This window comes from Myroides odoratimimus (assembly GCF_004337635.1).
Taxonomy (GTDB): Bacteria; Bacteroidota; Bacteroidia; order Flavobacteriales; family Flavobacteriaceae; genus Flavobacterium; species Flavobacterium odoratimimum.
Map to the genome: position 1 here is coordinate 933,871 of NZ_CP037427.1, position 115,343 is coordinate 1,049,213.

A 115,343-nucleotide genomic window follows, 5' to 3' on the forward strand; every position below is an offset into this window, starting at 1 on the left:
GAAACAACTACACCTGTTAAGTCTATTAATAAAGATCTAATCACCATCTTTAATAAAGATTCTGTAGCAGTCCCTTTTACTATAGATAACAAAGCAAGGGAACAAAAGTTCTATCTAAAGTTTAAGAAAGAAGAACTAGATAATTACAAGGTAACATTATGGCCTGGTGCTATTACAGACTTCTTTGGTAAGTCAAATGATACAATCGTGCTGAACAATAAAACGACAGCTTATACAGATTATGGAAACTTGACCATTACACTAAATGGATTAAAGCGTTATCCTGTTATCGTTGAATTACTAGATGACAAAGAAAAAGTAATCGTTAGTCAATATAGTGAAAGCTCTAATACATTCGAGTTCTTAGCATTACCCCCTAGAATGTACTACATAAGAGTTATCTATGATGACAATAAAAATGGCGTATGGGATAAAGGATACTATTGGGATAGAAGACAGCCTGAAGAATCTGTCTACTTCCCTGAACAGATAGATGTCCGTGCCAACTGGGATATTAAAGAACAAATCAATTTATAAAACAAATAAGGCTCTTAGCATAAAAACTAAGAGCCTTTTTTGTTTATAGGATAGTAAATGAATCAGCATCTCTAAGTACACCGAAACTCTTTCTTATTTTATCTTGTTTTGCTTTATCTAAGGTTACATACGCTACTTGTTCTCCCTTCAATGGTTCTACTAAATAGCCTCCTAGCATATCTAAGGCTTGTGAATGGCCTGAATAGATATTGTCATTCTCATCGCTTCCACATCTATTTACAGCTACCACATAACTCATATTCTCGATAGCACGTGCTTTTAGCAAAGAGTCCCATGCGTAAATACGCTGATCTGGCCAACTAGCCACATAGATTAATAAGTCATATACTCCGTCATTATTTCTACTAAAAACAGGGAATCTTAGGTCATAACAAACTAAAGGACATATATTCCACCCCCTATAGTTAACTACTAATCTATCTATCCCTGCTTTATATACCTTCTCTTCTCCTGCTAATGAGAATAAGTGTCGTTTATCATAAGTACTAATCTCACCTTCATCAGAGATAAAGAACATTCTGTTATAGTAGTCTTCTCCTTCTTTAATAACAAGACTTCCTGTAAGCGCATATAGATGCTTTTTACACAACGATTGTAACTTGGTGATATATTCGTCTTCCATAGTCAAAAAAACGCGCTCAGGCTTCATTGTAAAGCCTGACACAAACATCTCAGGCAAAACTACCAAATCTGTATCTTGTTCTATAGAATCTAGCTTTTCTAAAAAATGTTCTTTATTCGCTTCTATATCTTCCCATACCAATGGAGATTGTAACATGGTAACTTTCATTACACTACGATATTTAGATTATAGTCCAAAAATAAGCATTAATTCTCACTTCTCTTCTTGAGGTCTACCACAACAAGGACAATTACAACTAGAAACATTCGTTTTTTGTAACGCTAATAACTTCTTCTCCTTTCTTTCAGCCAAGATCTCTGAGAAACCAGATGAGATAATACCTGTAGGTAAAGCAAAAAAGCCTATCCCAATAACCGCAAGTACTCCTCCTATTAGCTTACCGATCACAGTTATAGGATAGATATCTCCATAACCTACAGTACAAATCGTAATAACAGACCACCACATAGAATCAGGAATACTAGAAAATGCCTCAGGCTGAGAAGGGTTCTCTGCATAATAAATAGCTGTAGAAGCTATTAACAATAAAAAGATCAACATAAATGCGGCAATTGCTAACTCACTCGCTTTTCTTTTAAACACATTAACTACAAGAGCCAATGCTGATACATAACGAGTAATCTTGAATACACGTAATAATCTAAACACACGCATTAATCTTATGATACGGAGATCCACATGTACAAAAGCTAGATAAAATGGTAACACAGCGCATAAATCTATTAACTGCATAGAAGTAAAAGCATATTTTAATCTTCCCAAAAAAGGTTGATTAAATCGCTCATCACAGGTAATAGACCACATTCTCAACACATACTCTACTGAAAAGAAGACTACAGAGAATAAGTTAAATAAGGAAAAAAAAGAACTGTACTCTGCACTAACTTCAGGAATTGATTCAAAGATCAGTGAGATAGCATTCAGTAATATCAAGATAATGATTCCTCCTTGTATTATTTTGCTTTCTAAAGCATTAGAATCATTATTTAATAAATTAAAGACACAGTGCTTTATTGACTTTTTACTCCTCATAACTCGAATTCTCTTTCCAATAAATTAGAGTACAAAAATAAAAAAAGCAGATATATCTCTATATCTGCTTTTTCATTTATTTCAAGAAAAACTATTATTTCAAGCTTGCTTTTAAGTATTCTCTGTTCATACGAGCGATGTTCTCTAAAGAAATTCCTTTAGGACATTCTACCTCACATGCTCCTGTATTAGTACAGTTACCGAATCCTAAAGCATCCATCTCAGCTACCATATTAAGTACACGATCAGCTGCCTCTACTTTACCTTGTGGTAACAAAGCAAATTGAGAAACTTTTGCAGATACGAATAACATAGCAGAAGAGTTTTTACATGTAGCCACACAAGCACCACATCCAATACAAGTAGCTGCGTCAAATGCACGGTCAGCATCATGTTTAGGAATTGGAATAGCGTTAGCATCTTGTGTATTACCTGAAGTATTTACAGATACGAAACCACCTGCATGTTGAATTTTATCAAAAGCAGTACGGTCAACTACTAAGTCTTTAATTACTGGGAAAGCTTTAGCTCTAAATGGCTCGATATAGATAGTATCACCATCTTTGAACTTTCTCATGTGTAACTGACATGTAGTAATACCTCTGTCTGGTCCGTGTGCTTCACCATTGATAAATAAAGAACACATACCACAGATACCCTCACGACAGTCATGGTCGAAAGCTACTGGATCATCACCTTTCTCGATTAACTCGTTGTTTAATACATCAAGCATTTCTAAGAAAGACATATCAGGAGAAACATTGTTGATTTTATAATCAACCATTTTTCCTTGTACTTTAGCGTTTGATTGACGCCATATTTTAAGTGTAAGATTCATTTGTGTCGAATTTTTACAAAAAGACTAGGTCCGAAGACCTAAGTCTCAATATTATTTATAACTACGAGTTACCAATTTAATGTTTTCATAAACTAAGTCTTCTTTGTGAAGCACTGCATCACTTGGGTTTCCTTTGTATTCCCAAGCAGCAACGTATGCGAAGTTCTCATCATCACGTTTTGCTTCTCCATCCTCAGTTTGGTGCTCTTCACGGAAGTGACCTCCACAAGATTCTTCACGGTGTAAAGCATCTTTCGCGAATAATTCACCTAATTCTAAGAAGTCAGCTACTCTTAAAGCTTTCTCTAACTCTTGGTTAAAGCTCTCTGCAGTACCTGATACTTTCACATCTTTATAGAACTCTGCTCTTAACTCAGCAATCTCAGCCATAGCTTCAGTTAAACCTTTTGCGTTACGAGCCATTCCTACTTTATCCCACATAATTTTTCCAAGCTTCTTGTGGAAGTGGTCAACAGAATGTGTTCCTTTATTGTTCATTAAATGGTCAATGATATCACGAACATTTTTCTCAGCAGCTTCGAACTCTGGCAAATCTGTTGGGATAGTTCCAGTACGAATGTCATTAGCTAAATAATCTCCGATAGTGTATGGTAGTACGAAGTATCCATCAGCTAAACCTTGCATTAATGCAGAGGCTCCAAGACGGTTAGCACCGTGATCAGAGAAGTTAGCTTCACCTAGGATATAACATCCTTCGATAGTTGACATTAAATTATAATCTACCCATAATCCACCCATTGTATAGTGAACTGCAGGGTAAATCATCATCGGAGTTGTATATGGATCCTCATCTACGATTTTCTCGTACATTTGGAATAAGTTACCATATTTATTTTCAACTACTTCTTTACCTAATTTGTAAACTAGCTTAGCGTCGTTTTCATCTAAGTGTTGAATACGAGCTTGCTCTTTACCATAACGGTCAATAGCAGAAGCGAAGTCTAAGTATACAGCTTCACCTGTAGCATTAACTCCATATCCAGCATCACATCTTTCTTTAGCAGCACGAGACGCAACGTCACGAGGTACTAAGTTACCGAATGATGGGTATCTTCTCTCTAAGTAGTAATCTCTATCTTCTTCAGCGATTTGAGTTGGTTTTAATCTACCTTCTCTAATTGCTATAGCATCTTCCATTTTTGCAGGAACCCAAATACGTCCATCATTACGTAATGACTCAGACATCAAAGTAAGCTTCGACTGGTGGTCACCAGTTACAGGAATACAAGTTGGGTGAATTTGCGTATAACAAGGGTTAGCAAAGAATGCTCCACGTTTGTGTGCTTTCCAAGCAGCAGTAACGTTAGAACCCATTGCATTTGTAGATAAGAAGAATACGTTACCATATCCACCTGTACAGATAACTACAGCGTGAGCAGAGTGACGTTCTATCTCTCCATTGATTAAGTTACGAGCGATAATACCTCTTGCTTTACCATCAACTTTAACGATATCTAACATCTCATGACGGTTATACATTTGGATTTTACCACGACCGATTTGACGGTTCATAGCAGAATATGCTCCTAACAATAACTGTTGTCCAGTTTGTCCTTTAGCGTAGAAAGTACGAGATACTTGTACCCCACCAAAAGAACGGTTATCTAATAAACCTCCGTACTCACGTGCAAAAGGTACACCTTGAGCTACACATTGGTCAATAATATTTTCAGAAACTTCAGCTAAACGATAAACGTTTGCTTCACGTGCACGGTAGTCTCCTCCTTTTACAGTATCATAGAATAATCTGTAAACTGAGTCACCATCACCTTGGTAGTTCTTAGAAGCGTTAATCCCCCCTTGAGCAGCAATAGAGTGCGCACGACGAGGTGAATCCTGATAACAAAAAGCTTTTACGTTATATCCTAATTCAGCTAATGTAGCAGCAGCAGAACCACCTGCTAATCCAGTTCCTACAACGATAACATCAATATTACGTTTATTCGCTGGGTTAACTAATTTAATATGATTTTTATAGTCAGACCATTTTTTATCAAGTGGTCCATTAGGTATTTTAGAATCTAATTTCATGATCAATTTCTTTAGGACTATTTAATAAAATGAATATATAATGGGATGATAGCAAATAGCGCAGGTACAACATACGCAATTAAGAAACTAAGCCCTTTAAGTACTCCCTTATATTTAGGATTATTAGCTCCTAAAGATTGGAATGCACTACCAAATCCATGAGATAAGTGGAATCCTAAAACCACCATAGCAAGTACATAAGCAATTGTAGCGATTAATCCAGTACTTTCGTTTTGGAAGAACTCAATTGTAATTTTATGTAAATCTTTATATCCATCAGCAATCTTTAAGTCTGTACCTGCTTGATAAAACTTAGTACCTTTTACTTCTATCTGTCCCATTTCAACAGCGTTTACTGGGATAGCTTGCTCTTGTACTGTTTTATATACTACTACAGGATCTTGACCCTCTACTTTTACTTCTACAGTTTGTAAAGGCATTTCACTAAAGTGCATTTTAGCCCAGAAGTTGGCCATGTGAGTCACGATGAATACTAAAAGTAAAGTTCCTAATACCGCCATGTTTCTTGAAGAAAATGAGCTATTAGAAGCAGCATTGTTTTTTGCATATCCGATTGGACGTGCTTTTTTGTTTTGAATCGTTAAAACGATACCATCAATCGCGTGAAAAAGGATTGAAATATACGTAACATAAGATAATACTTTTACTGCTGGATTAGTAGTCATAAATAACGCATACTCGTTAAATGCAGAAGCGTCACCAAATATCAATTGAAGGTTTCCCGCCAAGTGACCTACTAAAAACAAGCATAAAAATAACCCTGTAAGAGCCATCCAATATTTCTTAGCTAAGGATGACTTTAAAAGTGCAGATTTTGCCATAATGTAATTTTAATTGTTTTTCTTGAAAAAATCTCTCAAAAATACACCTTCTTAACGTTATCAACAAAGTCTACCCTTCTATTTATACTCGATATAAACAAAGAATAAAACAATGCTAATTCACTAAAATAGACCAATTGAGACTTTTTTTAAGAAAAAAAAAAGTTTTTTATAGTAAAGCGTTAAAATGACTTTAAAATATTCGCATCTATAACAATAATAAAGTTAGCCAAGTCTAAATTATCATATTCGAAATGACCAACATTATCACTCTCTACCATCGTAATAGTAGCTATTTTTAGCGAAGGCCTATATTGGTTAAGATACCAAACTATACCTTCATAATTATTACTGTGATAAGAACCATTATAGTGCAAGAATAAATGGTTTGGTTTTAAATTTTGAACAATAAAGTGCCCCATAGTAGCATCTTTAATTGCTTGCGCCTTCGGCAAATTCTCATCTTTATGATCCTCAAACATTGCCATCATATTCTTATATCCTGGCAAATTAGCATCATAAGGAAATGGCAATGGTGCAATCCAACTCTTCTCTTGTACACTTAAAGTATCTAATGCAGCAGTACCTTTTTTAAACAATAGACTTGCATATCGTCTAGGTACATTAGTCGCAATAAATTCTAATTTATTCTCCTTTGCATATTCTACTAATGGTCTATAATCAGTTTTATAATTATTCCACAGCCTCACTTCTTCTTGAAATTGCTCTTCTGTACTATTTCCTTTTATATATTTAGTCAACCCTTCTTGGTTATCTGCTTCAAACATCTCTGCTCCTAGAGTCAATTCTCTTTTATCTCCTAAAGATTCTGTTACTTGTAATTGCAACCAATGGCCTAATGAATTATTGTGAAACTCTCCAAATAAAACAACCTCGCTTTTACTAAGCGATTTTATCATCTTTTCATAAGAAACTTTCTTTCCTTTATTTGTATAAATCTGATAAGGTAATCCTAATTGCCCATAAGTTATTCCACATAACAACAAAAACGCACCAACTATTTTTTTCATTTTACTAAATATTTTGAAATTAGAACTGCAAAGATAATCTTTTCTATTATTTAGACTGGTTTAATATAACTGTAATACCTGGAGTTCTGTTGAATGTTAAAAGATTTGACAAAGTCATAGTATATCATACATTTGCAACAAAATTAAAGAATGGCTACTACAAAAATTCTATATAAAAACACCAATTTATCATATACTGACAAAGGAAAAGGAAGCACCTTAATCTTTCTACACGGATTTCTAGAAGATAGTAAAATGTGGAATTACTACCTTGACTATTTTTCAAAGAAATATAGAGTGATTGCTATTGATCTTTTAGGACATGGTGAATCAGGTTGCATTGGTTACATACACAGTATGGAAGATATGGCTGACGCAGTTTTTACAATTACAAATTCTTTAAATCTAAAAAAGGTAACACTAATAGGTCATTCTATGGGAGGTTATGTATCACTAGCCTTCGGAGAATTATATCCAGATAATGTAAAGAAAATAATATTAGTTTCATCTACTACCAGAGCTGACAGCCCAGAAAGACAAGTTAACAGAGACAGAGCAACTGAAGTAATCAAAAAGAATAGCGACCTCTTTGTTACTATGGCAATTAACAACACCTTTTTAGAAGACACTAAAATCACTCACGCTAAAGAAGTACAAGAACACTTAGATACTGCTCTTAAAATACCTAAACAAGGCATACTAGCAGCTGTAGAGGGAATGAAATCAAGAAATGACAGAGAAGTTCTACTCCATTTTGCTCCATACCCTATAAGTATGATTGTAGGTAATGCAGATCCTGTTCTTTCTATTGACGACATCACTAAAGAAGTTGAAAATACAGACTCTGATTTAACTATTATCCCTGGAGGTCACCTACTTCAGATTGAAGCAAAAGAAGAGCTACTAGAAGCACTAAAAAATACGATAAAATAAAAATAGGGAAGCTTTTGCTTCCCTATTTTCTATAATTCTTTTTCTATAAAATCCTCATCTGGATTTAGTATTTCTAACAACAAGGCAACTAATTCATCCTTGAATAAGGTTAATGTATCATTTGTAATAGCATGATCAACCTCTCTTCCTTCTTTTACTCCAAAAAATAAGAAGCCACCTTTTCTATTCTTGAATGAATAAATACCGGCTTCCACAGATTGATTTGTATTGTGTTTCGTATACATTAAAGCATAACACAATAACTGAATAATCTTATCATTTTTCAGATCAAGTGTAAGTCCTTCCCATGTACTTAACTTAACATCATTTGCTTCTACTTTACCACTTTTATAATCGATAACTCGGATTACACCATTTCGTTCCTCTATTCTATCTACAAATCCAAATAGATTAATAGGATAAGGTAATCTAGGATCTTCAAGTGTAAAAGTAAGTTCTGTCTCTAACTCCAATAATAAAATATCATCCCCTCCGTTTATCTTTTCTATCTCTCCTTCTAGAAAATGATACACATTTCGTTTAGCTACTTCAAAAGCGAGCAGATTCTTTCCTATCTTCTCCTTATCACTGTTGTACACCTCTTCAAACTGTAACTGTACTTCTGCATCAGCTTTTGTTTTTATTGTGTTAATAATCTCCACTGTAAGCCTAGCTCCTTTAAAGGGTTTATACAAATTCTCTAAAGAGTTGTGTATAATAGTACCCAAAGTATTTAAAGCCACACTCTCCTCTACCTCTTCCACTTCTCTAATCCTTAAGACACGTTGCAAGTAAAACTGTATAGGATTACGAAGATAATTAGATAAAGCTGATGGTGAGAAACCTTTAGTTGTAGCAATATTCTTTAGCTCTTCTTTTAAGAGGTCTGACTTCGGAATCTGAATCAACTCATTTGCTTTTTCAGGTAAATCCGCAGAATAGGTAACATATTTTACATCATGTGCTTCTAACTGTTCTACTTCTAACTGCGTTAAGAATCTACTCTTTTCTCCAGCATCCATTCCCTCTGATTGAGAGTTATACAAAAGGTAAATATTCTTTGCCCTTAACAACAAGTGATAAAAGTGAAAACTATAAATAGCATCCTTTTCCTTATAAGTTGGCAAGCCTATTTCTCTCTTTACATCATAAGGAATAAAAGAATTAACTGACTTACCTGCAGGGAACTTCCCTTCATTAACAGAAGTCACAATAACAGTGTCAAAATCCAAAACACGACTCTCTAACACCCCCATTATCTGTAGTCCTTCTAAAGGTTCACCCTCAAAAGATACTTCAGACATATCCATCACTTGTTTATACAACGAATACAAAGTATCGTAACTTTGTATAAAATCATATTTCTGACAATAAGAAACTAACCTATTCAACATCTGATAGGAAGAATACAAGAATGTTTTACTAATTCGGTCACTGTGTACCTCATCATTTAAACTATACTTAATAGCTAATACAATCTCAATAAGGTTTTGTAAAACCTCAACAGATGACCTTTCATTCCATCTACCGAAAACAAGCTTACGAACAGGAAAATCAGGATCCTCTATCCACTCTGCAAAACGATTCATGCTAAAGAAGCTAAGATTTCGATCATTAATTTCTTTAATAACCTTTTCAGGAACAATAATTTGCGTTAATACAGGATTAGTCAATACATCTAAAATTTCCTTGTAGTAAACAACATATTGTTTATTTGAGCGTCGTATAGCGGCCAAATGCATCTTAAAAATCTTGTTCAATAAGATCTGAATAGGATTACTCTTACCACTATACCCCATTGTGATATTCAAACTTGATACTGAAGAAGGCAAACTATGCAATACTGGTAATAGCAAATTCTCCTCCCCTAAAACAATGGCAACCTTCTCTAATCTCGAAGCTTCCTCTCCAAGTCCTTCTACTATTTGCCCTGCGATCTTTGCTTGCCCTACACTCTTAGGAGTTTGTATCACTTGTATATTCTTTTCTTTGCCAAACTCATCTACTATCCATTCAAAAGGGTTGTATTGATAATGTATCCAGTTGCGTTTTATACGTCTCAAAAAGAGCGCTGCATCGTGATAAGGATCCTCCATAAAATGCTTATCAATATCCCAAAACACCTTAGCTCTTTTCTCCAACAAGAAATGTTGAATAATTTTCTCCTCTGCTGCATTTAATGCATTAAACCCAGCAAAATAAAACACCTTATTATTACTGTTCAAATACTCTTTATGCGACTTAACAGCTTCACGATATATCAACCCTTGATAACCGATACACTCCTCTAGTAAAACCTCATAGAACTTTTTATAGTAAACTGGTATCTGTTCCCAAAAGGCTAAATAATTTACAATTAAGTCTGTCTTTTGTTCAGGATCTAAAGACCAGTGTTTAATGTCTTCAATATTCTTTAAATATGAAAACACATAATCAGGATTCAACAAGTAACGATCTACTTCATTAAAATCACTTAACAACATATTAGCCCAACTAGAGAAGCGATCAAAATCCTGTGCATTACCTCCCTCTATTTCTTGATAAACTACATAAAACTTAAAAAGTAATTCTATCGAATCGATCCCTCTAATCTTAGACACTTGTTGAATGAAATCCTCAATATTAATAATCTCTGGAGCGAAGACACTATTTCTGTAATACTTCTTTAAATTTTCTAATAAAAAGACCTTAGCTCTTTTATTAGGAAGAACGATCACCAAATTGTCCATGGAATTAGGAAAATCGGCATAAATCTGCGCACTCAGCTTATCTAAAAAAGTATTTGATTTCATAAAATAAAGGTACAAAAAAAACGCTCCGATTACTCGAAGCGTTTTCTATAGATTATGTGTTTTAAATCAATTATTTAGCTAATTGGATTTCAACACGTCTGTTTAACTCACGTCCTTTAACTGTTTTGTTAGAAGCGATTGGATCTTTAGATCCGTATCCTTTAGAAGTTAATCTAGCAGAATCGATTCCTTTTTCAATTAAATAAACTTTTACAGCGTTAGCTCTGTTATCAGATAATGGTAAGTTAATTCTGTCAGATCCTGTACTGTCAGTATATCCAGCGATGTGGAAATTAGCAGTTGGGTATTCTTTCATGATTTTAACCATATTATCTAACACTGCGTAAGAACCATCTTGGAAAGTATATTTTCCAGTGTGGAATAATAATGTTTTTCCGTAGTCGTTAAGCTGTTTTACTTTCTCAGGCTCGATTTCTTTAACTTCAGGACATCCGTTGTTAGAAGCTGGACCAGGTACATCTGGACATTTATCTAAATGATCAGGTACTCCGTCTCCGTCTCTATCTGGCCAAGGACAACCATTGTTTTCTTTTGGACCAGGTACTTCTGGACACTCATCTTTATTATCTGGCACTCCGTCTCCGTCTGTATCAGGACATCCGTTGAACTCAGCTAAACCTGGGATCTCTGGACATTCGTCTTTATTATCTGGAATACCATCTCCGTCTGTATCAGGACATCCGTTGAATTCTGGTAAACCTGGTAAGTCTGGACACTCATCTAAATGATCTGGAATTCCATCTCCATCTGTATCAGGACATCCGTTGAACTCAGCTAAACCTGGGATCTCTGGACATTCGTCATATTTGTCTAAAACTCCATCTCCGTCAGTATCTTTTCCTCCAAATTGGAAACGAATACCTGCAAAGTGTTGCATGTGTGAAGCAACTCCTACGTCTGGTGTTCTAGAATCAGAGAATGAATGCTTATAAGTAGATTGCACAGTTAAAGCAACGTTTTTAGTAAACCAGAAGTTTAATCCAGCTCCTCCATTAACAGTTCCTTGACTTGCATCTCCCATAAAAGTATAACCTCCACCTACTAAGATGAATGGATCAACTACTTTCGATTTCAAAATCTCTTTGAAGCTATATTTAACTTCTGCGTCAATTCCGTAGTAAGTTAAATCTCCAGGATTGTACTTTTCATATCCTTCTGCTTCTGATTTGATGAATTTGTCAATTTTATTAACAGACCCAACTAAACCTAAAGAGAATCCATCACCTAAGTATCTAGCTACATTTAAGTAAGATACTGATGGTAAGATATTCCAGTTATCCGTTTTAAAATATCCTCCTGTTCTGTGTGCAAAACCTTTAGCTGAACTTACTTTTGTGTCAACTGCGTTTGCTCCAACAGTTACAGCCCACGGATGGTCAGCGTCTTGCGCGTGAGCTGAAAGCCCTGCACAAAGAATTGCTGCTGCAAATAATTTGTTGAAATGTTTCATAACTTTTATTTTTTACTTTACCGTAATAATCTAGCAAAAGTACAATTATCAATCAATATTTACAAAAAATTTCGTTAAGAATAGTACTTTTTATTGTATTAACCTTTTTTATTGAATAACTTTTAGCTCTTTACCTACTTCTGTAAATGCAGCGATAGCTTTATCTAAATGCTCTTGAGTATGCGCAGCTGATAATTGTACACGGATTCTCGCCTTATCTTTTGGTACCACAGGGAAGAAGAATCCAGTTACATAAACTCCTTTTTCTAGTAGTCTATCTGCCATTACTTGTGATAATTTAGCATCGTATAACATTACTGGTACAATAGCAGAATCTCCATCAATAATATCAAAACCTGCCTTTTTCATTCCGTCTTTGAAGTAGTTTGTATTCCACTCTAGCTTATCGCGTAATGAAGTATCGTGTTTTAAAATTTCAAATACTTTAATAGAAGCTCCAACAATCATTGGTGCTAATGAGTTAGAGAATAAATAGGGTCTAGAACGTTGTCTTAATAATTCAATAATTTCTTTTTTACCTGTAGTATATCCTCCCATTGCACCACCTAGAGCTTTACCTAAAGTTCCTGTGATGATATCCACACGTCCCATTACGTTCTTAGCTTCTAATGTTCCTTTACCTGTGGCTCCGATAAATCCAGCAGCATGGCATTCGTCTACCATTACTAAAGCATCATACTTATCAGCTAAATCGCATATTTTATCTAATGGTGCTACTAGACCATCCATTGAGAATACACCATCCGTTACGATAATTTTAAAACGGTGACCAGCCTCATTCGCTTTAATTAATTGCTCTTCTAACTCAGCCATATTGTTATTTTCATAACGATAACGAGCTGCTTTACATAAACGCACTCCGTCAATAATTGAAGCGTGGTTTAAACTATCAGAGATAATTGCATCTTCTGCACCTAATAATGGTTCGAATACTCCTCCATTAGCATCAAAAGCTGCTGCATAAAGAATAGTATCTTCTGTTCCATAGAAATCAGCAATAGTTGCTTCTAAATTCTTGTGTATATCTTGTGTTCCACAAATAAAACGCACTGAAGACATTCCGAATCCATGGGTATCTAATGTATCTTTTGCTGCTTGAATTACTTCTGGATGTGATGACAATCCTAAATAATTGTTTGCACAAAAGTTTAAAACTTTATCCCCTGTAGAAACAGTAATCTCTGCACCTTGTGGCGAAGTAATAATTCTCTCCTTTTTAAATAATCCGTTATCCTCTATTGACTTTAATTCACTCTGAAGATGATCTTTAATCTTTCCGTACATAATATTTTAAGTTTTAAACAATTTATACTCTTTTACAAATGTATTATATTTAAGTTCTCCCCTGTATATAGCAACACCATTTTAACGACTTCATAACCCATTTCTACTAAAGACTGGCCATAAGCCTTCACCTGGTCTTTATATTTCTCTTCTTCTTTACCTGTTTTATAATCTAATATATAAGCCTGTCTTCCTCTTATCACTACTCTATCTGGTATAGTATTGCGCTGATAAGGCCCTATGATTACTCGCTCGTTAAATACAATATTATCTTCTCTAAAGAAAATCTCTAAATCGGGGTTACTCACGATACGTTGAATAATCTCCTTAAAACGCTCCTTTGCATCCTCTTGTATCAATCCCTTTTCTAGCCCTTCTCTTACCACAGCATCTACATCGCGATAATCTGTTATAAACGACATCAGTTTATGGACTAAGTTACCATACTCTATCGCTTTTTGGTTATGAGAATCCCACATCAAAGCTTCCCTCTGTGCAATTTTGATTGCTTCAAAATCCAATACACTCTTTACAGGAAGAATCATTTTATTCACTTCATCCGTAATGACCTCTTTACTTTTAGAAACCTTTACCTTCTCTCCAAATCCATAGACTAAATCTACGTCATTATAAACACCTTCTGTCACTAAAAAATCTAAGAATAGTTTAGATAAATTATTTCTAAACTCTCCTTTACTTGTTACGTTTTTATAACTAATAATATATAACTGTTCTTCAGCTCTAGTCAATGCTACATAAAGAACATTTACATTATCCAGCAACATCTCTTGTTCTTTTTTCTCATACAGAAGTTGAGCATACTCACCATATTCCACCACTTCCTTCTTAGAGTCAACCAAAGCTTTGGGGAACATTATCTGATCTTTATCCGTCTCTATATTCACCCATAGTTTATCACGACTAGGGCGTGTGAAATCCTCTTCTGCAAAAGGAAATATAACAATTGGAAATTCTAACCCCTTAGATTTGTGTATCGTCATAATCTGCACAGCATTTCTACCTTCAGGTGTCGGTATGCTAAACTTGTGATAGTTTGTATTCCAATATTCTAAGAAGTCACTAATCCCAAATTGATTCTTTAAAGACTTTTCTAATACCAAGTCTAAGAAATACAAAACATAAGAACTAGCACTCTTATCTGGTAAAAAAGCTAAAACAATAGCCTCAACAGCATCGTACAATGACTTCGAACGACAAGCCTCAAATGAGATAGGCACATTGTGGTCTACTAACCAAGCTTCTAATTCTAACTCAGTCTCAAAAGAAAGTCCCGCTTTTATAAAGTCATGTTTCTTTGTCAAATCACTTTGCTTACCACTTACATAGTACAGCATCATCATTTTTGCTTCTAGATCGCGCTCTGTCTTTAAGAACTTCAGTACATTAATGATTAACCTCACTTCACTAGCATTGTTAATCAATAACGAATCAGAAGAAAGTATCTCTAGACCATTCTCTGTTAAGTAATTTGCTAATAGCACACCATGGTCTCTCTTACGTGTTAGAATAACAATATCTTTCAGATCAAACCCCTGCTCTAAAACGCCTTGTATAGTATTCAGCGTAGCTTGCGCATATTGCATATTCTTCTCTTCTGCCTCTTCTCCTTCATCCTTTTGTAAGAATTCAATATTTACATACCCACCAGCTTTACTATTAACCTCTTGATAACTATTATTCTCATATAGATCTTTATAATCCTCGTTAATAAAGTTGCGAGAGACATCCTTAAAAAATCTATTATTAAATTGAATGACCTCAGCATAACTTCGATAATTACGACCAAGGTTCACCGTCTGTTTATCAGGATTAGCAAAGGGATTCTCATCCTTGCTCAAAGCAATAAATTGTTCTGCCTTTCCTCCGCGCCATCTATAGATAGACTGTTTAGGGTCACCTACTATCATCAGGCTTCCCTTAGTTCCTGTATGATCTTCTCCTGCTAATGCATTATCAATCAGTGGCACCAAGTTCTGCCATTGCATTTCTGATGTATCCTGAAATTCGTCTATAAAAAAGTGATGATATCGCTCTCCTAAACGCTCATAGATAAATGGTGCTGGTTGATTCTGTATTTCATTGTGAATAATCGCATTAAACTGAGTGATCGACAATATATTTTGCTCCTCTTGAATCTTATCCATCTCCTGCCCTATAGTACTTAACAGCGATAAAGGGGTAAGGTTTTTCAAGAAAGCAGTATAAAAAGCTCTACGAGAATACAAATCATATACCTGCGCTAACACCTTTAGAAAATCTGGTATAAAAGCTTCGATTAACTCCACATCTTTAGCAGTCTTCTTTATTTTAATATCATCAAATTCGTGATAACGCTTGGTTGTACCTACAGTATCTTGAATCACATTCTCTATATGCTTGACGAAATACTGTCCTGAGAACGAAGTTTTATCCATTCCTTTAGACTCTATTAAGTCCATTATACTCTGCCCCAGAACAATGCTTTCTGCTGTAATTTTTTTAATCTCTTCGCGAAGAAAATCTCTCACTTTTACAAAGTCTTGTAAAGTATGCTCAGAGAACAAAGCTATTTCTTCTCTATTATTTTCATTTAATAGTAAAGCTCCCACTTCTTTCAGCTCTCTCGTGATATCCCAGCTCTTATCATTATCTGCTTTATCAATAGAAAAGTCAATCAACAAATCTGTCAATTCACTATCCACACCAGCTTTTGCGATTACTGCGTCCACTGCCTCTTGTAGTAATTCATCTGAATCCAACGAAACCTCAAAAGTCATCGGCAATTCTAAATCAAAAGCAAAAGAGCGAATAACCTTATGGGTAAACTTGTCTATCGTAGAGATATCAAAAGAAGCATAGTTGTGAATAATACTTCTGATAATACGTCCTGACTTCGCTCTTATAAATCCTTCCTCTAATTCTGTTTCTTCTTGTACTTGATTAAAGATACTTCCATATTTAGGATCTAGCTCTTCTTTAGAAAAAGCATTTAGACAAGATACAACACGAGTCTTCATTTCTGCTACGGCTTTATTCGTAAAAGTAATAGCAAGTATCTTTTTATAGGCGTCATCTTGCTTATCAAGGAGTAAAATCTTAAGATATTCCTTAACTAAAGTATGGGTTTTTCCAGACCCAGCAGACGCGTTATATATTGAGAATGAAGGCTTATCAAGCATGAAGTAGGTTCTATTTATTAACTTATATTAAACATTACAAACCTTCCATATTAGGCTTTATTTGTTTAAATTTGAAATAAAATTAATATTAATCTTTAAATAATACGAATTATGGCTTTCGAATTACCAAAATTACCATATGCATACGATGCATTGGAACCACATATTGATGCACGTACGATGGAAATCCACCATACAAAACATCATAATGCTTATACTACTAACTTAAACGCAGCTATCGCTGGAACAGCTTTAGAAGGAAAAACTATCGAAGATATCCTTGCTAACTTAGACATGTCTAATGGAGCTATTCGTAACAACGGTGGTGGTTTCTATAACCACAACTTATTCTGGACAGTAATGACTCCTAATGGAGGTGGTCAGCCAACAGGTGAGTTAGCTGATGCAATCAATACTGCTTTCGGATCTTTCGAAAACTTTAAAGATGCTTTCGCTAAAGCTGGTGCTACACAATTCGGGTCTGGATGGGCTTGGTTATGTGTTAAAGATGGTAAATTAGAAGTATGTGGTACTCCTAACCAAGACAACCCATTAATGCCTGGTGTTGCTTGTGGAGGAACTCCAATCTTAGGAATGGATGTTTGGGAACACGCTTATTACTTAAACTACCAAAACCGTCGTCCTGACTACATTAATGCTTTCTTTAATGTTATCAACTGGGCGGAAGTTGCAAGAAGATACGCAGAGGCAAAATAATTAATTTTTGCACCTCATTACAAACTATTAAAAGCTCCAGCAATGGAGCTTTTTTTATACCCTTACCTCAGATTTATCATTAATTATATACTATGCCGTACTGGATTAAACAAAAAAAGCTCAGAACCATGTCCTGAGCTTTCTATATTGTAGAGGCACAATAATTATTGCACCTCTGATATTCTTAGTGTATTCACCATACCTTTTTCGATAATTGGCATTGCTGCTAAGTTGATAACCATATCCCCTGTCTCAGCTAATCCTTTCTCTTTTACCATCGCATTGATATCCTCAATAGTCTCATCAGTACTCACATATTTATCGTAATAGAAAGCCTGAACTCCCCATAATAAGTTTAATTGAGTAATAATACGACGATTAGAAGAGAATACTAATATATTACTATTTGGTCTCCAAGCCGAAATTTGGAACGCTGTATAGCCACTATTTGTCAATGTACAGATAGCCTTAGCTTCGATATCATTCGCCATTAAAGCAGCGTGGTAACAAATATTTTTAGTGATATAACGGTTTGTCTTGATTGTAGGTGGACTTTGTGGTACTTTAATTAATGGAGAAGTCTCAACACTTTGAATAATCTGTGTCATCTTCTCGATTACTTGTACTGGGTATGCTCCTACAGAAGTTTCTCCTGATAACATTACAGCATCAGCACCGTCCATTACAGAGTTTGCAACGTCATTTACCTCAGCTCTAGTAGGAGTAAGGCTAGAGATCATCGTCTCCATCATCTGTGTAGCGATGATTACAGGGATTCTAGCATTCTTAGCTACGTGAACTAATTCTTTTTGAATCAATGGTACCTCTTGAGCAGGAATCTCAACACCTAGATCTCCACGAGCTACCATAAGACCATCACAGTAAGCCACTAACTTCTTAATATTCTTTACTGCCTCTGGTTTTTCGATTTTAGCAATGATTGGAATCTTATGATCAGAATGTTCTTTAATCAAGTTCTGTAAGTCCATTAAATCTTCAGGTGTACGAACGAAAGATAATGCCATCCAGTCTACTTGTAACTCACAAGCAAAAATAGCATCTCTAATATCTTTTTCCGTTAACGCTGGTAATGATACTTTCGTCATTGGTAAGTTAACCCCTTTTTTAGATTTAAGTGGTCCACCTTGTACAACTACAGTTTTTACCTCATCTTCTCCATTAGTTTCTAATACATCAAAGATAAGTTTACCATCGTCTAATAAAATTCTCTCTCCTGCGTTAACGTCAGTTGGGAATTTTTTATAATTCATGTATACGCGTTCTGCGTCACCTTTAAACTCTTCTTTCGTAGAGAATGTAATCACATCACCAGGATTTACGATAACGTCTTCAGACATCACACCTACTCTTAATTTAGGCCCTTGTAAGTCTCCTAAAATAGAGGTAGTATATCCAAATTCTTTATTTAGATCACGGATTATATTTACTTTCTCTTGAACATCTTTATAATCAGCATGTGAAAAGTTGATTCTAAAAACATTTACACCAGCTTTAATCATATCATGTAATACCTCTCTCGTACTAGATGCTGGTCCTAACGTTGCTACGATTTTCGTCTTTTTTTGTGCTAACATATTTTTAAAAAATTAAGTTCGTTTTATTTTTTAATATCTCTTGCTTTATCTCATAAGCTGCAGATATAATTTTTACTGAATTCAACCGATCAATGATTGTACCAATTTCGAACTGACTATCAGTTTCTTCTATCTTAATCAAATAATCGACTGACTTTAATTCGGGCAATAAATACCCTTGCTTAGTTACTGGATGATTGGCTGAGACAAATAAGGGAGAGTCTAACCCTGACTCAGGTATTAGAAAAGCTTTATTCGCTACCACCTTCCAATACACATGATGATCAAAGTCATCATACTCATAGAATGAAAAAAAAGCGTGTCCCACATCTGTAAAGATGTCTACATCCCTCTTACTTCGTTCTAGATTAATTTCAAGTATTGAATTAATAAAATACACTACTTTATAATCTTCTTTTCTGGAAGTATGTATAGCGATCAAGCGATAATCCTCACTATCAAAGTCTTCAAGCTTATATTTTATTATACCCATATAAGAAATTAGTTACACAAATATACAACTTTTATCGAGCTATATTTGTATAACCTCACCATATTAGATTATATAAACGTTAAGGAATTAACAAAAATTATTGCTTTATCTGTTCTTGAAATGCGAAGTAAGCACGTTGTGATGCCTTTTCTTCTGCTTTCTTTTTAGATGTAGCTCTCGCTTTAGCGACTAGTTTATCGTCTATAAACAGACGTACACCGAAGTACTTTAATTCTTCTGCCGTGTCTTCTTCAAAAGTATCGTATTTAAACGTATGCTTTCTCTTCTGACACCATTCGATTAGCAAGCTTTTATAACTAGTTATCTTCGTTTCTAACTCTTGGATATCTGACACCTTGCTCAACAGTTGTTCGTGGATAAACTTCTCACACGCAGGGTAACCTCTATCAAGATAAATAGCACCTATAATAGCCTCTAATAAATTACCATGTATATTCTCTCCGAACTGTTGATTACCCATCTTGCTTTCTACATGCGAGACTAGTTTCAAATCTTTACCTAATTGGTTCAGATTTTCTCGACTAACAATTTTAGAACGCATCTTCGTCAAATAGCCCTCATCTCCACTCGGAACTTCTATAAATAAATAAGAAGCAATAACAGATCCTAACATTGCATCGCCTAAGAACTCTAAGCGCTCATAGTTAATGGGATGACCTTCTTCATCACATCTATTCATCGATCGATGCGTGAATGCAATTTTATAATAAGATAGTTCTACTGGTTTTACACCGACTATCTCAGTCACCTTTCGACAAAAATTCCCGTCTTCATTATTGAAGGAACGGGAATTATTGAATATTCTATTTAGTAACTTTTTCATCTTTATAGGATGATTTTACTTCTCTAATTTCTTAACCAACACACAAGCATTGTGTCCTCCAAAGCCGAATGTATTACTCATTCCAACTTTAACATCTCTCTTCTGTGCTTTATTAAACGTGAAGTTTAGCTTAGAATCTATCGCTTCATCATCTGTAAAATGGTTGATTGTTGGTGGAACAATACCGTGCTCTAATGATAAAATCACAGAGATAGCCTCGATAACACCAGCAGCTCCTAATAAGTGACCTGTCATCGACTTAGTCGAGTTCAAGTTCATCTCATAAGCATGCTCTCCGAATACATTAAGAATAGCCTTAGATTCTGCGATATCTCCTAGTGGTGTAGAAGTACCGTGCATATTTAACACATCTACATCTTTAGCCTCTAATCCAGCATCTTTAAGACAGTTGATCATCACATTAGTAGCTCCTAATCCTTCTGGATGTGGCGCTGTTAAGTGGTGAGCATCAGCTGACATACCTCCTCCACCGATCTCACAGTAGATTCTAGCACCACGTGCTACAGCATGTTCATATTCTTCTAAGATAATAGCTCCAGCTCCTTCTCCTAATACGAATCCTTCTCTGTCTTTGTCCATTGGTCTAGACGCAGTCTTAGGATCATCATTTCTAGTAGATAGTGCATGCATTGCATTAAATCCACCGATACCTGCTATCGTTACAGCAGCCTCAGAACCTCCAGTTACGAAGATATCAGCCATACCTAAACGAATATAGTTAAATGCATCGATAATAGCATTAGTAGATGATGCACATGCAGATACTGTAGTGAAGTTAGGCCCTCTCAGACCGTATTTCATAGAAATATGTCCACCGGCAAGATCCGCTATCATTTTAGGGATAAAGAAAGGATTGAACTTTGGTATTCCATTTCCTTCTACGAAGTTTGTCACCTCGTTTTGGAATGTTTCTAATCCTCCAATACCTGAACCCCAAATAACTCCTGCTCTATCTAAATCAATAGTCTCTAAATTTAATCCTGAATCTTTGATCGCTTCGTCTGCACTAACCATAGCATACTGTGCATAACGGTCCATCTTACGTGCTTCTTTTCTCTCGATAAAATCCTCTACGTTAAAATTCTTTACTTCGCACGCAAACTGAGTTTTGAAATTGGTAGCGTCAAAATATGTAATGGGTGCAGCTCCGCTTACTCCATTAATTAGGTTGTTCCAATACTCTTGAATATTATTTCCAATTGGCGTAAGGGCACCTAAACCGGTTACAACAACTCGCTTTAATTTCATAAAATAACTTATATGGTTTGTACTATAAAAAAAAATCCCAATCTTCACTTTTGTAAAAAAAGGAAACATTGGGGTGTTTGTTTGATTGTATATGTTAGATTGTTGCCAATCTGTCCTTTTTTGTTTCTTCTAAAAATCAGTCATTTTCAAAAAAATAATAACACCCGCATGTTTGTGGAATAAACACGCGGGATATAGTTATTACTTTTTAGCTTCTTCTATGTAAGAGATAGCTTGTCCAACTGTAGCAATGTTTTCAGCTTGGTCATCTGGAATTTGAATATCGAATTCTTTTTCGAACTCCATGATAAGCTCAACAGTGTCTAGTGAATCAGCTCCTAAATCATTAGTGAAGCTTGCTTCTGCTACAACTTCGTTCTCGTCAACACCTAATTTGTCAACGATAATCGCTTTTACTCTTGATGCAATGTCTGACATAATCTTTAATTTTAAATTTAATTTCGTAGGCAAAAATAAAAAACTTTATTTTAAATCCTGATTTTCCATGTTAATTGTCGGTGCGAAATTATAAAAATTATTAATACTTATCGCTATTTTTCTATTTATTGTCAGTTATTATTCTTTTTTTTGTACTTATTTATTGTACTTTCAACTTCATAACACAACTAACTACATGAAAAACATAGCTCTATTCGCCTCTGGTTCAGGGACTAATGTAGAAAACATCATCAACTACTTTGAAAGCAAGTCTATTTCTAATCAATACCTTATATTGGTTAACAACCAAAATGCTAAGGTAATAGAAAAAGCTGAAAAAAGAAATCTTCCAGTTCTGATTTTTGACAGAAATATGCTAAATGATGGCGCTGTATCTCAAAAATTAGAACAATTTCAACCTGATTTAATTGTATTAGCAGGTTTCTTATGGAAATTTCCCGATGACCTTGTTAAAAAATATCCGAATAAAGTAATTAATATACATCCAGCATTATTGCCTAAATATGGCGGTAAAGGAATGTATGGTCATCACGTACACACTGCAGTCGTAGAAAATAAAGAAAAAGAGTCTGGAATCACTATTCACTATGTAAACGAAAACTACGATGAAGGAGCTGTTATATTCCAAGCTTCTACTCCGATAGAGCCTTCCTATACGCCAGAAGAAGTAGGAGCAGCTGTACTTAAACTAGAACACCTACACTTCCCACAAGTAATCGAGAAACTACTATTTTAATATTATAAATGAATTTGCCACAAGTAATACTATATACCGATGGCTCCTCTAGAGGTAACCCTGGTCCTGGTGGATACGGACTGATACTAGAGTGGGCAGGTCATAATGTCTATAAAGAAGCATCCCAAGGATATCGCAAAACTACCAATAACCGCATGGAACTACTAGCGGTGATCGTAGGCTTAGAAATGCTAAAGAACGAAGGTACTAATGTCCTAGTCGTATCGGACTCTAAGTATGTGGTAGACGCTGTAGAAAAGAGATGGGTATTCGGATGGGAGAAAAAAGCCTTTAAAGACAAAAAGAATCCTGACTTATGGCAACGCTTCTTAAAAGTATACCGCAAACACAACGTCCAGTTTAAATGGGTAAAAGGACATAACAACCATCCTATGAACGAACGATGTGACGTCCTTGCAGTAAAAGCAGCAACAGGAACTAAATTATTAATAGACGAATATTACGAGTCTGAAGAAAATTAATAAAACGACAAAGAGCATCTTTTTAAGGGATGCTCTTTGTCGTTATACTACATAAGAGAAGGTCTCTCTATATCCGAAAAATCTAAGTCACTACTAAATAACCTATCGCATAACTCACTAGCTCCATATTCTGTGAAGTATGCTAATTCATTATCTGATATTGGCATTGTTTAATGTCATTCACCTCATTTTCTTCTTACCTCATATTATAATCACTGATTACACTTTTATTATGACACCATCTCTCTACTATAGCGCATACACTGTACTTACAGCCTCTCTCTGCGAATCTCTGTTACTACTAGAGTCTCTGCTAGATTATCGTGTAAAGTCTGCTTCTGATCTGACCAGAAAAACATAAAATAACCAATACATAACATAAATCCAGATAATAATCTAGCAAAAAATCGCCCTGTAGCTTGACCAAAAGTTACTCGCTGCCCCTTACAGTCAAGTAACATGATCTTCATCGTTTTTTGCCCTATAGTCGCTTGTCCATCATTACTCTGCATTAATGAATAATAGAGCCACCCAGCTATAAATGGAAAAAAGAGGCTCGGTATTAAAAGAATCAAACCATCTAATAACCCTGCCACAAAACGCTCTCCAAAGTCAGCGTATCGATAGTGAATTCGTTCAGTAGGTGTAGTTACAATCACATATCGATTATCCCTAGTATAAGACAAACTAACATTTTGATTATACCCATAATTTGGCGTACTATACATCGGTCTCTGAAGATACACTTCAAACTCTCGTAGAAATCTTGCCTCTGTCCAATCATGCAATTCACTATGCCAGATTAGCGTAGTCGGAGAAATTATAAACTGTCCTAACTCAGAGAACTGATATGGCCCCTGACTTTCGCCATTAATAGAGATAAAGTATTCTTTTTTCATTAATTGTATTTTTTTAACAAAAATAAACATATTAATGATTACAAAATAAACTACATACTCTTTTTATTCTTCATCATATACTCATAAAGAGTTACAGGCGTACACAGTTCCTTATTAAGATCAGGCTTATACTGCTCTGGAACATTAAATACCCATCTTAAAATAGCGATTACAATATTAAAAGGTAACAAAACCCCATTAACCATCATCATCACACACCCCTTTAAACTATATTCAAAACCTTCGGGATAAAAATAACGGTCAAATTCAAAATATTCAAAACTCACCTCAAACTCATCTTCTAGCGAAATAAGTAAATCATCTATATCAAGACCGTATCCAAAATTATAAGCAATATCACTGTTCTCAGTAATCACCTTTTCTTGTCGACTCGTATCAGTATTCAAAAAAGATATCACATTCTCTAAAGTCAATTCCCTCATAGTATTTATCTCTCTTCTCAATCATTTTATTAAACCTCTCTATAACAGAGCATTCCACTTCTGTTTTTATTCTCAGTTGTATAATAAACTGATGTACCATCTTCTTTAGTTTCTTTAAGAATTATACTTTCAAATATCAAATCAGATGCCAAAGAGAAATAAGGTCTACCTACTTTTTTATTAGCTTTATTATATTGAGTAGCTTTTAACTCAGCGTATTTAAAAAACTCACTAATCGACATCTCCTGCCCCATTGACTTTGTATCTAATACTACACCCGACTCTACAACAGAGAAATCAAACACATAGTATACACCACTATTTTCATATACTTTCACTTGAAATTCCTTAAGCAGACCATCCACTTGTATCGGATTACCAATAAATCTAAGCTGTTTAGCGTCTCTTACTTCTTTCTCTCCTGCAGCAGCATTCATTAATAATACGATAGGCTCTTTTATAATATGTGATCCCTGTGCTGACATTAAAGAAGACACAAGAAAACAAAATATGAACCACACTATACTTATCCCTCTCATAACTCTTCTATAGTTTTATAAATTCATCCTTATAATGCTTACTCGGTTTTATCCAAGCCCTAGTTCTATCTGCATTAATAATCCAATTAAAACGTTTCATCATATCTGCTCCAAATAGACTAAAAGATTGATTCTTTAATTCTCCTGAGAAGTACGCCACTCTCACCTGCTGTAGTTCAGCACTACCTAAACTCACCTTAGTCACCTCAGCAGTATTCGTGATCACACTTTTTCCTGCTGAGTTCTTTAATTCTTTATGATCTATAGTAACCAGTTTATCTTTTAACCTATTCTCCTCTGCAAAATTATCATCATATAATATCCCTCCCGAATAACCAGACTGAAGATAAAAAGGATGCACATACTCCTGCCCAGCTATCTCACTCAGCATATCGATAAACATCGCACCATTTCGATAATGAACAGGAACCGACTGATATCCTTCTACACTAGGCATACTCGTATAAGAGACTAACTCTTCCTTATCATAATTTATCTCTAATACACTATCTTTAAACAACGCCATACCGATCTTACCATCTGACTCTAATCCGCTATACTGATTATCTACAAAAGAAATACCATCCCACACATGCCCACTAATCTCTACTGTATTAGAAGCACTATAATCTTCTTTATCGAATAGGATATGCTCTACCTTATTCATACGCACAGGCGAGATAGCGCCATCATCCATCGCTACCTGAAACATCAGATCTAGGCTATCCTTCTGATTCACGACTGTCTTTAGTATTAGATTATTGTACTTAGTCAGTCTAAAAGGAATACGCACCTGAGCACTAGCGAGAGTTCCCATAGCACACATTATTAAAAGCACTAAGCTCTTTTTCATAATTAATAAGGTTATTAGTTAGTTCGTTATCGTAAATCTAAAAAACATTTCTCTTTTTTCTATTCTATCCCCTTAAAAAACACTTTTTAGACCTATAAAAGGCTAACTACAACTCCTTATTTCTGTTTTTTGACGAGATTAGGGGGTATTTACTCTCTTTTAGCAGAAAAACCAGCACTCTTTTTTACACCTAATTTATTGAGAAAATAAACATAAAAAACTAATTACCAATATATTAACATAAAAAAAGGCAAATCATACAATAAACCTTAACCCCCTCTAACCTTAGTATTTATAAGCAGTAGAAGCATTTCCTTCAACACTTCTTCAACATTTCTCCAATATTGCTCTAGCTGACAAGGCTTTTGTTGAAGGAATCTTGAAGAGGTGTTGTGGCACTCTTGAAGAAGGCGCTTTTTAGAAGCCTCTGCCTAGCTATCATTATGATTATTTCACTATCTTTAAGCTAGTGTATAGACTCCTGTGTATGCTGTATTATGCATCGGGTAGTTTCTAAAAAAGAAGCCAGATAAGCTTCAGAGAAAAGACTTTATAATTATTTAATTCTGTGTTAAATAACAGCATGTGATAAAGATGACGACATCATCTTTTTATAGAATAATACTGACTAAGTACTAGATAATTGCATTAAAAACAACAATCTATACTAAAACACTCAGTGTTAGCAAAATAGTTAATTATAGCTTTTAAATTTGGTAGTAAAAAGAGTATTGCCATATATTTGTAGCTTATTTCTTTGCAAAAAATATGAATAAATTACTGATAGTGGGGACGGTGGCCTTTGATGAAATAGAAACTCCATTCGGAAAAACAGACAAGATATTAGGTGGTGCAGCGACATACATCGGATTGTCTGCCTCACACTTTAATATTAAATCTGCTATAGTGTCTGTGGTTGGAAATGATTTCCCACAAGAACACTTGGATCTTTTAAATAGTAGAAACATCGATACTACTGGAATAGAAGTAGTAAAAGAAGGAAAAACCTTCTTCTGGAGTGGTAGATACCATAATGATCTAAACTCTAGAGATACTTTAGATACACAACTTAATGTATTGGCTGATTTTAATCCTATCGTACCAGAAGATTTTAAAGAATCTGATGTAGTAATGCTAGGTAACCTACACCCAAACATTCAGATCAAAGTATTAGATCAATTAACTGCTAAGCCTAAACTTGTCGTTCTAGACACCATGAATTTTTGGATGAATTGTGCGCTAGATGAATTAAAGGAAGTGCTAAAAAGAATCGATGTTATCACTATCAATGATGAAGAAGCACGTCAGCTATCTGGAGAGTATTCTCTAGTGAAGGCTGCTGAAGTTATTCATACCATGGGACCAAAATACGTTGTTATTAAAAAAGGTGAGCATGGTGCTTTATTATTTGCAGATAAAGACGTATTTTTCGCACCTGCATTACCGTTAAAAGAAGTGTTCGATCCGACAGGAGCTGGAGATACTTTTGCAGGTGGTTTTACAGGTTATTTGACACAGAGCAGCAATGTTTCGTTCAGAAATATGAAGAACGCTATTATATATGGCTCTAATCTTGCGTCATTCTGTGTAGAAGAATTTGGAACATCAAGGATGGAAAAATTAAACGACAAAGAAGTGGTAGAAAGACTACAACAATTTAAAATGTTAACTCAATTCGATATCGAATTAAAACAATAATGTAAAATTATAAGCCTCGTTATGGGGCTTTTTTTATTCAACAACAACACACAACTAACATGAGCGACGCTTTAAAACACGAATGCGGTATAGCGGTTCTAAGACTAAAAAAACCGTTATCCTACTACAAAGAGAAGTATGGAAGTGCTTTCTATCCGATACAAAAGATGTATCTATTACTAGAAAAACAGCACAACCGAGGACAAGATGGAGCTGGACTAGCAAGTATTAAACTTGATATGGAACCTGGGGAGCGATACATTAGTCGTGTTCGTTCAAACAAAGCACAACCTATTCAGGATATCTTCATGCAGATCAATGAGCGTATCAATGAAGAGATGGAAGCACACCCTGAATACCAAAACAACGTAGACCTTCAGAAAAAAAACATTCCTTATCTAGGAGAGGTTTTCTTAGGTCACGTAAGATATGGAACATTCGGAAAGAACAATATCGAGAGTGTTCACCCATTCTTGCGCCAGAATAACTGGATGCACAGAAACCTAATCGTAGCGGGTAACTTCAACCTGACTAACGTACGTGATTTATTCCAAGACTTAGTAGAACTAGGTCAGCATCCTAAAGAAATGTCTGATACCATTACAGTAATGGAGAAGATAGGACACTTCTTAGATGATGAAGTAAATGACTTATACTATAAAATAAAACAAGAAGGATATACTAAAAAGAAAGCGTCTCCACTAATCGGAGAACGTCTAGATGTAGCGCGTATCTTACGCCGTGCTTCTAAGAACTGGGATGGAGGTTTTGCGATGGCTGGTATGATCGGACATGGTGATACATTCGTATTACGTGACCCTGCTGGTATACGCCCTGCATTCTACTTCGAGAATGATGAGATCGTGGTAGTAGCTAGTGAAAGACCTGTGATACAGACTGCATTCAATGTTCCTTTTGAAGAAATTAAAGAATTAGATCCTGGTAAAGCTATCATTATTCGCAAAGATGCTTCAGTAAAATTTGAACAAATCTTAGAGCCACTTCCTCTTAAAGCGTGTTCTTTTGAAAGAGTATATTTCTCTAGAGGAAATGATGCAGATATATACCAAGAGAGAAAAGACTTAGGTAAGCTAATCTTCCCTGAGGTATTAAAAGCGATCGGAGATGATACGGATAACTCTGTGTTCTCTTATATCCCGAATACTTCTGAGACGTCATTCTTCGGAATGGTAGAAGGAGCACAAGACTTCCTTAATCAACGTAAAATAAGTGATATTCTAAAGAATAAAAAAAACTTATCTGAAGCGAAGTTACAAGAGATCTTATCTGTAAAACTAAGAACAGAGAAGATCGCGGTAAAAGATGCTAAACTGAGAACATTCATCACAGATGACAGTAGTCGTGACGACTTAGTAGCTCACGTATACGATGTGACTTATGGTGTGATCAAACCTACTGATAACTTAGTGATCATCGATGATAGTATCGTACGTGGTACTACACTTAAGAAGAGTATTATCCGTATGCTGGATAGACTTAATCCTAAGCGTATCGTGGTGGTATCTGCTGCTCCACAGGTGAGATACCCTGACTGCTATGGTATCGATATGGCTAAGTTAGAGGGATTAATCGCTTTCCAAGCGGCTATAGAGTTACTAAAAGACCGCAACTTATATCATATCGTGGATGAAGTATATAAAAAGTCTAAAGCACAAGAGCACTTACAAGACAATGAAGTCATTAACTATGTAAAAGATATCTATGCGCCATTTACAGATGAAGAGATTTCTAATAAGATCGCTGTAATGGTAAAAGATGTGAATATAAAGTCTGAGGTTAAGATTGTATTCCAGTCTGTAGAGAACTTACATATCGCTTGCCCTAAGAATTTAGGAGACTGGTACTTCACTGGTGATTATCCTACTAAAGGAGGTAATAGAGTGGTAAATAGAGCCTTTATCAACTTCTACGAAGGAAGAGACGAAAAACCATACTAAAATATAAAATAAAGCACATCTCATCACGAGAGACTAAATAATAAATGGGCTGTTATCAAAAGATAACAGCCCATTTACTTTATAAAGTATAACTTGTATTTAGTTATTGTAACCAAAAGAAATACGCGATAATAGCAATTAATACCGCACAGATAATATTCAATACAAAACCTGCTTTCATCATATCCTTCTGACGAATATCACCTGTACCAAATACAATGGCATTAGGTGGAGTAGCAACAGGCAACATAAAGGCACACGAAGCTCCTAGACCTATAATCATAGACAATCCTAATGGCGGTAAGCCTAACTGGTCTGATATCGTTATAAACAAAGGAACTAACAAAGCGGCACTAGCTGTATTAGAAGTAAACTCTGTCAAGAATACAATAAAGAACGATACTACTAGCCCAATAGTGAAATAACTACTATCCTTAATCACTGATACTAATAAGTCTGCTAAAACTTCACTTGCGCCAGAATCTCTAAGTACCATACTCAAAGTCAAACCTCCTCCAAATAAAAGAAGAACTCCCCAATCCACATTGTGCTGTAACTCTTTCCATCTAGAGACCTGACTCACACAGATCAACATAAAAGCTCCTAAGGCAATAAAGGTATCAAAATTACTAAACTTACTTTCAAAGCCTACTAGGGAAGCTACTAGTGGATTTAACTGGTCACTAAAGATCCAGCATAGCGCTGTAGTAATAAATATAGCTAATGTCAACCATCTATCAGAAGTCATTGGGATTTTCTTTGTATTAGCTTTAAACTCAAAGTCTAGCTTAGGCTTGAACACAAAGTAAATCACCCCTATCATCAATGGTAATAATATCAAGACCATAGGAATCCCCATCTTCATCCACTCTGCAAAAGAAACATTTAACTGAGAAGCAACGATGGCATTAGGTGGACTACCTACTACTGTTCCCATCCCTCCGATACTAGCACTATATGCAATACCTAAGAGTACAAACACATAGGTACTTCTATACTTCTCTTTATCTAACTGACCTAATACTCCTATCACTAAAGGTAACATCATCGCTACTGTAGCAGTATTACTAATCCACATTGATAATACAGCTGTAGCTAAAAAGAGATAAAATACAGCATAAGACAACCTTCCTTTAGCGAGGTACATAATCTTATTGGCTATGATCATATCTAGTTTCTGTACATGCAGCGCTCCTGCTAATACAAAACCTCCTAAAAATAGAAATATAGTAGGGTCTGCAAAAGAGGCTAAAGCGGGCTTAGTATCCGTCAATCCAAGTCCTATGGCAAGCACAGGTACAAATACGGCTGTGGTGGTCACATGTATTGCTTCTGTCAACCATAACACAGCTACAAAGACTAAAAGAGCTAGTCCTTTATTCACTTGTGGTTCATAAGGTAAATAGTTGATAAGAAGTAATAAGGTAATAATATTAAAAAGAATAATAAGGTAATTTCTCTTTGATTTTAGTGGTCGATTTTCATGCTCATAGTCTAAACGCATATACAGTCGTGTTTAATAATTTTAACTAAAGTTAACAAAAAAATAAATTTACAATACCTATTGTTTCGAAAAATGCTTTATTATTTGATTTCTATCAGAAATAACCGCTTTAGAGGGCATAAAAAAAGCCATTCATACGAATGGCTTCTTCTTATTTTTATAAAACGTATTAAGCATTACCTTCCCACTCATCGTAGAACTGGCTAAGAAAAGACTCCATAAAGCGATGTCTTCCTTCTGCTAATTGTTTTCCTGTTTCGGTATTCATTAAATCCTTTAAACGAAGTAGTTTCTCATAGAAGTGATTAATCGTAGTTCCTACGTTCTTCTTATACTCTTCTTTAGACATTCCAATCTTAGGATCAATACTCGGGTCGTGAATCAAATTATTCTTATACCCTCCGTAATTAAATGTTCTAGCGATACCAATAGCACCGATAGCATCTAATCGATCTGCATCTTGTACAATGTCTAATTCTTTAGAACGAAAAGCTTGATTAAAGTTACCTCCTTTAAAAGATATATTTTCAATTCCTTTTACAACATGGTCAATAGTATCCTCATCATACCCTAAGTTTTCTAGTAATACTCTGGCTTTAGTTGGACCTACTGTTTCATCTCCATTGTGAAATTTACTATCTGCTATATCGTGTAGTAAGGCTATTAGTTTCACTATGTCTAGATTCACTTCTCCCTCTCCTTGTACGATGTTTAAAGCATTCTTATAAACTCGTTCAATGTGGAACCAGTCGTGACCGCTCTCAGCTTGCTGTAACTCTTTCTTTACATAAAGGATGACTTGATCTATACGCTTGTCCATATTTATTGTGTTGTGTATTTATTATTTAATAAGGGCTGGTTTAACCCATTTAAATATGTGTTCTTCTTTACCGATAGTCATACGGTCAGCTACTCTAGCCATACGCGCTGGCAACTTCATTAGATAATCTCTTGCTTTCTCTGCATCATCTGTAAGATTATTCAACTCTGCTACTTGCCAACGATCTATAAGCTTCTGCATAATATCGATATAATCATGCGCTGTATAGACACCTATTCGCTGTGCAGAATCAGAGAACAGCTCAAAAGCATCCCCCATCTTACCTCCTGATTCACGAATTAAGTTAGCTGGCATCGTAATCTTTCTCTTCATCATATCCACAAATGCTAATAACATTTCGCTAGGATCTACTTTAAAGATACGGTCAACAAACTCACTATATGCATGGTGATGTCTCATCTCATCTCCTGCAATCAATCTACAGATCTTAGACAACTTATGGTCTCCATACTGCTTCGCTAATTTAGCTACACGATTATGAGAAATATAAGTCGCTAACTCTTGGAAACTCGTAAATACAAAGTTCTTATAAGGGTCTCTATCAGTACCTGGATCAAAACCATCATTAATCAAGTGATGAGTAGTAATCTCTATCTCTTTCATATCTACTCTACCAGATAAATATAGATACTTATTAAGAAGATCTCCGTGACGGTTCTCTTCACCAGTCCAGTGACGTAACCATTTAGCCCATCCATTACCACCTTCACCATCTTTTTGGTTCACTCCTTCTACATCCATCAACCAAGATTCATACGTTGGCAATGCCTCTTCAGTGATTGTATCACCTACTAAAACAACCCAAAAATCATAAGGTAATTCTTTAGCGTATTCTCTTAATTCTTTTACCTCTTCCAAAAAGTTTTCACCTTCTGAGTCTGGTAATAAGTCTGATGGTTGCCATATTTTCTCTACGGGGATCAGATAACTTTCTACGAAGCTATCAATATTCTTTTCTAAGAATTGCATTACTTCTAGGCGAACATTCTTTATAGACATATTATTATGTTTATGTCTTTATACTACTCCTTGGTTTAGTTTGCTTGATAGTAGTAAAAGACTAGTTTATATTTAGAAACTTATTCTAGTTTTGATTTGATTTGTTCTTCACATCTCTTCATAATTTCCTCGAAAGAATACTCTTTCACAGCAAAAGGTTGATGAGCATATAAGCTTATTTTCGCTCCTAACCCATAAGGGAAGTTTCCGAAACGGAATATCTTCCAAGAATTATTAATGGTCAAAGGCACAACTAATGCATCAGGAGCAAACTTACAAAGCATTTTAACTCCATTCTCAGAAAACCTCTTCAACTTACCGTCTCTACTACGTGTCCCTTCTGGGAAGATTACTGCAGATCGGTTATACTTAGTAATATACTGTCCTAATCCTTTAATAGCACTTAGCGCCTGCTTAGCATCCTTACGATCTATTAATACAGAACCCCCATGGTTAAGATTATAGGACACACTAGGGAACCCTTTTCCTAGTTCTTTTTTGCTGACAAACTTTGGGTGATTCTTTCTAAAAAACCAAATAATCATCGGAATATCAAACATACTCTGGTGATTAGATACAAATATGATCGGACGATCTGTAGGAAGCTCCTCTTCTTGACGGAACTTATAACTCGTACCAAGTATTCCTGTACAGGCCATTAGCCACCATACAAGTCCATTAACAGTAATGTTATGAGCTTTATATCCAAACAGGTTAAATGCAATCCACTGTAAGGCGTGAAATACACATAATACTATTAGCATAATAATCACAAATAGTATGGATATAGGGTAGGATATTATTTTTTGCATTAATCGATTAGTTTATCGCAAATATACACTTAAACATATATACAACAATAAACATACTTCGCAAATTAACGCTTATCTAAGTCACTATGTTTGTGAAATTACATAAAAAGTATCTGCTTAAAAAATATTTATAAACAAATTAACTAGAATCGGTTAACATACTAATAGCGAAGATAGAATAAAAAAAGACCACTATTCAGTGGTCTTCTTTCTTAACAAAATTCTTTATAAGCATCCATTAAGTTCTCTGCTATAGCATCAGCAGTATTTCCTTCAATGTGATGTCTTTCTAACATGTGAACTAATTCACCATTTTTAAACAAAGCCATAGAAGGTGATGATGGAGGGAATGGGAACATGTGCTGACGAGCAACATCTACTGCCTCTTTATCTACTCCTGCGAATACAGTAATCACATTAGTAGGTTTTTTCTCTCCTCCTAAACTCATTACTGCTGCTGGACGAGCATTACGTGCAGCACATCCACACACTGAGTTTACAACTACTAGTGTAGTTCCTTCTTTTTGTAAAGCTGCTTCTACATCAGCTCCTGTATGTAATGATTCAAATCCTGCATCAACTAATTCTTGACGCATCGGTTTTACTATTTCTTCTGGATACATAATATAAATCTAAAATTAGGTTATTAAGCAAAGTTACATTTTTTATTAAACATAAAAACATCTGAATTATAAAGAAATGTTATACTTTATTAGAAGTCCCCTTCTTCATCTTATTTATCCAGATAAAAATACCTGTTATAGGTAAACTTGTAGCTATCAAACAGACAATGAAGTAAATAACCTTAGAAAACATTCCATAGATATCTCCAAAGTGTAAAGCGCGAATAGAACTAGCTATCTTCTCTCCTACGCTCTTATCACTGAACATATCTTGTCTAATAATATCACCCGAATACTGATCTATAAACACTCTGTCAGTCACAGTTTCGTTAAAACGTGCTGCTTCATTTTTACTGACTTCAAAAGATCCTTTATCTCCTTTTGGAAAGGATACAGTCATCGTTCTATATTCGTATGAGATAGTTTGATTAGCTCGTTGTATAACGTCTGACAAATCTAAGGTCTTAGCTCCTTCTGTCAAAGTAGATTCTGGTTTGACCTCATTGCGCCCACCGAATACCTTAGCACCTAAGACAGAACTTAAACCATCCTTATACCATTCAAAAGACCAACACAATCCTGTCAAAGACATAATCAAAACAATAATAAGAGTATAAAAACCTAATGTATTGTGTAAGTCGTGATTAATACGTTTCCAATTTGCATTAAACTTAATCTTGAAACCTGGTTTTATACTCTTCCAACCTTTTATCTTTTTAGGAAACCATAGTATGAGACCTGATATAGAAAGAAAAACAAAAATAATAGTCGCTATCCCTACAATAGGTCTTCCTATTTTCATATCTAATAATAACCATCTATGTAACTTAAATACAGTCATAAAAAACTCATCTGCTGGACCTCTACCTGCTCCCACTACTTCATTAGTATAAGGGTTGAGATAAACGGTTTCGTTCTTCTTATCCTTGTCTTCAAACCCTACAGAAAAAACATAAGGAGCGTTCTTCTTATGTTTTATACTTACACGTTGTACTTTTCCTTGGTAAGTAGATTCAACAAAAGCCTTCATGGTATCAATAGGTAAAACCTCATCCTTAACAACTGTCAGCTTATACATATCTGGTGCTAGCATTTGCTGAATCTCACTTTTAAAAGTATAGATTGTTCCTGTTAGACACACAACAAATAATATTAATGAACTGGCTATACCTAACCATAAATGTAAATCGTTCATTAATTTTCGAAAGGCATTCTTCTTTTTTGTCTTCATAAAAAGGTCTATAATCACAAAACACGACTCTACTCTGCGAGTAAAGTCGTGTTTTTATTTACTAATTCAATTGTTTTAATTAGAATCTATAAGTTAACTGAGCTGCAAAATTTCTAGGTGCAATCTCATTGATGTATCCTCCTCTATAATATGAAGTGTACCCTCTATTATCAAAAATATTATTTGCGAATACTCTTAAAGTAGCATTTTTAAATGAGTAAGAAACTTGTGCATTGATTGTAGTATAATCAGGCATATCAAACGGTTCTACTCCTGCCATCGTTCCATGAGCCGCGTTAGGTGTTAAACTGTACTCATTAACAGGTCTCTTCCCTACAAAATAAGCTCCTGCTCCAACTGTTAACCCTTTCCACGATCCATCAAATTGGTAATTCACCCATCCATTAGCTGTATGTTTTGGTGCGTTCATCGGTGCAGAACCCTCATAATAAACAGGGCTATCTTTATACTGTGCATCTAGATAAGCATACCCCATCATTACTTGTAAGTTATTTGTAATCTTACCTGTCAAATCAATTTCAACTCCTTGACGATTTAAATTACCTGCTTTTTCGTAAATACCAGTAACAGCATTACCACTAGCATCATAAACTTGAGCTAATAAATTGCTGTTTTTAGCATTAAAGTATGTTACATTGAACAATAATTGTTCATTAAACCAACTTGTTTTAACTCCTGTTTCAAACTGTTTAGTATCTTGTGGACCACCAACACCACCACTAGCTAATTGATTGTTAGATTGTCTTAAACTTGTAGTCGTTGTATAAGATCCAAATACATTAATATTTTTAGTTGGCGAAACAATCAATCCAAAGATTGGATTCCATCTATCAACAGTAGCATTCTCAGTATTATTTCCATTTAGTCTACTATAACGAACTCCTAATAAAGCACGTACATATTCTCCTACTTGGATATAATCTTGTGCCATAAAACCAATAGTAGGTGTAGTTATAACAGTCTCTTCTTTATGACCAAAAGTCACTCCATCAGGGCGATCATTAGACCAATCTCCTAAAACGTAAATTGTGTCAATGAAATCTCCTCTACCTAGTTTCTTATTATTAAAATAAGTATCATAACTATTTGAAGTAACTGTAGTTTGTCTAAAGTCAAAACCTACTTGAAAAGTGTGTTTTAATCCTCCTGTATTAAAGTCTTTACCTACTAAGTCAATTTGAACAACACTATTTTCGTCTTTTGTATTAGACTTAGACATTGATCTATTTAAATAATCATATCCAAGTTTTTTATTTTTACTAACACCAATATTCTCTTGATCATTTCTATTTACAGCAGTCACTGCAGAAACTCTTAAGCTTAACTTATCCGTTAACTCTCTTTCTACTCTTAAAGCATAAGAAAGAATATTTGTTTTTAAGTAATTATCCTTATAACCTAAGAACTTATTATGTGGCATATCATAAAGCTTATTCACATTATCAGGTCCTAAGTTAGTAGTACCTAAATCTGGTACTGCATTAGATTCCAAATAATCTAACTCAGCTGTAACTGTTGTTTTTTCATCTGGTTTATAAGTAATCGAAGGATTTAAATAATATTTATCATTTCCAGTATATGCTCTAAAGCCATCATTTCTTTCATAAGCACCATTAAAACGGAATGATACCGTTTCTTTCTTATCTAGTACCTGTTCGAAATCAACTGTAGGACGTACCTGCCCGTAACTACCAGCTCTAAAACCTATTTCTCTTTTATTTTTAAAGTTAGGAGTTTTAGTAACTACATTTATTACCCCTCCAGCTGCACCTAATCCATTACCAATACCTTGGTTGATAGCTGCAGATCCTTTGATAACTTGTACACTTTCTATTCCCTGCATATCCACAATTCCTGCAGCTGTTCTAAAATCAGAATCTAAAGCAACCCCATTCTTTAATATTGGTGTTCCTCTAAATCCACGAATAGACATACTTTCTTTCACACCTCCATAACTAGAAAACTGAGTAACACCAGCTACGTTACGTGCCGCTTCTGTCACAGTCAAAGCTCCTTGTTCTTCAATAATAGCGTCAGAAACAATAGAAATATTTTGCACTTGATCTTGTATACCTAAAGGTAATCTTGTTAAGTTTTGAAGTTTCTTTACGTTTTTATTACTCTTCCCATAAACTGTAATATTAGAAAGAGAATTATCCACTTGTTTTAATACAAAGTTTGTTACCTCAGCATCTTTATCAACATTTAATGTTTTAGATACATTGCCAAATCCAATAAAACTAGCTCTTAGCGTTTGTTTTCCTTTCTTAAGATTATTGAAAACAAACTCTCCGTTATTATCCGTTTGAGTAGCAACATTTAATTCAACGATTTCAACTGTTGCAAAAGGAATAGGTTTGTTAGATTCATCAACTATACGTCCTTTTACCGTAGAGTTTTGAGCGATACCTACTACTACCCCAAAAATAGTAAGTACCAAAGTATTGAATAATTTCATACTATGATATATTATTTAGACTCATTTAATGAGTGCAAAAATAAATTGATTCTAAATAAGAAACAAACCTTATTAAGACTTTTTTTAAATAACTATATACCAAAAGAGTATACTCCTTACAAAATCTACATTTCAGCCTTCTAGAATCAGGCATTTTTTAGAGAATTATAATCATCCTCTATTTAGAAGAAATAAAAAGCATCCTCTATATGTTCGATATCAAAAGTTTCTCCTTTCTTATAAATACCAATAATATCAAAACGAACTTCTTCTTCTCTTTCAAATTCGGTAATAAACAGATTAGCAGCTTTAATCAGTAATTTTATCTTCCGATTATTTACAAAACCTTGAGGGGTACCAAAATCAAGAGAGCTTCTTGTCTTGACTTCAACAAAAACAAGGATATTATCTTTTAAAGCAACAATATCTAATTCTGTTTTCTCAGCAAAATAATTTCTAGCAAGAATCTCATATCCTCGTTTAATCAAAAAATCGACAGCAGCATTCTCTCCTTCTTTACCTACCTCATGATGTTTAGCCATTTTATATAAACTTTAATTGTACTTTATCTGAATCGACTTTTAAGTGAACTTGACTACCTAGATTCAATGCTAAATTACTAACCCCATGCCCTGCAGGAAAATTAAAAACAATAGGATAATCATACTCTGCTGTTATAGACAGTATAATTTGTTTTGCGTCATAACCAAAAGGTATTGCGTTATCATGCATATCTGTCATCCCTCCAACAACTAAACCAGCCAAGCCTTCTAACATGCCATTTCGCTTTAGATTATGCATCATACGATCAATATGATATAAATATTCATCTAAGTCTTCTATGAAAAGTACTTTCCCTTTTGTATCAACCGAAGACTTTGAGCCTAGTAAGCTATAAAGTATAGATAAGTTGCCTCCAACTAACTGCCCCTTTGCAGTACCAAGTCTATTGCTATTATCACTTTCTATTTCGTAAGAAAGCCCTTCACCAAATAAGCTTTTATATAATGAATCTCTCGACTCTACTAAAGACTTCTCTACACTAAAAGCCATAAGTCCATGTATAGTCTCTACTCCTAGATTATGAATATGGCTATGTAATACTGTAACATCACTAAAGCCTATTACCCATTTCGGATTGTCAACAAAACCACTAAAGTCAATATCATCAATAATACGCACTGTACCGTATCCACCTCTAGCACACCATATCGCTTTTATATTAGGATCTTTTAGTTGTTTTGTAAAATCACTCGCTCTTTGTTGATCTGTTCCTCCTAGTTGATAATTATCTAAACCAATAGTATCTCCTAATACTACTTCGAGTCCCCATGATTCTAACAGAGCGATTGCTTGCTTCGCTTCTTCGTGACTAAACTTTCTAGCAGTACACACAATAGCTACTTTATCTCCTTTCTTTAAATATGCTGGTTTTATCATTCTTTAAACACATTAAAATTACAATCTTCAAAATACTAAAGTACCTCTCAGATTTATACAAAATTAAAAATCAAAACTTAATTGTACTGCTATAGGCTTCTTCTTTTCATCTGTATTAAGATTAGAAAGCGACACACCTATTAATCGGACTGAATCTTTTAATTTCTCTTGATATAATAACACCTTTGCTAAATCAAGAATAATCTCTTTATCTGATACAAAATAAGGAACGGTAGTACTACGTGTTTGTTGTACAAAATCAGAGTACTTAATCTTCAATGTAATAGTCTTTCCTCCTAAGCTTTGTTTCTTTAAACGCAAACTTAGTTCTTCTACTAGCATGTCAAGCTTTGTCTCAATAAAGACCTCTGAAGAAAGATTCTCATCGAACGTCCGTTCTGTTCCTACTGATTTTATAGTTCGATTAGGCCTTACAGGAGAATTGCTAAGTCCTCTTACAATATCATAATATATTTGTCCTGCCTTTCCGAAATGCTCTGTTAAAAACTCTACTGATTTTGCTTTTAAATCTTTACCTGTGAATATTCCCAAATGATACATTCTATCCGCAGTCTTTTTTCCAATCCCAAAGAACTTCTTTATTTCTAGTTCTTCTAAGAAATTAATCACCTCATCAGGTTCTATCGTTTTCTGTCCATTAGGCTTATTGTAATCACTTGCTATTTTTGCCAAAAACTTATTAATCGAAATACCAGCTGAAGCTGTTAAGCCTGTTCGCTCTAATATCTTCATCCTAATCTCATGGGCTATCAACGTAGCACTGGGACATCCTATCTTATTCTCTGTTACATCTAAGAATGCTTCATCTAATGCTAATGGTTCTACTAGGTCAGTATATTCATAAAAAACAGATCGAATAATACGAGACACCTCTTTATATCTTTCAAATCGAGGTTTAACAAAAATAAGGTGAGGACAATTCTTCTTTGCCATCATCGCACTCATTGCACTACGTACTCCATACTTCCTAGCTTCATAACTAGCTGCCGCGATAACACCTCTCTCTTCACTACCTCCCACAGCTAGCGCTTTCCCCCTTAGTTCAGGAAAGTCTAATTGCTCTACAGAAGCGTAGAAAGCATCCATATCGACATGTATAATCTTACGATTCATCTAATCAACTAATTATCTATTCAGACCTAAAAAACATCTTGTACAAAAATAATCTTCTTTTTTTTAAATATATTCTTAATAATCCTATTCTCTTTTTTTAATTTTGTAAGAACTATGAAAACATATAATGATAATTACATCATTATTGATTAACTAAAAAAATAGCTATACGTAATGAATGATTTTTTGGCACAAGCATTTGTCTTTCTATTTGCAGCTGTTGTATGCGTTCTAATTTCTAAGAAATTAGGAATGGGGTCTGTATTAGGATACCTTTTTGCAGGTGTACTTATTGGCCCTTTTGTACTAAAGTTTGTTGGAAATGACAGTGCTGACATCATGCATGCTACCGAATTCGGTGTTGTGATGATGCTGTTCCTTGTGGGGTTAGAACTAGACCCCAAAGAGTTTTGGAAAATTAAGAATGAGATTATTGGACTTGGTACCGCCCAGGCAGTAGGAACTACTGCTATCGTGGCAGCCATTGCCCATTGGGGGGTTGGTTTAAGTATCGGAACCTCTTTGACTATGGGGTTTGTAATCACCATGTCTTCTACGGCGATTATCTTACAGACTATATCTGAGCGGGGATTAAACCAATCCAATGCAGGTAAATCAAGTTTTGCCGTACTTCTCTTCCAAGATATTATGGTTATCCCGATGATGGCTATTATCCCACTATTAGCCGTTTCGACTAAGACACCAATTTCTACAGAGGCAAATAGCTGGTTAGATGGAGCCCCTGTTTTTATGAAAACACTAGCTATTCTTGGAGCTATATCTATTATCTTCTTAGTAGGTAATTATATTGTAAACCCTCTATTTAAATCAGTAGGTCGTTTACAGATTAGAGAAATTTATACTGCTTCAGCTTTGTTACTAGTGATTGGAGTATCACTATTAATGCAGATGGTAGGTTTATCACCAGCTCTAGGAGCCTTTATCGCAGGGGTAGTATTAGCGAATAATCCATATAAGCATCAGCTAGAAAGTGATATAGAACCCTTTAAAGCACTCCTCTTAGGAATTTTCTTTATTGCAGTAGGTTCTACTATCAACTTCCAGATTATTATCAATGAACCACTTATTATCGCTAGCTTACTAGTAGGTACTATGGCAATTAAAACTATTGTTTTACTAGCTATTGGAAAGTGGAAGAAGTTCCCAAAAGATCAGAACTTCTTATTTGCTATCTTACTATCACAAGTTGGGGAGTTCGCTTTCGTTATCTTAGCATTAGGTAAAACGATTAATCTAATCAACCAACAGTGGTATGATTACTTACTAGCTACGACAGCACTGTCTATGGTAGTGACACCTATCTTGTTACTTCTTAATGAGAAATGGATTGCTCCTTACTTAGGATTAAGCCCTTCTACTACAGACAAACAAGAATATGACGATCTATCACATATTACTGCTGAAAAGAAAATTGTAATTGCAGGGTTCGGAGACTTTGGTAATACTATTGGGCGACTATTGCAAGCCAATGATGTACCTACACTAGTTCTTGATAATGACGCAGAACGTGTAGACCATTTGCGCAAATTAGGCTTTAATGTTTATTATGGAGATGCTACTTCTATTAATATATTAAAGTCTATTGGTGTGGATCAAGCCGATTACGTTATTGCAGCAATGGACCCTCCTGAACTAAATCAACAACTAGTAGCTGTACTTCGTAAGAACTTCCCTAATGTAGAAGTTATTGTAAGAGCGAAGAACCGTAAGAATGCTTATGAATACTTACAGGACGGTCTTACAGAAGTATATAGAGAGACTTTCTTCTCTGCTGTCTATGTAGGAAGTGTTATGTTAGAGAAACTTGGTTTCAGTCATGAAGAGGCAAATATGCAAAGTGAGCTCTTTATCAAAAGCGATAGAGCATCACTTAGAAAGCTAGCCAAAAACATACATAATTTAGAAGATTACATCAATGTCTCTCGATTAGAATTTGCAGAACAATCAGAAATGTTGAAAACTAGTCTAAAGAATACTCGAAGTCATCAAAGTCAATCTAAAACAGGAACTGATTCTAACGACATCAATTAATCAAAGAGGGGGCTACTACACGTGTAATAGCCCCCTCTTATTTTATATACAAATAAATTACTTAGTTTCCTTCTTATCCCCTGTCTGCTGTGCAGGTTTATCTACGATTACACTTGATGTAGGTAAAAAGAACTCCATCGGAAAACTCTTAAAATGTCTCCAAGTTGCTTTGATCAAGTCCTTAGTTTCCTTAAGAGGTATGTTACGAGATCTGAATGCTAAGAATAGAGATAAAGAGAAACTCACTAAGAAGTTCATTAATCCGATCAACCACATTCCTACAAAAGCCCAGATAAGCATATTTACAGGAGCATTAAAGCCTGATCCATACCATCCTAAAGCAATGTTACCACTTACGAATGTTATGTGGCGTATATCAATACCTAAACCTATAAACGCTCCTATCGTACCACAAGTACCCATAAAAATACCAAACCAAACATTCGAAATAATACCAGGCCATTTTGTATCTACCCAGTTTGCCAATTTCGTTGTACTAGCTACACCGATATTTCTTTTTAGCCATGGGTGCTCTTGAATTCTATAAAACACTTTATTATGCTTATTTCTATTCGATACATTACCAGAGATAATCCCTGACATAAATAAGAACACTCCTGCTATTCCAGCATGAAATAAAGCACGTGACTCAATAGGGTCTGCATCTATTAACATTTTATCCCATCCATGAGAAGTGATATTTACACCAAACAACTGGTCTATTCCCCAGATTAACAAAAGTGCCACTGGGAAAGCTAGAATCACGTTACCAATGAAAGCAATAAACTGTGATCTAAACAATCTCGCGAATAGCTTAGCAAAACCAATATGCTTATCTACACTGTCTATATGTTGTTTTCTTCCATTCTCAATAGCAGTAATAATCGTAGCTGCAGTCATCGCAGGCTGTTTGGTAGCTAAAGTAAAACCTAATAAATAAATCAAACAGAAACCTAACGCATAGTTTAAACTATACAACATTGCTTCTCCGAAATTACTTACATCTGCTTCATGCGCAAAAACTTTTAAAATACACATAAAACCAACCACAATACCCGCTCCCATAGAACCACGGAACATATGCCAATATTCTTTACCTGTATTCGTGATATAATGTTCTCCAGTTTTAGCAGTATGTTGTGTAATCTCATAAGAGATCAGCTGTGTACTCTCTTTGACTAGTCCTGTCACATTATACTTATAACAGTTATATTCTATCAGCTTACGAGCTAGTGTTATGGAATTTTGTTGTCTTTCTAATATTGTACCTTCTTTTACTACCAAGATAGAGATAAGAATATATACCCTAGCCAACTGTTGTCTCAGTCTAAGTAAACTTTGGTTTACTTTCATAGAGATACCATACTTCGAACTGTTCTTGAAGGCTTGATTTACAAATTCCTGACATTGCTTATGCAATACTACGATTTGCTTATAGTTAATATCATGCTCCAATAAGAACTTCATTTCTCCTTTATGGAAACTCTGCAATACGATAGAAAACTCTTGTTCCAAAGCTCTAAAAGGGCTTTCTAAATGAGAATACTCTGGTACCATATTGATAATCGAGCTCTCCATCGCTCTACCACTCATACGTTGAGTAATGATATCTATAGATGTCAACAATTCATTAAGGACACCACCATCTTTCTCTTCAGTGAAGATAGTATTGAAGTTTAATAAGGTAAACAATTCTATTAACTGTTCTTCAGGGATCATATCTACCCATTCAGCATCAGTATGTTTATAGAACACCTGATTTAAAACGTATTCATACGTTTGTTTCTCTGGCTGATAAGGCAACACCTTGGCCCATAATCTCTTTTTAACCTCATCGAAGAAATCAGCATCTTGTAGTATACCAGCATCTGATACCATACGACTAAAGTGTCGATTAGATAACAGGTCTTTTAAGTATTCCATTAAAGCAACTCTTTCTATCTCATGTGTTTTTAGATAAGCTAAGAGCGCATCAATAGATACTCTATTTATTTTTTTATTATTCTTAGGTCTAAAAATATGCACTAAATCAACAATAAAAAGTAAATCCTCTGTAGCATAAACCTTCCCGTCAATAACATATTTATTAAACAATTCCTCTACCCCATGAGGTGAGCGCAACATATGTCGTAATTTCATTTGAAAAAAAATCTACTTTTAAATCGTTAGTAAAATAAAAACGTTTATTTTGGCATAAAATTACATTTTATTCTTAACAATCATGATCGAAATAGAAAGAAAATTTCTAGTCAACTCTCTAGAATTCATAGAGCAATCCTTTAAGTCTAATAAAATAACTCAAGGTTATCTAAACTCTCATCCAGAAAGAACTGTTCGAATCAGATTAAAAGACACTAATGCCTATATCACCATTAAAGGAAAGAGTAATGACGCAGGTACTTCTCGTCTAGAATGGGAAAAAGAAATAAACTATGATGAAGCAAATCAACTGATAGCCTTATGTGAAGATTTTGTAATATCTAAAACAAGATATCTTATCCAAGTTGGTAAACACACTTACGAAGTGGACATCTTTCACGGAGATAATGAAGGTTTAATTCTTGCAGAAATAGAATTAACTGCTGAAAATGAACAATTCGATAAACCTATATGGTTAGGAGAGGAAGTGACAGGAGATCTAAAATATTATAACTCTTATATCGCTAATCATCCTTATAAGAAATGGTAGTATTATTTAATGATTTTAATATCTACTTGTAATAATCCCTCGCCTTTGTGATCCGCTAGTTTCATGAAGGCTTTTTTAGATAGATCTATTTCGCGTCCTTTAACAAAAGGCCCTCTATCATTAATACGAACTTTTACAGATTTTTTATTACTTAAGTTCGTAACTTTTACCTTCGTATTAAAAGGCAAGCTTTTATGTGCGGCTGTCATCCCCGAGTTGTGGAATTTTTCCCCACTTGCTGTACGCTTTCCATTAAACTTTTTGTGGTAATAAGAGGCCGTTACATTCGATTTATAATTACCTTTAGAAGTGTATTGTCCATTTTTTACAGAAGAACAACTTCCTAAAAACAGGGTTAATATGATTACAATAAAATAATATTTTATACTATAATTGCTCTTCATTTTCTCCTATAAACTTTTCTATTTTTACATCTAGAACACCGCGACCAACATTGTCTGTCAATTCACCAAACGCCTTTTTAGAGATATCTATACTTCTACCTTTAACGAATGGTCCACGATCCGTAATAGTCAATATCACAAAGCGTTTATTCTTTAAGTTAGTCACTTTCACTTTTGTCCCAAATGGCAGTGTTTTATGGGCTGCAGTGTATTTCTGGTTGTCAAACACCTCTCCACTAGCAGTCTTTCTTCCAGTGAATTTATCGTGATAATAAGATGCTTGTGTATCATCATCTACTACGATAAAATCTTCTGTTTCTTCTTCTCCCATTACGATAGAATCGTTGTCTAACTCTAGAGAATCTGGAGTTACTTTTGTCAATGATGTTTTCACATTATTTTCTTTTATGATTCTTGTAGTCCCACCGAAACTCGATAAGAAAATTACAAAAGATATAGCTAGTAAATATTGATATGTTTTCATATTTTATAAAATAGAACAGACGAATATTTGCAATAAGCATACCAATAAAAAAAGGACCTTCTTTCGAAGATCCTTTTTTACTCTATATTTTTATAAGCTTAAGCGAATAAACTTGGCATCCATACTTTCCATGGAAGTCTTGATAAAATCAACACTAATCCTAATGTATAGAAAATCGCAAATTTCTTAAACTTAGATTTACTATCTGTCGCTTTCTTGTGTTTAGACCATCCAATAGTAATTAATACTATCGCGATAATATTAATCAATGGGTGCTCTAAAGCATAAAGTCTTAGTGTAGAATCTTTCATTGCTACTCCAAATCCTTGAACCATTGGAGATACAAAATAAAGTACAAGACCTAATAATAACTGAATATGAGTGAATATCAATCCAAACAATCCTAATTTTCTGTCTTTGTCTTTAAACTCTTTGTTCCCTGATAATCCCATAAAAGCATTCACTGCTACTATAGCTAAGAAAATCAAGGCTAAATAAGCTACACCTGAGTGTGCCTCTTTAATAATAGTACCGAAATTCATATTGATGTTATTAGTTTAGAGGCAAATATACTTAAAACTATCGAATGCCAACGGACACAATGAAGTTTTACAATTAATTTACACTCTAACGAAAACATCATCTTTATTTATAAACATAACCTACTTGTTCTTCTAATCTAATAAATCAGTCTCTTCCTAAATTAAAATTATCTTAATTCCCTTCTAATAAATAAAAAGAGGTACATTACACCTTATTAATCTAACTACTATACATTTATGCATCCCAATATGATTATCCCTTGGAGAAACATACTATCTATACTCACCTTAAATATTATCCTAAGTATAGCGATGCGCAATGTTCTGTTTTTCTTTATCCCTATAATCACGTTAGGTCTATACAGTATCTACTTTCTGACCTTCAAGAAGAACGAACTATTCTATCACCGCAACAATCAAACACCGATTATAAAAACCTTACTCCTAACCGCTTTATGCTGTTTAGTCATCACATGTCTCATTCAATATTTATTACATGTCCTATAACCATACCCTACATATTGACAGCCTTAGCTACACGACTGATAGTAACCCAGTACTCAGGGGCATATACTTCTCTGCTTCCACAGGAGATATACTCAATATTCGTGGACGCAATGGCGCTGGTAAAAGTACATTAATGAAAATCTTATTCGGTAATACAAAACCTGATCACATCCATATCAAAGTGGATAATGAAATAATAACTAATCGCCATAAGCTTAATCAGTACTTCAGCTATAAACCACAATTCAATATCTTTCCTAAGCATCTTACAGTAAAAGATGTTGTGAAAGAAGACATGATTCGAAGCACATCCCTTCATCAATATTTAAATACTAAGATTAGTGACTTATCAACAGGTGAACAACAACTCATCCAGACGCTTTACATTCTAAACTTACCTCAGCCTATCTGTCTATTAGACGAACCCTTCGCTGGTATTTCTCCTCTGCTACAAGAGTTTATAGCAGACGCTATTAGAACTACTGCTAGACACAAAATCATCATCATCACAGACCATAATACAGATCTAGTCGACACTATCGCCACTAAATCACTACTTCTAAAGAACGGGGTATTAAAACCAATGCCCTAAGCGAACTTAGGGCATTGGTAAATCAGTTCTATTGAATCTTCTGTACTCCTAAGAAGCCTTCGTTAGAAACCATTAGTTTAAACTTCGTACCATCAGCACTAGTTAATACATTCAGTTCTAATGGTAACTCTCCAGACTCATCTGCTAAAACACCATTGATACTACGCACCACCTCTTTACCATTAACAGATAAATTAGCTTCTTCTCCTGTTAAACTCAATCCTGCTGATTTTCCTGTCAAATGAATACCTACAGACTCACCTTCTAATCTCATTCCAACTCCACTATCTGAAGTCCCCACCGAAAAAGTATTAACATCATACTTCATAACATATTCAAGATATTCAGAGTTACTCATATAACCATATAAAAGCCTTCTTTGAAGATTGTTATCTTGATAATTATAATCTATACTAACAATATCTTTAAGCATATTGTCTCCGAAACGTTTTTCTTGTACAATAAGACTTCCACTATCTTCGCACTTAACAACATTTATAGTGCTTATATCTCCAAAATTATACACTTCTCTATGGTAGGTTTCATAACCAGGCACTTTCTTATCAATAATACTTTCTTCGGGTATATTGATAACTTGTAGTTCATCTTGATCATTATATGAAATTGTCTTATTATCCGCTTTCGCTTGAACAATATAAGTATTGTTCACAATTGTTTCATCTCTTTCTGTTGACATAATTTTACTTTTTTTATTGGTTAATTAATTGATTTATACACATAGCCTCATATAACGCTCTATTCAACTATGTGCTATTTATTGATTGGTTAATATTTTATATTCTCGACTTAATGATAAAGCCTGTCATACCTAGAGCCACCAACAACACAAACCCTCTTCCCAGCCATATCTGTGTCTGTTGCCACCATGATAGACTCAGGGGTACAGCTACGGGTATTCTTGTCTCCACTACCTTTTGTTCTTTGATAAACTTATCCTTCCATTCGAAGAACAGTCGTTGAGCTTCTGACTCACAGTCCACGATTAGCTTATTATTTTGAAGCTGTACTTTTGGCGGTTGTAACACCTTGTTTTTACTGCGCTTTATATTCGCATCTTTCACAACTATTTTATTTCCTTGTACAGCTAATTCAGCCACATACTGACTCTTATCAGCAGGGATTACCAGTAACGTATCCCTCTTTACTTCTTCTACCGTATGGGTTACCTGCTCAGTGGTTGTCGGTTGCATATTAATCGCTGTCTTGCGACTACCACAGCTCATCAATAGAAGTGCTAACAACAACACTAAAAAAACGAGCATATATCGATCATGCTTTTTCATATTCATATAGTTTTTTTGATTTTGTGATTGGGTAGACTGTATAACGTCACGAGTTACTAAACACGCTGATAAATCCTTTATTGATCGTTTGGACATGACGTTTCTTCTCAGCCACGATATACCCTTCTCTACTTGCTTGATCATTCGTATTCCCTTCTATAGTTGTGATGACATCACTATTCACAGCAATCACGATACCTGTATGACCTAATCCTTTTCCAAAGTCCATGATGAAGATATCTCCTACCTCAGGTTTCATAACACGAAGCTCTTTACTCGCATTCCATTGAGCTAAAACTCCTCCCGTTTTCTTTAAAGGGTTTGACAGTTTATAATCAGTACACACCTCTTGTACACACCAGTACACAAAAGCCATACACCACGCATACCCCTCACCTAGCCCTACACTGTTCAGATACTTTTTTACTCCAGGTCCTTTATTATTCTTGATAGGCCATTCCTGTACATGGAGTTGACTCTGAGCTTGTCTAACTAATTGTGTTCTCATTCTCTCTTGCCATTTAGCTGTTTATATTTCCTTAGTTCATCGATTAACTCTTTATTCTGTAGAGCCAATTTCTCTAATTTCTGTTCTAGATTGCTGATTACCTTCTTAGCAGCAGTTAGCTCATCGATAGCCTCGCGATGCAGATTAGACGTTTTATAAAGCTCGTTGGTAGCTTCTTTTAATTTAATTCCTAAGTCATCTACTATATCTCTATAGTATTTTAGAGATTTCTCTACATTATCGAGCTCTGAGCTTTGTACCTCAGCTTTACTCTTGCGTCTAGCCGCCCACCATGTCGCTAATGATGAAACGAAGCCCACTACCGTCGCTATTATTGTTTCATTCATTAGCTATCTGGTTTTGGGATTGGTTATACTTTATTCATATTAGAAATTTATTTAGACTTATCAGATTCAATTGAGGAGTCGTAATAAGACAGAGTGAATTTTATATTTTTTCCAAAAAACTCTTCTATATTAGATATTCTATCATGAATACTACGCCCTGTTTCTACGTAATAAGTACTAACTTCTATATTATCATTATTATATACTTTAATCTTTCCTCCTCTAAAGTTATAATCATCGATATTACCAAAATCAGCTGGTGTCACTCCATCGCTTAATTGATAATTATAATAAATATCTTTACCTCCATGAAGTCTAACAAACTTCTGATATTTTCTAAACTCCTCTTGTGTGACGAAATCACCTGTTTGGTTTCCACCTCCACAGCATTGGTCTTTATTTACTTCTACCTTTGTCGTTACTACTACCATAGCATCATCTGATGTGCATACAGTCTCTTTTGTTTTCTGTTCTGTTGACATAATTTTATTTTTTGATTGGTTAATATTTTTCTAAACAATAAAGACATAATTATCCTTGCTCGCTTTTTGACAGCAAGTACACTTTACTCTATTTTTATTGGATTATGAATACTGTGATGAGATTGCTCTCATCTGTAATTGAAAGAATATACTGATGGAAAGACATTGCACGTAGGCCCCAATTGTGCAAGTACTACTCCTATATTCCTAATTTTTACTTCTGCATTTCTACTCTACAAAGATCGCTCTTTTACTACCTCAGCTCAACTTTCTGTTAAGTAACTGAACACTTCTGTTCAGTCTTAAGAAACACTCTTTATTTCTGCATTTCTACTCTACAAAGGTCGCTCTTTTACTGCCCAAACTCAACTTTCTGTTAAGCAACTAAACAACTCTGTTCAGTCTTTCGAAACACTCTTTATTTCTGCATTTCTACTCTACAAAGATTGCTCTTTTAATACCCTAACTCAACTTTCTGTTAAGTAACTGAACACTTCTGTTCACTTCCTATAATCACTGTTGATAACCTGATTATTACCCTACAAAGATCTCACTTATCAACACCATAACCTATTTGTTGTCAAGAGACTGAACAACTCTGTTCACATCTTATAAACACTGTTGATAACTCTAATCTAGGTCTTTCATGGTTGCTTCTATTTTTGCGAGTTCTTTATACACTGGCGTATTCAGCACTTCATATAGAGTCGTACGAGAGATAGGATACACAGGACAGATATATTTCTTCCATACCACCGTCACTGGGATGTCTTCTGTCTTGTATTGGTTATATAAATCCAAGATCAGTTTATATCTTCTCAACTTATTTAATTGACTACCTGCTACTCTTTTTGTCATAACTTTTATTTTTAATGATAAAACAACTTAATAATCGAAACTTTATTTATAATCACTTATTCCTTATCCACTACCTTCTATCTCTTAGCCTAGCTACTTTTTCTTCTAATTCACTAGATATTTGATAAGGCATTAGCTCTTCTTCTCCACCTACGCTTAGGTGATACCCTCTCTCTTGGTTTATACAGATACGCTCCCCTGAGGTAAAGTATCCAGTACCATTCGTTCTGTATAAAGCGCTGTATAGATACAGTTCACGCTCTATGCTTTGTTTCTCTTTTAAAGTCAGAATAGCTGGTTCTCCTGCTTCAAATACGGTTGATGTACTCATCACTGCTTTCATAACAATTTATTTTTGGTATTGATATATCGAACAAGACATACCCAAAATATAAACATCGTTCGTATTATAAAGGAGATTTTTACTGCTTATCTAGAATATCTTACTTGTATCTGTCGAAGTATTCTACCGCTATTATTTCAGTTTATCCCTTTAAAATTAGCTACCTATGCTTTTTTTGACTAATTTTGTTCCTATTACTTTTACAAATACACAAACAAAGTTTCGATTATAAAAACAATTAGAAACAAAGTTTTTTAAATATCATTACTATTATGGATAGAATTCAACGCGTAAACGATGCCATCAAGTGGATTTTCTTTGAGGGATTAGCGAAGAACCAAACAGATCTAGCACAAAAACTAGGGTATACTAAGTCTTCTTTCTCTCAGATAGTAAATGGACGTGTAAACATCAGCGATAACTTTATAGAGAATCTAACCAAATTTGCCCTAAGCTTGAGCAAACATTGGTTACTAACAGGAGAAGGAAGTATGTTATTAACATCACATACATCTCCAGCGATACAAGAACTAACTGGAGATACTCCTACTCAGGAGCTATATAACTTCGAAGCGACTAATATCACGAAGGATACTGTACCAGAGATTATGTATAATAACCACGGAAACAAGTTTACCTTCTACCCTGATGGGCGTATCTATATAGAGGTACTGAAGATCCCTTCATCAGCTCATGCTTCTTATATTACCTGCTATCAGGATGACGCACAGCTTATACAAGAGTTTGACACAGTACAGTTCAGAGTAGATAAGTTTGGGCTTGGTCATTACAAGGTATGCACCCGAGCAAGTACATCTTGTGAGATATAATTATTCTTCTACAACGTTTGAGTTTAATGTTTTATAGTTATGAGGATATAAATCTGTAATGTTCTTGTGGTTGATAGATTGAATATTTTCTAGAACATATTTAAGCCATTGGTATGGATTAATATCGTGCTTTTTGCAGTTAGCAAAAAACGTATACGCCATAGCCGCCCTTTGAGCTGCATCGTGTGATCCTGCAAAGAGATAGTTTTTACGTCCAATAGCTACTGGTCTAATTACATTTTCAATGAGATTATTGTCTATCTGTAAGTTTCCATCATATAAGTACGCACTAAGATTATCCCATCTAGTTTGTGAGTAAGCAAAAGCTTTACCTATTTGACTTTTAGGAAGTACGAGTTTCATTTGAACAAACATATATTTACCCAGTTCATTGATGATTGGTAAGCTTTGTTCTAATCGAAGTTCTTTAATTTGCTCTGGGGTTAAGTTTTGTTCTTTTGCTTTTCTTTCTACAGCATATAGTTTTTGTATTTCTACAAGTACATGCTGTGCTTTTGTCTTATCATTGTCAAGAGCTCTTTCAAACTCACGACGAGCGTGTGCCCAACAGCCCAGATGAACTACACCAGACTTAGCTCCATAGGCTTTGTATCCGCTATAACCATCGGTTTGCAGATATCCTTTGAAGTTTTCTAATACAGGTAGTGCAGCGCTACCACTACGTGTGGGACTGTAATTGAACATTACGAGTTTGGATATAGGTGCGTGATACACCCAATAATACCCAAGATGAGATTTATCTTTCTTTTTCTCATCTAAGACTTTGATGGTGGTTTCATCAACTTGAAGATATCCTTCATTTTTGATGTCCAGCAGAAGCTTTTCATATAGTGGTTTTAAAGCATCTATACATTGAGCTGCCCAGCCATCTATAGTAGAAGAAGCTATATCGATATTTTCTCTTGAAAAGCGTTGCTTCTGTCTATATAGCGGAAGGTGATCTACGTATTTGTCAACAAGTATTGTAGATAATAATCCTTCAGAAGGTATTCCTTTATCTATAATTCGCTCTGGAAGCAGTGCAATACTGATTTGCGTATTGTCTTTGTCTTTCGTGGCGTATTTATATCGGATGTAACGTTTTATTTTAAAGTAACCTGGAACATAATCTAAGACATCTGTAGTTTCTTTACCAATGCAAATCTTATCAGATAAATCTCCCTCTGGGTAGATTTCTATTTCTTCTACAGGTAAATGATCGGGTAGTTTAGCTCTTCCTGGATGTTTTTTCTTCTGACGAGAATAAGTGATCTCTTGTTTGATTACTTCTTCTTGTTCTTCCAGGACTGCTTGCTGAACCTCTAAAGGTAACTGTGTTTGATTAGGGTCTTCGAAACGCTCGCGTTTTTGTCCAAATTGCATGCGTCGTAAAAGATCTACTAAGCGTTGGAGTTCTTGCTTTTCTTGTTCTAGCTGAGATGTCTTTTGCTCTAACTTAGATGTCTTTTGCTCTAACTTAGTATTTATTTTGTCTTGTTTGGAAATAGTCTTAGACTGCTTTTTTATAAGCGCCAAAAGTTGTTCTTTCGATAAGTTTTCTAAGTCTATTTCCATGAAGTAAAAATACGTCAAAAGCCCAGAATATACAAGGTTTTAACCTGTTTTACTTCAATAAAAAACGCCTTTTTTGGTTACTTTTGATAACCTGGATTCCCTCTATCATCAGTACTAAATCAGTCCAACTTATTTGAGCTTTACTATGCGTGGGAAAAGCAAAAGTTCCTTGTTCTAAGCGCTTGTGGTATAGTACAAAGCCTCCTGCTTCCCAATGCAAGAGCTTCATTTGATTACAGCGTCTATTGATAAATATATAGACACTTCCACTATGAGCTACTTGATTAAGTTCATTCTGGACAAGTCCACAAAGGCTATCAAAACTCTTGCGCATATCACAAGCTTGTCTATACAAATGAAATTGATTAGAACTACTCAAACTAAACATTACACTAAGTTTACTAATGAATATAGTTCACTAAGATTATCCGTTTGTAGACGTAACTTTACACCATTGGGATATACTATCTCATATTCCTGAGTATTGATGACTTGACCTTTTGTTACAGTTATAAAATTATTGTCTAATTGCGTTGACTCTGACTTTGCCTTATACTTAACCACCCAATAACTAAAGGTTGCTAATTTAATTCCGACACTTTCACAGTATCTTGATTGCGTTAATCCACTTGTTTTCCAATCCTCTACATGAGAGTACATTATTTCTTGTTTGCTCATCTCTTTATTATTTCAAGCAAACTTACTACCTTACGTTAGCTTATGAAATATGGGCTTGGTCGGGTGGATACATTACAAGGCCTTTGATGTAGTAGGAGACTCTATGAATGGAGGGAACATAGAAGATACCCCTGATGGAGCAGAAGTACTAGGACGTGAAGTAGGACGTCACCTATGGGAAGGCGGTTTTAGAAACACGACTTATGGGTTTATCGTCATCACTAAGGATGCTACCTTCTTAAAAGACATTACGAACTATGACGAGAAAAAAGGTGTCATCACCTTATCTAGCCGTAATAAAATATACGAACCATTTGAATACCCTATTAATAGCGTATACCAAATATTCCACGTGATTAAACGTATTTTCTAGATAGATACATTACATAAAATAATAAAGCCCAAGCTTAAAATTAGACTTGGGCTTTTTTTATTCTTAATTTATAATAGCTAGTTACATTGAGTATCGTACTTATCTACTAATTGTTTTAATCCTTCTAGGCTAATCTAAATTAATTGATTCACATCCTAGATAAGCTTTAATAGCTGCTATAAGTTTATCTTGATCACTTCTAGTTGTCGCAAAACCATTCTTAACATCTTTTAATTTTATAGTATAAAACTTCTCTGTAGGGCTGTAGAATAATTCGAGTTTATTATTTCCATATATATGTTTAAAGAAAGTAGCCCCACTAGCTAATTTATTTAAAAATCCCATAGTCTTATTTGCAATGTCATAATTAAATCCTTCATAGCGCTCTACTTTACCATCTTTAGCTAAAGTAACTTCAAACTTAACATTATCACTAGCCTTATAACTAGTTGACTTAAACTTACCTTTTGCATTTTCAGCATAAACGAAAACTTTATTACCATAGCTTGAAATATCAGCTATATTACCAGATCCACCAAAAATATCATTCTCCAGCATATCAGTATTATCAAAAGCGATAGAAATCTCACCCTCTACTCTCTCACCTTTTCCATCGATTAAGAATCCTTTCTCTCTTCTAATATTTACATCATTTTCTTTAGCTATTCTCTTTTCTTCTGCTAACTTATCACTTAAAACTTTAATAGTTTCATCACTTACATTTTCAAAGTCAATACCATTAGCATACATAATAGCTAATAATTCTTGAGAAAAAGGTGTTTTTACACCATTATTAGACATCTGATATACTCTGAAACGTTGATTATCATAAGTAAATAACATATATGCAGGACTCTCAGCTCTATACAAATCCCCCATATTAATTTTTTCTTTAAAGCTTGACCAATATCCAATAGTTGTTTTTGTCTTTTTATTAAAGAATGCATAGATAGTCCCATTATCTTTGGTTGTCTTAAAAACCACATTCCCTATTTCCGTATTATCACTAAAAATCTTATTGTCAGCAGCTATTCTAATTTTCTTTTCTGCCATGATAGCAATCCCCTTATCAATAACAGCTTGTACTGAGTCATTAATCATATTAACTCTACTCATCACATCTTGTTTAGGTTCATCCATTAAAGCGTCTAAAACAGTAAAGTCTATTCCTTTGTCATTAATCAACTTATATTGTCCTTTAGAAATTAATGCAAATAATACAGTCTCATTACCAAAAGCAAAAGATAAACTCTCAAAAGGTATATTATTACTCTTATTATTACGTAAGTCTGTCACATTCACTACATGAAATGAAGTAGCTACTCTAGTATTTACATTAATATCCTCCAACTTAAATACATTTTCTCCTTGAGGGTTCTTATATATATAGGTATTACTATCTACCTTCTCAATACTCGCTAAAGGATCAGTAGTTTTATCTACATAAACAACACTTTTCTTAATCACTAATTTCTGAGCAAAGGCTCCTGCCATTGTCGCAAGTGATAGACACATTACAAGTAAATTTCTTTTCATATTAAAATATTTTAATGCAAATATAATAAAGAAAAATAAGTTTAATTAACATAACATTAATACTATTTATATTAAAAAAATTAACCTCATCATATTGATGAGGTTAATTACTCGCTAACATAATCTTATATAAGAATCTCACTTAAGGTTTTACACGTATTAGGATAACACCTTCTCTTCCTTCTTCACCATATTTTTCGACTGCTGCATCACCTTTAAATACATCCATTGACACCATTTTATCTGTGCGTATATTTTTTAGATCTTCAGCAGACTTTTTCACACCATTAACATATACTAGTCCTTTATAGTCGCTATTCTGTACTTGAGTCATATCCTTGATGACTTTTTCTTTATATTTTTTAGTTATCGCTTCTACTCTAGCTTCATTCGCACGATCCTCATCTGTCATTAATGTAAAGCCATACACAGAACCATTACCCGTATAGCCCAGTTCGTCAGCTGCAGCTGCTCTACTATAAACACGTATACCTTTAGTACCATACTTCTCTATTAATGCTTCTGCTTCATGTTTATTACTCTCATCATACAGCTTTCCGTTTACATAATACACAAACTCCCCTTTACTGCGCTTACCTGATTTAATGATAACTACATTCTTACCATCTATTACCGCGTCTTCAGACAACTTCTTTCTGCGTTCTTCCAAACGAAAATCTAGATCACCTTTTGCTGCTTCCCTTTCCTTTCTCTCTTCTAGCATTCTAGAGCGAGCAGCTTCCACTTTAGCTAGGCTTTCTTCTCGTGTTTTTAAAGCTACTTTTCGTGCTTCTTTTGCTTTAGCTAACTCTTCTTCTCGTACTTCTAAAACTACTTTTCGTGCTTTAGCTAACTCTTCTTTTCGTATTTCTTCCGCCTTAGCTAGAATTACTTTTCTCTCTTCTAGTATCACTTTGCTTACGCGCTCAGCCTCTTCTCTTATACGCTCACTTTCATCCACTAGTCTAGACGCTTCCTCTCCTATTCTTATAGCTTCTTCCGCTATTGCTGCCATATCATCATGACTAGGAGCCTTCTTTTTACCAGATTGATCTAGTTGATCCTCTTCTGCGTCAGTAGTCATACTTGTATACTCATCTAATAAAATGTCTTCTACATGATCTTCTTCAAAAGCTGGACTCTCTATATATTTTGCTTTTACCTCTATCTGAAAAAGGAAAAAGAACCCTGCTAATACAGGAGTGATTAATAATAATTTTAAACGTTTCATATTAGTTGATTTTGGGTTGTTAAGCATTAATATACGCTTCTTCAGATCTGAAGAGCCAAAAGTATTCACCACAGGTACACACGCTATCTTATTAGACTCGTATAGTACGAGAGCGCGTTGATACGTATAGCTATCCTCTCGTTTCGCAATCTCTTGATCTACGATATACTCCAGATTTAGGTTTACCTCTTTCTGTAGTAGTCGTATCATCGGATTAAACCAGAATGCGTGTTTTAACCCCTCTAAGAGGATAAGATCTAAACTGTGCTTCTGATGGACGTGTACTTCCTCATGGAGTAGTACTACCTCTAGCTGGCTCAGCTCTTCATAATCCTTTGGCAATACGATATAGTGTAGAAAAGAATAAGCATCACTACTCGATCTATCTACTCGTATATTCTGATGAATAGCTGTCTTAGGCATATTACTAATACGTCTAGTTAACTTAATCAGTTTATACCCAAACCACAAAAGGCTCAACAGCGTGATCGTTAAATAAAGATAAGATGTGTACTGATACACCTCATTCATCGTCCATAGACTCTTCTCCTGTACTAGTTTCACATCCTCCATCACATCCACAATCGGGAGAGGCATTGGCGCTAAGTTGATAGTTTCTACCTTCGTATAAGTAAGCAAAGGCAATATTAAACTCAAAAAAATCCCGCTTATAAAGTACAGTCGGTTCGTCTTGACATAGGTCTCTTTCTGTAAAAACAGTTTATAGCATAAATACACTACCAGCAGTAGCCCATTTACCTTTAATATATAAATAAGAATAGGTGTCATAATTCAGTTGATTGGTTGGTTGATAATCAAACTATTTTTTATTCTTTTCTATAATATCCATTAGCTCTTCTAGCTCTGTCTTAGATAATTTCTTATCCTTCACGAAGAAACTCACTAGATTGCTAAACGAATTATCAAAGTACTTCTCCATAGTCTCTTCCATAAACATCTTTCGATAATCCTCTTTCTTTACCAGAGGATAGTACTGATGTGACTTGCCATAAGCTTTATAAGACACGACCCCTTTTTCTTCTAATATACGAACTAGCGTAGAGAGTGTATTATAATGTGGCTTAGGCTCTGGCATGTGCTCTAGAATATCATTCACAAATCCCTTTTCTAACTTCCAAAGGATGCACATAATCTCTTCTTCTTTATTGGTCAATTTTTCCATAATCCTAATTTGATATACACAAACATATAACTATTTTATTAGTTATCAAACTAAATGTTTAGTTTTTGATTAAAATAATAAAGGTATATAAGCTAATCTGAATACCTAAACAGTCTTTATCCCTTATCAACAAAGCGATGCACTCAATCTTTTCTTAATTTAGATTAAGTGTACTTGACTAAGTATCAATGTATTTTTGATACAGAAAATTAATTAAAATATAAATTACCATGAACAAGTTAACACGTATCAACGCAGACGACGTAGCATTTTTATTAATCGATCACCAGAGTGGACTATTCCAAACGGTAAAAGATATCGAAGTAGCTACACTTAGAGAAAATGTAAAAGTATTAGCAGAAATCGCTGCCGTGGAGAACATCCCAGTAATAACAACAGCATCTGAGCCAAAAGGACCTAATGGACCACTAATGCCAGAGATTCACCAACTAGCTCCTCATGCACAATACATAGGTAGAAATGGAGAAGTAAACGCATGGGATACGAAGGAGTTTGCAGATGCAGTAAGAGCTACAGGAAAGAAAAAACTAGTGATCGCAGGAGTATTGACAAGTGTATGTGTGGCTTTCCCAGCTATCTCAGCTGCTGCAGAAGGGTTTGAAGTATTCGCTGTTATCGATGCTTCTGGTGATATGAGTCCAATGTCTACACAAGTAACGATGAATAGACTGATGATGGCTGGAGTAATTCCTATCACAACGACTGCTGTATTAAGTGAAATCCTAAAAACATGGAGACATAAAGATGCGGCTGTATATGCTAAGGGAATGTCTTCTGTAATGCCTAACTACCAAGCATTAATAGAAAGCTATGTGAAAGCACAAGAAGTAGCTTTAGAAAAATAATAATAAACCGAGTTCTATATAAAGGAGTGATGCTTATCACTCCTTTTTTTGTTTTCTAAAGCCCTTGTCGGTATGATCAATGCCTTATCTACTCAATATTATATACACTAGTAAACTCCTATCTCATACGATATTCATTAACCTCAATAAAAAAACAACATTTCCAATCCTATTAAACCCGACAAAACGATCAAAAAATAGTCTTTTTTATGTTTTTAAATAGGGTGGTCGGCTTTTGGTCGGCTTGTGATGGGCATTTGGTCGGCTTAAAAACACCATAAATAAGCCGACCACTAGCCTAGCACATCGAAATCAAATCGAAATCAACTATACCATAATCGCTTTATGTAAGCAAGAAAGCAAAAAGAGAATTAGGAGTAATACCTATCATACAGTGTACAGCATATCTAACATTACTAAACAAAAAAAGGCCTTACACAGTGGTATACTGTGTAAGGCCTGCAACATAATTCTAACTAACTATGTATCTAATACAAATGTATACGCACAGATGTACTAGTACTGCAACTATTAAATCGCCAATACATATACGCTTAACGTTCTGTACTGCATCTAGTCTTATTATTCTAAATGCTAAGAAGGTTTTATAGCATTCAGTAGTTTATACATATCATTAGATCGTACATACGCAAAATGTCTATACATGATCTCTAGTTTCTCATTGAGAAATATAACAGCTGGATAAGCATTAGACTGAGCTAATTCTTTTGCTAACTCGTGCTGCTTCGCATGGACACCAGTCTTTCTCAGCTCATAGCGCTTTCCTTTATACTCTATAGCTTCTTCTTGTTCTGCGTTAAAAGAGATGAAATAAAAGTCTTCATCTAACTTCTGCATCACTTTATCATTGTTCAACGTCTTCTTTTCCATCAGAGCACAATAGCTACACCAGTCTGTATGCATAAATACGACAACGGGTTTAGGGTCAGTAGCCATCACTTGCTCTAACTCCGAAAACATTATCTCTTTGGGTTGAGCATGGAGTGCTAACCCAAAGAAATAACTAAACATGAAAAAAAAATAAAATCTCGTCATTCTGCTTATGTGCTAACTAAAAAATGTTATATCTCACTCCTAAGAATCCTCTTATCCCTTGCAATGGAGTATAACTATAATCGTTTGGTTCGAAGATTACATCATTTCTACCTGGAGGTGGTGCTACACCATTACCTGGCTCTCCGAATGGATCCCACCATCTAGAGATAGGATCTTCTTTTGGTAGCGTGTTGAATAAGTTCTTCACTCCGCCATATACTTCGAATCCGTTGTTAAACTTCTTAGTCACTTGGATATTCGCTAATACTGTCCATGGTGAGTACTCTGGTCGATAGTCATTCTCTACACGTGGCAATCTCATCGGTCCCTTCCAGTCTGATGTCAAATCTGCTGTAAATCCACTACCGAAGTTATAACTTGCGATAAAGTTACCTGACCATTTAGGAGAATGATAGATTTGCTCACGTACTCCATCTTCTTTTCTGAATACATCCATATAAGTAGCTCCTGCCATCAACTTCAGTGGGAAGTCAAATGTCACATCTACGTTAAGAGAGACCCCTTTAGAGATAGCATGCCCATCTAGGTTAGCATAGATAATCTTAGTCTGGTCTGTATCTGTATCTGCATCAATCTTATTCGTGAAATAAGTATAGAACCCGTTCAAATCGAAATTAAACACTCCGAAATTAGAAGGTACTTTCACTGTATAGTTGATATTAGCATTGTATGATTTCTCTGGGTCTAGTTTCTCAGCGAATACTACTTCTCTAGCTCCTGATAACGCTCTGTGATCTTCTGTGAAGACATTCACTACACGGAATCCTGTACCAAAACTCCCTCTTAAGGTATGGTGCGGATGAGGTGTGTACTTATATCCTACTCGTGGAGAGTGAATCCCTTTATGTGTCTTATCATAGTCAAAACGGTATCCTAATAATAATTTATTCTTTTTATTAAGCGTCCATTCATCTTGGATGAAGATACCTGGTATCGGAGTTTCTTCTGGTTGATTCTTTACTAATCCATTCTCATCATAGATACCCGTAGCACGAGTATTGTCATCATAATAAGTGTACTTAAATGACGAACCTAGTAAAAGACTGTGATTTCCTAAGGTCTTATCCCAATAAGCTTGAGCGAAAGCTACTTGTTGTTTCGCATCATAAGACTCTGGTCCATACATAGAGTTCTGCTTGTGATAGATATAAGAGAACTGTGTATAGATATTCTCTGTAGTCGGTAGCTGGTACATCCCTATCGCTTCGAAGCGGTTAGTGAAGATACTCTCTGCATATACGTCTTCTCCTCCGCGGTGTTGCTTGCGCTTCCAGTTAGTCTCTCCTCCCCATCTGTCTTCATATACATAGCGCAGTGCAAGACTAGCTACTTTATCATCCTTTCTCTTTAGAGATACTTTATTGAATAGAGATACTCTGTCTTGCTGAGTTACGTCTGTAAAACCATCCCCGTTTTTATCTTTTCGTTCTCCGAACTTAAAGTAGTTCCCTCCAAAAAGTCCTGTTACTTTATTCCCTAGTTTATAACTAGCTCCTAAATCTATATTGTTTTCTAACCAAGTCGTGCTAAAAGCATCTACGCTTAACTTCGCTGCGTGCTCTGGATCTTTAGTAATCACGTTGATAATACCACCCATCGCTTCTGTTCCGTATAGTGAAGAGGCTGGTCCCTTAACTACTTCTACTCTCTCGATCATATTCGTCGGGATACCGAATAGCCCGTATACAGTCGATAGAGAAGATACGATAGGCATACCATCGATCAGGATCATAGTATACGGCCCTTCCATACCATTGATATGGATGTCTCCTGTATTACATACATTACAGTTTAGCTGAGGTTGTACTCCGTTAATCATCTGTACAGCGTCAAATAAACTAGCAGTAGGATTCTTCTCAAAGAATGCTGGCGTATATATCTCTACAGGTACTACTGCTTCTGACTTTAGCACAGGCTTCAGTGTACCCGAGATAACGATCTCATCTAGATTAGCATCTTCTTTTAGGTCGAAAGATACTGTACTGGTCTGAGTTCCTTTTACAGTTACCTTTTTAGTCTGAGCTGCAAAACCTACGAAGTCTGCCTTCACAGTATAGGTTCCTTCTTTTACTGACTCGAAAGTAAAACCACCTTGCTCATCAGTGACTACTCCCTTATCTGTCCCTACTAAGGTAACTGTAGCATAAGAAAGCACAGTACCATTAGAAAGAACTTTTCCTTTGATATTTTGAGCATAGGAATTCAATGCAAAAAAGAGACAAAGAAAAATATTTATTGTTACAAGTTTAAAAATACTTTTACACATGGCTTTTAATTAAATTTAGGCAAAGCTAAAAATTAATTTGTAATTAAAAAAACACTAACTTTGTATTTAAACAAAAAAACAATCCATGCTTACCTATTCAGAAGAGAATTATTTAAAAACTATATTCCATTTATCACTAGGGCAAACTCAAGGAATTTCGACTAATGCTATTGCTGCAAAAATCGAAACTAAAGCCTCATCTGTGACAGATATGATAAAGAAGCTAAATGATAAGGAGCTGATTAAATATCAAAAGTATCAAGGAGTTACACTTACTCCTAAGGGAGTTATGGCTGCTAAGATGATCGTGAGAAAGCACAGACTATGGGAGGTATTCTTAGTGGATAAACTTGGATTTAATTGGGATGAAGTTCACGATGTCGCAGAAGAACTAGAACATATAAAGTCAGAAAAGTTAATTAATAAACTAGATGCATTTCTAGGATTCCCAACAGAAGATCCTCATGGAGACCCTATTCCTAACGAAAAAGGAGAAATAAAACAGATAGATAAGAAGTTATTATCTGAGGTAGAGGCTAATAAAGAAGTGGTATGTGTAGGGGTGAAAGATTCTTCTACGGAGTTCTTACAATACTTAGATAAACAGAAAATATCGTTAGGATCAAAACTAGAGATATTAGATATAGAGCCTTTTGATCAGTCGTACACCATCAGAGTAGATGACCATACGATCACTATCACCAAAAAAATAGCAAGTAATCTGTTCGTTAAAAAACAATAGACATAAAAAAAGCTTCTCTTTCGAGAAGCTTTTTACTTTATTATTTGTACGCTTTCATTACTTCATCTAACATAATGTTTAGAGAGATATACCCTCCTCCTGCTAGATACCATGCATTAGGATCTAGATAAACAATCTTTCCATTCTTATATGCATTAGTCTTTTGAATCAATGGATTCTCCACTTCTTTCTTATCCGCATTTACATTTTCCATTACAGCACCTCTATCGATGATAAAGATAATATCAGGGTTGTGCTCTAGTACGAACTCACTAGATACTACATTACCATGATCGCTTCCACCCATTAGACCAGCAGCTGCAGACTTCACACCTAAGTCATTAAAGATATATCCATAGCGAGAATCCTCTCCGAAGGCACTATAACTCTTATTGTTATACAGGATTAATAAAGCTTTAGCATCGCTCTTATTAATCACTTCTTTCATCTCAGCTACTTTTGTATCAATATTTTCAATCAATTTATCTGCCTTATCTTCTACTTGAAAAACAGAACCAATTGTTTTAAGATTGTCTTTTGTACTTGCTAAATAATTACTTCCTGAGATACCTAAAGAGATTGTAGGTGCAATCTTAGAAAACTCTGGGTAATCTTTATCAAACCAATTACTCATAATGATTAGATCTGGATCTACTGAACTTACTAACTCATAGTTAGGCTGCATAAAAGATCCTACGTTCACAATACTCTCATCATCTGCATATTTAGAAAGGAAGTTAGGGCTGTATACCTTAGCCATTCCCTTAAATGGAATGCCTAATTCTGCCATATTCTCCATCGCTCCCACGTCGAAGACTACAACATTCTCTAGTTTTTTATTAAAACTAACTGATCTACCCATGTTCTCTATCGTAATCGTCTCTTCAGAAGAAGCTTTAGTGTTTTCTTTCTTACAACCTACAAAAAGCAGGGCTGCTAGTACTGTGCTAATAATAACCTTAGAAGTCATTCTCATTATGTCTTTATTTAAATTAATTATAAATAACAAATATAGGGTTACTTGAGAAGAACTCCTCAAATTATTGTAACTTTTATTGCTGAAAATATCTTTTAGGACAAAAGACCTTCTATTCTATTTTGGATTTAATAATTTTGCACCACCAAACAACACACAAATTATGAAAACTCTATTTTCTCCTTTAAAACTAAGGGACAACACTTTACACAACAAAATCATTGTTTCACCTATGTGTCAGTATTCTGCAAAAGATGGTTTTGCGAGTGATTGGCACCTTGTACACTATGGTCAATTTGCGATAGGAAAAGCTGCTGCCATTGTACAAGAAGCGACTGCTGTGACTCCTGAAGGTAGAATAACCTATGCTGATTTAGGAATATGGTCTGATGAACATATAGTGAAACTAAAGCAGATAACGGAATTTATAAAAAGTCAAGGTACTGTACCTGGTATACAGTTAGCCCATGCAGGAAGAAAGGCTAGCTGTGACAAGCCATGGATAAATAGAGCGCAGATAGCTCCCAATAATGAGAACGGGTGGCAAACTATAGCTCCATCAGCTATTGCCTTCAACGAAGGAGAAAACCTTCCGATAGCAATGGATACTGCAGAGATAAAGAGAATAATAGATGCTTTTAGACAAGGGGCTGAACGCGCTGTAAAAGCAGGCTATGAAATCATAGAGCTACACGGTGCTCATGGTTACTTACTACATCAGTTCTTATCTCCCTTAACCAATCTACGTACAGATGAGTATGGAGGAACTTTTGAGAATAGGATTAGATTCGTCTTAGAAGTGATAGAGGCTGTTAAATCTGTCTTGACTACACAAAGTCTGTGGTTAAGAATATCAGCCACTGACTGGGCTGATGGAGGTTGGACTCTAGAAGAAAGTATAGAACTCGCTAAAATAGTATATGATAAAGGGGTAGAACTTATAGATGTGAGTACAGGAGGGCTAGTAAGACATCAACAAATAAAAGTTGAGGTTAATTATCAGGTTCCTTTTGCTGAAGCAATCAAACAACAGTCCAATATATTAGTAGGAACAGTAGGTCTAATCAAAACAGGACAACAGGCAGAAGATATCCTGAAGGCCAATCAAGCTGACTGTATCTTACTCGGTAGAGAATTTCTAAGAGATCCTCACTTCGTCATGAGAGCGGCTAATGAACTAGGTGTAAGTCTAGCATGGGCAAATCAATACGAAAGAGGAAAAGAAACATTATAATAGTACATAAAATCAAACTCAGTAAAACAACAATGAACAAAAGTTTAATAGCATTAGCTGTAGGTGGGCTAGCCATCGGAATGACAGAATTCTCAATGATGGGACTACTACCTGACATCGCTAAAGACTTACAAATAAGCATACCTAAAGCGGGTAACTTCATCTCTACTTATGCATTAGGGGTAGTAGTAGGGGCTCCATTATTGGTCATGTCTTCTAATAAATATGCTCCTCATAAAGTATTGATAGCATTAATGGTGATGTTCTCATTCTTTCACTTACTATTCGTATTGTCTCCAAGTTATACAACATTAATTATTTCTCGTTTTATGTCAGGACTTCCTCATGGAGCATTCTTTGGGGTAGGGTCTGTGGTAGCAACACGATTAGCTCAAAAAGGAAAAGAGGCTCAAGCAGTAGCCATCATGTTCGCAGGGCTTACTACCGCTAATCTAGTAGGAGTGCCATTGAGTACCTACATCGGACAAGAGTATTCATGGAGAACAGCCTATATGTTAATCGCTTCTTTAGGAATCGTATCTGCTATCACTATCGCATTTTGGATACCTAAGTTAGAAGCAGACAAAGAGACAAATCTAAAGAAACAAACCGCTTTCTTTAAAACACCTATTGCATGGGTATTGGTAGCCTTAATCTCTATAGGTACAGGAGGACTATTTGCTTGGATCAGTTATATCGCACCGATGATGACTAATATCGCTTTAATATCAGAAGCAAAAATACCTTTAGTCATGACCCTAGTAGGGTTAGGTATGTTCTTAGGAAACTTCGTAGGAGGAAAATTAGCCGATACCTTCCCGCCTGCTAAAGCCGTTATTTTCTCTTTCTGTGCAATGGCAACTTGTTTAATTATCGTATATTACACAGTACATATTCAATGGATGGCTTATGCGATGTCTCTTATCACTGGATTAGTTGCTTTCACAATCGGTTCTCCTTTACAGATGTTATTAATCAACAATGCGAAAGGTTCTGAAATGTTAGCTGCTTCAGCTGGACAAGCATCCTTCAATATTGGTAATGCATTAGGAGCCTCATTAGGAGGACTACCTATCACCATGGGGTTAGGATACAACTCTCCTGAATGGGTAGGGGCAGGATTAGCACTATGTGGGGCGATATTGGCTTATGTATTTATCAAAATAAAAAAAAGGGAAATAGCTTAAAAATAGATATTTATAAAATCTAAGACATATTGTTTTGGCTTTTATTCTATCATTCATAATAAGTTTATAAATTTGTAGGAAATAATTTTTAGCAATGTACAGAACGCATAATTGCGGAGCCTTAAGAGCTTCGGATATAAATACAGAAGTTACCCTATCAGGATGGGTAAGCAAGCATCGCGATAAAGGTTTTATGATTTGGGTTGATTTACGTGACCGTTACGGGATTACACAATTAATCTTTGATGCAGAGAGAACTGATAAAGCAGTATTCGAAGCAGCTAAAAACCTAGGACGAGAGTTTGTAATTCAAGTAAAAGGACAAGTAATCGAACGCGCTTCTAAAAACCCAAATATCCCTACTGGAGATATTGAGATTTTAGTAGATACGCTAACAGTATTAAACGAATCTGCTGTTCCTCCATTTACTATCGAAGATGATACTGATGGTGGAGAAGATATCCGTATGAAATACCGTTACTTAGATATCCGTAGAAATCCAGTGAAGAACAATTTATTGTTTAGACACAAGGTAGCTCAAGAGGTAAGAAATTATCTTTCTGCTCAAGATTTCTGTGAGGTAGAAACTCCTTACTTAATTAGCTCTACTCCTGAAGGAGCACGTGACTTCGTAGTGCCTTCTCGTATGAATGCTGGAGAATTCTACGCTTTACCACAATCACCACAAACATTCAAACAGCTGTTAATGGTAGGTGGTATGGATAGATACTTCCAAATAGTAAAGTGTTTCCGTGACGAGGATTTACGTGCTGATAGACAGCCTGAGTTTACTCAGATAGACTGTGAAATGGCATTCGTAAACCAAGAAGATGTTATGGATACATTCGAAGGAATGACTAGACATTTATTAAAATCAGTTCATGGAATTGAAGTTGATAAGTTCCCTCGTATGACTTTCGAAGAAGCAATGCGCAAATATGGTAATGACAAACCAGATATCCGTTTTGGGATGGAGTTCGGTGAGTTAAATGCTGTAGCTCAACATAAAGAATTCGGTGTATTTAATAGTGCAGAGTTAGTAGTAGGTATCGCTGTACCTGGTGCTGCTTCATACACTCGTAAAGAGATAGATGCTCTTATTGATTGGGTAAAACGCCCACAAGTAGGTGCTTCTGGTATGGTGTACTGTAAATGTGAAGCTGATGGATCATTTAAGTCTTCTGTAGATAAATTCTATGATCAAGAAGATCTTAAACAATGGGCTGAGGTGACTGGAGCTAAGGCTGGTGATTTAATCTTAGTGCTTTCTGGTCCTGCGAATAAAACAAGAGCTCAATTAAGTGCTCTACGTATGGAATTAGGTAATCGTATGGGATTAAGAAAGTCTGATGAGTTCGCACCATTATGGGTTATCGACTTCCCTCTATTCGAATATGACGAAGAAGCTGGACGTTACTTCGCTATGCACCACCCATTTACTTCACCTAAAGTAGAAGATATTCCATTATTAGATACTGACCCAGGTAAAGTACGTGCTAATGCTTATGATATGGTATTAAACGGTAACGAAATCGGAGGAGGTTCTATTCGTATTCACGATAAGGCTACTCAAGAGTTAATGTTTAAACACCTTGGATTTAGCAAAGAAGAAGCTGAAAAACAATTTGGTTTCTTAATGAATGCGTTCCAATATGGAGCTCCACCTCATGGAGGTTTAGCTTTTGGTTTAGATAGATTAGTAGCTATCTTAGGAGGTCAAGAGACGATTAGAGACTTCATCGCATTCCCTAAAAACAACTCTGGTAGAGATGTAATGATTGACGCTCCGTCAACTATCACTCCAGAACAATTAGAAGAATTACATATCAACGTGGTAAAACCACAGGTATAATGATAAAAAAAGGAGTTACTCAATGAGTAACTCCTTTTTTACTTTATAAGCTCTACTTAATCTACTTTCCGTTATAAGTATTCATAGCATTATTCAATCCTCCCAAAGCAAACTCTTGTACGGCTTTAGAAGCCATTTTAAGACGCTCTGGCAACTGTTCTTTCTCTTTCTCATCCCATACCCCTAAAACATAATCAACTTGCTGTCCTTTCTTAAATTCATCGCTGATACCAAATCTAAAACGAGGATATGCAGCAGAGTTTAAAGTACCTTGAATACTTTTTAATCCATTGTGTCCGCCATCAGATCCTTTTGGTTTGATTCTTATTGTTCCAAAAGCAAGATTTAAATCATCTGTAATCACTAAAATATTCTCTACTGGTATCTTTTCTTTCTCCATCCAATACTGAACTGCCTTACCACTTAAATTCATATATGTATTAGGCTTTAATAATAAAAGTGTTCTTCCTTTTATCTTTACTTCAGCTAAGCTTCCTAATTTCACAGTTTGCCAATCACCTCCAAGCTCATTAGCTATTTCGTCTACAACTTTAAAACCGATATTATGACGTGTGTTGATATACTCAGCACCAATATTCCCAAGTCCTATAATTAAAAATTTCTTCATCCTTCTATTAATGACATAATTAATTGCGTTACAAAAGTACATTAAAGCAAAGAAGTAACCTTATTTTAAGGCACAAAAAAAGCACCTGTGTAAACACAGGTGCTTCTAATAAATATCTTCTCAAAAGAATTATTTTTTCTTTGGAGTAGCTTTTGCTGCTTTTGCTGCTTCTTGAGCTGCTTTCATAGCTGCACGAGAAATTCTTACTTGACAGATTACAGTGTTATCAGTGTGTAACAATTTGTAATTGTTAACAGGTACATCAGTAACATATAATTTGTTCCCCATTTCTAAGTTAGAAATGTTTACTTCTACGAAGTCAGGTAAGTTAGCTGGTAAAGCCTTAACTTTTAATTTACGTAAGTTTAGGTTTAATACCCCTCCAGCCATTACTCCTTTAGAGTTTCCAGTGATTTTAACTGGTACGTCTAATGTAATTTCTTTATCGTCATGTAATTGATAGAAATCGATGTGTAAGATTTTATCGCTTACTGGGTGGAATTGGATATCTTGTAAGATAGCGTTGAATTTTTTTCCACCTTCCAACTCAATTACCACTGTGTGTACGTTTGGAGTGTAAACTAAATTTTTGAATGCTTTTTCTTCAGCAGAAAAATGCACAGCTGCTTCAGTTCCTCCGTATAACACGCAAGGTACCATTCCAGCATTACGTAAGGCTTTAGTTGATACTTTACCTACGCTTTCTCTTTCAGATCCTTTAATCGTAATTGATTTCATTTAAATATATTTAAAAAATTAATAAATTCTAAACTACAAAAGTCTTACTAATAGACTCGTTAGCATGTACATTGTGCATTACTTCTGCAAATAATGGAGCACAACTTAATACTCTTATTTTATCACAAGGCTTCTTCAGTGGAATTGAATCTGTAACGATTAATTCTTGAATAGCTGATTGTTCTATTTTCTCATAAGCACTTCCTGATAAAATAGCATGTGTGCATATAGCTCTAACACTTAATGCTCCACGCTCCATCATCATATCAGCTGCTTTAGCTAAAGTACCTCCTGTATCAATCATATCGTCAACTAAGATTACGTTACGTCCTGTAACATCTCCTATTAACTCCATTTTATCTATAACATTAGCTTGCTTACGTTGTTTATAACAAATTACTACATCTGATTCTAAGAACTTAGAATAAGCATATGCTCTCTTAGATCCTCCCATATCAGGAGACGCAATTGTTAAATTATCAAGTTTCAAACTTTTTACATACGGTAAAAAGATTGTAGATGCATATAAATGATCCACTGGTTTTTCAAAGAATCCTTGGATTTGATCAGCATGTAAATCCATTGTCATGATACGTGTTGCCCCTGCTGATTCAAGCAATTTAGCAACTAATTTCGCTCCAATCGGAACCCTTGGTTTGTCCTTTCTATCCTGTCTAGCCCATCCAAAATAAGGAATTACAGCTGTAATATGTCTTGCTGATGCACGTTTAGCAGCATCACACATTAGTAACAATTCCATCAGGTTATCTGATGACGGGAATGTAGAACATACTAAGAAAACTCTTCGTCCTCTAATTGATTCTTCAAAAGAAGGTTGAAACTCCCCATCACTGTAATGTGATAGAGTTACTTTTCCTAATTCTACTCCGTATGCTTTTGCAATTTTCTCAGCAAGCTCAACGCTCTGAGCACATGCAAAAATCTTAGCGTCTGGTTCGAAATATGACATTATATAATTAGTTGTTATGTTGCGAGTTAGAGCTTAACTGTTTTTATTAAGCGGTGCAAATTTATAAAATATAAATTGAGAAAACGATTTTTTTTATATTTTTTCTTTGTACCTAATTTTTTTTATCTACATTTGCACTCACAAACAATAAGTCATCAGCCCGGATGGCGGAATTGGTAGACGCGCACGACTCAAACTCGTGTTCTTCGGAGTGTGGGTTCGATTCCCACTCCGGGCACAAAAACCCTAACTATTAAACAGTTAGGGTTTTTTATTTGCGTTTTAGTCAACCATTAGTCAACATCTTTCTATTTATATGTATATTGACAACTATGACATATAAAAAAAAGAGTGCCTTCGCACTCCTTACTTTATCTCTTTTTATTGCATTGCTGTTAAAATCCCTTTATCAAAGTATAAATAATTATCAGAATAAACCCATTGCTCAGAACTTTTATTCGCAGTAATAGTCTTATTAATATATTGTGGTTTGCCCCATGATACTTCGCACATTTCTTTTGTCATTCCAATAGAAACTTTACCATCAACAATTTTTGCCCATTTTTCACTGCCGAACTTCTTTTTATATAATTCTGCTTGTTCATAGTTGAATACAAAATCATTGTTTCTAGCAGTATTAACTTCTAACAAAATCTGTTCTTTACTTGTATTCTCTAAAACCAATGAGATATTAGAATCACGTTCATCAATTGATACATCAATACAAGTCCATACACCACCACTTGAAAAATTCTTTATAGGATTACCCGATTTAATATCAATAATAGAACTAGTAGGGGATTCCCAATTTTTACCTCTTAAAACAAACTTATTACCTATATTATCATTTTTAATCTTTAAAAAATACTTTACAGTAATAAAAGGAAAAGAAAAATCATTATCACTATTATATAAATAATAAACAACATCTTTACTTTCTCTCTCTTCTAATTTCAAAAAAAATTTATTCTTATAAAAAGAAAATTTTAAAGATTCAGGGTGCTCTAATACATCTAAAACTAGAAAATACTTGCCTTGTAAATCATTATAACTTGTGCTATAAAAATTGTCAACTTTATAAATATTCGATTTATCATTAAGTCTTCTATGATTATAATCTAAATAAAATCCTTCATACCCCGAAGACCGTAAATAATCTTTTTTACCCTTCACATATAATTCTTCCCCTATATATTTACGAACATCTTTTCCTAAAAAATTAACAGAACCATCATAAGGACTTTCATCTGGAATCTCAACTTTTTGAGGGATTTTAGTAGTTGTAATTTGTCCATAAGAAGGAATCAAAAATAACAATGTAAATAATAATAGTACTCTCATAATCTTAATTTTAAATCAAAAGTATCAAAATAAATACAGACTCAAAATAAAAATGCCTTATAAACAAGCAATTAAGAATAAAAATTAAGAAAAATTGCGAATCTATACTATTACAGATAAATCATACTAAAAACCATTACGCGCGCGCGTAGTTGTTTGGTACAATTATTCAAACCTCTAAATCTTGAATCAAATTGTACTGTTTATTAGTATAATAATCCATATTTCTAAGTTTTACATTGTTTGCCTTATTTCTAATATTGTGTGCTATCTCTTTGATTTGCAAAACAAAAGAATCATTTATTCTATTACTACTTAGATACTTATTCTTTATACTATTGAATAGTACTATATTATTCTCATAATAATACTTTAATCCTGTGTGGGATAACAATTTACTTGACTCTTTCTGCATTGAAATATCTAACCCAGTTATTAAACACTTTTTATTATTAACTACCTTATTTGACACTATATATAAATAGTCATTTTGGGTAGTTATCTTAATTAATAAATCCACTTTACAACCTATTAAAATACTTACTTCGTTCTGAACCTTATTAGAATACTTGTTCGTAAATTCTCTTAATTGATTTTTATGATATTTATAGTTTTCATTTGTGCCTTGTATAAGACCATTCCAATAATTAAGACTGTCATACCTTTCAACCTTTAATCTTACATTTTCCTTTAAATGGTCAATTTGGGCAGTAAAATCATAGAATAGAATATTATCCCATTCATTGTGAAGTACACTTTTAAACTCTGTAAAAACTTCTCTTTTAAGATCTGATAAAGAATAAATACCGATACTGTGTAATTTTTCCATTTTTCGATATTTAATCTCGAATCGTAACAAGTTATCAGGTACATCTGAAAACCTTTTTTTAAAGTGTTTTGTTTTATTATATAGTTTTATAAAGTACTGTGAGTGCATTACCTGTTTATAATTGCCATCAACACTATTATACTTTACTTCAAATGGTACCTTTCTATGTAAAATAGAATGATTTATAATTTTATCCACTTCATAAGGCACAACAACATTAACCCCTACCTCTAAACATCTTAACCGACAATCCTGTGCATTAATATTAAATTGACAACTTAGAAACTGAATAGTACTCAAAAGGTTATCAATATGAAAATCATTGTAATTGTGTTGCCCATCATTAAATAACTTATGTAAACTACCACTTATAAAAATATTACCTGAATTATGGATTTCAAACTTCATATTTTTATAATAGGCAACTTTATAACACGATAGTATTTCGCCTGTAATAGTATTTACTTTCTCTGTAAAATTTAAGTACTCGTTACACTCTAAAATTGATTGATATTTAGAAGGTAACATCACTTTGATAAAATCAACCATTTTATGTACATTTGAATTAATGAAATTCTTACAATAATGCTGTAAGATTTTAAACTGAACAATTGAAAAGAGGTGTTTAAATGCACCTCTTTTTTAATTAATACTGTTCTATAATTCTGTTAAAAATGATTTGATTACAAGGATAGAAAGACCTATAAACGTCTATCATTAATTGATTATCGTTAAAAACGAAAACCAACAAACTACGTTTACCATTAAACACTCTGTCTCCAAAAAAAACATTTTGTTTAAACGTAGGTCTTAATCCTGTAACTTTTTCCGAAGTTGCCCAATTTGAAGTAGTACGCAATCGTAAGTATTTATCTATTCCCTTTGCTTGAGAAAAACCTCTAAAATCTTCAATTCTCAAAACCTCTGTAAGTAGATTAGTGACTTTAGTTGGTTGATTAATGATTTCGAAAACGTTATAACTCTTAACCGAATGTGTTAATAAATAGAAATGACTATAATAATCAGGTATTTTAAAAACTATGTCCATATACTAATCATTTAAAGGGATTAAACAATTATGTATATCACTACTTAAAAAGTAAACACGTGAACCTATGCCGTAAGGTTTTAATTTACCCGATTTACACCAATTATGTATAGTAGATAAATCTACTTTAAACAACTCTGCGACCTCTTGACGGGTTAAGTATTCATTAGGTTGTTTTGGTTTGAAATGCTGTAAAAAGGTATCAAGTTCCTTTTTAACTCCTCTTTGGATTTCCTCTTGCAATTGTTGAGGTGTAACAGAAATAAATTGAATCTGCTCATAAAAATTCACTTTGTTCATATATTCTTTTTTTAAATTATATGCCAAAGTAAATCATCAGTTTAGGGCGTTAAAACCCTAAAATCGGACTATTTACGACCTAAACTTATTCTTTAGATTTAAACGATTCTAATGTAGTTGAATAAAGACCATTCCTTTTAACACTTTTAACCTCATTCAATGTTTTTATCTTATCTATATCCAAATTATATTCCTGATTAATCCATTCCATAAAAGGAGTAGGTTTAGCATGAATAAATCCATCATCAAAAAGTTTTCTATACAGAAATGATATATCTGCATTTCTACCTCTACCATTTACAACAAAATTTTCAAATAAATACTTAAAAAAATTAAACCCTTGACCTTTAAAAATATGGTTAAACTGATATTCAAATGGTTTCTGTTCTGCTTCGTTTAAGAGATTAGGATTATAAGTGTTAAAATAATCAACCCTTATATCAGGATAATATTTCTCGACCAACCTCCAAATCAACTCAATATCTCTCAATAAATTACGAATATTTGTCCAAACACATAAATTCTGATTATATGCCTTGTTAAAATCTCCTATTTCATAATACTCCTGATACACTCTAATTTTTCTCTCTTCAACTCTAAGACAGATAAAACCTCCTTTAACCTGTGCAATCGCCCTATCACTTAAATTTCTCTTCCAGTCACTTGGCAATGAATTTTCTATTTCCTCGCTCTCCTTTAAATACTCTAGACTTTCATTTTCTATATATAATTCTATAATATCATTTGATAGTTTGTATATATTTTTGAGCAGTAATTTTTTCTCAATCCTTGTTGTAACTAAATAATCTTGAAAATCATTTACATTCAAAAACTTTACATCTACTTCATATATAGAATAATTGTAATGAAAATACTTATTTTCAATTTCACTTATGAAAATTTTTTTTATTTCTTGCAACTGAAAATCTAAAACAGTTAAACTAAACTCTCTCATAACCTAAACAATTTTCTTAACTACTTTTAGTTGAGGTTCAACATTACTATTCATTTTCTCAAAAAAGGTCATAAAAAGGTCTGCATTCGCATCTTTATCCTGTCTTTGATTAATATACTTTAAGAATATATTCTCTTGTGTATGCCCTGTTATCCCCATAATAATAGGTGTAGGCATTTTCTTATAAAAGTTAGTTGCAAATGAACGTCTAAAACTGTGTGACGTAATAAAATTGTATTTCGGTAATGACACTAATTCCTTTTGTTTAGTTTCTGAATTAGTAATATACCCCTCCACTACTTCATTAATCTTTGCTATCTCACAAACTTTAGATATATGAAAATTAATCTTATTAAGTGACACAGGTTCAGGAAAATCATTTTTTAAAATACTTAATACAAAGTCTTGTATTACACCGATAGTAACATTCTTACCTGTTTTTTGTTGTAACACATCAATATATACACCTTTTGCATTTTCTCTTATATTTTCAGGTGTAATACTTAAAAGATCGCCCCCTCTTTGCCCTACATAACACCCTATTAATATCCATTTTTGAACAGTTTTAAGGTGTTTTGTCGGCATTTGTGTATTATAAATCTGTAATAACTCATCAAATGAAAGTGTATGAATAAAACGGTCTTTGTCTTGCTGTCTGAAAGGTTGCAAAGTAGTTGAATGAATAGTAACATTAATATCATTCTTTTGAGCATCTAAACACACCGTTTTAATAAACTCGAATTGTTTACCTGAATAATTGACTGTGTATTTTTTGGTTTTAAGTAACCACGTTTTAAACTTTTCCGTAAAGGACTTATTAATATCTTTAAAGAGTATTTTTACTTTAGAATACTTTTCAAACTCCTCTATAATCTTTTTAAACGAACGATAATTTTTAATTGTACCCTCACTTAATCCTATTTTTCCCCCTCTTGTTTCTTTAGTGCTGGCATTATCAATCATATATTGAATATAATTTACAAATACATTTGTATCTGACTTATCAATACGATTAAAACAAGTGTTTATTTGATTTTCTAACCAATTACCATCAATAAGTACACCTTTTGCTAAATCATCGTTTAAAACCTCGTATAAATGCGTTTGAAGTTTATTTAAACTATTACGAAGTGTTTTACTTTCTGCATTCGTTTGTTTAGGCAAATTTGTCTTTTCACTCCATTGTTGAGCATTGATAACAAAACCTGTACTTTTTCTAACTACTACACCCCGACTGACAGAAACGCGAACGTGTATTTGTGCATTCTCTTTCTTACTTTGCAAAAAGAATCTAATTGTTGCCATAATAATTGATTTAAACTGAACACTCAAAAATAATCAATTATCATAAGTTAGTCAACATTTAGTCAACCATTAGTCAACATCTTTCAATTTTATTAGATTTACTTCAATAACAACAGAAAGACAAAAACGACACAATTAATTGAAAAACAACAAAATAACACTTAAAATCAAACATTTATAAAACCCACGTATTTACAAGGTATTTGTGTGGGTTCGATTCCCACTCCGGGCACAAAAAAAGCCTAACTCATTGAGTTAGGCTTTTTTAATTTATATAATTTATTTAACATCATCAGCTGAAGGTCCATACATTCCTGGAATAGCTACATCTAATAAACGCAAATAAACTGATAATTGTCCTCTATGGTGATAAATATGGTTATTTACAATAAATCGATTAGCTCCAACCTTTGGCATAGCAACGATTATATGATCTCCTGACTTTAACTTCCATTCAGACATCCACTTTTCCTCATCAAACATATTTAAAGCTGATATAACAGCCTTTTCATACTTGTCTAAAAGAACCAACAACTCTTCTGTAGTTTGTGCTTCTAAAGGCTTGTAATCTATTTGAAAATCCAAACTATCCTTTGTTAGGATATTCTCAGTCCAAATTGTTAATTCTACAATATGCTTTGCCAAATCACCTAAGTTCATAGACTTTTCATGAGGCTTCCAGCCCCATTTATCATTAGGTACACAAGCTACTATCTTCTTTGTACTATTTAACTCATGTCCTAACTCTAACAAATAACTCTTAGTTATACTCATAATTTTTATTTTAAATATACGACTATTACAAATAGATTTTACTGTACCAACTGTTAAATATGCAATCACTTACTATTAGTCGATAATAAATCAATTTGCTATCTCGAAGCTTATTTTACAAGCTACTAGCATTAAAAACCAATAATGATTTATTAAATTTGAGGTTACATAAATTTAATATGATAGTACTTAAAGAAAGACTAATGTAAAATAGCATGAAAAAATTACAACTTCAAGAAATAGAAAGGGTAAAATCTATCTCTGAAAAAGATTTTATTGAAAAATATTTTAAAAAACAGATTCCTGTTGTAATAGAAAACTTAACTGAAGATTGGCCTGCTTACAAAAAATGGCGTTTAAACTATATAAAGGAAATAGCAGGTGAAAAATTAGTACCACTTTATGATGATAGACCTGTTTCTCATAAAGATGGTTTTAATGAAGCACATGCAACAATGAAGATGGCTGATTATATAGATTTACTTAACAAAGAACCAACAAACTACAGAATCTTTCTTTATAATATAATGAAAGAAGTTCCTAGTCTTAAGAGTGATTTCAAATGGCCAAAACTAGGACTCCGTCTAGTAAAACAACTTCCAATGTTATTTTTTGGAGGAACAAATTCAAAAGTCTTCATGCATTTTGATATTGATTATTCTAATATATTACATTTCAATTTTAATGGAGAAAAGCAATGTATGCTATTTTCACCAGACCAAACAAAATATATGTATAAAATACCGCATGCATTAATATCCAGAGAAGACATTGATTTTGACAATCCTGATTTTGATAAATGGCCTGCTTTAAAATATGCAAAAGGATATATCTGTAATCTAAAACATGGAGAAATGCTTTATATGCCTGAAGGTTATTGGCACTATATGAAATACCTTACGCCAAGTATATCTATGAGTCTAAGAGCATTCCCTTCTAAATATAGTAACCTTGGAAAAGCAATCTATAATATTACTGTAATGAGATATTTTGATAACTTCATGAGAAGATTAAAAGGACAGGATTGGATTGATTATAAAAATAAAAAAGCTATAATCAATACTCATAAAAGCCTAGGAATAAAGTAAATTGAAAAAGAACAAAAATATGTCCTTAACACTAGAACAAGCAAAAAGTAAATTAGAACATTTTTGTGCTTATCAAGACAGATGTCATACTGAAGTTATATCCAAATTATACAATTTAAAAGTTTCCTCTGATCTACACGATGAAATACTAGTTTATTTAATTAACAATAAATTTCTAAACGAAGAACGCTTTGCTCGTAGTTTTGCAAGAGGTAAACATAGAATCAGTGGATGGGGAAAAAATAGAATACTTGGAGAACTTAAAATCAGAAAAATATCAGCTAACCTAATAAAAATAGCACTAACTGAAATAGATGATAATATGTACTTCGAAACCCTAAATAAACTAGCTGAACAACGTTGGCAATCATTAACAGATCAAGACATAAATAAAAAAACACAAAAACTAATTGGGTTCCTACATAGAAAAGGATATGAAATGGAATACATACTCGATAAAGTAAATGATCTTCAAAAAGAATAAAAGCCTATTAGGGCTCTTTTTTATAGTCTTAGAACAAGTTTTAAAAGTTGTTATAAACAACGATACTTTTTCCAGTAAAACGTTTATAAGTACAAAATACACCTACCTATATAAACAAAAAAATCCCCAACCTCATACGAGATTGGGGATTCTATAAAGAAAGGCGGCGACATACTCTCCCACTGGTTAGCAGTACCATCTGCGCTAGCGGGCTTAACTTCTCTGTTCGAAATGGATAGAGGTGAGCCCCGCTGCAATAACCACCTTAAATCGGTTGTTACTTTAACGTAACTAATATTTTTAACTATATTGATATTTTAAACTTAACTATACCTTAGAAAGTTGCCCTCCCCTTGAATTAACAAGGGGAGATTCACATAAGCTTACGGGTTATTAGTACTACTCGACTTTGACATTACTGTCTTTACATCTATAGCCTATCAACGTTGTAATCTCCAACGACCCTTTAAAGAAATCTCATCTTGTGGTGGGTTTCGCACTTATATGCTTTCAGCGCTTATCCCTTCCCAACGTAGCTACTCTGCGATGCCCCTGGCGAGACAACAGATGCACTAGAGGTTGGTCCAATTCGGTCCTCTCGTACTAGAATCAGATCCACTCAAATTTCTAACGCCCACAGTAGATAGAGACCGAACTGTCTCACGACGTTCTGAACCCAGCTCGCGTGCCACTTTAATGGGCGAACAGCCCAACCCTTGGGACCTTCTCCAGCCCCAGGATGTGACGAGCCGACATCGAGGTGCCAAACCCCCCCGTCGATATGAGCTCTTGGGGGAGATCAGCCTGTTATCCCCGGCGTACCTTTTATCCTTTGAGCGATGGCCCTTCCATGCGGAACCACCGGATCACTATGCTCTACTTTCGTACCTGTTCGACTTGTTAGTCTTTCAGTCAAGCTCCCTTATACCATTGCACTCTACGCACGGTTACCAAGCGTGCTGAGGGAACCTTTAGAAGCCTCCGTTACTCTTTTGGAGGCGACCACCCCAGTCAAACTACCCACCAAGCAATGTCCTCCTCAATAAGGGAGTTAGATCTCAAATAAGCAAAGGGTGGTATTTCAACAATGACTCCACAACGCCTAGCGACGCCATTTCACAGTCTCCCACCTATCCTACACATCACTTATCCAAGAACAATACTAAGCTATAGTAAAGGTGCACAGGGTCTTTTCGTCCCACTGCGGGTAATCGGCATCTTCACCGATACTACAATTTCACCGAGCTCATGGCTGAGACAGTGTCCAGATCGTTACACCATTCGTGCAGGTCGGAACTTACCCGACAAGGAATTTCGCTACCTTAGGACCGTTATAGTTACGGCCGCCGTTTACTGGGGCTTCAATTCAATGCTTCTCCGAAGATAACATCTCCTCTTAACCTTCCAGCACCGGGCAGGTGTCAGGCCCTATACGTCATCTTACGATTTTGCAGAGCCCTGTGTTTTTGATAAACAGTCGCCTGGACCTTTTCACTGCGGCCAGCTTGCGCTGGCGACCTTTCTCCCGAAGTTACAGGTCTATTTTGCCTAGTTCCTTAGCCATGAATCTCTCGAGCGCCTTAGGATACTCTCCTCGACTACCTGTGTCGGTTTACGGTACGGGTACTAATAATCTAAGTTTAGAAGCTTTTCTTGACAGCCCTTAGGCACACTATCTCGTTGTCCGAAGACTCAAAGTACTATCGCATTTCTCCAAGTCTGACGCATTTTACTATCAAACCTATAGGTACGTGCTTCAACGAACTATTCCGTCAGTTCGCGGTGCTTTCATCACTGTGTCACTCCATCACAATTATCAGTAGTACGGGAATATTAACCCGTTGGCCATCGACGTCCCCCTTCGGGTGTGCCTTAGGTCCCGACTAACCCTCAGCTGATTAGCATAGCTGAGGAAACCTTAGTCTTACGGCGGGGGTGTTTCTCGCACCCCTTATCGTTACTTATGCCTACATTTTCTTTTCTAAAAGCTCCAGCAATTCTCACAAATCACCTTCTGCGCCGTTAGAATGCTCCCCTACCACTCACGCAACTAAATGCGCAAATCCATAGCTTCGGTAGTATACTTATGCCCGATTATTATCCATGCTCGATCGCTCGACTAGTGAGCTGTTACGCACTCTTTAAATGAATGGCTGCTTCCAAGCCAACATCCTAGCTGTCTGGGCAATCAAACCGCGTTTTTTCAACTTAGCATACATTTGGGGACCTTAGCTGATGGTCTGGGTTCTTTCCCTCTCGGACATGGACCTTAGCACCCATGCCCTCACTGATGATTATCATTACTTAGCATTCGGAGTTTGTCAGGAATTGGTAGGCGGTGAAGCCCCCGCATCCAATCAGTAGCTCTACCTCTAAGTAACTATCGATCATCGCTGCACCTAAATGCATTTCGGGGAGTACGAGCTATTTCCGAGTTTGATTGGCCTTTCACCCCTACCCACAGGTCATCCGAAAACTTTTCAGCGTTAAACGGTTCGGTCCTCCATTTAGTGTTACCTAAACTTCAACCTGCCCATGGGTAGATCACACGGTTTCGCGTCTACCACTACTGACTTAAGCGCCCTATTAAGACTCGCTTTCGCTACGGATCCATGACTTAATCACTTATCCTTGCCAGCAACGGTAACTCGTAGGCTCATTATGCAAAAGGCACGCCGTCACTTCACGTAGAAGCTCCGACCGCTTGTAGGCGTATGGTTTCAGGATCTGTTTCACTCCGTTATTCACGGTTCTTTTCACCTTTCCCTCACGGTACTGGTTCACTATCGGTCTCTCAGGAGTATTTAGCCTTAGCGGATGGTCCCGCCAGTTTCAATCAAGGTTTCACGTGCCCCGACCTACTCAGGATACCACTATTCTTATCTTCTCTTACCAATACGGGACTATCACCCTCTTCGGTTTACCTTTCCAGGTAATTCTTATTAAATCCGCAAGAAATCTCGTGGTCCTACAACCCCAAAATTGCCGTAACAACTTTGGTTTGGGCTATTCCGCGTTCGCTCGCCACTACTTACGGAATCACTTTTGTTTTCTTCTCCTCCGCCTACTTAGATGTTTCAGTTCAGCGGGTTCGCCTCCTATACAGGATAGTATGTCTTCAACATACTGGGTTGCCCCATTCGGATATCTACGGATCAATTCGTGTGTGCCAATCCCCGTAGCTTTTCGCAGCTTATCACGTCCTTCTTCGCCTCTGAGAGCCTAGGCATTCCCCATACGCCCTTATTTTGCTTATGTGCTTACAATTCTTTCGAATCGTACTTTCTATATATTTCTATATCTTTTTTATTCTTTCTAACTGTTTTGTTAGTTAAGTTTTATCAATATGTCAATGAACTTGTGGCGAATCGCCACTGATAATTAAACCAGCTTTGATATTATGCCGTAGTGGAGAATATCGGAGTCGAACCGATGACCTCCTGCGTGCAAGGCAGGCGCTCTAGCCAGCTGAGCTAATCCCCCGTATCTAGTGTTTGGTTAACAGCTTACAGTTAACAGTAACTTTTGGGCGGTTAGTTTAACCTCTAGTATTTCCTTCAAATTAGTAAATTAGTAGTCCCGGGCAGACTCGAACTGCCGACCCCTACATTATCAGTGTAGTACTCTAACCAGCTGAGCTACGAGACTCTGTATTACTTAATTCTTATTCTTTTTTTGGTATTAACAGCGAGAGTAAAGTATCATACTTCTATAATTATTCTCTAGAAAGGAGGTGTTCCAGCCGCACCTTCCGGTACGGCTACCTTGTTACGACTTAGCCCTAGTTACTAGTTTTACCCTAGGCAGCTCCTTGCGGTCACCGACTTCAGGTACCCCCAGCTTCCATGGCTTGACGGGCGGTGTGTACAAGGCCCGGGAACGTATTCACCGGATCATGGCTGATATCCGATTACTAGCGATTCCAGCTTCATAGAGTCGAGTTGCAGACTCCAATCCGAACTGAGACAAGCTTTGGAGATTCGCATCCTGTTGCCAGGTAGCTGCTTTCTGTACTTGCCATTGTAGCACGTGTGTAGCCCAGGACGTAAGGGCCGTGATGATTTGACGTCATCCCCACCTTCCTCACGGTTTGCACCGGCAGTCTTGCTAGAGTCCCCGCCACTACGCGATGGTAACTAACAATAGGGGTTGCGCTCGTTATAGGACTTAACCTGACACCTCACGGCACGAGCTGACGACAACCATGCAGCACCTTGTAAATTGTCCGAAGAAAAATCTGTTTCCAAATCTGTCAATCTACATTTAAGCCCTGGTAAGGTTCCTCGCGTATCATCGAATTAAACCACATGCTCCACCGCTTGTGCGGGCCCCCGTCAATTCCTTTGAGTTTCATTCTTGCGAACGTACTCCCCAGGTGGGATACTTATCACTTTCGCTTAGCCACTCAGTCCGAAAACCGAACAGCTAGTATCCATCGTTTACGGCGTGGACTACCAGGGTATCTAATCCTGTTCGCTCCCCACGCTTTCGTTCATCAGCGTCAATAAATACGTAGTAACCTGCCTTCGCAATTGGTATTCCATGTAATATCTAAGCATTTCACCGCTACACTACATATTCTAGTTACTTCCATATTATTCAAGCTCTGCAGTATCAATGGCAGTGTCCTAGTTAAGCTAGGAAATTTCACCACTGACTTACAAAGCCGCCTACGAACCCTTTAAACCCAATAATTCCGGATAACGCTCGGATCCTCCGTATTACCGCGGCTGCTGGCACGGAGTTAGCCGATCCTTATTCTTACAGTACCGTCAAGTCCCTACTCGTAGGGAGGTTTCTTCCTGTACAAAAGCAGTTTACAATCCATAGGACCGTCATCCTGCACGCGGCATGGCTGGTTCAGAGTTGCCTCCATTGACCAATATTCCTCACTGCTGCCTCCCGTAGGAGTCTGGTCCGTGTCTCAGTACCAGTGTGGGGGATCTCCCTCTCAGGACCCCTAATCATCGTTGCCTTGGTATGCCGTTACCACACCAACTAGCTAATGATACGCATGCCCATCTTATACCGATAAATCTTTATTATCAATACGATGCCATATCGATAAACCATGGAGCATTAATCCGAATTTCTTCGGGCTATTCCCCTGTATAAGGTAGGTTGCATACGCGTTACTCACCCGTGCGCCGGTCTCAAAAAAGCAAGCTTCTTCTACCCCTCGACTTGCATGTGTTAGGCCTGCCGCTAGCGTTCATCCTGAGCCAGGATCAAACTCTTCATCGTATATTTTTAATTTCGTAAATTAAAAAAGTATAATTCCAAATCTTGCGATTTGCCTTACTCTCTTATTTGTATGCTGTCAATCCAATATGTTTATGAACGTTGTCTTCTTATTTCTAAGTCTCACTTGTTTTTCAAAGCGAGTGCAAAAGTAGAACTTTATTTTTTACAATCCAAATGAATTTGAATATTTATTTAAATTTTTTCCTTTTTTCAGTAAAATTTGTAGATAAAAAATCCTCGCTAGAAAATCAGCGAGGATTTCTAAAGAAAGGCGGCGACATACTCTCCCACTGGTTAGCAGTACCATCTGCGCTAGCGGGCTTAACTTCTCTGTTCGAAATGGATAGAGGTGAGCCCCGCTGCAATAACCACCTTAAATCGGTTGTTACTTTAACGTAACTAATATTTTTAACTATATTGATATTTTAAACTTAACTATACCTTAGAAAGTTGCCCTCCCCTTGAATTAACAAGGGGAGATTCACATAAGCTTACGGGTTATTAGTACTACTCGACTTTGACATTACTGTCTTTACATCTATAGCCTATCAACGTTGTAATCTCCAACGACCCTTTAAAGAAATCTCATCTTGTGGTGGGTTTCGCACTTATATGCTTTCAGCGCTTATCCCTTCCCAACGTAGCTACTCTGCGATGCCCCTGGCGAGACAACAGATGCACTAGAGGTTGGTCCAATTCGGTCCTCTCGTACTAGAATCAGATCCACTCAAATTTCTAACGCCCACAGTAGATAGAGACCGAACTGTCTCACGACGTTCTGAACCCAGCTCGCGTGCCACTTTAATGGGCGAACAGCCCAACCCTTGGGACCTTCTCCAGCCCCAGGATGTGACGAGCCGACATCGAGGTGCCAAACCCCCCCGTCGATATGAGCTCTTGGGGGAGATCAGCCTGTTATCCCCGGCGTACCTTTTATCCTTTGAGCGATGGCCCTTCCATGCGGAACCACCGGATCACTATGCTCTACTTTCGTACCTGTTCGACTTGTTAGTCTTTCAGTCAAGCTCCCTTATACCATTGCACTCTACGCACGGTTACCAAGCGTGCTGAGGGAACCTTTAGAAGCCTCCGTTACTCTTTTGGAGGCGACCACCCCAGTCAAACTACCCACCAAGCAATGTCCTCCCCAATAAGGGAGTTAGATCTCAAATAAGCAAAGGGTGGTATTTCAACAATGACTCCACAACGCCTAGCGACGCCATTTCACAGTCTCCCACCTATCCTACACATCACTTATCCAAGAACAATACTAAGCTATAGTAAAGGTGCACAGGGTCTTTTCGTCCCACTGCGGGTAATCGGCATCTTCACCGATACTACAATTTCACCGAGCTCATGGCTGAGACAGTGTCCAGATCGTTACACCATTCGTGCAGGTCGGAACTTACCCGACAAGGAATTTCGCTACCTTAGGACCGTTATAGTTACGGCCGCCGTTTACTGGGGCTTCAATTCAATGCTTCTCCGAAGATAACATCTCCTCTTAACCTTCCAGCACCGGGCAGGTGTCAGGCCCTATACGTCATCTTACGATTTTGCAGAGCCCTGTGTTTTTGATAAACAGTCGCCTGGACCTTTTCACTGCGGCCAGCTTGCGCTGGCGACCTTTCTCCCGAAGTTACAGGTCTATTTTGCCTAGTTCCTTAGCCATGAATCTCTCGAGCGCCTTAGGATACTCTCCTCGACTACCTGTGTCGGTTTACGGTACGGGTACTAATAATCTAAGTTTAGAAGCTTTTCTTGACAGCCCTTAGGCACACTATCTCGTTGTCCGAAGACTCAAAGTACTATCGCATTTCTCCAAGTCTGACGCATTTTACTATCAAACCTATAGGTACGTGCTTCAACGAACTATTCCGTCAGTTCGCGGTGCTTTCATCACTGTGTCACTCCATCACAATTATCAGTAGTACGGGAATATTAACCCGTTGGCCATCGACGTCCCCCTTCGGGTGTGCCTTAGGTCCCGACTAACCCTCAGCTGATTAGCATAGCTGAGGAAACCTTAGTCTTACGGCGGGGGTGTTTCTCGCACCCCTTATCGTTACTTATGCCTACATTTTCTTTTCTAAAAGCTCCAGCAATTCTCACAAATCACCTTCTGCGCCGTTAGAATGCTCCCCTACCACTCACGCAACTAAATGCGCAAATCCATAGCTTCGGTAGTATACTTATGCCCGATTATTATCCATGCTCGATCGCTCGACTAGTGAGCTGTTACGCACTCTTTAAATGAATGGCTGCTTCCAAGCCAACATCCTAGCTGTCTGGGCAATCAAACCGCGTTTTTTCAACTTAGCATACATTTGGGGACCTTAGCTGATGGTCTGGGTTCTTTCCCTCTCGGACATGGACCTTAGCACCCATGCCCTCACTGATGATTATCATTACTTAGCATTCGGAGTTTGTCAGGAATTGGTAGGCGGTGAAGCCCCCGCATCCAATCAGTAGCTCTACCTCTAAGTAACTATCGATCATCGCTGCACCTAAATGCATTTCGGGGAGTACGAGCTATTTCCGAGTTTGATTGGCCTTTCACCCCTACCCACAGGTCATCCGAAAACTTTTCAGCGTTAAACGGTTCGGTCCTCCATTTAGTGTTACCTAAACTTCAACCTGCCCATGGGTAGATCACACGGTTTCGCGTCTACCACTACTGACTTAAGCGCCCTATTAAGACTCGCTTTCGCTACGGATCCATGACTTAATCACTTATCCTTGCCAGCAACGGTAACTCGTAGGCTCATTATGCAAAAGGCACGCCGTCACTTCACGTAGAAGCTCCGACCGCTTGTAGGCGTATGGTTTCAGGATCTGTTTCACTCCGTTATTCACGGTTCTTTTCACCTTTCCCTCACGGTACTGGTTCACTATCGGTCTCTCAGGAGTATTTAGCCTTAGCGGATGGTCCCGCCAGTTTCAATCAAGGTTTCACGTGCCCCGACCTACTCAGGATACCACTATTCTTATCTTCTCTTACCAATACGGGACTATCACCCTCTTCGGTTTACCTTTCCAGGTAATTCTTATTAAATCCGCAAGAAATCTCGTGGTCCTACAACCCCAAAATTGCCGTAACAACTTTGGTTTGGGCTATTCCGCGTTCGCTCGCCACTACTTACGGAATCACTTTTGTTTTCTTCTCCTCCGCCTACTTAGATGTTTCAGTTCAGCGGGTTCGCCTCCTATACAGGATAGTATGTCTTCAACATACTGGGTTGCCCCATTCGGATATCTACGGATCAATTCGTGTGTGCCAATCCCCGTAGCTTTTCGCAGCTTATCACGTCCTTCTTCGCCTCTGAGAGCCTAGGCATTCCCCATACGCCCTTATTTTGCTTATGTGCTTACAATTCTTTCGAATCGTACTTTCTATATATTTCTATATCTTTTTTATTCTTTCTAACTGTTTTGTTAGTTAAGTTTTATCAATATGTCAATGAACTTGTGGCGAATCGCCACTGATAATTAAACCAGCTTTGATATTATGCCGTAGTGGAGAATATCGGAGTCGAACCGATGACCTCCTGCGTGCAAGGCAGGCGCTCTAGCCAGCTGAGCTAATCCCCCGTATCTAGTGTTTGGTTAACAGCTTACAGTTAACAGTAACTTTTGGGCGGTTAGTTTAACCTCTAGTATTTCCTTCAAATTAGTAAATTAGTAGTCCCGGGCAGACTCGAACTGCCGACCCCTACATTATCAGTGTAGTACTCTAACCAGCTGAGCTACGAGACTCTGTATTACTTAATTCTTATTCTTTTTTTGGTATTAACAGCGAGAGTAAAGTATCATACTTCTATAATTATTCTCTAGAAAGGAGGTGTTCCAGCCGCACCTTCCGGTACGGCTACCTTGTTACGACTTAGCCCTAGTTACTAGTTTTACCCTAGGCAGCTCCTTGCGGTCACCGACTTCAGGTACCCCCAGCTTCCATGGCTTGACGGGCGGTGTGTACAAGGCCCGGGAACGTATTCACCGGATCATGGCTGATATCCGATTACTAGCGATTCCAGCTTCATAGAGTCGAGTTGCAGACTCCAATCCGAACTGAGACAAGCTTTGGAGATTCGCATCCTGTTGCCAGGTAGCTGCTTTCTGTACTTGCCATTGTAGCACGTGTGTAGCCCAGGACGTAAGGGCCGTGATGATTTGACGTCATCCCCACCTTCCTCACGGTTTGCACCGGCAGTCTTGCTAGAGTCCCCGCCACTACGCGATGGTAACTAACAATAGGGGTTGCGCTCGTTATAGGACTTAACCTGACACCTCACGGCACGAGCTGACGACAACCATGCAGCACCTTGTAAATTGTCCGAAGAAAAATCTGTTTCCAAATCTGTCAATCTACATTTAAGCCCTGGTAAGGTTCCTCGCGTATCATCGAATTAAACCACATGCTCCACCGCTTGTGCGGGCCCCCGTCAATTCCTTTGAGTTTCATTCTTGCGAACGTACTCCCCAGGTGGGATACTTATCACTTTCGCTTAGCCACTCAGTCCGAAAACCGAACAGCTAGTATCCATCGTTTACGGCGTGGACTACCAGGGTATCTAATCCTGTTCGCTCCCCACGCTTTCGTTCATCAGCGTCAATAAATACGTAGTAACCTGCCTTCGCAATTGGTATTCCATGTAATATCTAAGCATTTCACCGCTACACTACATATTCTAGTTACTTCCATATTATTCAAGCTCTGCAGTATCAATGGCAGTGTCCTAGTTAAGCTAGGAAATTTCACCACTGACTTACAAAGCCGCCTACGAACCCTTTAAACCCAATAATTCCGGATAACGCTCGGATCCTCCGTATTACCGCGGCTGCTGGCACGGAGTTAGCCGATCCTTATTCTTACAGTACCGTCAAGTCCCTACTCGTAGGGAGGTTTCTTCCTGTACAAAAGCAGTTTACAATCCATAGGACCGTCATCCTGCACGCGGCATGGCTGGTTCAGAGTTGCCTCCATTGACCAATATTCCTCACTGCTGCCTCCCGTAGGAGTCTGGTCCGTGTCTCAGTACCAGTGTGGGGGATCTCCCTCTCAGGACCCCTAATCATCGTTGCCTTGGTATGCCGTTACCACACCAACTAGCTAATGATACGCATGCCCATCTTATACCGATAAATCTTTATTATCAATACGATGCCATATCGATAAACCATGGAGCATTAATCCGAATTTCTTCGGGCTATTCCCCTGTATAAGGTAGGTTGCATACGCGTTACTCACCCGTGCGCCGGTCTCAAAAAAGCAAGCTTCTTCTACCCCTCGACTTGCATGTGTTAGGCCTGCCGCTAGCGTTCATCCTGAGCCAGGATCAAACTCTTCATCGTATATTTTTAATTTCGTAAATTAAAAAAGTATAATTCCAAATCTTGCGATTTGCCTTACTCTCTTATTTGTATGCTGTCAATCCAATATGTTTATGAACGTTGTCTTCTTATTTCTAAGTCTCACTTGTTTTTCAAAGCGAGTGCAAAAGTAGAACTTTATTTTTTACAATCCAAATGAATTTGAATATTTATTTAAATTTTTTCCTTTTTTCAGTAAAATTTGTAGATAAAAAATCCTCGCTAGAAAATCAGCGAGGATTTCTAAAGAAAGGCGGCGACATACTCTCCCACTGGTTAGCAGTACCATCTGCGCTAGCGGGCTTAACTTCTCTGTTCGAAATGGATAGAGGTGAGCCCCGCTGCAATAACCACCTTAAATCGGTTGTTACTTTAACGTAACTAATATTTTTAACTATATTGATATTTTAAACTTAACTATACCTTAGAAAGTTGCCCTCCCCTTGAATTAACAAGGGGAGATTCACATAAGCTTACGGGTTATTAGTACTACTCGACTTTGACATTACTGTCTTTACATCTATAGCCTATCAACGTTGTAATCTCCAACGACCCTTTAAAGAAATCTCATCTTGTGGTGGGTTTCGCACTTATATGCTTTCAGCGCTTATCCCTTCCCAACGTAGCTACTCTGCGATGCCCCTGGCGAGACAACAGATGCACTAGAGGTTGGTCCAATTCGGTCCTCTCGTACTAGAATCAGATCCACTCAAATTTCTAACGCCCACAGTAGATAGAGACCGAACTGTCTCACGACGTTCTGAACCCAGCTCGCGTGCCACTTTAATGGGCGAACAGCCCAACCCTTGGGACCTTCTCCAGCCCCAGGATGTGACGAGCCGACATCGAGGTGCCAAACCCCCCCGTCGATATGAGCTCTTGGGGGAGATCAGCCTGTTATCCCCGGCGTACCTTTTATCCTTTGAGCGATGGCCCTTCCATGCGGAACCACCGGATCACTATGCTCTACTTTCGTACCTGTTCGACTTGTTAGTCTTTCAGTCAAGCTCCCTTATACCATTGCACTCTACGCACGGTTACCAAGCGTGCTGAGGGAACCTTTAGAAGCCTCCGTTACTCTTTTGGAGGCGACCACCCCAGTCAAACTACCCACCAAGCAATGTCCTCCCCAATAAGGGAGTTAGATCTCAAATAAGCAAAGGGTGGTATTTCAACAATGACTCCACAACGCCTAGCGACGCCATTTCACAGTCTCCCACCTATCCTACACATCACTTATCCAAGAACAATACTAAGCTATAGTAAAGGTGCACAGGGTCTTTTCGTCCCACTGCGGGTAATCGGCATCTTCACCGATACTACAATTTCACCGAGCTCATGGCTGAGACAGTGTCCAGATCGTTACACCATTCGTGCAGGTCGGAACTTACCCGACAAGGAATTTCGCTACCTTAGGACCGTTATAGTTACGGCCGCCGTTTACTGGGGCTTCAATTCAATGCTTCTCCGAAGATAACATCTCCTCTTAACCTTCCAGCACCGGGCAGGTGTCAGGCCCTATACGTCATCTTACGATTTTGCAGAGCCCTGTGTTTTTGATAAACAGTCGCCTGGACCTTTTCACTGCGGCCAGCTTGCGCTGGCGACCTTTCTCCCGAAGTTACAGGTCTATTTTGCCTAGTTCCTTAGCCATGAATCTCTCGAGCGCCTTAGGATACTCTCCTCGACTACCTGTGTCGGTTTACGGTACGGGTACTAATAATCTAAGTTTAGAAGCTTTTCTTGACAGCCCTTAGGCACACTATCTCGTTGTCCGAAGACTCAAAGTACTATCGCATTTCTCCAAGTCTGACGCATTTTACTATCAAACCTATAGGTACGTGCTTCAACGAACTATTCCGTCAGTTCGCGGTGCTTTCATCACTGTGTCACTCCATCACAATTATCAGTAGTACGGGAATATTAACCCGTTGGCCATCGACGTCCCCCTTCGGGTGTGCCTTAGGTCCCGACTAACCCTCAGCTGATTAGCATAGCTGAGGAAACCTTAGTCTTACGGCGGGGGTGTTTCTCGCACCCCTTATCGTTACTTATGCCTACATTTTCTTTTCTAAAAGCTCCAGCAATTCTCACAAATCACCTTCTGCGCCGTTAGAATGCTCCCCTACCACTCACGCAACTAAATGCGCAAATCCATAGCTTCGGTAGTATACTTATGCCCGATTATTATCCATGCTCGATCGCTCGACTAGTGAGCTGTTACGCACTCTTTAAATGAATGGCTGCTTCCAAGCCAACATCCTAGCTGTCTGGGCAATCAAACCGCGTTTTTTCAACTTAGCATACATTTGGGGACCTTAGCTGATGGTCTGGGTTCTTTCCCTCTCGGACATGGACCTTAGCACCCATGCCCTCACTGATGATTATCATTACTTAGCATTCGGAGTTTGTCAGGAATTGGTAGGCGGTGAAGCCCCCGCATCCAATCAGTAGCTCTACCTCTAAGTAACTATCGATCATCGCTGCACCTAAATGCATTTCGGGGAGTACGAGCTATTTCCGAGTTTGATTGGCCTTTCACCCCTACCCACAGGTCATCCGAAAACTTTTCAGCGTTAAACGGTTCGGTCCTCCATTTAGTGTTACCTAAACTTCAACCTGCCCATGGGTAGATCACACGGTTTCGCGTCTACCACTACTGACTTAAGCGCCCTATTAAGACTCGCTTTCGCTACGGATCCATGACTTAATCACTTATCCTTGCCAGCAACGGTAACTCGTAGGCTCATTATGCAAAAGGCACGCCGTCACTTCACGTAGAAGCTCCGACCGCTTGTAGGCGTATGGTTTCAGGATCTGTTTCACTCCGTTATTCACGGTTCTTTTCACCTTTCCCTCACGGTACTGGTTCACTATCGGTCTCTCAGGAGTATTTAGCCTTAGCGGATGGTCCCGCCAGTTTCAATCAAGGTTTCACGTGCCCCGACCTACTCAGGATACCACTATTCTTATCTTCTCTTACCAATACGGGACTATCACCCTCTTCGGTTTACCTTTCCAGGTAATTCTTATTAAATCCGCAAGAAATCTCGTGGTCCTACAACCCCAAAATTGCCGTAACAACTTTGGTTTGGGCTATTCCGCGTTCGCTCGCCACTACTTACGGAATCACTTTTGTTTTCTTCTCCTCCGCCTACTTAGATGTTTCAGTTCAGCGGGTTCGCCTCCATATTGGATAGTATGTCTTCAACATACTGGGTTGCCCCATTCGGATATCTACGGATCAATTCGTGTGTGCCAATCCCCGTAGCTTTTCGCAGCTTATCACGTCCTTCTTCGCCTCTGAGAGCCTAGGCATTCCCCATACGCCCTTATTTTGCTTATGTGCTTACAATTCTTTCGAATCGTACTTTCTATATATTTCTATATCTTTTTTATTCTTTCTAACTGTTTTGTTAGTTAAGTTTTATCAATATGTCAATGAACTTGTGGCGAATCGCCACTGATAATTAAACCAGCTTTGATATTATGCCGTAGTGGAGAATATCGGAGTCGAACCGATGACCTCCTGCGTGCAAGGCAGGCGCTCTAGCCAGCTGAGCTAATCCCCCGTATCTAGTGTTTGGTTAACAGCTTACAGTTAACAGTAACTTTTGGGCGGTTAGTTTAACCTCTAGTATTTCCTTCAAATTAGTAAATTAGTAGTCCCGGGCAGACTCGAACTGCCGACCCCTACATTATCAGTGTAGTACTCTAACCAGCTGAGCTACGAGACTCTGTATTACTTAATTCTTATTCTTTTTTTGGTATTAACAGCGAGAGTAAAGTATCATACTTCTATAATTATTCTCTAGAAAGGAGGTGTTCCAGCCGCACCTTCCGGTACGGCTACCTTGTTACGACTTAGCCCTAGTTACTAGTTTTACCCTAGGCAGCTCCTTGCGGTCACCGACTTCAGGTACCCCCAGCTTCCATGGCTTGACGGGCGGTGTGTACAAGGCCCGGGAACGTATTCACCGGATCATGGCTGATATCCGATTACTAGCGATTCCAGCTTCATAGAGTCGAGTTGCAGACTCCAATCCGAACTGAGACAAGCTTTGGAGATTCGCATCCTGTTGCCAGGTAGCTGCTTTCTGTACTTGCCATTGTAGCACGTGTGTAGCCCAGGACGTAAGGGCCGTGATGATTTGACGTCATCCCCACCTTCCTCACGGTTTGCACCGGCAGTCTTGCTAGAGTCCCCGCCTTAACGCGCTGGTAACTAACAATAGGGGTTGCGCTCGTTATAGGACTTAACCTGACACCTCACGGCACGAGCTGACGACAACCATGCAGCACCTTGTAAATTGTCCGAAGAAAAATCTGTTTCCAAATCTGTCAATCTACATTTAAGCCCTGGTAAGGTTCCTCGCGTATCATCGAATTAAACCACATGCTCCACCGCTTGTGCGGGCCCCCGTCAATTCCTTTGAGTTTCATTCTTGCGAACGTACTCCCCAGGTGGGATACTTATCACTTTCGCTTAGCCACTCAGTCCGAAAACCGAACAGCTAGTATCCATCGTTTACGGCGTGGACTACCAGGGTATCTAATCCTGTTCGCTCCCCACGCTTTCGTTCATCAGCGTCAATAAATACGTAGTAACCTGCCTTCGCAATTGGTATTCCATGTAATATCTAAGCATTTCACCGCTACACTACATATTCTAGTTACTTCCATACTATTCAAGCTCTGCAGTATCAATGGCAGTGTCCTAGTTAAGCTAGGAAATTTCACCACTGACTTACAAAGCCGCCTACGAACCCTTTAAACCCAATAATTCCGGATAACGCTCGGATCCTCCGTATTACCGCGGCTGCTGGCACGGAGTTAGCCGATCCTTATTCTTACAGTACCGTCAAGTCCCTACTCGTAGGGAGGTTTCTTCCTGTACAAAAGCAGTTTACAATCCATAGGACCGTCATCCTGCACGCGGCATGGCTGGTTCAGAGTTGCCTCCATTGACCAATATTCCTCACTGCTGCCTCCCGTAGGAGTCTGGTCCGTGTCTCAGTACCAGTGTGGGGGATCTCCCTCTCAGGACCCCTAATCATCGTTGCCTTGGTATGCCGTTACCACACCAACTAGCTAATGATACGCATGCCCATCTTATACCGATAAATCTTTATTATCAATACGATGCCATATCGATAAACCATGGAGCATTAATCCGAATTTCTTCGGGCTATTCCCCTGTATAAGGTAGGTTGCATACGCGTTACTCACCCGTGCGCCGGTCTCAAAAAAGCAAGCTCTTTCTACCCCTCGACTTGCATGTGTTAGGCCTGCCGCTAGCGTTCATCCTGAGCCAGGATCAAACTCTTCATCGTATATTTTTAATTTCGTAAATTAAAAAAGTATAATTCCAAATCTTGCGATTTGCCTTACTCTCTTATTTGTATGCTGTCAATCCAATATGTTTATGAACGTTGTCTTCTTATTTCTAAGTCTCACTTGTTTTTCAAAGCGAGTGCAAAAGTAAAAACTTATTTTGAATTAGCAAAACTTTTCTAGAAAATATTTTTCTTTATTTTTTCGCTCAACTCCCGTTTTTACTGAAGCGGACTGCAAAGATACCACCTTATTTTTTACTTATCCAAATTTATTTTTGTAAATTTTTTAAAGCTTATTTTTCAGTCGTTCTTGCTTCACTTTTTGTTTATGATCGTCTGCCTCTAGAGTCGTTATCACTTCTCTAATGCGGATGCAAAAGTAGTATCTTTTCCCTTACTTCCAAACTTATCTTTGCCTTTTTTTAAAGGTTTTTGAAAACTATTTCATAACTCTCTATTATATCACCTTTTACGAGAGAAAGTTTTTTTGTCTTTTTTTAATAGCTATAGTCTTGAGACATCTCTATACTATATATACGTAAAGAGCAGTACTTAATATTGTACTCTATTATATATATATAATAATTGAGAATATACCTTCTTATACCCTTTCTATCTATTTATAGATGTTACTTTATCCTATATAGAGGTGTTTTATCTACTTTTTTGTAGTTGATCTACTTATATAGGTGTGTGTGTTTTGAAGAAAAGTTCATTATAAAGTAGCTATATCCTTGTTTTGAAGAAAAACTAACACACTTTTTTTATTCTCATATTGAGCAATTATCCTCACAAGCAACTGTATATCAATAAGTAAAGTATATTACCAGTATTATATTTCTAAAACCTAAATACTCCCTAATCCCAGTAGTAGCAAGCCTTTATACCTACTTCTTCAACACTGCTTCAACATTTCTCCAAGATTACTCTACCTGAGCACCTCTTTCTTGAAGCAATATTGAAGAGGTCTTGTCGCGCTCTTGAAGGGGGTTAACTTATGATGACAATAAAAAAGCCCTAGACTATATAGACTAAGGCTGTAGGTAATACATTCTTTAATGAAAAAAGCTCTTGCCTACTGACAAGAGCTCTATTCTATAATTATTTTTCTTCTTTAAAGGATTCAAGCAATGAACAATCATTCTCTTATATACCTTAATATATAGTATATCACAGATATTCTAGAAAAGCGAAAAGCGATACCTATTCGATATCGCTTTTCAAATCCCCTTAAAAAGTAAATTTCTTTACTTGTATTCTTGTTTTTAAAATTCCATAACCTAAACGGTTATAAGAAAAAAGCCAGTCAATGACTGGCTTCTCTGCTCCCCCTCTTGGGCTCGAACCAAGGACCCTCTGATTAACAGTCAGATGCTCTAACCAACTGAGCTAAGGAGGAAGGTGATGTCTTACCTTTATTGCGATGCAAATATAATACGATTTTTCATTTCTGCAAACACAACAAGCATTTTTTTTATATTTTTTTCATCTAATTAAAAATTGCCTTATAAATATCATTCCCATTCGCGAATAACAATAATGCAATAAGTATGAAGAATCCTACCATCTGAGCGTTACCCAAGAATTTATCACTTGGCTTTCTTCCAGAGATCATCTCGTACAATAAAAAGATAACATGCCCACCATCTAAAGCAGGGATTGGTAATAAGTTCATAACCCCTAACATGATAGATAACATCGCTGTAATACTCCAGAACACTTGCCAGCTCCAGAACTGAGGGAAGATATCATAAATCGCTTTAAACCCTCCTACTCCTTTATAAGCACCTGTCTCAGGTTGTACAATTTTCTTTAACTGTCCGAAATAACTCATGATTCTATCTTTCCCCATGTGTAACCCCGCAGGAATAGCTTCTGCTAAAGAGTATTGCTCTCTACTTATCTCATATAGTCCAAGTTTTTGTAAATTATCAAATGGCAAAGCAGGAGCATAATATGTCTCTATCTTACCTTCTTGATTTACCTTTACATCAACAGTCGTATCTTTTCCATCGCGATTCACTACAACAGCAACAGTCTTTCCTTTGTTTTCTTCTAACACATTGCTTACCATATCAAAGAAAGGTGTTTCTACCCCATTAATAGACTTCACAATATCTTTAACCATTAATGTACCTTCATTAATAGAGTTTTCACCAAATCCTGCTACAATAAAAGGAATACGCAATCCTATGAAACCATTTCCTTTATTCTCTGTGATTTGTCCCAAAAAGTCAACTGGCAACTGTACATGCTCTACAACACCAGCACGCTCTACCTCGATATCTTTCCCCATAAGGATTGCCTCTGGCAGACTATTAAACTTCACAATCTCCTTTCCATCAACCTTTAATACCTTGTCTCCCGTTTTTAGACCAGCGTCTTCTAAGATAGGATTCTGAACCCAGATTCCACTCTTTACATCTTTATTAGCTATATATGACTCACCATACGCATAAGCCATACCAATATAGATAACAAAGGCTAAAATAAAGTTCACCGTAACTCCACCTAACATAATGATCAAACGTTGCCAAGCAGGTTTAGATCTAAACTCCCAAGGTTGTGGCTCACCAGCTAATTGGTCTGTATCCATACTTTCGTCCACCATACCAGATATTTTTACATACCCTCCTAATGGCAACCACCCAATACCATAAACAGTATCTCCTATCTTCTTTTTAAACAAAGAAAACTTAACATCAAAAAATAAGTAAAACTTCTCGACACGTGTTTTAAAAAGTTTAGCAGGAATAAAATGCCCTAACTCGTGTAAGATAATTAACAACGACAAACTCAATAAGAATTGAGATAATTTAATAAGTATATCCATTTTTATTTTTTACAGACTCTAATATTATTCAGACAAAAGTAAAATATTACTTTAACTAATCTCACTTTTTTTTAAATCAAGGCTTAAATTATCAATTCTTTCACATAAATAACAAGATAAACAAAGTGTAATAAAGCTAAAAAGCACTTCACATATTATTCTAAAGTAATTCTATTTATTAAATTATTATTTAGAAAAGCTAATAAACTACCAAATAAAGTGCATAATGTTCTACAAAACTTATAAAGAGGTACGTAAAATAGCTGCTAATAGAAAAGTATTTTCTAACTTTGCTTTACAATTAATATTTATAATATGTTACAGATAGCTTTTATTAGAGAAAATCAAGAGCAAGTGGTTAAAGGATTAGCCAAAAGAAATCTTGATGTTGCCGATTTGCTAAAAGAAGTGCTTGAATTAGATGAGAAAAGAAGAAGCACACAGGTGGAATTAGACAATGTATTAGCAGAATCGAACAAACTATCCAAAAGCATCGGGGAGTTGATGAAAAGTGGTGAAAAAGCAAAAGCTGAAATCATCAAAGAGAAAACATCAAACTTACGTGACCAAAGCAAACAATTAACTGAAGAGCTTAATAATGTATCTGCATTATTAACTGAGAAGTTATATACTATACCAAACGTACCAACAGATATCGTACCTGCTGGTAAAGATGCTGATGATAACTTAAATGTATTCGAAGCAGGAGAAGTACCTACACTACACGAAGGTGCTTTACCACACTGGGAATTAGCAAAGAAATATGACATCATTGACTTTGAACTAGGGAATAAAATCACTGGAGCAGGTTTCCCTGTATATAAAGGTAAAGGAGCTCGTTTACAACGTGCGTTAATCTCTTACTTCTTAGACAAAAATACAGATGCAGGATATAGAGAGTATCAAGTTCCTCACTTAATCAATGAGGCATCAGGATACGGTACAGGACAATTGCCAGATAAAGAAGGACAAATGTATCACAGTACAGTTGACGATTTATACTTAATCCCAACAGCAGAGGTTCCTGTGACTAATATCTTTAGAGATGTTATCTTACAAGAGACAGAGTTACCTATTATGTGTACAGCTTATACACCATGTTTCCGTAGAGAAGCGGGATCTTATGGAGCACACGTAAGAGGTCTTAACCGCCTTCACCAATTTGACAAAGTAGAAATCGTACGTATCGAACACCCTGATAATTCTTATCAAGCATTAGACGGAATGGTAGAACATATTAAAGGACTATTGAACGACCTTAAACTTCCATATAGAATCTTAAGATTATGTGGTGGAGATATGGGATTCACATCAGCTCTTACTTATGACTTCGAAGTGTTCTCTACAGCACAAGACAGATGGTTAGAAATTAGTTCTGTATCTAACTTCGAGACATTCCAAGCGAATAGATTGAAATTAAGATTCAGAGATAAAGATGGTAAAAACCAATTAGCACATACTTTAAATGGTAGTTCATTAGCATTACCTCGTGTACTAGCAGGTATCTTAGAAAACTATCAAACACCAGAAGGAATCGTAATTCCAGAAGTTTTACGCCCTTACACAGGATTTGATATTATCAACTAATTAACACCAATAACCTTATAAACAAAAAGCACCAAATATTCGAAATAAGACATTTGGTGCTTTTTTTATCTTTGCAAAAAATAATTCATTCAGTGTAATTAAAATTATGATCATATATAATATCACAGTCAACATTCATGAAAGCGCACATGACGTATGGATGCAATGGACAAAAAACGCTTATATACCAGGAATATTAGCAACTGGAAAGTTTGACAAAGCTAAAATTGTCAAAGTACTCATCGAAGAAGAAATGGGAGGAAAAACTTATTCTATTCAATTCGAAACACAGAGTAAAGAGTTACTAGATCAGTTCTATAAAGAAGACTTTGATCGTTTTGAGAACGAAGCTAAACGCCTTTTTGGTGAGCTTATGCTAACATTTAAGACAGAACTAGAATTAATCAGCGAACATCAATAAGATAACCATGGATAAAGTAAGAGCAAAAAAACACTTAGGTCAGCATTTCTTAACTGACGAAAGTGTCGCAAAGAGAATCGCTGATACCTTGACATTAGAAGGATATAAGAAGGCATTAGAGATTGGTCCAGGTATGGGAGTTCTAACCAAATATATATTAGACAAACCGATAGAAACATTCGTAGTAGAAATAGATACAGAGTCTGTAGATTATCTACATGCTCATTATAACAAACTACACGACCATATATTCGCACAAGACTTTCTAAAATTCGATATAGTACGTGCTTTTAATCAAGAGCCTTTCGCTGTAATCGGTAACTTCCCTTATAATATCTCTACACAAATCGTGTTTAGAGCATTAGAACTAAGAGACTATATCCCTGAGTTCTCAGGGATGTTCCAAAAAGAAGTAGCAGAACGTATCTGTGAGAAAAAAGGAACTAAAGCTTATGGTATACTTTCAGTATTAGCACAAGCATTCTATGAAACAGAATATTTGTTCACTGTAGACGAACACGTATTTAACCCACCTCCAAAAGTAAAGTCAGGAGTAATGCGTATGATCCGTAAAGAGGATTACAGTCTACCTTGTAGTGAGAAATTATTCTTTACAGTAGTAAAAACTGCCTTTAATCAGAGAAGAAAGACATTACGCAACAGCTTAAAAAGCTTTAACTTGCCAGAGGAAATAAGATCCGAAGAAGTATTTAATTTAAGACCAGAACAATTAGACTATAAAGAATTTATAGAACTAACAAAGAAAATAGAAGCCTATGGAGTTTAAAATCAGTAGAGAATCTTTACAACAATTCGAAGATTTAATCGCTGAAAAGAATGAAAAGGAATTATTAGAAATTCTTAAAGATTTACACTATGCCGATATAGCAGAGATTATGAATGAGCTTTCTGGAGAAGAAGCGATATACATATTCGATATATTAGATAGTGAAGTAACAGCAGAAATCCTTTTAGAATTAAATGAAGATGTCCGTGAAAAGATCTTAAAAACGCTATCTCCAAAAGAAATTGCAGAGGAGTTAGACGAATTAGACACGGATGACGCTGCTGATATTATCTCTGAATTACCAGAATCTAAGAAGGAAGAGGTTCTTTCTGAGCTGGAAGATTTAGAGCATGCAAAGGACATCGTTGAACTATTGCGTTATGACGAGGACACTGCAGGGGGACTAATGGCCAAAGAGTATGTCTCTGTCAATGAAAATTGGTCAGTGCTTACTTGTGTCAAAGAAATGCGCAAACAGGCTGAGCACGTATCTAGAGTACATTCTATCTATGTAATAGATAATGAAGGTAGACTAAAAGGAAGACTGTCACTAAAAGACCTTCTTACCTCTTCTACTACTACACATATTAGTGATGTCTATATTAGAAATGTAGACTCAGTAAAAGTAGATACAAAAGATGTAGAGGTAGCTCGTATTATGCAGAAGTATGACTTAGAAGCCATTCCTGTTATAGATGAAATGGGAAGGTTAGTAGGTCGTATTACCATAGATGACATCGTAGACGTTATTAAAGAAGAAGCAGATAAAGATTACCAATTAGCAGCAGGTATTTCTCAAGACGTAGAGGCTAATGACAGTATCCTTATGCTGACACGAGCTAGATTACCTTGGTTAATATTAGCCATGATAGGTGGATTCGTAGCTGTTAATGTATCTAGAAGTTTTGAAGGAGCTATGGAGAAGTTTGGTGTACTATTCTTCTTCACCCCTCTTATTGCGGCTATGGCAGGTAATGTTGGAGTTCAATCTTCTGCTATTATCGTACAAGGACTAGCTAATAACTCTATCACCGGATCTATATGGAAGCGATTAGGAAAAGAAGTAACGCTTAGTTTACTAAATGGTTTCTTACTTGCTATTCTGATGATGCTAGGAAGTCACTTCTTATTAGGGGTAGATTATATCATAGGTATCACTGTATCTATAGCACTGATTAGTGTAATAATCATCGCTAGTCTTATCGGTACCTTTGTACCGATCTTACTGAATAAATATGGTATAGACCCCGCTTTAGCAACAGGACCTTTTATCACTACAAGTAATGATATCTTTGGAATCTTAATTTACTTTTCAATTGCAAAGGTTATTTTAGGTTTCTAGATTATTTAAAGCTACATCACAACCATGAACACTAAGAAAGTATTACATATAGATAGTAATCATCCTTTAATGATTACACAACTAGCAGAACTAGGATACGAAAATGTAGAAAACTACACTGCTAGTAAAGAAGAAATAGCAGAAAACATACACGAATATGAAGGTATCATTATCCGAAGTCGCTTTTCTATTGATCAATCTTTTTTAGAGAAAGCAACTAACTTAAAGTTCATTGGACGTGTCGGTGCTGGACTAGAGAATATAGACTGTGCATATGCAGAGACTAAAGGTATAGCACTTATCGCTGCTCCAGAAGGTAATAGAACTGCAGTAGGAGAACACGCCTTAGGGATGCTACTAAGCCTAATGAATAAACTCAACTTAGTCGACCAAGAAGTAAGACAAGGAATCTGGATTAGAGAAGGAAACAGAGGACATGAGATAGAAGGTAAAACAGTAGGTATTATAGGCTATGGAAATATGGGAAATGCTTTTGCCAAACGCCTACAAGGGTTTGACTGTGAAGTAATCTTCCACGATATCAGAGAAGGACTAGAGAATGCCTATGCAAAACAAGTAAGTTTAGCAGAGTTACAAGAACGAGCTGATATCCTAAGCCTACATACTCCACAGACACCGGAGACCATGTATCTCATCAACAAGGAACTAATCCAAGGGTTCAAAAAGCCTTTCTGGTTTATAAATACAGCTAGAGGGAAGTCTGTCAATACTACAGATCTAGTCGAAGCTTTAAAGTCTGGTAAAGTAAGAGGTGCTGCATTAGACGTATTAGAGTACGAGAAGTCTTCTTTCGAGAATATGTTCTCAGATAATACTCTTCCTGAACCTATGCAATACTTAATACAAGCTAAGAATGTATTACTATCCCCTCATATCGGAGGATGGACTATAGAAAGCAAAGAAAAACTAGCGCAAACGATTATAGACAAAATCAAATTACTATACTAAAAACAAAAAGGAGTTTCAATAGAAACTCCTTTTTTTATGACTCTTGCTTTTCGCTTTTGTTATTTTCTTCTTGAATCTTTCTTTCAAGTTCTGCTTCGAATTCTTCCATTACAGGTTTCACTGTACTTTCTGGTAGATCAGCAATCTTGATATACATCAGACCATCTATTGCATTATTAAACAATGGATCAACATTAAAAGCGATCACCTTTGCATTCTGCTTAATGTATTTTTTAATCAATACAGGCAATCTTAACTTTCCTGGTTCTACATCCTCAATGATCTTATCGAATTTATTTAAATCAGAATCTGTCTCACTAAAGATCAAATCTTTCTCACTATCCTTAAGATTTACTTTATATTCCATCTTAGGAGTGACGTACTGAGCGATATAAGGATCAAAATAGTGTGATCTCATAAACTCAATCATTAATGATTTAGAGAAATCAGAGAACTGATTACTAATACTCACTCCACCGATTAAGTATTTGTGTTCAGGATATCTCAATGTAGTATGTACAATACCTTTCCACAATAAGAATAGAGGCATTGGCTTCTGTTGATACTCTTTAATGATAAAAGCTCTACCCATCTCTATAGACTGAGACATCATCGGATATAACTCAGACTCAAAGCGGAACAACTCATTTAAATAGAACCCATTGATTCCATATTTCTTATAAATCTCTGTCCCTAATCCCATACGGTATGCTCCACAAATCTGTTGAGTATCATTATCCCATAAGAACATATGGTGATAATACTTATCGTATTGATCTAAGTCTAGTTCATTATTCGTTCCCTCTCCTACTTGTCTAAACGTAATTTCTCTTAAACGTCCTAATTCTGTTAGAATCGTTGGTATTAGATCTGATTTACACAAGAATATCTCATAATTCTTACTCTGTAATAATCTATAATTACCTTCTCTCAGCGTATTAATCTCTTCTAAAATCTTCTCTACTGGCTGTGCCTCAATAATATCTTTCACGCTTTTTGGTAATTTGAAATTAAATGAAGGTACTTTAATCCATTTGCGTATATCTTCATCCTTATAAGCATTCGACAATAAGTATGTTTTAAAACGCAGGAAGTTACCATAATCACTTATATCATAGTGTTCACTTTGTTCTTCTACTGATATCGGTCTACCTATCCTCACTTTGATCACTCTATTTTTTTGAGTTAATAGTTCAGAAGGCAGTTTAGCTGTACGCAACGTAGGATTTATTTGAGACAAGAAATAGAATAACTTACTATTTGTTGCATGAAAATAAATAGGTACTACAGGTACATTTGCTTTCTTTATCAGTTTAATCGCTCCTTCTTCCCAAGGTTTATCTACGATAAGTTTATCATCTTTATACGTAGACACTTCCCCAGCAGGGAATATCCCTAAAGGCTTTCCATCGCTTAAATGTCTTAAAGTATCTTTTAATCCTATAACGCTTGATTTAACATCCTTATTGTTTTCAAAAGGATTTACAGGCATAATATAAGGCTTTAATGGCTCTATGCGATGTAATAAAAAGTTAGCGATAATTTTAAAATCAGGATCATGCTCTAACATCAGTTTAAGCAATAGAATACCGTCTATTCCTCCTAATGGATGATTAGAAATAGTTATATAAGGCCCTTTCTTAGGCAGTCTCTTAAGTTCTTCTGGATCTATTTCAAATTCTATTTGAAATTCTTCTAAGATAGCATTTAAAAAATCTAGATTAGACAAATGCTTATTGCGGTCGTAAATTTTATTTAACGTAGTGATTTTAAGCGCCTTCATCAACATCCACCCCGTAAAGGTTCCTAGAAAACCATACTTATCTACGTTAATTGCCTTTGCTACTTCTTTCGCCGTTACTAACCCCATTAAAATTCAAAATTAAGTAATACAAATATACTAAAATCTTCAGCTATTCCATTTTATTTTATCAGACTAGTACTATAATTCATAAAAAAGAAATTACAAAATGTATAAATAACTGATTAAAACAAAGATAAGATATTAAATCAAAAAATATATTTTTTATATTTTTGATTTTTTAAACTACATACTCATTTTATATGAAGATAATCTCGTATAACGTAAATGGAATACGTGCTGCTATAAACAAAGGATTTATAGAATGGATTCAAGAAGAGAATCCAGACATTATATGTCTACAAGAAATAAAAGCAAAAGAAGATCAAATACCTGTAGCTGATATACTAGCTGCTGGATATCCATACCAATACTATTATTCTGCTCAGAAAGCTGGTTATAGTGGAGTAGCTATCTTGTGTAAACAAGAACCTAAGAACGTAGTATTCGGAACAGGTATAGACTATATGGACTTCGAAGGTAGAAACTTAAGAGTAGATTATGACGATATCTCTGTGATGTCTCTATACCTACCTTCTGCTTCTAATATAGAGCGACTAGACTTTAAATATCAGTATATGGATGACTTCTTCAACTATATCGATAACCTAAAGAAAGAGATTCCAAACCTAGTGATCTGTGGAGACTATAATATCTGTCACCAAGCTATCGATATCCATGACCCTGTGCGCAATGCTAAAGTATCAGGTTTCTTACCAGAAGAACGTGCATGGTTAGACAAGTTTATCAACAATGGGTTTATAGACAGCTTCCGTATGTTCAACCAAGAGCCACATAACTACAGCTGGTGGACATACAGAGCGAATGCTCGTAATAATAATAAAGGGTGGAGAATAGACTATCACTTAGTGACAGAGAATATGAGAAGCAAGATAAAACACGCGACTATACTACCCGATGTAAAGCACTCTGATCACTGCCCAATACTCGTAGAGATAGACGCATAACCCCTATTTTTCCCTCATAAAACAACAAACTATGTCAATTAAAAAGATTAGCCTAGGCTTATTAGCGCTTACCATGTTATCATCATGTGTGACACGCAAGTTATACAATGAACTAGACCAACAGTACAAAGATGCATTAGCCGAAAACGAACAACTAAGTAGTGAATTAGACTTGATGAATAGTTCTAATACAGACTTAGAAAATATCAAAAGACAACTAGCTGCTCAGTTAAAAGAACTTCAACAAGAGAGAAGTAATCTTAATGCTGAGATAGCCGCTGCACAGAACAAACTAAGAGACCTAGAAAGCTCTTATAACAATCTAGAGAAGCACAGTGAAGAAACACTAAAAGCAGAGGCTGCTAGACTAGCTAAAGCCAAAACGGAACTAGAAGAGAAATCAAGACGTGTAGCTGAGCTAGAGAGTATCTTAGCGGCTAATGATAAGCAGATGCGTACCCTAAAAGACAACTTATCTAATGCCCTAAACGCATTCGAAGGTAGAGGACTGACCATCGAACAAAAAAATGGACGTGTCTATGTCTCTATGGAAAACAAATTGTTGTTTAAATCTGGAAGTTGGACGATCAGTGATGAAGGAAAAGAGGCAGTAATAGAGCTAGGCAAGGTACTAGCTGACAACCCCGATATCACAGTACTGATAGAAGGACATACAGATAATGATAAGATATTAGGTAATCTAGGAGATGGAGTAAAGACTAATTGGGACTTATCTACTAAACGATCTTTAACTATCGTGTCTATTCTAGAGCAAACGCCTAATATAGATAAGAGAAATCTTACAGCTGCTGGTAGAAGTGAATATGCTCCGCTAGCAAGTAACAACTCTGCTGAAGGCAAAGCGAAGAACAGACGTATAGAAGTTATCTTAACTCCTAATCTGGATAAAATCAACTCTATGCTGAATCAATTATAATTATAATCAACTATCGTTATACCAAGTCCTCTAAATTTTATTTAGGGGACTTTTTTTATCCTATCTAGAAACATATAGCACTATCAAATAAAAGAACTAATCATATATTTTTATACGGGGAACTTTAGCTGCTATATCAATGAAATCTTCTACATTATATGTGACGATACCTGTAATGTGTAATGAATCATCTATCAAAATTCCTCTCAGAATCTCATCAGCTATACTCTTAATAGGTACATTAGCCTCTACAGTGTCAAAAACTCTCGCATAAGCTTCTCCTCTATACATATCATCATAGACAAGATGGACATTGGGCAAAGACAACATTGTTTTAAATCTAGCTAACAAATCTCTGCGCCTTGCTAGCCTTGTATTAACTATCTCATAAAGACAAGGAAAAGGAAAAATAATTTCAACCTCTTCTAATAATTCAGCATATTCAATAGACTTACTATGATGCTCATCACGCTCATATAACAGTCCTATCCAAAAACCAGAATCAGTTAAAATCCTCTCCATACCTTATATTTCATCATCAATAGTTACTTCCTCCGAATTATAATACCCCGACCAAGGACTCTCTTTTCGTCTACCTATTATAAATCTTCCTTTCATATTACCACTCTCATTATCTCTTCCCATAATATAGATTCTATCAAGTTTCTCATTAATCTTTACATACTCTTCTATTTCTTGTTTGATACGGTCTAGTATCTCATCAAATGAAGTTTTCTTATCTACCTCATAGCGAAATATAGCCACCGAGCCTCCACACTCTTTAGCATCGTACTTATCTAAGAAATAATATAACCCTGAGTAATCTCCTCTTAAACCAAGGTCATAGGACAAAAAAAACGTTTTACTACTCATTAGAATTAAATTAAAATTATACTTCTCAAAAGTAATCTTTTACAAGATAAATAACTTATTACATCTAGTTTATCTATCATACAAGTGTAATTACTTTCATTCAGTTTAAATTTAAGAAAAAAACTAACTACAAGACTTACACTTATCACATAATCTTTACTTACACACCGTTAAATTCACTAATCTACCTAACATTTAATCTCTACTTAACAGTAACATAATTTTGATTCTCTTTTTCAGTAACAACTCTGCTGAAGGCAAAGCGAAGAACAGACGTATAGAAGTTATCTTAACTCCTAATCTGGATAAAATCAACTCTATGCTGAATCAATTATAGCATTAAAAGAAAATATAAAAAACCCTCTAAAAGGCGAGATGTTAAGCATTTCGCCTTTTTTTACATCATGACAATACACTCACTTCAGATTCACCTGTTTTTTCAACAGTTTATACTTTTCTTAAGTGATTTCTCTAAAAAATTAATTACTTTTCACACACATTAGCAGTACTCATTTGTATTTGTCTGCTATAATGCTTATATTAAAAGAGCTATAAATATAAAAGCCATAATTACATGATGATTAATAACTATCTAGTTACTAATATTAACTCTATTATCAATACAGAAGATTTCAACGGACTATATCAGTGGTTCTACAACCTGCTAGACTTCTTAAATCTATCAGAATATGCTACCCATGTAGTGACAGCTATTCTATTACTAACGTCATTTACAATCTGTATGTTCATTTTAGATTATATTCTAAAGAACTTTTTTATTGTCTTAGTAAAGACTTTTAGTTCTAAGACTAAAACGACGTTCGATGACTTATTAGTAGAAAATAAATTCTTTCACAATGTCACACACTTAATTCCGATCGCCTTAGCGAAGATCTTATTTCCGATTTTCTTTTTAGGTTTTCCGAACCTAACAAAGTTTGTGATGTCCTTGACGGATATCTTAGTCACAGTGGCTCTGACCTTAGTGATTAGATCTACTATACGCAGTATCCGAGATTACCTAAAGAGCAAGCCACGTCTAGCAGACAAACCATTAGATAGCTACGCACAGGTATCTAGTATACTAGTTTATTTCTTCTCTGGGATTATTATATTCTCTATCATCACAGGTACAGACCCTATTAAATTCTTAATCTCATTAGGAGCAGCCTCAGCCATTCTTATACTAGTATTTAAAGATACCATTATGGGATTTGTAGCGAGTATTCAAGTTTCTTCTAATGATATGGTGCGCGTAGGAGACTGGATAGAGATGGCTAAGTATGGAGCAGATGGTACAGTACTAGAGATGAACCTAAGTACGGTGAAGGTGCAGAACTTTGACAAGACAATCACCACCATACCGACTCACCTTCTGATCAGTGACTCGTTTAAAAACTATAGAGGTATGCAGACTTCTGGAGGTAGAAGGATTAAGAGAAGTATCAATATTAAAATCTCTTCTATCCGCTATCTAGAGAAGGATGAGATAGAACTACTTAAAAAGATACAACTATTAGCTCCGTATATAGAAGAGCGTCAAAAAGAAATAGAAGAATACAACGAGAGAACACAAGCTGATCAATCTATGCCTATCAACGGACGTAGAATAACAAATATAGGAATGTTCAGAGCTTATGTGACAAGGTATATAGAACAGAACCCTAATATTCACAAAGAATATCATCTTATGGTAAGGCACTTACAACCTACAGAGCACGGGCTACCGATAGAGATATACACCTTCACGAATACCACTGTGTGGGCAGTATATGAGAATATCATGGCAGACATATTCGACCACATATTAGCTGCTGTAGATTATTTTCACCTAGATGTATATGAGTTGCCTTCTTCTGATGATGTACGACATTTCCTACAGAACAGCATGACTAATCATGATTCGTTTGGTAACTAAGGATATTTATTACCATGATTATAACAGGTCGCTATAGCCTGTCTTCTCTTAGACATGAAAGAAAGACTATAATATAGTAAACTACATACGACGAACACGGTCATGGAGTATCTCTATGATCGTGTTCTTATTTTATAGTCCTAGTTTCTCTATAATTCCTTCTACTTGTTGTTCTGTAGTTGTGAGTTTCTCTTTACAGAACACTATTAGTTTAGATGCGCGCTCTACTTTACTCGCTAATTCGTCTACTGTGACTTCATCATTCTTTAAATCATTCAGAATTGCTTCTAATTCTAAAGCGGCTTTTTCATAAGTAAGTTGTTCCATTGCTTCACTTCTTTTATTTCTGCTAATATAATTCTATACTTCTTATTATAGATCGCTATCTCTAGCTCATCTCCTATATTTAATTCTTGGTGTTCATTCAACAGTTGTCCATTGTGCATCACGATCGCAAACCCTTTCCTTAGAATAGAACTCAGGTCATACGCTGTCGTAATCTCTTCGAAGGTAACTAATCGTACACGTTCTTTCTTCAACTGCCCTTTTGCCTGATAGACCAGTTTCTCTAGTGAAGTATTCAGTTGTTGTTGATGTACATCGATACACTGTTGTGCTAAATAAGCGACTAGCTTCGTTTTTTCTTTTAGCGTCTGAGTTTCTTTACCCGTTATACGTTGAGCCCGATAGGAGATAGACTGCGTCGCACTCTCTATAAACGACTCTTCTGTATGAAGGCGTTTTCTCACCTCTGTTATCAGTCTATTAGACAATGTATCTAGTTCTTGCTTTTTTTGTTTGGCTTGTGCCACTCCATATAACCTTATCTCCTTCTCTGCTACTTCTAGTTTATGCTGTTCTACAGTGATATGCTGTTTATAAGATTGCATAATGCCTTCATACATCCTACTGATATCCGTATAGAACAGAGCAGTCCGCTCCACGATATAAGCTGCTACGGCACTCGGCGTTTTAAAATAACGATTAGCTACAAAGTCAGCTAACGAACTATCAGTCTCATGTCCTATCCCAGTAAATACAGGTGTATGACTCGTGGCTAGCGTCACTGCTAACTCGTAGTGATTAAACACATCTAAGTCTAGCGCCGATCCTCCCCCTCTAATCAGCACGATCACATCATACGCATCTGGCTCTATCTCACTCAGCGCCTCTTGTATAGACGCTACAGCCCCATCACCCTGCACTTGACAGTCATAATGATCTAGATGATAGACGAAGTTATACTCGTTCTCCTCTAGTTGTTTTATAAAATCTGCATGCCCTGCAGTCCCTTTAGAACTTACTAAGGCTATGCGCTGAAGCACAGCAGGTAGATACAGTTCTTTATTCTGCTGATGATATCCCTGCTCTACTAGCTTTCTAAGATTCTCTTGTTTTATGCGTTCTACTTCTCCTAATGAGTATGACAAGTCTATCCGATGTATATTTATAGACATCCCGTATAGATTACTAAACGTGACTTCGCAGTAGCACATAATCTCAGCCCCATTCTTCAGTATCTCATTCGCATTCTCCCCTAAGGTTTTTTTAATCACATAGGCATTAGATTGCCAGATATTCGCACGACACTTGGCTAGCACCACTCCATCTTTGTGCTCTACGAGTTCTAGATAGAGATGTCCCTTTCGGTCTTCCTTTAGCTGACCTATCTCTGCCCTTAACCAAAAGTAGTTATTCGATATAGCCTTATCTACTATATCCTTCACTCTATAGAGGATAGTGCTCAGTCGATAATACTTATTGTCTATATACATCTGTTTAAAATCTAGAAACTCTTTAGACCAAAAATACAATCTTTATTAAGATATCTAAACGAAATCTATGGTCATCATCTCTCGTTATTACATTTATGAATAGCACAAAAATAGCTCCGAAAAGAATCTAAAGTGCCTTATCGATCAGAATTGCTATAATTTATAACAACTCCTTACTTACATCTCCTCATTTCAGCAGGATTATAACTTCATTCTTTGAGTCTAGTCCTTGTGATCATTATTTGCTAGGCTATTGATCGGTAGGTGGTCGGCTTATTTATAGCACTTTTTAGCCGACCACATGCCCATCAAATGCCGACCACAAGCCGACCACCCCTATAAAAACATAAAAAACACAATATCACACTCATACTTAATCGCATAATGTTCTTTTAATCAGTATAACTTTTTTATCTTTGTTAACCATTAAAAAATAGATATGACTACCGTAAAAATCATCAATAAATCTAAACATTCATTGCCGAATTATGAGACGAATCAGTCTGCGGGGATGGATCTTAGAGCGAACTTAGAAGAATCTATCACGCTAAACTCTCTAGAGAGAGCCATCGTACCTACAGGTCTATTTATAGAACTACCTGAGGGATACGAAGCACAAATCAGACCTAGAAGTGGATTAGCTGCAAAAAGAGGAATCACCTTACTAAATAGCCCTGGTACTATAGATGCTGATTATAGAGGTGAAATAGGTATTATCTTAGTCAATCTGTCAAAAGAACCTTTCGTGATAGAGAACGGGGAACGCATTGCTCAAATGGTAATCGCTAAATACGAACAAATCCAATGGCAGCCTGTAGAGGTACTTACTGATACAGAGAGAGGTGCTGGAGGTTTTGGGAGTACTGGAGTAAAATAGATATTGTAATATAAAGATATTAGAAAATGAAAATTATTGTACCAATGGCTGGTCGTGGGTCTAGACTTCGTCCTCACACATTAACTGTTCCTAAACCATTAATCCCTATCGCTGGGAAACCTATTGTACACCGATTAGTAGAAGACATCGCTAAAGTTCTTAACGATACGATAGATGAGATTGCATTTATCATCCACGAGAGCTTTGGAAAAAAAGTAGAAGAAGACTTAATCGCTATCGCTGCTAAACTAGGAGCGAAAGGGACTATATGTTATCAAAACGAAGCTCTAGGAACTGCTCATGCTATCCTATGTGCTAAAGAAGCTATGCAAGGACCTATCGTGGTAGCGTACGCAGATACATTATTCCGCGCTGACTTTAACCTAGAGAAAGATGCTGACAGCGTTATCTGGGTAAAACAGGTAGAAGATCCTAGCGCATTCGGTGTAGTACAACTAAATGATAAAAACGACATCGTAGATTTCGTAGAGAAGCCTAAAGAGTTTGTCTCTGATCTAGCGATCATCGGTATCTACTACTTTAAAAGTGGTGAAACGTTGCGCAAAGAATTAGAGTACTTACTAGATAATAATATTATCAAAGGAGGTGAATACCAACTAACAGACGCTCTAGAGAATATGAAGCAAAAAGGAATGCGCTTCGTACCTGGTCAGGTAGATGAGTGGATGGACTGTGGTAATAAAAATGTAACTGTAGATACGAATAATAGAATGCTAGGTTTCTTAGAACAAGAGAACGCTAACTATGTATCTAGTAATGTAGTGCTAGAGAACAGTACGATCATCCGTCCATGTTATATCGGAGAAAATGTAGTATTAGTGAATACGACTGTAGGACCTAATGTATCTCTAGGAGACAACTGTAAAGTAGAAAATGCTACTATCAAAAACAGTCTTATCCAAACAAACTCTACGATCAAAAATGCAAATCTAGATAATGCTATGGTGGGTAACCATGCCACTTATGACGGTAAGCATACGAGTATCAGTATCGGAGACTACTCTGTACTAGACTAAATCATGATATAGACGTCGCCTGTATACTCTGTTGATATATTTATTTGACTATATCTGCATCCTTATTGAATACAGGAACAGACTCTAAAATATTAAATCCGTTTTAAATAAAGTTTAAAACGGATTTTTTTTATCTATCTTGCTACTATAAAATAGTTTTAGACAATTATGAAAAAGATATCCCTACTTATTATATGTACTTTATTTCTAGTCGTAGGATGTAAGAAGAAGAACATGGATGGTATACTAGACGAGAGTGAGGCTAGTAATGCTAAAACTGTGCTTACGATTCTAAACAACCACAATAAACAAATAGTAGACTTCACTACCACTGCTATTCGCTCTTCTGCGTCTTATGAGGCAGATAATGAGTCTAAGAAGTTCTCTATGGATATCTTTATCGAAAAGGATAAACAGATCTTGCTGAACATTCGCTTTATAGGTATTCCGATAGCGAAGGTATATGTAACTCCAGAAGGAGTGCAGTACTATGAGAAGTGGAATAAGGTATTCTTCAAAGGAGACTTCAGTATGCTAAGCCAGTGGCTAGGTACAGACCTTAACTATACTAAGTTTCAGAATCTGCTATTAGGTCAGGCTCTAGATGCTCAGTCGGGAACTAATAAGTATGAAGCATCTATAGAAGAAGGATTGCACAAAATCAAAGCTAAAGTAGAAGAAGATATTCAATCTGCTTATTTCTTCGAAGACCAAAATGGATTATTGAAAAAAGAAGAGATATCTCAGGCATCTAGCAATAGAATTGTCACTATTTCGTATCCAGAATATAAAAAAGTGGGAAAATATACGACTCCTACTGAAATAAATATAGATGCAAGACAAGAAAAAAGCATACATTTGAACATTCGTTATGACAATGTGACTTTTAATGATAACTTGAACTTTAATTACAAAGTTCCAGCAGGTTATAAACAAGTCGGAATAAAACAATAAGATCAACAAGAAGTAATCCACAAATGAGACGAGCGTATTTATCCTTATTATTAATATGTACTGTTTTTGCTTACGGGCAAAAGAAAGAAACGCAAGAACAACTGGAGCGTAGAAAGCAGCAAATCTTAGTGGAGATAAATATTGTCAAAGATTTACTTAAAAAAGAAAAGACGAAAGAGAGAAATATTCTATTAGAAATAGATGAGAACAACCGTAAGATTAACTTAAATAGACAGTTAATAAACAATGTTCAAAAACAAATATCTGCAACAAATAGCAATATCTCTAAAACAGAAAAAGAGGTTAATACCCTAGAAGCAGAGTTGGCTAAACTTAGAAAAGACTATGCTGA

Annotated in this window: 96 protein-coding genes, 8 tRNA genes, 9 rRNA genes and 1 pseudogene (2 of these 114 only partly in view); 33 read left to right on the forward strand and 81 right to left on the reverse strand. The window is 36.1% G+C overall.

The annotated features are described in order from the left end of the window. A protein-coding gene (locus E0Z07_RS04330; RefSeq protein ID WP_006262380.1) for an Ig-like domain-containing protein crosses the window boundary here: on the forward strand, positions 1-537 show its final stretch. 1,068 nt of this gene lie to the left of the window's left edge; only the last 537 of its 1,605 coding nucleotides appear in the window; the start codon falls outside the window, past its left edge; it ends in the stop codon at positions 535-537. Between the two features lie 43 nt (positions 538-580). On the opposite strand, the gene E0Z07_RS04335 is transcribed toward E0Z07_RS04330, so the two are convergent. The 6 genes from E0Z07_RS04335 to E0Z07_RS04360 all read right to left on the reverse strand — a co-directional run bounded on the left by E0Z07_RS04335 (position 581) and on the right by E0Z07_RS04360 (position 6,996). Next, complete coding sequence (locus E0Z07_RS04335; protein WP_006262381.1) at positions 581-1,348, reverse strand: nitrilase family protein; 768 nt, start codon at positions 1,346-1,348, stop codon at positions 581-583. Between the two features lie 45 nt (positions 1,349-1,393). Continuing rightward, positions 1,394-2,233 (reverse strand): ion transporter, encoded by an 840-nt coding sequence (locus E0Z07_RS04340; RefSeq protein ID WP_006262382.1) that lies wholly within the window; start codon positions 2,231-2,233, stop codon positions 1,394-1,396. A gap of 94 nt (positions 2,234-2,327) precedes the next feature. After that, complete coding sequence (locus E0Z07_RS04345; RefSeq protein WP_006259870.1) at positions 2,328-3,071, reverse strand: succinate dehydrogenase/fumarate reductase iron-sulfur subunit; 744 nt, start codon at positions 3,069-3,071, stop codon at positions 2,328-2,330. A gap of 51 nt (positions 3,072-3,122) precedes the next feature. Then, on the reverse strand, positions 3,123-5,123 hold the full coding sequence (locus E0Z07_RS04350) for a fumarate reductase/succinate dehydrogenase flavoprotein subunit (RefSeq protein WP_006262383.1): 2,001 nt from the start codon (positions 5,121-5,123) through the stop codon (positions 3,123-3,125). 17 nt (positions 5,124-5,140) lie between these two features. Next, positions 5,141-5,965, reverse strand: a complete 825-nt coding sequence (locus tag E0Z07_RS04355) for a succinate dehydrogenase cytochrome b subunit (RefSeq protein WP_006259872.1) — start codon at positions 5,963-5,965, stop codon at positions 5,141-5,143. Positions 5,966-6,147: 182 nt separating this feature from the next. Further along, entirely contained in the window at positions 6,148-6,996 is an 849-nt protein-coding gene (locus E0Z07_RS04360) for a ChaN family lipoprotein (protein WP_131540319.1), read from the reverse strand. Positions 6,997-7,146: 150 nt separating this feature from the next. On the opposite strand from E0Z07_RS04360, the gene E0Z07_RS04365 reads away from it, so the two are divergent. After that, complete coding sequence (locus E0Z07_RS04365) at positions 7,147-7,929, forward strand: alpha/beta fold hydrolase (protein ID WP_006262384.1); 783 nt, start codon at positions 7,147-7,149, stop codon at positions 7,927-7,929. Positions 7,930-7,958: 29 nt separating this feature from the next. Here E0Z07_RS04365 and E0Z07_RS04370 read toward each other — a convergent pair whose 3' ends face one another. The 4 genes from E0Z07_RS04370 to E0Z07_RS04385 all read right to left on the reverse strand — a co-directional run bounded on the left by E0Z07_RS04370 (position 7,959) and on the right by E0Z07_RS04385 (position 16,676). After that, entirely contained in the window at positions 7,959-10,721 is a 2,763-nt protein-coding gene (locus E0Z07_RS04370; protein ID WP_006262385.1) for a PD-(D/E)XK nuclease family protein, read from the reverse strand. Positions 10,722-10,791: 70 nt separating this feature from the next. Next, complete coding sequence (locus E0Z07_RS04375; protein WP_006259876.1) at positions 10,792-12,192, reverse strand: OmpA family protein; 1,401 nt, start codon at positions 12,190-12,192, stop codon at positions 10,792-10,794. A 108-nt stretch (positions 12,193-12,300) separates the two neighbouring features. Beyond that, positions 12,301-13,497: a glycine C-acetyltransferase gene (gene kbl / locus E0Z07_RS04380; protein ID WP_006262388.1), complete on the reverse strand. Its 1,197-nt coding sequence runs from the start codon at positions 13,495-13,497 to the stop codon at positions 12,301-12,303. Between the two features lie 32 nt (positions 13,498-13,529). Then, positions 13,530-16,676 carry a UvrD-helicase domain-containing protein gene (locus E0Z07_RS04385; RefSeq protein WP_006262389.1) on the reverse strand — a complete coding sequence of 1,049 codons (3,147 nt, stop codon included), beginning with the start codon at positions 16,674-16,676 and terminating at the stop codon, positions 13,530-13,532. Positions 16,677-16,787: 111 nt separating this feature from the next. Between E0Z07_RS04385 and E0Z07_RS04390 the strand changes: the two genes are divergently transcribed. Then, positions 16,788-17,393: a superoxide dismutase gene (locus E0Z07_RS04390; RefSeq protein WP_006262390.1), complete on the forward strand. Its 606-nt coding sequence runs from the start codon at positions 16,788-16,790 to the stop codon at positions 17,391-17,393. 164 nt (positions 17,394-17,557) lie between these two features. On the opposite strand, the gene pyk is transcribed toward E0Z07_RS04390, so the two are convergent. The 5 genes from pyk to E0Z07_RS04415 all read right to left on the reverse strand — a co-directional run bounded on the left by pyk (position 17,558) and on the right by E0Z07_RS04415 (position 22,032). Then, on the reverse strand, positions 17,558-18,988 hold the full coding sequence (gene pyk / locus E0Z07_RS04395; protein WP_006262391.1) for a pyruvate kinase: 1,431 nt from the start codon (positions 18,986-18,988) through the stop codon (positions 17,558-17,560). Positions 18,989-18,992: 4 nt separating this feature from the next. Beyond that, positions 18,993-19,481, reverse strand: coding sequence for an IPExxxVDY family protein (locus E0Z07_RS04400; protein ID WP_006259881.1), 489 nt, complete (start codon positions 19,479-19,481; stop codon positions 18,993-18,995). A gap of 97 nt (positions 19,482-19,578) precedes the next feature. Next, positions 19,579-20,325, reverse strand: coding sequence for a ribonuclease III (gene rnc / locus E0Z07_RS04405; protein WP_006262392.1), 747 nt, complete (start codon positions 20,323-20,325; stop codon positions 19,579-19,581). 15 nt (positions 20,326-20,340) lie between these two features. Continuing rightward, on the reverse strand, positions 20,341-21,594 hold the full coding sequence (fabF, locus tag E0Z07_RS04410; protein ID WP_025125226.1) for a beta-ketoacyl-ACP synthase II: 1,254 nt from the start codon (positions 21,592-21,594) through the stop codon (positions 20,341-20,343). 201 nt (positions 21,595-21,795) lie between these two features. Further along, a complete protein-coding gene (locus E0Z07_RS04415) occupies positions 21,796-22,032 on the reverse strand; it encodes an acyl carrier protein (protein WP_002988156.1) in 237 nt (78 codons plus the stop codon). Positions 22,033-22,228: 196 nt separating this feature from the next. Between E0Z07_RS04415 and purN the strand changes: the two genes are divergently transcribed. Together purN and rnhA are read left to right on the forward strand one after the other, a co-directional pair. Further along, positions 22,229-22,789, forward strand: coding sequence for a phosphoribosylglycinamide formyltransferase (gene purN / locus E0Z07_RS04420; protein ID WP_006259885.1), 561 nt, complete (start codon positions 22,229-22,231; stop codon positions 22,787-22,789). A gap of 8 nt (positions 22,790-22,797) precedes the next feature. Continuing rightward, positions 22,798-23,271, forward strand: a complete 474-nt coding sequence (gene rnhA, locus E0Z07_RS04425) for a ribonuclease HI (protein ID WP_006259886.1) — start codon at positions 22,798-22,800, stop codon at positions 23,269-23,271. A gap of 269 nt (positions 23,272-23,540) precedes the next feature. On the opposite strand, the gene E0Z07_RS04430 is transcribed toward rnhA, so the two are convergent. The 4 genes from E0Z07_RS04430 to E0Z07_RS04445 all read right to left on the reverse strand — a co-directional run bounded on the left by E0Z07_RS04430 (position 23,541) and on the right by E0Z07_RS04445 (position 26,005). Continuing rightward, positions 23,541-24,170 (reverse strand): RDD family protein, encoded by a 630-nt coding sequence (locus tag E0Z07_RS04430; protein WP_006262393.1) that lies wholly within the window; start codon positions 24,168-24,170, stop codon positions 23,541-23,543. Between the two features lie 50 nt (positions 24,171-24,220). After that, positions 24,221-24,613, reverse strand: a complete 393-nt coding sequence (locus tag E0Z07_RS04435; protein WP_006259888.1) for a DUF1493 family protein — start codon at positions 24,611-24,613, stop codon at positions 24,221-24,223. Between the two features lie 29 nt (positions 24,614-24,642). Next, on the reverse strand, positions 24,643-25,098 hold the full coding sequence (locus E0Z07_RS04440; protein ID WP_225581623.1) for a hypothetical protein: 456 nt from the start codon (positions 25,096-25,098) through the stop codon (positions 24,643-24,645). Positions 25,099-25,159: 61 nt separating this feature from the next. Beyond that, positions 25,160-26,005: a hypothetical protein gene (locus tag E0Z07_RS04445; protein ID WP_006262395.1), complete on the reverse strand. Its 846-nt coding sequence runs from the start codon at positions 26,003-26,005 to the stop codon at positions 25,160-25,162. Between the two features lie 768 nt (positions 26,006-26,773). On the opposite strand from E0Z07_RS04445, the gene E0Z07_RS04450 reads away from it, so the two are divergent. Together E0Z07_RS04450 and E0Z07_RS04455 are read left to right on the forward strand one after the other, a co-directional pair. Next, positions 26,774-27,703 carry a PfkB family carbohydrate kinase gene (locus E0Z07_RS04450; protein ID WP_006262396.1) on the forward strand — a complete coding sequence of 310 codons (930 nt, stop codon included), beginning with the start codon at positions 26,774-26,776 and terminating at the stop codon, positions 27,701-27,703. Positions 27,704-27,762: 59 nt separating this feature from the next. Next, on the forward strand, positions 27,763-29,661 hold the full coding sequence (locus E0Z07_RS04455) for an amidophosphoribosyltransferase (RefSeq protein ID WP_131540320.1): 1,899 nt from the start codon (positions 27,763-27,765) through the stop codon (positions 29,659-29,661). A 103-nt stretch (positions 29,662-29,764) separates the two neighbouring features. On the opposite strand, the gene E0Z07_RS04460 is transcribed toward E0Z07_RS04455, so the two are convergent. The 10 genes from E0Z07_RS04460 to dinB all read right to left on the reverse strand — a co-directional run bounded on the left by E0Z07_RS04460 (position 29,765) and on the right by dinB (position 40,724). Next, positions 29,765-31,165, reverse strand: a complete 1,401-nt coding sequence (locus tag E0Z07_RS04460; RefSeq protein ID WP_006259893.1) for an SLC13 family permease — start codon at positions 31,163-31,165, stop codon at positions 29,765-29,767. 169 nt (positions 31,166-31,334) lie between these two features. Then, entirely contained in the window at positions 31,335-31,985 is a 651-nt protein-coding gene (locus E0Z07_RS04465) for an HD domain-containing protein (RefSeq protein ID WP_006262398.1), read from the reverse strand. A 21-nt stretch (positions 31,986-32,006) separates the two neighbouring features. After that, a complete protein-coding gene (locus E0Z07_RS04470) occupies positions 32,007-33,005 on the reverse strand; it encodes an acyl-ACP desaturase (RefSeq protein WP_006259895.1) in 999 nt (332 codons plus the stop codon). Between the two features lie 80 nt (positions 33,006-33,085). Then, complete coding sequence (locus E0Z07_RS04475; RefSeq protein ID WP_006262399.1) at positions 33,086-33,817, reverse strand: lysophospholipid acyltransferase family protein; 732 nt, start codon at positions 33,815-33,817, stop codon at positions 33,086-33,088. Between the two features lie 212 nt (positions 33,818-34,029). Continuing rightward, entirely contained in the window at positions 34,030-34,440 is a 411-nt protein-coding gene (locus E0Z07_RS04480; RefSeq protein WP_006259897.1) for a BrxA/BrxB family bacilliredoxin, read from the reverse strand. Positions 34,441-34,519: 79 nt separating this feature from the next. Further along, positions 34,520-35,671, reverse strand: coding sequence for a PepSY-associated TM helix domain-containing protein (locus tag E0Z07_RS04485; protein ID WP_196219271.1), 1,152 nt, complete (start codon positions 35,669-35,671; stop codon positions 34,520-34,522). A gap of 79 nt (positions 35,672-35,750) precedes the next feature. Next, positions 35,751-38,150 (reverse strand): TonB-dependent receptor, encoded by a 2,400-nt coding sequence (locus tag E0Z07_RS04490; RefSeq protein WP_006262401.1) that lies wholly within the window; start codon positions 38,148-38,150, stop codon positions 35,751-35,753. A gap of 182 nt (positions 38,151-38,332) precedes the next feature. Next, positions 38,333-38,692 carry a YraN family protein gene (locus tag E0Z07_RS04495; protein ID WP_016650239.1) on the reverse strand — a complete coding sequence of 120 codons (360 nt, stop codon included), beginning with the start codon at positions 38,690-38,692 and terminating at the stop codon, positions 38,333-38,335. Position 38,693: 1 nt separating this feature from the next. After that, complete coding sequence (locus E0Z07_RS04500) at positions 38,694-39,590, reverse strand: S66 peptidase family protein (protein WP_131540321.1); 897 nt, start codon at positions 39,588-39,590, stop codon at positions 38,694-38,696. A 63-nt stretch (positions 39,591-39,653) separates the two neighbouring features. Further along, a complete protein-coding gene (dinB, locus tag E0Z07_RS04505) occupies positions 39,654-40,724 on the reverse strand; it encodes a DNA polymerase IV (protein WP_006259902.1) in 1,071 nt (356 codons plus the stop codon). Between the two features lie 174 nt (positions 40,725-40,898). On the opposite strand from dinB, the gene E0Z07_RS04510 reads away from it, so the two are divergent. Beyond that, the gene (locus E0Z07_RS04510) at positions 40,899-42,776 is read left to right on the forward strand and encodes a monovalent cation:proton antiporter-2 (CPA2) family protein (protein ID WP_025125238.1); all 1,878 of its coding nucleotides are present in this window, start codon (positions 40,899-40,901) and stop codon (positions 42,774-42,776) included. A 57-nt stretch (positions 42,777-42,833) separates the two neighbouring features. Here the strand turns inward: E0Z07_RS04510 and E0Z07_RS04515 are convergent, their stop codons facing one another. Continuing rightward, positions 42,834-44,900 (reverse strand): site-specific recombinase, encoded by a 2,067-nt coding sequence (locus E0Z07_RS04515; protein ID WP_006262405.1) that lies wholly within the window; start codon positions 44,898-44,900, stop codon positions 42,834-42,836. Positions 44,901-44,997: 97 nt separating this feature from the next. On the opposite strand from E0Z07_RS04515, the gene E0Z07_RS04520 reads away from it, so the two are divergent. After that, positions 44,998-45,465, forward strand: a complete 468-nt coding sequence (locus E0Z07_RS04520) for a CYTH domain-containing protein (protein ID WP_006259905.1) — start codon at positions 44,998-45,000, stop codon at positions 45,463-45,465. A 2-nt stretch (positions 45,466-45,467) separates the two neighbouring features. Here E0Z07_RS04520 and E0Z07_RS04525 read toward each other — a convergent pair whose 3' ends face one another. The 3 genes from E0Z07_RS04525 to E0Z07_RS04535 form a co-directional block, all read right to left on the reverse strand. Further along, positions 45,468-45,869 (reverse strand): septal ring lytic transglycosylase RlpA family protein, encoded by a 402-nt coding sequence (locus tag E0Z07_RS04525; RefSeq protein ID WP_131540322.1) that lies wholly within the window; start codon positions 45,867-45,869, stop codon positions 45,468-45,470. Further along, positions 45,853-46,353, reverse strand: a complete 501-nt coding sequence (locus tag E0Z07_RS04530; RefSeq protein ID WP_073144163.1) for a septal ring lytic transglycosylase RlpA family protein — start codon at positions 46,351-46,353, stop codon at positions 45,853-45,855. The genes E0Z07_RS04525 and E0Z07_RS04530 overlap by 17 nt, the downstream gene beginning before the upstream one ends. A gap of 98 nt (positions 46,354-46,451) precedes the next feature. After that, positions 46,452-46,895 (reverse strand): hypothetical protein, encoded by a 444-nt coding sequence (locus E0Z07_RS04535; RefSeq protein ID WP_006259908.1) that lies wholly within the window; start codon positions 46,893-46,895, stop codon positions 46,452-46,454. Between the two features lie 496 nt (positions 46,896-47,391). Between E0Z07_RS04535 and E0Z07_RS04540 the strand changes: the two genes are divergently transcribed. Beyond that, positions 47,392-47,994 carry an ATP-binding cassette domain-containing protein gene (locus tag E0Z07_RS04540; RefSeq protein WP_082207398.1) on the forward strand — a complete coding sequence of 201 codons (603 nt, stop codon included), beginning with the start codon at positions 47,392-47,394 and terminating at the stop codon, positions 47,992-47,994. A gap of 28 nt (positions 47,995-48,022) precedes the next feature. On the opposite strand, the gene E0Z07_RS18200 is transcribed toward E0Z07_RS04540, so the two are convergent. The 7 genes from E0Z07_RS18200 to E0Z07_RS04575 all read right to left on the reverse strand — a co-directional run bounded on the left by E0Z07_RS18200 (position 48,023) and on the right by E0Z07_RS04575 (position 51,836). Beyond that, positions 48,023-48,691, reverse strand: coding sequence for a hypothetical protein (locus E0Z07_RS18200; RefSeq protein WP_006264494.1), 669 nt, complete (start codon positions 48,689-48,691; stop codon positions 48,023-48,025). A 97-nt stretch (positions 48,692-48,788) separates the two neighbouring features. Then, positions 48,789-49,298, reverse strand: a complete 510-nt coding sequence (locus E0Z07_RS04550; RefSeq protein WP_225600450.1) for a hypothetical protein — start codon at positions 49,296-49,298, stop codon at positions 48,789-48,791. Between the two features lie 46 nt (positions 49,299-49,344). Next, the gene (locus E0Z07_RS04555; RefSeq protein WP_131540324.1) at positions 49,345-49,806 is read right to left on the reverse strand and encodes a CHAP domain-containing protein; all 462 of its coding nucleotides are present in this window, start codon (positions 49,804-49,806) and stop codon (positions 49,345-49,347) included. Next, a complete protein-coding gene (locus E0Z07_RS04560) occupies positions 49,803-50,153 on the reverse strand; it encodes a hypothetical protein (protein WP_131540325.1) in 351 nt (116 codons plus the stop codon). Before E0Z07_RS04560 ends, E0Z07_RS04555 begins: the two co-directional genes overlap by 4 nt. Positions 50,154-50,200: 47 nt before the next feature. After that, on the reverse strand, positions 50,201-50,635 hold the full coding sequence (locus tag E0Z07_RS04565; RefSeq protein WP_006264491.1) for a hypothetical protein: 435 nt from the start codon (positions 50,633-50,635) through the stop codon (positions 50,201-50,203). Between the two features lie 630 nt (positions 50,636-51,265). Further along, entirely contained in the window at positions 51,266-51,493 is a 228-nt protein-coding gene (locus E0Z07_RS04570; RefSeq protein ID WP_006259916.1) for a hypothetical protein, read from the reverse strand. 70 nt (positions 51,494-51,563) lie between these two features. After that, on the reverse strand, positions 51,564-51,836 hold the full coding sequence (locus E0Z07_RS04575; protein WP_131540326.1) for a hypothetical protein: 273 nt from the start codon (positions 51,834-51,836) through the stop codon (positions 51,564-51,566). 272 nt (positions 51,837-52,108) lie between these two features. On the opposite strand from E0Z07_RS04575, the gene E0Z07_RS04580 reads away from it, so the two are divergent. Further along, on the forward strand, positions 52,109-52,666 hold the full coding sequence (locus tag E0Z07_RS04580; protein WP_233446009.1) for a helix-turn-helix domain-containing protein: 558 nt from the start codon (positions 52,109-52,111) through the stop codon (positions 52,664-52,666). Here the strand turns inward: E0Z07_RS04580 and tnpC are convergent, their stop codons facing one another. Genes tnpC through tnpA form a run of 3 tightly spaced genes read right to left on the reverse strand, consistent with a single transcriptional unit; the run spans position 52,667 to position 54,919 of the window. Then, complete coding sequence (gene tnpC, locus E0Z07_RS04585; RefSeq protein ID WP_131540327.1) at positions 52,667-54,241, reverse strand: IS66 family transposase; 1,575 nt, start codon at positions 54,239-54,241, stop codon at positions 52,667-52,669. Positions 54,242-54,290: 49 nt separating this feature from the next. Next, positions 54,291-54,629, reverse strand: coding sequence for an IS66 family insertion sequence element accessory protein TnpB (gene tnpB / locus E0Z07_RS04590; protein WP_081048718.1), 339 nt, complete (start codon positions 54,627-54,629; stop codon positions 54,291-54,293). Continuing rightward, entirely contained in the window at positions 54,629-54,919 is a 291-nt protein-coding gene (tnpA, locus tag E0Z07_RS04595; protein WP_058699130.1) for an IS66 family insertion sequence element accessory protein TnpA, read from the reverse strand. The genes tnpB and tnpA overlap by 1 nt, the downstream gene beginning before the upstream one ends. Positions 54,920-54,968: 49 nt before the next feature. Here tnpA and E0Z07_RS04600 point away from each other — a divergent pair, with 49 nt between their 5' ends. Beyond that, complete coding sequence (locus E0Z07_RS04600; protein ID WP_233446010.1) at positions 54,969-55,292, forward strand: hypothetical protein; 324 nt, start codon at positions 54,969-54,971, stop codon at positions 55,290-55,292. 129 nt (positions 55,293-55,421) lie between these two features. On the opposite strand, the gene E0Z07_RS04605 is transcribed toward E0Z07_RS04600, so the two are convergent. From E0Z07_RS04605 to E0Z07_RS04615, 3 genes are all read right to left on the reverse strand, one after another. After that, positions 55,422-56,828 (reverse strand): hypothetical protein, encoded by a 1,407-nt coding sequence (locus E0Z07_RS04605; protein ID WP_233446011.1) that lies wholly within the window; start codon positions 56,826-56,828, stop codon positions 55,422-55,424. 142 nt (positions 56,829-56,970) lie between these two features. Beyond that, positions 56,971-58,716 carry a M56 family metallopeptidase gene (locus E0Z07_RS04610; protein WP_233446012.1) on the reverse strand — a complete coding sequence of 582 codons (1,746 nt, stop codon included), beginning with the start codon at positions 58,714-58,716 and terminating at the stop codon, positions 56,971-56,973. Between the two features lie 163 nt (positions 58,717-58,879). Further along, the gene (locus E0Z07_RS04615; RefSeq protein WP_006259921.1) at positions 58,880-59,242 is read right to left on the reverse strand and encodes a BlaI/MecI/CopY family transcriptional regulator; all 363 of its coding nucleotides are present in this window, start codon (positions 59,240-59,242) and stop codon (positions 58,880-58,882) included. 230 nt (positions 59,243-59,472) lie between these two features. On the opposite strand from E0Z07_RS04615, the gene E0Z07_RS04620 reads away from it, so the two are divergent. Next, positions 59,473-60,108: an isochorismatase family protein gene (locus E0Z07_RS04620; protein ID WP_071306989.1), complete on the forward strand. Its 636-nt coding sequence runs from the start codon at positions 59,473-59,475 to the stop codon at positions 60,106-60,108. 594 nt (positions 60,109-60,702) lie between these two features. Here E0Z07_RS04620 and E0Z07_RS04625 read toward each other — a convergent pair. Beyond that, positions 60,703-61,140, reverse strand: a complete 438-nt coding sequence (locus tag E0Z07_RS04625) for a thioredoxin family protein (protein WP_233446013.1) — start codon at positions 61,138-61,140, stop codon at positions 60,703-60,705. A gap of 40 nt (positions 61,141-61,180) precedes the next feature. Further along, complete coding sequence (locus E0Z07_RS04630) at positions 61,181-63,451, reverse strand: TonB-dependent receptor (protein WP_131540329.1); 2,271 nt, start codon at positions 63,449-63,451, stop codon at positions 61,181-61,183. A gap of 85 nt (positions 63,452-63,536) precedes the next feature. Here E0Z07_RS04630 and E0Z07_RS04635 point away from each other — a divergent pair, with 85 nt between their 5' ends. Continuing rightward, positions 63,537-64,193: a metal-dependent transcriptional regulator gene (locus tag E0Z07_RS04635; protein ID WP_006262412.1), complete on the forward strand. Its 657-nt coding sequence runs from the start codon at positions 63,537-63,539 to the stop codon at positions 64,191-64,193. A gap of 40 nt (positions 64,194-64,233) precedes the next feature. On the opposite strand, the gene E0Z07_RS04640 is transcribed toward E0Z07_RS04635, so the two are convergent. Next, entirely contained in the window at positions 64,234-65,163 is a 930-nt protein-coding gene (locus E0Z07_RS04640; RefSeq protein WP_131540330.1) for a siderophore ABC transporter substrate-binding protein, read from the reverse strand. A 169-nt stretch (positions 65,164-65,332) separates the two neighbouring features. Here E0Z07_RS04640 and E0Z07_RS04645 point away from each other — a divergent pair, with 169 nt between their 5' ends. The 3 genes from E0Z07_RS04645 (at position 65,333) to aspS (ending at position 69,442) form a co-directional block, all read left to right on the forward strand. Beyond that, positions 65,333-66,403: an NADH:flavin oxidoreductase/NADH oxidase gene (locus E0Z07_RS04645; protein ID WP_131540331.1), complete on the forward strand. Its 1,071-nt coding sequence runs from the start codon at positions 65,333-65,335 to the stop codon at positions 66,401-66,403. Between the two features lie 32 nt (positions 66,404-66,435). Next, complete coding sequence (locus tag E0Z07_RS04650; RefSeq protein WP_071306992.1) at positions 66,436-67,590, forward strand: MFS transporter; 1,155 nt, start codon at positions 66,436-66,438, stop codon at positions 67,588-67,590. A gap of 94 nt (positions 67,591-67,684) precedes the next feature. Then, positions 67,685-69,442, forward strand: a complete 1,758-nt coding sequence (aspS, locus tag E0Z07_RS04655; RefSeq protein ID WP_041894886.1) for an aspartate--tRNA ligase — start codon at positions 67,685-67,687, stop codon at positions 69,440-69,442. 61 nt (positions 69,443-69,503) lie between these two features. On the opposite strand, the gene pth is transcribed toward aspS, so the two are convergent. The 3 genes from pth to E0Z07_RS04670 form a co-directional block, all read right to left on the reverse strand. Further along, positions 69,504-70,070: an aminoacyl-tRNA hydrolase gene (pth, locus tag E0Z07_RS04660; RefSeq protein WP_006259930.1), complete on the reverse strand. Its 567-nt coding sequence runs from the start codon at positions 70,068-70,070 to the stop codon at positions 69,504-69,506. 129 nt (positions 70,071-70,199) lie between these two features. Continuing rightward, the gene (locus E0Z07_RS04665; protein WP_006259931.1) at positions 70,200-70,808 is read right to left on the reverse strand and encodes a 50S ribosomal protein L25/general stress protein Ctc; all 609 of its coding nucleotides are present in this window, start codon (positions 70,806-70,808) and stop codon (positions 70,200-70,202) included. Positions 70,809-70,836: 28 nt separating this feature from the next. Further along, entirely contained in the window at positions 70,837-71,778 is a 942-nt protein-coding gene (locus E0Z07_RS04670; protein ID WP_006259932.1) for a ribose-phosphate pyrophosphokinase, read from the reverse strand. Positions 71,779-71,936: 158 nt separating this feature from the next. On the opposite strand from E0Z07_RS04670, the gene E0Z07_RS04675 reads away from it, so the two are divergent. Continuing rightward, positions 71,937-72,016 (forward strand) — tRNA-Leu (locus E0Z07_RS04675). Between the two features lie 143 nt (positions 72,017-72,159). Here E0Z07_RS04675 and E0Z07_RS04680 read toward each other — a convergent pair. The 7 genes from E0Z07_RS04680 to E0Z07_RS04710 form a co-directional block, all read right to left on the reverse strand. Continuing rightward, complete coding sequence (locus E0Z07_RS04680; protein ID WP_131540332.1) at positions 72,160-73,119, reverse strand: hypothetical protein; 960 nt, start codon at positions 73,117-73,119, stop codon at positions 72,160-72,162. A 169-nt stretch (positions 73,120-73,288) separates the two neighbouring features. Next, the gene (locus E0Z07_RS04685; protein WP_131540333.1) at positions 73,289-74,497 is read right to left on the reverse strand and encodes a hypothetical protein; all 1,209 of its coding nucleotides are present in this window, start codon (positions 74,495-74,497) and stop codon (positions 73,289-73,291) included. Between the two features lie 97 nt (positions 74,498-74,594). After that, positions 74,595-74,996 carry a hypothetical protein gene (locus tag E0Z07_RS04690; protein WP_131540334.1) on the reverse strand — a complete coding sequence of 134 codons (402 nt, stop codon included), beginning with the start codon at positions 74,994-74,996 and terminating at the stop codon, positions 74,595-74,597. 3 nt (positions 74,997-74,999) lie between these two features. Continuing rightward, the gene (locus tag E0Z07_RS04695; protein WP_131540335.1) at positions 75,000-75,296 is read right to left on the reverse strand and encodes a helix-turn-helix domain-containing protein; all 297 of its coding nucleotides are present in this window, start codon (positions 75,294-75,296) and stop codon (positions 75,000-75,002) included. 85 nt (positions 75,297-75,381) lie between these two features. After that, entirely contained in the window at positions 75,382-76,251 is an 870-nt protein-coding gene (locus tag E0Z07_RS04700) for a hypothetical protein (protein ID WP_131540336.1), read from the reverse strand. A gap of 3 nt (positions 76,252-76,254) precedes the next feature. Next, entirely contained in the window at positions 76,255-77,556 is a 1,302-nt protein-coding gene (locus E0Z07_RS04705) for a site-specific integrase (protein WP_131540337.1), read from the reverse strand. A 279-nt stretch (positions 77,557-77,835) separates the two neighbouring features. Further along, on the reverse strand, positions 77,836-78,330 hold the full coding sequence (locus E0Z07_RS04710; protein WP_006259933.1) for a DinB family protein: 495 nt from the start codon (positions 78,328-78,330) through the stop codon (positions 77,836-77,838). A gap of 215 nt (positions 78,331-78,545) precedes the next feature. Between E0Z07_RS04710 and E0Z07_RS04715 the strand changes: the two genes are divergently transcribed. Next, positions 78,546-79,418, forward strand: coding sequence for a cupin-like domain-containing protein (locus E0Z07_RS04715; protein ID WP_006259934.1), 873 nt, complete (start codon positions 78,546-78,548; stop codon positions 79,416-79,418). Positions 79,419-79,437: 19 nt separating this feature from the next. Continuing rightward, positions 79,438-79,902 carry a regulatory protein RecX gene (locus E0Z07_RS04720; RefSeq protein ID WP_006259935.1) on the forward strand — a complete coding sequence of 155 codons (465 nt, stop codon included), beginning with the start codon at positions 79,438-79,440 and terminating at the stop codon, positions 79,900-79,902. Between the two features lie 158 nt (positions 79,903-80,060). Here the strand turns inward: E0Z07_RS04720 and rrf (E0Z07_RS04725) are convergent. From rrf (E0Z07_RS04725) to rseP, 17 genes are all read right to left on the reverse strand, one after another. Further along, positions 80,061-80,170 (reverse strand): 5S ribosomal RNA (gene rrf / locus E0Z07_RS04725). 105 nt (positions 80,171-80,275) lie between these two features. After that, a 23S ribosomal RNA gene (locus tag E0Z07_RS04730) occupies positions 80,276-83,160 on the reverse strand. A gap of 151 nt (positions 83,161-83,311) precedes the next feature. Continuing rightward, positions 83,312-83,385 (reverse strand) — tRNA-Ala (locus tag E0Z07_RS04735). 91 nt (positions 83,386-83,476) lie between these two features. After that, positions 83,477-83,550 (reverse strand) — tRNA-Ile (locus tag E0Z07_RS04740). Between the two features lie 78 nt (positions 83,551-83,628). After that, positions 83,629-85,146, reverse strand: a 16S ribosomal RNA gene (locus tag E0Z07_RS04745). A 266-nt stretch (positions 85,147-85,412) separates the two neighbouring features. Next, a 5S ribosomal RNA gene (gene rrf / locus E0Z07_RS04750) occupies positions 85,413-85,522 on the reverse strand. Between the two features lie 105 nt (positions 85,523-85,627). Further along, a 23S ribosomal RNA gene (locus tag E0Z07_RS04755) occupies positions 85,628-88,512 on the reverse strand. A gap of 151 nt (positions 88,513-88,663) precedes the next feature. After that, a tRNA-Ala gene (locus E0Z07_RS04760) sits at positions 88,664-88,737 on the reverse strand. A gap of 91 nt (positions 88,738-88,828) precedes the next feature. Next, a tRNA-Ile gene (locus tag E0Z07_RS04765) sits at positions 88,829-88,902 on the reverse strand. 78 nt (positions 88,903-88,980) lie between these two features. Next, positions 88,981-90,498, reverse strand: a 16S ribosomal RNA gene (locus tag E0Z07_RS04770). 266 nt (positions 90,499-90,764) lie between these two features. Beyond that, positions 90,765-90,874 (reverse strand): 5S ribosomal RNA (rrf, locus tag E0Z07_RS04775). Positions 90,875-90,979: 105 nt separating this feature from the next. After that, positions 90,980-93,863: ribosomal RNA gene (locus E0Z07_RS04780) — 23S ribosomal RNA — on the reverse strand. A 151-nt stretch (positions 93,864-94,014) separates the two neighbouring features. After that, positions 94,015-94,088 (reverse strand) — tRNA-Ala (locus tag E0Z07_RS04785). Positions 94,089-94,179: 91 nt separating this feature from the next. After that, positions 94,180-94,253, reverse strand: a tRNA-Ile gene (locus E0Z07_RS04790). A 78-nt stretch (positions 94,254-94,331) separates the two neighbouring features. Further along, a 16S ribosomal RNA gene (locus E0Z07_RS04795) occupies positions 94,332-95,849 on the reverse strand. The 16S, 23S and 5S rRNA genes sit together here with 6 tRNA genes alongside, the layout of an rRNA operon. Before the next feature lie 1,328 nt (positions 95,850-97,177). Next, positions 97,178-97,251 (reverse strand) — tRNA-Asn (locus E0Z07_RS04800). A 90-nt stretch (positions 97,252-97,341) separates the two neighbouring features. Further along, on the reverse strand, positions 97,342-98,685 hold the full coding sequence (gene rseP, locus E0Z07_RS04805; RefSeq protein ID WP_006258035.1) for an RIP metalloprotease RseP: 1,344 nt from the start codon (positions 98,683-98,685) through the stop codon (positions 97,342-97,344). A 315-nt stretch (positions 98,686-99,000) separates the two neighbouring features. On the opposite strand from rseP, the gene serS reads away from it, so the two are divergent. The 5 genes from serS to E0Z07_RS04830 all read left to right on the forward strand — a co-directional run bounded on the left by serS (position 99,001) and on the right by E0Z07_RS04830 (position 103,791). After that, a complete protein-coding gene (serS, locus tag E0Z07_RS04810; RefSeq protein ID WP_006258033.1) occupies positions 99,001-100,272 on the forward strand; it encodes a serine--tRNA ligase in 1,272 nt (423 codons plus the stop codon). Between the two features lie 106 nt (positions 100,273-100,378). Further along, on the forward strand, positions 100,379-100,693 hold the full coding sequence (locus E0Z07_RS04815; RefSeq protein WP_006258032.1) for a DUF4286 family protein: 315 nt from the start codon (positions 100,379-100,381) through the stop codon (positions 100,691-100,693). Positions 100,694-100,700: 7 nt separating this feature from the next. Further along, positions 100,701-101,480, forward strand: coding sequence for a 16S rRNA (adenine(1518)-N(6)/adenine(1519)-N(6))-dimethyltransferase RsmA (gene rsmA / locus E0Z07_RS04820; protein WP_131540338.1), 780 nt, complete (start codon positions 100,701-100,703; stop codon positions 101,478-101,480). Next, a complete protein-coding gene (gene mgtE, locus E0Z07_RS04825; RefSeq protein ID WP_006258030.1) occupies positions 101,470-102,822 on the forward strand; it encodes a magnesium transporter in 1,353 nt (450 codons plus the stop codon). The genes rsmA and mgtE overlap by 11 nt, the downstream gene beginning before the upstream one ends. Before the next feature lie 24 nt (positions 102,823-102,846). Next, entirely contained in the window at positions 102,847-103,791 is a 945-nt protein-coding gene (locus tag E0Z07_RS04830; protein WP_006258029.1) for a 2-hydroxyacid dehydrogenase, read from the forward strand. Positions 103,792-103,825: 34 nt separating this feature from the next. Here E0Z07_RS04830 and E0Z07_RS04835 read toward each other — a convergent pair whose 3' ends face one another. Beyond that, positions 103,826-105,661 (reverse strand): GNAT family N-acyltransferase, encoded by a 1,836-nt coding sequence (locus tag E0Z07_RS04835; protein WP_131540339.1) that lies wholly within the window; start codon positions 105,659-105,661, stop codon positions 103,826-103,828. Between the two features lie 194 nt (positions 105,662-105,855). Between E0Z07_RS04835 and E0Z07_RS04840 the strand changes: the two genes are divergently transcribed. Then, positions 105,856-106,620, forward strand: a complete 765-nt coding sequence (locus tag E0Z07_RS04840; RefSeq protein ID WP_006258027.1) for an exodeoxyribonuclease III — start codon at positions 105,856-105,858, stop codon at positions 106,618-106,620. A 31-nt stretch (positions 106,621-106,651) separates the two neighbouring features. Continuing rightward, complete coding sequence (locus E0Z07_RS04845) at positions 106,652-107,557, forward strand: OmpA/MotB family protein (RefSeq protein ID WP_131540340.1); 906 nt, start codon at positions 106,652-106,654, stop codon at positions 107,555-107,557. Positions 107,558-107,653: 96 nt separating this feature from the next. Here E0Z07_RS04845 and E0Z07_RS04850 read toward each other — a convergent pair whose 3' ends face one another. Together E0Z07_RS04850 and E0Z07_RS04855 are read right to left on the reverse strand one after the other, a co-directional pair. Beyond that, positions 107,654-108,079, reverse strand: coding sequence for a hypothetical protein (locus tag E0Z07_RS04850; RefSeq protein WP_131540341.1), 426 nt, complete (start codon positions 108,077-108,079; stop codon positions 107,654-107,656). Positions 108,080-108,082: 3 nt separating this feature from the next. Beyond that, positions 108,083-108,430 carry a hypothetical protein gene (locus tag E0Z07_RS04855; RefSeq protein ID WP_131540342.1) on the reverse strand — a complete coding sequence of 116 codons (348 nt, stop codon included), beginning with the start codon at positions 108,428-108,430 and terminating at the stop codon, positions 108,083-108,085. Positions 108,431-108,668: 238 nt separating this feature from the next. Between E0Z07_RS04855 and E0Z07_RS04860 the strand changes: the two are divergent. Together E0Z07_RS04860 and E0Z07_RS04865 are read left to right on the forward strand one after the other, a co-directional pair. Then, a pseudogene (locus E0Z07_RS04860) lies at positions 108,669-108,767 on the forward strand (cell envelope biogenesis protein OmpA); the annotation flags it as partial. A 237-nt stretch (positions 108,768-109,004) separates the two neighbouring features. Further along, complete coding sequence (locus tag E0Z07_RS04865; RefSeq protein ID WP_131540343.1) at positions 109,005-110,348, forward strand: mechanosensitive ion channel family protein; 1,344 nt, start codon at positions 109,005-109,007, stop codon at positions 110,346-110,348. Positions 110,349-110,480: 132 nt separating this feature from the next. On the opposite strand, the gene xseB is transcribed toward E0Z07_RS04865, so the two are convergent. Together xseB and xseA are read right to left on the reverse strand one after the other, a co-directional pair. Beyond that, positions 110,481-110,675 carry an exodeoxyribonuclease VII small subunit gene (gene xseB, locus E0Z07_RS04870; protein WP_006260411.1) on the reverse strand — a complete coding sequence of 65 codons (195 nt, stop codon included), beginning with the start codon at positions 110,673-110,675 and terminating at the stop codon, positions 110,481-110,483. Further along, positions 110,642-112,123, reverse strand: coding sequence for an exodeoxyribonuclease VII large subunit (gene xseA, locus E0Z07_RS04875; protein WP_131540344.1), 1,482 nt, complete (start codon positions 112,121-112,123; stop codon positions 110,642-110,644). Before xseA ends, xseB begins: the two co-directional genes overlap by 34 nt. A gap of 439 nt (positions 112,124-112,562) precedes the next feature. Here xseA and dut point away from each other — a divergent pair, with 439 nt between their 5' ends. The 4 genes from dut to E0Z07_RS04895 all read left to right on the forward strand — a co-directional run. Beyond that, complete coding sequence (gene dut / locus E0Z07_RS04880; protein ID WP_006260413.1) at positions 112,563-113,000, forward strand: dUTP diphosphatase; 438 nt, start codon at positions 112,563-112,565, stop codon at positions 112,998-113,000. Between the two features lie 26 nt (positions 113,001-113,026). Beyond that, the gene (locus tag E0Z07_RS04885; RefSeq protein WP_006260414.1) at positions 113,027-114,037 is read left to right on the forward strand and encodes a sugar nucleotidyltransferase; all 1,011 of its coding nucleotides are present in this window, start codon (positions 113,027-113,029) and stop codon (positions 114,035-114,037) included. A 168-nt stretch (positions 114,038-114,205) separates the two neighbouring features. Then, a complete protein-coding gene (locus E0Z07_RS04890; RefSeq protein WP_006260415.1) occupies positions 114,206-114,991 on the forward strand; it encodes a DUF4292 domain-containing protein in 786 nt (261 codons plus the stop codon). A 23-nt stretch (positions 114,992-115,014) separates the two neighbouring features. After that, positions 115,015-115,343, forward strand: partial view of a murein hydrolase activator EnvC family protein gene (locus E0Z07_RS04895; RefSeq protein WP_131540345.1) — the 5' end (the start) only. Its footprint extends 928 nt past the window's final position; only the first 329 of its 1,257 coding nucleotides appear in the window; its start codon is at positions 115,015-115,017; the stop codon falls past the right edge of the window.

Excerpts from the sequence above, each read along its gene's own strand:
- tnpC (WP_131540327.1), bottom strand. The coding sequence starts at position 54,241 with ATGGAAATAGACTTAGAAAACTTATCGAAAGAACAACTTTTGGCGCTT.
- E0Z07_RS04350 (WP_006262383.1), bottom strand. The coding sequence starts at position 5,123 with ATGAAATTAGATTCTAAAATACCTAATGGACCACTTGATAAAAAATGG.
- E0Z07_RS04415 (WP_002988156.1), bottom strand. The coding sequence starts at position 22,032 with ATGTCAGACATTGCATCAAGAGTAAAAGCGATTATCGTTGACAAATTA.
- serS (WP_006258033.1), top strand. The coding sequence starts at position 99,001 with ATGTTACAGATAGCTTTTATTAGAGAAAATCAAGAGCAAGTGGTTAAA.
- E0Z07_RS04700 (WP_131540336.1), bottom strand. The coding sequence starts at position 76,251 with ATGAGAGAGTTTAGTTTAACTGTTTTAGATTTTCAGTTGCAAGAAATA.
- E0Z07_RS04460 (WP_006259893.1), bottom strand. The coding sequence starts at position 31,165 with ATGCGTTTAGACTATGAGCATGAAAATCGACCACTAAAATCAAAGAGA.
- E0Z07_RS04435 (WP_006259888.1), bottom strand. The coding sequence starts at position 24,613 with ATGAGGGAATTGACTTTAGAGAATGTGATATCTTTTTTGAATACTGAT.
- E0Z07_RS04390 (WP_006262390.1), top strand. The coding sequence starts at position 16,788 with ATGGCTTTCGAATTACCAAAATTACCATATGCATACGATGCATTGGAA.
- E0Z07_RS04450 (WP_006262396.1), top strand. The coding sequence starts at position 26,774 with ATGAATAAATTACTGATAGTGGGGACGGTGGCCTTTGATGAAATAGAA.
- xseA (WP_131540344.1), bottom strand. The coding sequence starts at position 112,123 with ATGTATATAGACAATAAGTATTATCGACTGAGCACTATCCTCTATAGA.
- E0Z07_RS04540 (WP_082207398.1), top strand. The coding sequence starts at position 47,392 with ATGTCCTATAACCATACCCTACATATTGACAGCCTTAGCTACACGACT.
- E0Z07_RS04630 (WP_131540329.1), bottom strand. The coding sequence starts at position 63,451 with ATGTGTAAAAGTATTTTTAAACTTGTAACAATAAATATTTTTCTTTGT.
- E0Z07_RS04885 (WP_006260414.1), top strand. The coding sequence starts at position 113,027 with ATGAAAATTATTGTACCAATGGCTGGTCGTGGGTCTAGACTTCGTCCT.
- E0Z07_RS04650 (WP_071306992.1), top strand. The coding sequence starts at position 66,436 with ATGAACAAAAGTTTAATAGCATTAGCTGTAGGTGGGCTAGCCATCGGA.
- E0Z07_RS04525 (WP_131540322.1), bottom strand. The coding sequence starts at position 45,869 with ATGAAGAGCAATTATAGTATAAAATATTATTTTATTGTAATCATATTA.
- E0Z07_RS04570 (WP_006259916.1), bottom strand. The coding sequence starts at position 51,493 with ATGACAAAAAGAGTAGCAGGTAGTCAATTAAATAAGTTGAGAAGATAT.
- E0Z07_RS04485 (WP_196219271.1), bottom strand. The coding sequence starts at position 35,671 with ATGAAGACAAAAAAGAAGAATGCCTTTCGAAAATTAATGAACGATTTA.
- E0Z07_RS04890 (WP_006260415.1), top strand. The coding sequence starts at position 114,206 with ATGAAAAAGATATCCCTACTTATTATATGTACTTTATTTCTAGTCGTA.
- aspS (WP_041894886.1), top strand. The coding sequence starts at position 67,685 with ATGTACAGAACGCATAATTGCGGAGCCTTAAGAGCTTCGGATATAAAT.
- E0Z07_RS04455 (WP_131540320.1), top strand. The coding sequence starts at position 27,763 with ATGAGCGACGCTTTAAAACACGAATGCGGTATAGCGGTTCTAAGACTA.
- E0Z07_RS04665 (WP_006259931.1), bottom strand. The coding sequence starts at position 70,808 with ATGAAATCAATTACGATTAAAGGATCTGAAAGAGAAAGCGTAGGTAAA.
- E0Z07_RS04560 (WP_131540325.1), bottom strand. The coding sequence starts at position 50,153 with ATGAATGAAACAATAATAGCGACGGTAGTGGGCTTCGTTTCATCATTA.
- E0Z07_RS04515 (WP_006262405.1), bottom strand. The coding sequence starts at position 44,900 with ATGTTGCGCTCACCTCATGGGGTAGAGGAATTGTTTAATAAATATGTT.
- E0Z07_RS04605 (WP_233446011.1), bottom strand. The coding sequence starts at position 56,828 with ATGAAAAGAAATTTACTTGTAATGTGTCTATCACTTGCGACAATGGCA.
- E0Z07_RS04840 (WP_006258027.1), top strand. The coding sequence starts at position 105,856 with ATGAAGATAATCTCGTATAACGTAAATGGAATACGTGCTGCTATAAAC.
- pth (WP_006259930.1), bottom strand. The coding sequence starts at position 70,070 with ATGAAGAAATTTTTAATTATAGGACTTGGGAATATTGGTGCTGAGTAT.
- E0Z07_RS04495 (WP_016650239.1), bottom strand. The coding sequence starts at position 38,692 with ATGGCTAAACATCATGAGGTAGGTAAAGAAGGAGAGAATGCTGCTGTC.
- E0Z07_RS04865 (WP_131540343.1), top strand. The coding sequence starts at position 109,005 with ATGATGATTAATAACTATCTAGTTACTAATATTAACTCTATTATCAAT.
- E0Z07_RS04710 (WP_006259933.1), bottom strand. The coding sequence starts at position 78,330 with ATGAGTATAACTAAGAGTTATTTGTTAGAGTTAGGACATGAGTTAAAT.
- E0Z07_RS04550 (WP_225600450.1), bottom strand. The coding sequence starts at position 49,298 with ATGAAAAAGCATGATCGATATATGCTCGTTTTTTTAGTGTTGTTGTTA.
- E0Z07_RS04690 (WP_131540334.1), bottom strand. The coding sequence starts at position 74,996 with ATGGACATAGTTTTTAAAATACCTGATTATTATAGTCATTTCTATTTA.
- E0Z07_RS04645 (WP_131540331.1), top strand. The coding sequence starts at position 65,333 with ATGAAAACTCTATTTTCTCCTTTAAAACTAAGGGACAACACTTTACAC.
- E0Z07_RS04470 (WP_006259895.1), bottom strand. The coding sequence starts at position 33,005 with ATGTCTATAAAGAATGTTCGCCTAGAAGTAATGCAATTCTTAGAAAAG.
- E0Z07_RS04620 (WP_071306989.1), top strand. The coding sequence starts at position 59,473 with ATGAACAAGTTAACACGTATCAACGCAGACGACGTAGCATTTTTATTA.
- tnpA (WP_058699130.1), bottom strand. The coding sequence starts at position 54,919 with ATGAGCAAACAAGAAATAATGTACTCTCATGTAGAGGATTGGAAAACA.
- E0Z07_RS04695 (WP_131540335.1), bottom strand. The coding sequence starts at position 75,296 with ATGAACAAAGTGAATTTTTATGAGCAGATTCAATTTATTTCTGTTACA.
- E0Z07_RS04480 (WP_006259897.1), bottom strand. The coding sequence starts at position 34,440 with ATGTATCCAGAAGAAATAGTAAAACCGATGCGTCAAGAATTAGTTGAT.
- E0Z07_RS04625 (WP_233446013.1), bottom strand. The coding sequence starts at position 61,140 with ATGTTTAGTTATTTCTTTGGGTTAGCACTCCATGCTCAACCCAAAGAG.
- tnpB (WP_081048718.1), bottom strand. The coding sequence starts at position 54,629 with ATGTTTAGTTTGAGTAGTTCTAATCAATTTCATTTGTATAGACAAGCT.
- E0Z07_RS04340 (WP_006262382.1), bottom strand. The coding sequence starts at position 2,233 with ATGAGGAGTAAAAAGTCAATAAAGCACTGTGTCTTTAATTTATTAAAT.
- E0Z07_RS04640 (WP_131540330.1), bottom strand. The coding sequence starts at position 65,163 with ATGACTTCTAAGGTTATTATTAGCACAGTACTAGCAGCCCTGCTTTTT.
- rnc (WP_006262392.1), bottom strand. The coding sequence starts at position 20,325 with ATGAAAAAGTTACTAAATAGAATATTCAATAATTCCCGTTCCTTCAAT.
- E0Z07_RS04445 (WP_006262395.1), bottom strand. The coding sequence starts at position 26,005 with ATGAAAAAGAGCTTAGTGCTTTTAATAATGTGTGCTATGGGAACTCTC.
- E0Z07_RS04535 (WP_006259908.1), bottom strand. The coding sequence starts at position 46,895 with ATGAATTTCGGTACTATTATTAAAGAGGCACACTCAGGTGTAGCTTAT.
- E0Z07_RS04580 (WP_233446009.1), top strand. The coding sequence starts at position 52,109 with ATGGATAGAATTCAACGCGTAAACGATGCCATCAAGTGGATTTTCTTT.
- E0Z07_RS04635 (WP_006262412.1), top strand. The coding sequence starts at position 63,537 with ATGCTTACCTATTCAGAAGAGAATTATTTAAAAACTATATTCCATTTA.
- E0Z07_RS04670 (WP_006259932.1), bottom strand. The coding sequence starts at position 71,778 with ATGTCATATTTCGAACCAGACGCTAAGATTTTTGCATGTGCTCAGAGC.
- rsmA (WP_131540338.1), top strand. The coding sequence starts at position 100,701 with ATGGATAAAGTAAGAGCAAAAAAACACTTAGGTCAGCATTTCTTAACT.
- E0Z07_RS04845 (WP_131540340.1), top strand. The coding sequence starts at position 106,652 with ATGTCAATTAAAAAGATTAGCCTAGGCTTATTAGCGCTTACCATGTTA.
- mgtE (WP_006258030.1), top strand. The coding sequence starts at position 101,470 with ATGGAGTTTAAAATCAGTAGAGAATCTTTACAACAATTCGAAGATTTA.
- E0Z07_RS04375 (WP_006259876.1), bottom strand. The coding sequence starts at position 12,192 with ATGAAACATTTCAACAAATTATTTGCAGCAGCAATTCTTTGTGCAGGG.
- E0Z07_RS04720 (WP_006259935.1), top strand. The coding sequence starts at position 79,438 with ATGTCCTTAACACTAGAACAAGCAAAAAGTAAATTAGAACATTTTTGT.
- purN (WP_006259885.1), top strand. The coding sequence starts at position 22,229 with ATGAAAAACATAGCTCTATTCGCCTCTGGTTCAGGGACTAATGTAGAA.
- rnhA (WP_006259886.1), top strand. The coding sequence starts at position 22,798 with ATGAATTTGCCACAAGTAATACTATATACCGATGGCTCCTCTAGAGGT.
- E0Z07_RS04335 (WP_006262381.1), bottom strand. The coding sequence starts at position 1,348 with ATGAAAGTTACCATGTTACAATCTCCATTGGTATGGGAAGATATAGAA.
- E0Z07_RS04600 (WP_233446010.1), top strand. The coding sequence starts at position 54,969 with ATGGGCTTGGTCGGGTGGATACATTACAAGGCCTTTGATGTAGTAGGA.
- E0Z07_RS04685 (WP_131540333.1), bottom strand. The coding sequence starts at position 74,497 with ATGGTTGATTTTATCAAAGTGATGTTACCTTCTAAATATCAATCAATT.
- E0Z07_RS04850 (WP_131540341.1), bottom strand. The coding sequence starts at position 108,079 with ATGGAGAGGATTTTAACTGATTCTGGTTTTTGGATAGGACTGTTATAT.
- kbl (WP_006262388.1), bottom strand. The coding sequence starts at position 13,497 with ATGTACGGAAAGATTAAAGATCATCTTCAGAGTGAATTAAAGTCAATA.
- E0Z07_RS18200 (WP_006264494.1), bottom strand. The coding sequence starts at position 48,691 with ATGTCAACAGAAAGAGATGAAACAATTGTGAACAATACTTATATTGTT.
- E0Z07_RS04510 (WP_025125238.1), top strand. The coding sequence starts at position 40,899 with ATGAATGATTTTTTGGCACAAGCATTTGTCTTTCTATTTGCAGCTGTT.
- E0Z07_RS04565 (WP_006264491.1), bottom strand. The coding sequence starts at position 50,635 with ATGTCAACAGAACAGAAAACAAAAGAGACTGTATGCACATCAGATGAT.
- E0Z07_RS04440 (WP_225581623.1), bottom strand. The coding sequence starts at position 25,098 with ATGTCAGCACAGGGATCACATATTATAAAAGAGCCTATCGTATTATTA.
- E0Z07_RS04500 (WP_131540321.1), bottom strand. The coding sequence starts at position 39,590 with ATGATAAAACCAGCATATTTAAAGAAAGGAGATAAAGTAGCTATTGTG.
- E0Z07_RS04345 (WP_006259870.1), bottom strand. The coding sequence starts at position 3,071 with ATGAATCTTACACTTAAAATATGGCGTCAATCAAACGCTAAAGTACAA.
- E0Z07_RS04430 (WP_006262393.1), bottom strand. The coding sequence starts at position 24,170 with ATGAAAAAAGAATACTTTATCTCTATTAATGGCGAAAGTCAGGGGCCA.
- E0Z07_RS04355 (WP_006259872.1), bottom strand. The coding sequence starts at position 5,965 with ATGGCAAAATCTGCACTTTTAAAGTCATCCTTAGCTAAGAAATATTGG.
- E0Z07_RS04385 (WP_006262389.1), bottom strand. The coding sequence starts at position 16,676 with ATGCTTGATAAGCCTTCATTCTCAATATATAACGCGTCTGCTGGGTCT.
- E0Z07_RS04575 (WP_131540326.1), bottom strand. The coding sequence starts at position 51,836 with ATGAAAGCAGTGATGAGTACATCAACCGTATTTGAAGCAGGAGAACCA.
- E0Z07_RS04400 (WP_006259881.1), bottom strand. The coding sequence starts at position 19,481 with ATGGGTATAATAAAATATAAGCTTGAAGACTTTGATAGTGAGGATTAT.
- dinB (WP_006259902.1), bottom strand. The coding sequence starts at position 40,724 with ATGAATCGTAAGATTATACATGTCGATATGGATGCTTTCTACGCTTCT.
- xseB (WP_006260411.1), bottom strand. The coding sequence starts at position 110,675 with ATGGAACAACTTACTTATGAAAAAGCCGCTTTAGAATTAGAAGCAATT.
- E0Z07_RS04465 (WP_006262398.1), bottom strand. The coding sequence starts at position 31,985 with ATGGACAAGCGTATAGATCAAGTCATCCTTTATGTAAAGAAAGAGTTA.
- E0Z07_RS04705 (WP_131540337.1), bottom strand. The coding sequence starts at position 77,556 with ATGGCAACAATTAGATTCTTTTTGCAAAGTAAGAAAGAGAATGCACAA.
- E0Z07_RS04360 (WP_131540319.1), bottom strand. The coding sequence starts at position 6,996 with ATGAAAAAAATAGTTGGTGCGTTTTTGTTGTTATGTGGAATAACTTAT.
- E0Z07_RS04680 (WP_131540332.1), bottom strand. The coding sequence starts at position 73,119 with ATGAGAGTACTATTATTATTTACATTGTTATTTTTGATTCCTTCTTAT.
- E0Z07_RS04490 (WP_006262401.1), bottom strand. The coding sequence starts at position 38,150 with ATGAAATTATTCAATACTTTGGTACTTACTATTTTTGGGGTAGTAGTA.
- E0Z07_RS04835 (WP_131540339.1), bottom strand. The coding sequence starts at position 105,661 with ATGGGGTTAGTAACGGCGAAAGAAGTAGCAAAGGCAATTAACGTAGAT.
- E0Z07_RS04475 (WP_006262399.1), bottom strand. The coding sequence starts at position 33,817 with ATGCAAAAAATAATATCCTACCCTATATCCATACTATTTGTGATTATT.
- E0Z07_RS04370 (WP_006262385.1), bottom strand. The coding sequence starts at position 10,721 with ATGAAATCAAATACTTTTTTAGATAAGCTGAGTGCGCAGATTTATGCC.
- dut (WP_006260413.1), top strand. The coding sequence starts at position 112,563 with ATGACTACCGTAAAAATCATCAATAAATCTAAACATTCATTGCCGAAT.
- E0Z07_RS04715 (WP_006259934.1), top strand. The coding sequence starts at position 78,546 with ATGAAAAAATTACAACTTCAAGAAATAGAAAGGGTAAAATCTATCTCT.
- E0Z07_RS04855 (WP_131540342.1), bottom strand. The coding sequence starts at position 108,430 with ATGAGTAGTAAAACGTTTTTTTTGTCCTATGACCTTGGTTTAAGAGGA.
- E0Z07_RS04520 (WP_006259905.1), top strand. The coding sequence starts at position 44,998 with ATGATCGAAATAGAAAGAAAATTTCTAGTCAACTCTCTAGAATTCATA.
- rseP (WP_006258035.1), bottom strand. The coding sequence starts at position 98,685 with ATGGATATACTTATTAAATTATCTCAATTCTTATTGAGTTTGTCGTTG.
- E0Z07_RS04530 (WP_073144163.1), bottom strand. The coding sequence starts at position 46,353 with ATGAAAACATATCAATATTTACTAGCTATATCTTTTGTAATTTTCTTA.
- E0Z07_RS04365 (WP_006262384.1), top strand. The coding sequence starts at position 7,147 with ATGGCTACTACAAAAATTCTATATAAAAACACCAATTTATCATATACT.
- E0Z07_RS04815 (WP_006258032.1), top strand. The coding sequence starts at position 100,379 with ATGATCATATATAATATCACAGTCAACATTCATGAAAGCGCACATGAC.
- E0Z07_RS04615 (WP_006259921.1), bottom strand. The coding sequence starts at position 59,242 with ATGGAAAAATTGACCAATAAAGAAGAAGAGATTATGTGCATCCTTTGG.
- pyk (WP_006262391.1), bottom strand. The coding sequence starts at position 18,988 with ATGTTAGCACAAAAAAAGACGAAAATCGTAGCAACGTTAGGACCAGCA.
- fabF (WP_025125226.1), bottom strand. The coding sequence starts at position 21,594 with ATGAAATTAAAGCGAGTTGTTGTAACCGGTTTAGGTGCCCTTACGCCA.
- E0Z07_RS04830 (WP_006258029.1), top strand. The coding sequence starts at position 102,847 with ATGAACACTAAGAAAGTATTACATATAGATAGTAATCATCCTTTAATG.
- E0Z07_RS04555 (WP_131540324.1), bottom strand. The coding sequence starts at position 49,806 with ATGAGAACACAATTAGTTAGACAAGCTCAGAGTCAACTCCATGTACAG.